Annotated in this window: 114 protein-coding genes and 2 pseudogenes (2 of these 116 running past the window's edge); 80 read left to right on the top strand and 36 right to left on the bottom strand. The window is 38.1% G+C overall.

Annotation, left to right across the window (positions count from 1 at the left end):
* The 11 genes from AC1PJ9_RS14750 to AC1PJ9_RS14700 all read right to left on the bottom strand — a co-directional run.
* Positions 1–719: the 5' portion of a phage integrase Arm DNA-binding domain-containing protein gene (locus AC1PJ9_RS14750; RefSeq protein WP_311087700.1), read on the bottom strand. 412 nt of this gene lie to the left of the window's left edge; 719 of the gene's 1,131 nt are visible here — the first part of the coding sequence; the start codon lies at positions 717–719; its stop codon lies off the left edge, out of view.
* Position 720: 1 nt separating this feature from the next.
* Positions 721–927, bottom strand: a complete 207-nt coding sequence (locus AC1PJ9_RS14745) for a hypothetical protein (protein ID WP_005047321.1) — start codon at positions 925–927, stop codon at positions 721–723.
* Positions 928–936: 9 nt separating this feature from the next.
* Positions 937–1,080, bottom strand: coding sequence for a hypothetical protein (locus AC1PJ9_RS14740; protein ID WP_002045195.1), 144 nt, complete (start codon positions 1,078–1,080; stop codon positions 937–939).
* 196 nt (positions 1,081–1,276) lie between these two features.
* Complete coding sequence (locus AC1PJ9_RS14735) at positions 1,277–2,347, bottom strand: ATP-binding protein (RefSeq protein ID WP_311087698.1); 1,071 nt, start codon at positions 2,345–2,347, stop codon at positions 1,277–1,279.
* 12 nt (positions 2,348–2,359) lie between these two features.
* Entirely contained in the window at positions 2,360–2,689 is a 330-nt protein-coding gene (locus AC1PJ9_RS14730; protein ID WP_311087697.1) for a hypothetical protein, read from the bottom strand.
* Positions 2,690–2,691: 2 nt separating this feature from the next.
* The gene (locus AC1PJ9_RS14725; RefSeq protein ID WP_311087696.1) at positions 2,692–2,952 is read right to left on the bottom strand and encodes a hypothetical protein; all 261 of its coding nucleotides are present in this window, start codon (positions 2,950–2,952) and stop codon (positions 2,692–2,694) included.
* A 2-nt stretch (positions 2,953–2,954) separates the two neighbouring features.
* A complete protein-coding gene (locus tag AC1PJ9_RS14720) occupies positions 2,955–3,143 on the bottom strand; it encodes a hypothetical protein (protein ID WP_311087695.1) in 189 nt (62 codons plus the stop codon).
* 151 nt (positions 3,144–3,294) lie between these two features.
* Positions 3,295–5,280: an AAA family ATPase gene (locus AC1PJ9_RS14715; protein ID WP_311087694.1), complete on the bottom strand. Its 1,986-nt coding sequence runs from the start codon at positions 5,278–5,280 to the stop codon at positions 3,295–3,297.
* Entirely contained in the window at positions 5,280–5,732 is a 453-nt protein-coding gene (locus AC1PJ9_RS14710; RefSeq protein ID WP_311087693.1) for a hypothetical protein, read from the bottom strand. Before AC1PJ9_RS14710 ends, AC1PJ9_RS14715 begins: the two co-directional genes overlap by 1 nt.
* On the bottom strand, positions 5,725–6,630 hold the full coding sequence (locus AC1PJ9_RS14705; RefSeq protein ID WP_311087692.1) for a hypothetical protein: 906 nt from the start codon (positions 6,628–6,630) through the stop codon (positions 5,725–5,727). The genes AC1PJ9_RS14710 and AC1PJ9_RS14705 overlap by 8 nt, the downstream gene beginning before the upstream one ends.
* Before the next feature lie 25 nt (positions 6,631–6,655).
* The gene (locus tag AC1PJ9_RS14700) at positions 6,656–7,324 is read right to left on the bottom strand and encodes a LexA family protein (protein WP_311087691.1); all 669 of its coding nucleotides are present in this window, start codon (positions 7,322–7,324) and stop codon (positions 6,656–6,658) included.
* A gap of 155 nt (positions 7,325–7,479) precedes the next feature.
* Here AC1PJ9_RS14700 and AC1PJ9_RS14695 point away from each other — a divergent pair, with 155 nt between their 5' ends.
* From AC1PJ9_RS14695 to AC1PJ9_RS14645, 11 genes are all read left to right on the top strand, one after another.
* Entirely contained in the window at positions 7,480–7,734 is a 255-nt protein-coding gene (locus AC1PJ9_RS14695) for a hypothetical protein (RefSeq protein ID WP_272345401.1), read from the top strand.
* A gap of 29 nt (positions 7,735–7,763) precedes the next feature.
* On the top strand, positions 7,764–8,048 hold the full coding sequence (locus AC1PJ9_RS14690) for a hypothetical protein (RefSeq protein WP_032026796.1): 285 nt from the start codon (positions 7,764–7,766) through the stop codon (positions 8,046–8,048).
* Between the two features lie 59 nt (positions 8,049–8,107).
* Positions 8,108–8,374, top strand: coding sequence for a hypothetical protein (locus tag AC1PJ9_RS14685; RefSeq protein ID WP_311087690.1), 267 nt, complete (start codon positions 8,108–8,110; stop codon positions 8,372–8,374).
* Positions 8,371–8,664 (top strand): hypothetical protein, encoded by a 294-nt coding sequence (locus AC1PJ9_RS14680; protein WP_311087689.1) that lies wholly within the window; start codon positions 8,371–8,373, stop codon positions 8,662–8,664. Before AC1PJ9_RS14685 ends, AC1PJ9_RS14680 begins: the two co-directional genes overlap by 4 nt.
* 105 nt (positions 8,665–8,769) lie before the next feature.
* Positions 8,770–8,952, top strand: a complete 183-nt coding sequence (locus AC1PJ9_RS14675; protein WP_479762093.1) for a hypothetical protein — start codon at positions 8,770–8,772, stop codon at positions 8,950–8,952.
* A 14-nt stretch (positions 8,953–8,966) separates the two neighbouring features.
* Complete coding sequence (locus AC1PJ9_RS14670) at positions 8,967–9,077, top strand: HNH endonuclease (RefSeq protein ID WP_479762094.1); 111 nt, start codon at positions 8,967–8,969, stop codon at positions 9,075–9,077.
* Positions 9,074–10,108, top strand: coding sequence for a replication protein (locus AC1PJ9_RS14665; RefSeq protein ID WP_311087687.1), 1,035 nt, complete (start codon positions 9,074–9,076; stop codon positions 10,106–10,108). Before AC1PJ9_RS14670 ends, AC1PJ9_RS14665 begins: the two co-directional genes overlap by 4 nt.
* Before the next feature lie 66 nt (positions 10,109–10,174).
* Positions 10,175–10,579: a DUF559 domain-containing protein gene (locus tag AC1PJ9_RS14660; protein ID WP_311087686.1), complete on the top strand. Its 405-nt coding sequence runs from the start codon at positions 10,175–10,177 to the stop codon at positions 10,577–10,579.
* A complete protein-coding gene (locus AC1PJ9_RS14655) occupies positions 10,576–11,121 on the top strand; it encodes a hypothetical protein (protein ID WP_311087685.1) in 546 nt (181 codons plus the stop codon). The genes AC1PJ9_RS14660 and AC1PJ9_RS14655 overlap by 4 nt, the downstream gene beginning before the upstream one ends.
* 224 nt (positions 11,122–11,345) lie before the next feature.
* On the top strand, positions 11,346–11,498 hold the full coding sequence (locus AC1PJ9_RS14650; RefSeq protein ID WP_311087684.1) for a hypothetical protein: 153 nt from the start codon (positions 11,346–11,348) through the stop codon (positions 11,496–11,498).
* 322 nt (positions 11,499–11,820) lie between these two features.
* The gene (locus AC1PJ9_RS14645) at positions 11,821–12,498 is read left to right on the top strand and encodes a hypothetical protein (RefSeq protein WP_311087683.1); all 678 of its coding nucleotides are present in this window, start codon (positions 11,821–11,823) and stop codon (positions 12,496–12,498) included.
* 78 nt (positions 12,499–12,576) lie between these two features.
* On the opposite strand, the gene AC1PJ9_RS14640 is transcribed toward AC1PJ9_RS14645, so the two are convergent.
* Positions 12,577–13,425: a hypothetical protein gene (locus AC1PJ9_RS14640; protein WP_311087682.1), complete on the bottom strand. Its 849-nt coding sequence runs from the start codon at positions 13,423–13,425 to the stop codon at positions 12,577–12,579.
* A 175-nt stretch (positions 13,426–13,600) separates the two neighbouring features.
* On the opposite strand from AC1PJ9_RS14640, the pseudogene AC1PJ9_RS14635 reads away from it, so the two are divergent.
* From AC1PJ9_RS14635 to AC1PJ9_RS14495, 29 genes and pseudogenes are all read left to right on the top strand, one after another.
* Positions 13,601–13,790 (top strand): annotated as a pseudogene (locus AC1PJ9_RS14635) (hypothetical protein).
* A gap of 11 nt (positions 13,791–13,801) precedes the next feature.
* Complete coding sequence (locus tag AC1PJ9_RS14630; protein ID WP_311087681.1) at positions 13,802–14,269, top strand: hypothetical protein; 468 nt, start codon at positions 13,802–13,804, stop codon at positions 14,267–14,269.
* A complete protein-coding gene (locus AC1PJ9_RS14625; protein ID WP_311087680.1) occupies positions 14,238–14,879 on the top strand; it encodes a putative metallopeptidase in 642 nt (213 codons plus the stop codon). Before AC1PJ9_RS14630 ends, AC1PJ9_RS14625 begins: the two co-directional genes overlap by 32 nt.
* Positions 14,880–14,937: 58 nt before the next feature.
* Positions 14,938–15,414, top strand: a complete 477-nt coding sequence (locus AC1PJ9_RS14620; RefSeq protein WP_311087679.1) for a DUF2280 domain-containing protein — start codon at positions 14,938–14,940, stop codon at positions 15,412–15,414.
* Positions 15,392–16,921 carry a phage terminase large subunit gene (terL, locus tag AC1PJ9_RS14615; protein ID WP_311087678.1) on the top strand — a complete coding sequence of 510 codons (1,530 nt, stop codon included), beginning with the start codon at positions 15,392–15,394 and terminating at the stop codon, positions 16,919–16,921. Before AC1PJ9_RS14620 ends, terL begins: the two co-directional genes overlap by 23 nt.
* Before the next feature lie 8 nt (positions 16,922–16,929).
* The gene (locus AC1PJ9_RS14610) at positions 16,930–18,264 is read left to right on the top strand and encodes a DUF1073 domain-containing protein (RefSeq protein WP_311087677.1); all 1,335 of its coding nucleotides are present in this window, start codon (positions 16,930–16,932) and stop codon (positions 18,262–18,264) included.
* Positions 18,209–19,021, top strand: coding sequence for a phage head morphogenesis protein (locus AC1PJ9_RS14605; protein ID WP_311087676.1), 813 nt, complete (start codon positions 18,209–18,211; stop codon positions 19,019–19,021). Before AC1PJ9_RS14610 ends, AC1PJ9_RS14605 begins: the two co-directional genes overlap by 56 nt.
* 17 nt (positions 19,022–19,038) lie before the next feature.
* Entirely contained in the window at positions 19,039–19,983 is a 945-nt protein-coding gene (locus AC1PJ9_RS14600) for a hypothetical protein (RefSeq protein WP_311087675.1), read from the top strand.
* 63 nt (positions 19,984–20,046) lie between these two features.
* Positions 20,047–21,243: a DUF2213 domain-containing protein gene (locus AC1PJ9_RS14595; protein ID WP_311087674.1), complete on the top strand. Its 1,197-nt coding sequence runs from the start codon at positions 20,047–20,049 to the stop codon at positions 21,241–21,243.
* A gap of 18 nt (positions 21,244–21,261) precedes the next feature.
* On the top strand, positions 21,262–21,732 hold the full coding sequence (locus tag AC1PJ9_RS14590; RefSeq protein WP_311087673.1) for a structural cement protein Gp24: 471 nt from the start codon (positions 21,262–21,264) through the stop codon (positions 21,730–21,732).
* 3 nt (positions 21,733–21,735) lie between these two features.
* Positions 21,736–22,716 carry a major capsid family protein gene (locus AC1PJ9_RS14585; protein WP_311087672.1) on the top strand — a complete coding sequence of 327 codons (981 nt, stop codon included), beginning with the start codon at positions 21,736–21,738 and terminating at the stop codon, positions 22,714–22,716.
* A 12-nt stretch (positions 22,717–22,728) separates the two neighbouring features.
* Entirely contained in the window at positions 22,729–23,106 is a 378-nt protein-coding gene (locus AC1PJ9_RS14580) for a hypothetical protein (protein WP_311087671.1), read from the top strand.
* Between the two features lie 9 nt (positions 23,107–23,115).
* Entirely contained in the window at positions 23,116–23,499 is a 384-nt protein-coding gene (locus AC1PJ9_RS14575; protein ID WP_311087670.1) for a DUF4054 domain-containing protein, read from the top strand.
* 9 nt (positions 23,500–23,508) lie between these two features.
* Positions 23,509–23,700: a hypothetical protein gene (locus AC1PJ9_RS14570; protein ID WP_311087669.1), complete on the top strand. Its 192-nt coding sequence runs from the start codon at positions 23,509–23,511 to the stop codon at positions 23,698–23,700.
* Between the two features lie 7 nt (positions 23,701–23,707).
* The gene (locus AC1PJ9_RS14565; RefSeq protein ID WP_311087668.1) at positions 23,708–24,190 is read left to right on the top strand and encodes a hypothetical protein; all 483 of its coding nucleotides are present in this window, start codon (positions 23,708–23,710) and stop codon (positions 24,188–24,190) included.
* A complete protein-coding gene (locus tag AC1PJ9_RS14560) occupies positions 24,183–24,626 on the top strand; it encodes a hypothetical protein (RefSeq protein WP_311087667.1) in 444 nt (147 codons plus the stop codon). Before AC1PJ9_RS14565 ends, AC1PJ9_RS14560 begins: the two co-directional genes overlap by 8 nt.
* A 62-nt stretch (positions 24,627–24,688) precedes the next feature.
* Complete coding sequence (locus AC1PJ9_RS14555; protein WP_311087666.1) at positions 24,689–25,456, top strand: hypothetical protein; 768 nt, start codon at positions 24,689–24,691, stop codon at positions 25,454–25,456.
* A 6-nt stretch (positions 25,457–25,462) separates the two neighbouring features.
* On the top strand, positions 25,463–25,777 hold the full coding sequence (locus tag AC1PJ9_RS14550) for a hypothetical protein (RefSeq protein ID WP_311087665.1): 315 nt from the start codon (positions 25,463–25,465) through the stop codon (positions 25,775–25,777).
* 35 nt (positions 25,778–25,812) lie between these two features.
* Complete coding sequence (locus AC1PJ9_RS14545) at positions 25,813–26,040, top strand: hypothetical protein (protein WP_311087664.1); 228 nt, start codon at positions 25,813–25,815, stop codon at positions 26,038–26,040.
* Between the two features lie 80 nt (positions 26,041–26,120).
* Positions 26,121–26,426 carry a TM2 domain-containing protein gene (locus AC1PJ9_RS14540; protein WP_311087663.1) on the top strand — a complete coding sequence of 102 codons (306 nt, stop codon included), beginning with the start codon at positions 26,121–26,123 and terminating at the stop codon, positions 26,424–26,426.
* Positions 26,427–26,526: 100 nt separating this feature from the next.
* Entirely contained in the window at positions 26,527–29,562 is a 3,036-nt protein-coding gene (locus tag AC1PJ9_RS14535; RefSeq protein WP_311087662.1) for a phage tail protein, read from the top strand.
* A 10-nt stretch (positions 29,563–29,572) separates the two neighbouring features.
* Entirely contained in the window at positions 29,573–30,226 is a 654-nt protein-coding gene (locus tag AC1PJ9_RS14530; protein WP_311087661.1) for a DUF2460 domain-containing protein, read from the top strand.
* Positions 30,223–31,080, top strand: a complete 858-nt coding sequence (locus AC1PJ9_RS14525) for a DUF2163 domain-containing protein (protein ID WP_311087660.1) — start codon at positions 30,223–30,225, stop codon at positions 31,078–31,080. Before AC1PJ9_RS14530 ends, AC1PJ9_RS14525 begins: the two co-directional genes overlap by 4 nt.
* Before the next feature lie 59 nt (positions 31,081–31,139).
* A complete protein-coding gene (locus AC1PJ9_RS14520) occupies positions 31,140–32,936 on the top strand; it encodes a hypothetical protein (protein WP_311087659.1) in 1,797 nt (598 codons plus the stop codon).
* Positions 32,936–33,673: a hypothetical protein gene (locus AC1PJ9_RS14515; RefSeq protein ID WP_311087658.1), complete on the top strand. Its 738-nt coding sequence runs from the start codon at positions 32,936–32,938 to the stop codon at positions 33,671–33,673. Before AC1PJ9_RS14520 ends, AC1PJ9_RS14515 begins: the two co-directional genes overlap by 1 nt.
* Positions 33,674–33,683: 10 nt before the next feature.
* On the top strand, positions 33,684–34,106 hold the full coding sequence (locus AC1PJ9_RS14510; RefSeq protein ID WP_311087657.1) for a C40 family peptidase: 423 nt from the start codon (positions 33,684–33,686) through the stop codon (positions 34,104–34,106).
* Positions 34,107–36,596 (top strand): phage tail protein, encoded by a 2,490-nt coding sequence (locus AC1PJ9_RS14505; RefSeq protein ID WP_311087656.1) that lies wholly within the window; start codon positions 34,107–34,109, stop codon positions 36,594–36,596. It begins immediately after the preceding gene.
* Between the two features lie 64 nt (positions 36,597–36,660).
* Entirely contained in the window at positions 36,661–37,050 is a 390-nt protein-coding gene (locus tag AC1PJ9_RS14500) for a hypothetical protein (RefSeq protein ID WP_199956863.1), read from the top strand.
* 41 nt (positions 37,051–37,091) lie between these two features.
* Positions 37,092–37,637: a glycoside hydrolase family 108 protein gene (locus tag AC1PJ9_RS14495; protein ID WP_311087655.1), complete on the top strand. Its 546-nt coding sequence runs from the start codon at positions 37,092–37,094 to the stop codon at positions 37,635–37,637.
* A 118-nt stretch (positions 37,638–37,755) separates the two neighbouring features.
* Here the strand turns inward: AC1PJ9_RS14495 and AC1PJ9_RS14490 are convergent, their stop codons facing one another.
* The 3 genes from AC1PJ9_RS14490 to AC1PJ9_RS14480 all read right to left on the bottom strand — a co-directional run bounded on the left by AC1PJ9_RS14490 (position 37,756) and on the right by AC1PJ9_RS14480 (position 41,088).
* On the bottom strand, positions 37,756–38,148 hold the full coding sequence (locus AC1PJ9_RS14490; protein ID WP_311087654.1) for a hypothetical protein: 393 nt from the start codon (positions 38,146–38,148) through the stop codon (positions 37,756–37,758).
* A gap of 133 nt (positions 38,149–38,281) precedes the next feature.
* Positions 38,282–38,926, bottom strand: coding sequence for a hypothetical protein (locus tag AC1PJ9_RS14485; protein WP_311087653.1), 645 nt, complete (start codon positions 38,924–38,926; stop codon positions 38,282–38,284).
* Between the two features lie 83 nt (positions 38,927–39,009).
* Positions 39,010–41,088 carry a 3'-5' exonuclease gene (locus tag AC1PJ9_RS14480; protein WP_311087652.1) on the bottom strand — a complete coding sequence of 693 codons (2,079 nt, stop codon included), beginning with the start codon at positions 41,086–41,088 and terminating at the stop codon, positions 39,010–39,012.
* Positions 41,089–41,365: 277 nt separating this feature from the next.
* Between AC1PJ9_RS14480 and AC1PJ9_RS14475 the strand changes: the two genes are divergently transcribed.
* The 7 genes from AC1PJ9_RS14475 to AC1PJ9_RS14445 all read left to right on the top strand — a co-directional run bounded on the left by AC1PJ9_RS14475 (position 41,366) and on the right by AC1PJ9_RS14445 (position 47,924).
* The gene (locus AC1PJ9_RS14475) at positions 41,366–42,550 is read left to right on the top strand and encodes a hypothetical protein (RefSeq protein ID WP_311087651.1); all 1,185 of its coding nucleotides are present in this window, start codon (positions 41,366–41,368) and stop codon (positions 42,548–42,550) included.
* 194 nt (positions 42,551–42,744) lie between these two features.
* A complete protein-coding gene (locus AC1PJ9_RS14470; RefSeq protein ID WP_311087650.1) occupies positions 42,745–42,900 on the top strand; it encodes a toxin-antitoxin system HicB family antitoxin in 156 nt (51 codons plus the stop codon).
* The gene (locus AC1PJ9_RS14465; RefSeq protein WP_311087649.1) at positions 42,897–43,619 is read left to right on the top strand and encodes a phage antirepressor KilAC domain-containing protein; all 723 of its coding nucleotides are present in this window, start codon (positions 42,897–42,899) and stop codon (positions 43,617–43,619) included. The genes AC1PJ9_RS14470 and AC1PJ9_RS14465 overlap by 4 nt, the downstream gene beginning before the upstream one ends.
* Before the next feature lie 80 nt (positions 43,620–43,699).
* Positions 43,700–43,996 carry a hypothetical protein gene (locus AC1PJ9_RS14460; protein ID WP_311087648.1) on the top strand — a complete coding sequence of 99 codons (297 nt, stop codon included), beginning with the start codon at positions 43,700–43,702 and terminating at the stop codon, positions 43,994–43,996.
* A 376-nt stretch (positions 43,997–44,372) separates the two neighbouring features.
* Positions 44,373–45,794, top strand: coding sequence for a GntP family permease (locus AC1PJ9_RS14455; protein WP_174742019.1), 1,422 nt, complete (start codon positions 44,373–44,375; stop codon positions 45,792–45,794).
* 33 nt (positions 45,795–45,827) lie between these two features.
* Positions 45,828–46,613 (top strand): 3-hydroxybutyrate dehydrogenase, encoded by a 786-nt coding sequence (locus AC1PJ9_RS14450; RefSeq protein ID WP_311087647.1) that lies wholly within the window; start codon positions 45,828–45,830, stop codon positions 46,611–46,613.
* Between the two features lie 324 nt (positions 46,614–46,937).
* Complete coding sequence (locus tag AC1PJ9_RS14445; RefSeq protein WP_107973821.1) at positions 46,938–47,924, top strand: AraC family transcriptional regulator; 987 nt, start codon at positions 46,938–46,940, stop codon at positions 47,922–47,924.
* 68 nt (positions 47,925–47,992) lie between these two features.
* On the opposite strand, the gene AC1PJ9_RS14440 is transcribed toward AC1PJ9_RS14445, so the two are convergent.
* Together AC1PJ9_RS14440 and AC1PJ9_RS14435 are read right to left on the bottom strand one after the other, a co-directional pair.
* The gene (locus AC1PJ9_RS14440; RefSeq protein ID WP_311087646.1) at positions 47,993–49,336 is read right to left on the bottom strand and encodes an MFS transporter; all 1,344 of its coding nucleotides are present in this window, start codon (positions 49,334–49,336) and stop codon (positions 47,993–47,995) included.
* Between the two features lie 16 nt (positions 49,337–49,352).
* Positions 49,353–50,564: an OprD family outer membrane porin gene (locus AC1PJ9_RS14435; protein WP_409070594.1), complete on the bottom strand. Its 1,212-nt coding sequence runs from the start codon at positions 50,562–50,564 to the stop codon at positions 49,353–49,355.
* A gap of 367 nt (positions 50,565–50,931) precedes the next feature.
* Between AC1PJ9_RS14435 and AC1PJ9_RS14430 the strand changes: the two genes are divergently transcribed.
* Genes AC1PJ9_RS14430 through AC1PJ9_RS14410 form a run of 5 tightly spaced genes read left to right on the top strand, consistent with a single transcriptional unit; the run spans position 50,932 to position 55,823 of the window.
* Positions 50,932–52,182 (top strand): dienelactone hydrolase family protein, encoded by a 1,251-nt coding sequence (locus tag AC1PJ9_RS14430; protein ID WP_311087644.1) that lies wholly within the window; start codon positions 50,932–50,934, stop codon positions 52,180–52,182.
* Between the two features lie 12 nt (positions 52,183–52,194).
* Positions 52,195–52,980 carry an SDR family oxidoreductase gene (locus AC1PJ9_RS14425; RefSeq protein WP_077165395.1) on the top strand — a complete coding sequence of 262 codons (786 nt, stop codon included), beginning with the start codon at positions 52,195–52,197 and terminating at the stop codon, positions 52,978–52,980.
* Between the two features lie 44 nt (positions 52,981–53,024).
* A complete protein-coding gene (locus tag AC1PJ9_RS14420) occupies positions 53,025–54,263 on the top strand; it encodes a styrene monooxygenase/indole monooxygenase family protein (RefSeq protein ID WP_311087643.1) in 1,239 nt (412 codons plus the stop codon).
* A 29-nt stretch (positions 54,264–54,292) separates the two neighbouring features.
* Positions 54,293–54,823 (top strand): flavin reductase family protein, encoded by a 531-nt coding sequence (locus AC1PJ9_RS14415; RefSeq protein WP_017386934.1) that lies wholly within the window; start codon positions 54,293–54,295, stop codon positions 54,821–54,823.
* A gap of 52 nt (positions 54,824–54,875) precedes the next feature.
* Entirely contained in the window at positions 54,876–55,823 is a 948-nt protein-coding gene (locus AC1PJ9_RS14410) for a SphA family protein (protein WP_262445479.1), read from the top strand.
* Between the two features lie 54 nt (positions 55,824–55,877).
* Here the strand turns inward: AC1PJ9_RS14410 and AC1PJ9_RS14405 are convergent, their stop codons facing one another.
* From AC1PJ9_RS14405 to antA, 4 genes are all read right to left on the bottom strand, one after another.
* A complete protein-coding gene (locus tag AC1PJ9_RS14405; protein ID WP_069140441.1) occupies positions 55,878–56,936 on the bottom strand; it encodes an AraC family transcriptional regulator in 1,059 nt (352 codons plus the stop codon).
* A gap of 448 nt (positions 56,937–57,384) precedes the next feature.
* Positions 57,385–58,419, bottom strand: coding sequence for an anthranilate 1,2-dioxygenase electron transfer component AntC (antC, locus tag AC1PJ9_RS14400; RefSeq protein WP_311087642.1), 1,035 nt, complete (start codon positions 58,417–58,419; stop codon positions 57,385–57,387).
* Between the two features lie 5 nt (positions 58,420–58,424).
* On the bottom strand, positions 58,425–58,916 hold the full coding sequence (antB, locus tag AC1PJ9_RS14395) for an anthranilate 1,2-dioxygenase small subunit (RefSeq protein WP_311087641.1): 492 nt from the start codon (positions 58,914–58,916) through the stop codon (positions 58,425–58,427).
* A 2-nt stretch (positions 58,917–58,918) separates the two neighbouring features.
* Positions 58,919–60,334 (bottom strand): anthranilate 1,2-dioxygenase large subunit, encoded by a 1,416-nt coding sequence (antA, locus tag AC1PJ9_RS14390; protein ID WP_311087640.1) that lies wholly within the window; start codon positions 60,332–60,334, stop codon positions 58,919–58,921.
* A 221-nt stretch (positions 60,335–60,555) separates the two neighbouring features.
* On the opposite strand from antA, the gene AC1PJ9_RS14385 reads away from it, so the two are divergent.
* From AC1PJ9_RS14385 to AC1PJ9_RS14370, 4 genes are all read left to right on the top strand, one after another.
* Positions 60,556–60,906 (top strand): winged helix-turn-helix domain-containing protein, encoded by a 351-nt coding sequence (locus AC1PJ9_RS14385; protein ID WP_311087639.1) that lies wholly within the window; start codon positions 60,556–60,558, stop codon positions 60,904–60,906.
* A 181-nt stretch (positions 60,907–61,087) separates the two neighbouring features.
* Positions 61,088–61,873, top strand: a complete 786-nt coding sequence (gene modA / locus AC1PJ9_RS14380) for a molybdate ABC transporter substrate-binding protein (RefSeq protein ID WP_311087638.1) — start codon at positions 61,088–61,090, stop codon at positions 61,871–61,873.
* Entirely contained in the window at positions 61,870–62,562 is a 693-nt protein-coding gene (gene modB, locus AC1PJ9_RS14375) for a molybdate ABC transporter permease subunit (protein WP_000971585.1), read from the top strand. The genes modA and modB overlap by 4 nt, the downstream gene beginning before the upstream one ends.
* Before the next feature lie 4 nt (positions 62,563–62,566).
* Positions 62,567–63,187 carry an ATP-binding cassette domain-containing protein gene (locus tag AC1PJ9_RS14370; RefSeq protein WP_311087637.1) on the top strand — a complete coding sequence of 207 codons (621 nt, stop codon included), beginning with the start codon at positions 62,567–62,569 and terminating at the stop codon, positions 63,185–63,187.
* A 46-nt stretch (positions 63,188–63,233) separates the two neighbouring features.
* Here AC1PJ9_RS14370 and AC1PJ9_RS14365 read toward each other — a convergent pair whose 3' ends face one another.
* A complete protein-coding gene (locus AC1PJ9_RS14365) occupies positions 63,234–64,838 on the bottom strand; it encodes a PepSY-associated TM helix domain-containing protein (RefSeq protein WP_311087636.1) in 1,605 nt (534 codons plus the stop codon).
* 2 nt (positions 64,839–64,840) lie between these two features.
* On the bottom strand, positions 64,841–65,131 hold the full coding sequence (locus AC1PJ9_RS14360) for a hypothetical protein (RefSeq protein WP_311087635.1): 291 nt from the start codon (positions 65,129–65,131) through the stop codon (positions 64,841–64,843).
* Positions 65,132–65,544: 413 nt separating this feature from the next.
* Between AC1PJ9_RS14360 and AC1PJ9_RS14355 the strand changes: the two genes are divergently transcribed.
* Positions 65,545–66,276, top strand: a complete 732-nt coding sequence (locus tag AC1PJ9_RS14355; RefSeq protein WP_311087634.1) for a 4'-phosphopantetheinyl transferase family protein — start codon at positions 65,545–65,547, stop codon at positions 66,274–66,276.
* Positions 66,277–66,318: 42 nt separating this feature from the next.
* On the opposite strand, the gene entS is transcribed toward AC1PJ9_RS14355, so the two are convergent.
* Genes entS through fes form a run of 4 tightly spaced genes read right to left on the bottom strand, consistent with a single transcriptional unit; the run spans position 66,319 to position 76,174 of the window.
* On the bottom strand, positions 66,319–67,569 hold the full coding sequence (entS, locus tag AC1PJ9_RS14350) for an enterobactin transporter EntS (protein WP_151988144.1): 1,251 nt from the start codon (positions 67,567–67,569) through the stop codon (positions 66,319–66,321).
* On the bottom strand, positions 67,566–74,717 hold the full coding sequence (locus AC1PJ9_RS14345) for a non-ribosomal peptide synthetase (RefSeq protein ID WP_311087633.1): 7,152 nt from the start codon (positions 74,715–74,717) through the stop codon (positions 67,566–67,568). The genes entS and AC1PJ9_RS14345 overlap by 4 nt, the downstream gene beginning before the upstream one ends.
* Positions 74,718–74,729: 12 nt before the next feature.
* Positions 74,730–74,945: an MbtH family protein gene (locus AC1PJ9_RS14340; RefSeq protein WP_005305165.1), complete on the bottom strand. Its 216-nt coding sequence runs from the start codon at positions 74,943–74,945 to the stop codon at positions 74,730–74,732.
* A 29-nt stretch (positions 74,946–74,974) separates the two neighbouring features.
* Positions 74,975–76,174 carry an enterochelin esterase gene (gene fes / locus AC1PJ9_RS14335; RefSeq protein ID WP_311087632.1) on the bottom strand — a complete coding sequence of 400 codons (1,200 nt, stop codon included), beginning with the start codon at positions 76,172–76,174 and terminating at the stop codon, positions 74,975–74,977.
* 266 nt (positions 76,175–76,440) lie between these two features.
* Here fes and AC1PJ9_RS14330 point away from each other — a divergent pair, with 266 nt between their 5' ends.
* The 5 genes and pseudogenes from AC1PJ9_RS14330 (at position 76,441) to AC1PJ9_RS14310 (ending at position 81,046) form a co-directional block, all read left to right on the top strand.
* Entirely contained in the window at positions 76,441–77,211 is a 771-nt protein-coding gene (locus AC1PJ9_RS14330) for an SDR family oxidoreductase (protein WP_174764941.1), read from the top strand.
* Positions 77,212–77,255: 44 nt separating this feature from the next.
* Positions 77,256–78,494, top strand: coding sequence for an isochorismate synthase (locus AC1PJ9_RS14325; RefSeq protein WP_311087631.1), 1,239 nt, complete (start codon positions 77,256–77,258; stop codon positions 78,492–78,494).
* The gene (locus tag AC1PJ9_RS14320; RefSeq protein WP_311087630.1) at positions 78,491–80,155 is read left to right on the top strand and encodes a (2,3-dihydroxybenzoyl)adenylate synthase; all 1,665 of its coding nucleotides are present in this window, start codon (positions 78,491–78,493) and stop codon (positions 80,153–80,155) included. The genes AC1PJ9_RS14325 and AC1PJ9_RS14320 overlap by 4 nt, the downstream gene beginning before the upstream one ends.
* A gap of 21 nt (positions 80,156–80,176) precedes the next feature.
* Positions 80,177–80,827, top strand: a pseudogene (locus AC1PJ9_RS14315) (isochorismatase family protein); the annotation flags it as partial.
* Positions 80,828–80,845: 18 nt separating this feature from the next.
* The gene (locus AC1PJ9_RS14310) at positions 80,846–81,046 is read left to right on the top strand and encodes a phosphopantetheine-binding protein (RefSeq protein WP_373368118.1); all 201 of its coding nucleotides are present in this window, start codon (positions 80,846–80,848) and stop codon (positions 81,044–81,046) included.
* A gap of 45 nt (positions 81,047–81,091) precedes the next feature.
* Here AC1PJ9_RS14310 and AC1PJ9_RS14305 read toward each other — a convergent pair whose 3' ends face one another.
* The gene (locus AC1PJ9_RS14305) at positions 81,092–84,241 is read right to left on the bottom strand and encodes a multidrug efflux RND transporter permease subunit (RefSeq protein ID WP_311087629.1); all 3,150 of its coding nucleotides are present in this window, start codon (positions 84,239–84,241) and stop codon (positions 81,092–81,094) included.
* A 217-nt stretch (positions 84,242–84,458) separates the two neighbouring features.
* On the opposite strand from AC1PJ9_RS14305, the gene AC1PJ9_RS14300 reads away from it, so the two are divergent.
* Positions 84,459–86,420 (top strand): TonB-dependent receptor plug domain-containing protein, encoded by a 1,962-nt coding sequence (locus AC1PJ9_RS14300; RefSeq protein ID WP_311087628.1) that lies wholly within the window; start codon positions 84,459–84,461, stop codon positions 86,418–86,420.
* 140 nt (positions 86,421–86,560) lie between these two features.
* Positions 86,561–86,962, top strand: a complete 402-nt coding sequence (locus AC1PJ9_RS14295; protein WP_311087627.1) for a Fur family transcriptional regulator — start codon at positions 86,561–86,563, stop codon at positions 86,960–86,962.
* 74 nt (positions 86,963–87,036) lie between these two features.
* Here AC1PJ9_RS14295 and AC1PJ9_RS14290 read toward each other — a convergent pair whose 3' ends face one another.
* Positions 87,037–88,818: a bifunctional metallophosphatase/5'-nucleotidase gene (locus AC1PJ9_RS14290; protein ID WP_311087626.1), complete on the bottom strand. Its 1,782-nt coding sequence runs from the start codon at positions 88,816–88,818 to the stop codon at positions 87,037–87,039.
* A gap of 307 nt (positions 88,819–89,125) precedes the next feature.
* Here AC1PJ9_RS14290 and ppk1 point away from each other — a divergent pair, with 307 nt between their 5' ends.
* From ppk1 to AC1PJ9_RS14245, 9 genes are all read left to right on the top strand, one after another.
* Positions 89,126–91,201 (top strand): polyphosphate kinase 1, encoded by a 2,076-nt coding sequence (gene ppk1 / locus AC1PJ9_RS14285; RefSeq protein ID WP_311087625.1) that lies wholly within the window; start codon positions 89,126–89,128, stop codon positions 91,199–91,201.
* Positions 91,202–91,424: 223 nt separating this feature from the next.
* Positions 91,425–91,499, top strand: a complete 75-nt coding sequence (pqqA, locus tag AC1PJ9_RS14280) for a pyrroloquinoline quinone precursor peptide PqqA (RefSeq protein ID WP_001982218.1) — start codon at positions 91,425–91,427, stop codon at positions 91,497–91,499.
* 75 nt (positions 91,500–91,574) lie between these two features.
* Positions 91,575–92,486 carry a pyrroloquinoline quinone biosynthesis protein PqqB gene (pqqB, locus tag AC1PJ9_RS14275; protein WP_311087624.1) on the top strand — a complete coding sequence of 304 codons (912 nt, stop codon included), beginning with the start codon at positions 91,575–91,577 and terminating at the stop codon, positions 92,484–92,486.
* Positions 92,487–92,494: 8 nt separating this feature from the next.
* The gene (pqqC, locus tag AC1PJ9_RS14270; RefSeq protein WP_000195110.1) at positions 92,495–93,253 is read left to right on the top strand and encodes a pyrroloquinoline-quinone synthase PqqC; all 759 of its coding nucleotides are present in this window, start codon (positions 92,495–92,497) and stop codon (positions 93,251–93,253) included.
* Positions 93,250–93,534, top strand: coding sequence for a pyrroloquinoline quinone biosynthesis peptide chaperone PqqD (pqqD, locus tag AC1PJ9_RS14265; protein ID WP_002049970.1), 285 nt, complete (start codon positions 93,250–93,252; stop codon positions 93,532–93,534). Before pqqC ends, pqqD begins: the two co-directional genes overlap by 4 nt.
* On the top strand, positions 93,531–94,685 hold the full coding sequence (gene pqqE / locus AC1PJ9_RS14260; RefSeq protein WP_311087623.1) for a pyrroloquinoline quinone biosynthesis protein PqqE: 1,155 nt from the start codon (positions 93,531–93,533) through the stop codon (positions 94,683–94,685). Before pqqD ends, pqqE begins: the two co-directional genes overlap by 4 nt.
* A 16-nt stretch (positions 94,686–94,701) precedes the next feature.
* Entirely contained in the window at positions 94,702–95,754 is a 1,053-nt protein-coding gene (locus AC1PJ9_RS14255) for a dipeptidase (protein WP_311087622.1), read from the top strand.
* A 579-nt stretch (positions 95,755–96,333) separates the two neighbouring features.
* Positions 96,334–96,510: a hypothetical protein gene (locus tag AC1PJ9_RS14250; protein ID WP_311087621.1), complete on the top strand. Its 177-nt coding sequence runs from the start codon at positions 96,334–96,336 to the stop codon at positions 96,508–96,510.
* Positions 96,511–96,754: 244 nt separating this feature from the next.
* Entirely contained in the window at positions 96,755–96,991 is a 237-nt protein-coding gene (locus AC1PJ9_RS14245) for a hypothetical protein (RefSeq protein ID WP_311087620.1), read from the top strand.
* Positions 96,992–97,064: 73 nt separating this feature from the next.
* Here AC1PJ9_RS14245 and AC1PJ9_RS14240 read toward each other — a convergent pair whose 3' ends face one another.
* The gene (locus AC1PJ9_RS14240; protein WP_311087619.1) at positions 97,065–100,172 is read right to left on the bottom strand and encodes an AdeB/AdeJ family multidrug efflux RND transporter permease subunit; all 3,108 of its coding nucleotides are present in this window, start codon (positions 100,170–100,172) and stop codon (positions 97,065–97,067) included.
* Positions 100,169–101,335: an efflux RND transporter periplasmic adaptor subunit gene (locus AC1PJ9_RS14235; RefSeq protein ID WP_311087618.1), complete on the bottom strand. Its 1,167-nt coding sequence runs from the start codon at positions 101,333–101,335 to the stop codon at positions 100,169–100,171. Before AC1PJ9_RS14235 ends, AC1PJ9_RS14240 begins: the two co-directional genes overlap by 4 nt.
* Before the next feature lie 143 nt (positions 101,336–101,478).
* Here AC1PJ9_RS14235 and adeR point away from each other — a divergent pair, with 143 nt between their 5' ends.
* The 3 genes from adeR (at position 101,479) to AC1PJ9_RS14220 (ending at position 103,968) form a co-directional block, all read left to right on the top strand.
* On the top strand, positions 101,479–102,210 hold the full coding sequence (adeR, locus tag AC1PJ9_RS14230; RefSeq protein ID WP_311087617.1) for an efflux system response regulator transcription factor AdeR: 732 nt from the start codon (positions 101,479–101,481) through the stop codon (positions 102,208–102,210).
* Entirely contained in the window at positions 102,200–103,285 is a 1,086-nt protein-coding gene (gene adeS / locus AC1PJ9_RS14225) for a two-component sensor histidine kinase AdeS (RefSeq protein ID WP_311087616.1), read from the top strand. Before adeR ends, adeS begins: the two co-directional genes overlap by 11 nt.
* Before the next feature lie 95 nt (positions 103,286–103,380).
* The gene (locus AC1PJ9_RS14220; protein WP_311087615.1) at positions 103,381–103,968 is read left to right on the top strand and encodes a uracil-DNA glycosylase family protein; all 588 of its coding nucleotides are present in this window, start codon (positions 103,381–103,383) and stop codon (positions 103,966–103,968) included.
* 9 nt (positions 103,969–103,977) lie between these two features.
* Here AC1PJ9_RS14220 and AC1PJ9_RS14215 read toward each other — a convergent pair whose 3' ends face one another.
* Positions 103,978–105,537 (bottom strand): phospholipase D family protein, encoded by a 1,560-nt coding sequence (locus AC1PJ9_RS14215; protein ID WP_311087614.1) that lies wholly within the window; start codon positions 105,535–105,537, stop codon positions 103,978–103,980.
* Positions 105,538–105,971: 434 nt separating this feature from the next.
* On the opposite strand from AC1PJ9_RS14215, the gene AC1PJ9_RS14210 reads away from it, so the two are divergent.
* Both AC1PJ9_RS14210 and AC1PJ9_RS14205 read left to right on the top strand, forming a co-directional pair.
* On the top strand, positions 105,972–106,439 hold the full coding sequence (locus AC1PJ9_RS14210) for a hypothetical protein (protein ID WP_311087613.1): 468 nt from the start codon (positions 105,972–105,974) through the stop codon (positions 106,437–106,439).
* Positions 106,440–107,224: 785 nt separating this feature from the next.
* Positions 107,225–107,590 carry a hypothetical protein gene (locus AC1PJ9_RS14205; protein ID WP_311087612.1) on the top strand — a complete coding sequence of 122 codons (366 nt, stop codon included), beginning with the start codon at positions 107,225–107,227 and terminating at the stop codon, positions 107,588–107,590.
* Positions 107,591–107,682: 92 nt separating this feature from the next.
* On the opposite strand, the gene AC1PJ9_RS14200 is transcribed toward AC1PJ9_RS14205, so the two are convergent.
* Positions 107,683–108,843 (bottom strand): catalase family protein, encoded by a 1,161-nt coding sequence (locus tag AC1PJ9_RS14200; protein ID WP_311087611.1) that lies wholly within the window; start codon positions 108,841–108,843, stop codon positions 107,683–107,685.
* 182 nt (positions 108,844–109,025) lie between these two features.
* Between AC1PJ9_RS14200 and AC1PJ9_RS14195 the strand changes: the two genes are divergently transcribed.
* Complete coding sequence (locus AC1PJ9_RS14195; protein ID WP_311087610.1) at positions 109,026–110,897, top strand: non-contractile tail sheath protein; 1,872 nt, start codon at positions 109,026–109,028, stop codon at positions 110,895–110,897.
* Between the two features lie 228 nt (positions 110,898–111,125).
* A complete protein-coding gene (locus tag AC1PJ9_RS14190) occupies positions 111,126–112,235 on the top strand; it encodes an S-(hydroxymethyl)glutathione dehydrogenase/class III alcohol dehydrogenase (protein WP_311087609.1) in 1,110 nt (369 codons plus the stop codon).
* Positions 112,236–112,295: 60 nt separating this feature from the next.
* On the opposite strand, the gene AC1PJ9_RS14185 is transcribed toward AC1PJ9_RS14190, so the two are convergent.
* The 3 genes from AC1PJ9_RS14185 to AC1PJ9_RS14175 all read right to left on the bottom strand — a co-directional run.
* On the bottom strand, positions 112,296–113,270 hold the full coding sequence (locus AC1PJ9_RS14185) for a DUF4882 family protein (protein WP_311087608.1): 975 nt from the start codon (positions 113,268–113,270) through the stop codon (positions 112,296–112,298).
* A gap of 108 nt (positions 113,271–113,378) precedes the next feature.
* Positions 113,379–114,389, bottom strand: coding sequence for a fimbrial protein (locus AC1PJ9_RS14180; RefSeq protein ID WP_311087607.1), 1,011 nt, complete (start codon positions 114,387–114,389; stop codon positions 113,379–113,381).
* On the bottom strand, positions 114,386–115,343 hold the end of the coding sequence (locus tag AC1PJ9_RS14175) for a fimbria/pilus outer membrane usher protein (RefSeq protein WP_311087606.1). It continues 1,601 nt past the right edge of the window; 958 of the gene's 2,559 nt are visible here — the last part of the coding sequence; its start codon lies off the right edge, out of view; the stop codon is at positions 114,386–114,388. The genes AC1PJ9_RS14180 and AC1PJ9_RS14175 overlap by 4 nt, the downstream gene beginning before the upstream one ends.

Below are 115,343 nucleotides of genomic sequence, written 5' to 3'. Positions count from 1 at the left end.
CCTTCAGAAATCTCAAACTCATCTTCAGGGTTATCAGTAGTTTTTTCCTGAGCAACGTGCAAGTAGCCATCTTGAATATCGGTCCACTTCATTTTCAGGATATCAACTCGTCTCTGTGTGGTTAGTAAGGCTAAATCAATCGCATTTTGAAGCCATGTAGGAGAGTGCTTACGAACAAGCTCTAAACCTTCCAATGTATGTCTTCTACGTTGCCGTTTTATATGTTTAGGCATCGTCGCTTCAATTGGATTATCTGGACATAAGCCCTTACTCACAGCAACATTGAATAAATCAATTAAAACTCCACGGCACCCGTTGCTGGAGGATGCTGTCATATCATCTAGAAGTTGATTGGCCATAAAAAGAGTAATCTGGTCTATTCGTAAATCACCCCATTTAAGTTTGCATCTTTCCAGATAAGATCTATAACTTTCAATTGTTGTGCTGGCTACTGGTTTGCCATCTTTACGTCGTTTATTCGCTAGATAGTCATCTGCAAATTCACCAAAAAATACTCCACCCATGACTTTACCAATTAGGTCATCTGAAGGAATGAGTAATTCATTTAATTTTCGAGCTGCTGTAATCGCTTTTGATTTATCTAAACCCATTGCATGGAACTTACCCGTTACAGGGTGACGGTAGCGCCACGCACTACCTTGGCCACGGTAAAGATTAGCGGGTAAGTCTTTGTTCTTTGTATTACGAGGCCTTGCCATCTCAACCTCTTAACACTCGGTCTACGAGTTCATTACCGGTACGTTTTCGGTAAATTTCCCAATCTATGTACCAAATTCGGCCAATTTGTTCGGCCGGTAATTCACCACGTCGGCAACTACGGGTAATGGTTTGCGGGGCTGGAGGTGTTGCATCCTTGCCGCCGTAAACCCTTTTAATAAACTCAGATACTTTGATTAGACAAGCCATAGGTCTTCCTTACTTTCTCCAAGTTGCTTCTTTAAATTTCGCCTCATCAACTAAGTTGTCGATTTGAGACGGGTTCACATTGTCGTAGTAATGGTTCATTAGGTTGCCGAACACAATTAGAGTTCGGGCTGAGGATGAATAACGGAAGCTCATAGTTAGTCCTCCATGGCATCAAAAGCCTGTTTACGGGCAGAAGCCTGATTCTTGAGTAAAGAGATATGAGCATCCTTTATCAGCTCATTGCTCTGCATAACACGTTGTTTAGCGTGGAGGGCAGAGGTCGCTTCAATGCGACCTCTAAGAGTGCCGTTGCCGTGTAATTTAGCAACATACCTAAAGATATAGGTATTTAAGCGCTCCAACCCTCCATGTCCTTTTTTGCGGTGCAGGCGTTAAGTATGTTCTGTTCGTATTTGGTCCCTTTGAAGTAATTTGCTGAGTAGTCCAAATCATTAGGTGACTGAGCGGCTTCGATGTGTTTAAGCGCTATTTGATATTCGCTTTCTAAAGTCTTTTCTTGCTGTTCAATCAGTCGCTGCTCATTTGCTTGCTGAGCTTGTTGTGTCTGCTGAATGATTTTTTTAATACCTTCACATGTCTCTTCAAACACTTGTTGTTTCACATCATGCAAGCTATTAAGGCTCCGCTTTTGACAGAACTTCTCAATATCAATACCAGCCTGCAGCATCAAATGCTCAAGCTCTATAAACTGGTTTCCAGTGATACATGCGTTAGCAGATCCAGAGAGTAGCCATTGTTTTAGTAAAACACCGTCATGTTCACTTAACTGGCGTGGTTCTAAAAATAGACGTGAACGGTCTTTAGTTGCTACAGCAATGTTGTCATGAGTGAGATCAAGAACAGTCGTAAATTCATATTCGATACCATCACGCTGTTCAGCCTTCATACCAACTTTTTCAACTTTCTTTTTGCCGTTGTCGTTGGTTTGAACTGTTTCCATTTTTGAACGCATGGTCACAATGATGTTGATACTAGATCGAAGCATTGCATCAATAAATTTGCGGTGACGCGGAGTAACCTGACTCCACGCACCCCACGAGTTACCTTTGAAAGGGCCAGCAGCTAGTTGATCAACAATTTCAAGACATCCACCTACACCAGACCATTCATGTGTAATGCTGTCTAAAATTAGAGTATCGAAGTTTGCATTTTCAGCAGCCTTAATGACCTCAATAAACTTCTCAGGTGTGTAGGGCGGTTGAATATTTGCATGTTCAAACTCAACCAGATCTTCATATAGTTCAGCGCTACTATTTTCAGTATCTGCAACAGCAATACGACCACCAATACCTTTAGCTAAAACTAATGCTGTGTATGTTTTACCTGAACCAGTCGGGCCCGCAATAGCCAAGCGTAGTTTTGCGTTTTTACGTTCTGCTTTTTTAAAGAAAACTGACATATTCAAAATTTCCTATCGACTGCCCGTAAAGCCGCGCTTGTTCTTATAAGCTTTGCGGTCATATGAAGGGATGTTGCTAAGTTGTAAGGCAACTGCTAATGCTTTTTTACGTTGGAAGCTAATCTCATTCATTAAGGTTGCATAAACCTTAGGGCGATTCGTTTTAAAGTCTTCAACATTTAAAGGAGTCTTCACTTCACCTTTTACGGTGTACAGCACACTGCCGTTTGCATTAGCTGCATATACAGTCCAGCCGATACGCACAGTGTAAAGACCAGTTAAGCGGTCATGACCGATATAGGCTTTTATGCCATCTGGATGCAGTTTGAATTGAGCATTCATGATTAAGCTGCTCCCTTTGGTTCTTCATAGATCCAAACTTTAGGATTGCTATCAAACTTTGCAGAAAATACACCTGTACCTTTAGTGCGAATAATTACACCTAGATCATAGGCACACTGTTTTTCAGTAATTTGGTGGCCTTTAGCCGCCATGCGATTTACAACTTGCCATGTGTACGGTTGTTTGCCTTCTTTATTAATTTCGATAACAGTGTGCAAAACTGCTTGTTGGCGTTCAGATAGGTTTAATGCTGAGTTAGTCATGATCAGCCTCCCATAATCCAAGATGCTGCAGTTACAGCAATTACCCAAAGAATGAATGAAAGGGCAATGAATATAAGGAAGTCGATAACGTTCGCTTTAATTGTGGCGAAACGAGAAGGGCGCTGTTCTTCAACAGTAGGGTGTTGATATAGGCGTGATGTGGTTTGACTAGGAATAGGGTTTTGTTTCATACTTACCTCGCAGTTTTGCAAAAGCACCCAGAAGTTCGAAGGTCGGGGTGCTTTTTTGTTGTCTACGAGATAAATATTACCAAAAAGGTAATTTATTGCAAGTTTATATTACCTTTTATTTTTGGAATCTGAATCCATGCCTCTTTATTAGTTACTGTAGGATGAACTCATTATCATTAAAGTAAATAAGGTTAATATTCTCGAAATCAATTAGGTTGGCTTCTTTAAAATTTTCAAAGCTTGTTGTAAAAATTGCTTGTCCTGACTGATTGAAAGTTAACGCAGTATTCATAATTAGATCATATAAGCTTTGAGCTTTCGCTTCGTGTTGTCGAGGTTCATCAAAAACTATAAATCCACAATGTTGCACATTTACTTTTACATCTTGTGCTAATTCTAAAATAGCTAATGTGTATGCCCAAATGATACGGATATAGTCACTAGCAGATGTTTCAGCAATGATGTCATAACCATTTTGTTCAGGGCGATAAGTTAATCTTGAAATAGTAATTTGATTTATAGAAGATTCCGTAAAACCAAATTTGTTTAAATTCTTCTGCATAATCGTTTCTAATTTTGTGAGGACTTCCTCTGCTTTTGTTTTTTGGCTTTTAGAGAGGAGTTGAGTTAAAGCATTATTGGTAGATTGCCACTTTAATTGATTTTTATTTAAATTCTCTTCTAATTCCTTTACTTTTTCTAAAAATATTTGTATTTCATTAAGTTTTTGTTCTTTTTCAATCTTTTGTCTAATATTGTGGCGCATTTCACTATATGAAGCATTAGAGTCATTTTCTAGGTTATATAATTTTTGCTGATTTAATTTTAAATTATTATTTAATTTTAATATAGATTTCTCTTGTTCAGAAATTTCATTTAAATGTTTATTTTTTATATTTTTAAAGAAAATCCATTGCTCATTTAGGAAGTCAATATTTTCTTGTAAAGACATAGGCTTAGTCTGGGTGGAATGATCAATATGTAAATTATCATTTAAATTAGAATTACAAATTGGACACTTCTCAATTTTTAAGTCACCGATATTTTCTGATCCTAAGTCTGATAGTAATTTTAATTGTTTATATTTTTCTAAATCAGAATAAATTATATCAATTTTTTTATTAAGGTCATAAACGACAATTTGTAGCTGTTGTTTATGATTTTCTAAGTTTGATAAAGTATCACTTTGTTTAGTTATTATAGATTTATAGTTTAAAATTTCTTCATCAAAGTTTGTGGAAATTGAAGCTTCTAGATTATTTAAGTCTTGAATTAATGCAAGTTTAAAATTATGAATACTTATAGCAGCATCTATATCAGAAGCGTAGAATTCTAAAGGAAAAACTTGGTTTCCAATTTTATTTAACCCTGAAAAATTAATATTTGAAATTTCACATAAACTTTGAATATTTTTGTTTATAAACTCCCATTGTTGGCTTAAATTATCAATGATTTGTCTATAACTATTGATTTTATTTTCTGTTTCAAAATCTGATATATCAAGCACATATTCAATAGCTGACCTTTTAACATTTTTAATTCCATAATTATTTGGAACATTTGCTTGTATTTCAGACCATCCACGCTTTTGCTCGATAAAAAATAAGGGAAATATAGTTTCCAAATATAGTTTTGTTTTTCCTCCCGTTAAGTTTGGCACGAAAGGTAAGTCCCACATCATAAATTTTTCTAACCAGTTATGGAAACCATATTCAGATTTTGATGATCCAAGACTGCCATAATGATCTAAAAAATAGTCTTGAGTTTCATTATTTTCGTTAACGGAAATAAATTTACTATCACCTCTTATATATCTTTTTAATAGAACCTTTTTACCTATATTATTTTTTATGGTTAGTTCAACATGAGAAGAAGAGACATTGTAAACTTTTCCATTATCCTTAGAATCAAGAATGTATTCATAAAGAGATTTAGGAAAAGGTTTACTTTTTAGAGGGCCTAAAATTGACTCAAGACCCATTGCATAGGCAATAGCATTTACACATGTTGACTTACCTGAAGTATTTTCAGCTCTAATTACATTAAGGCCTTTAGAAAAGGGTATTTCTGTTTGAAATATCTTTTGTTCATGTGTATTAACTACTATTTTTAAACGTATAATTTCTAAAGCTAACATTATATTTTTCCTATGATCTTATCTATATTTTTTTGGGTTAGTTTGTACCCAAAATTATTCATAAAATCTATTTCATCTTTAAATAAATTATTTTCAAAAATTAAATTATATAAATGTTCAGACTTATCTGTTAAATAAATTCGTTCGTCATGACTTAATTTTATTAATTTTTTATTAAAAGCTAATTCAATTGCTACATAGTTAGCTTGGTCAGATGAAATAAAAGGTGTTGGAGCATTTTTTTCTATAAGAAAACGCTCAAAAATATATCTATTTTGATGCTTAATAGTCATCCATAGTAAAATATTTAACTTTTTTAAATCAATAGAGCGATTTTTTAAGTGCATATTTTTAACTATAATTATAACTAGGCACATTCTCCATAAAGGCCGCATTTCAATAGCTAAGGGGTATGGTTTGTTTCTAAAAGAAACTTTTATTTTTTTATTCATTTATAAAATCCATATTGCACTCAGCTATCCACTTTGAAATATAGCCATATGCTAATTGATTCAAATTGGATCTTGAGAGTATTTCATTAAAAGTTATTTGTATTTCTTCTTCATTTTGTTCTTTAACTTTTTTTATAAAATCTAAATCTGGTTCTAAACCCTCTATATCAATTAGATCTTGCATTTTTTCAAGTAGCATTCTACCGCATTCTTCTACCTGATAATATGTATCCGGATAGTTCATACGAAGTTCCTCTAAAAAGCTAAGCATACTTAAATATTTTGAAGACATACTTTTTGCAAATCTAGAGGGATTGCTAGAAATAATTGATGATTTTCTTTTAATATTCTGATCAAGTTTAGTCTCTTGTAGATGTATGAAATCATTATCTTCTGGAGTTTTTATTGGGACATGTATAGAACAATCTTGATATTTTAAAGCATATTTAAATGCTTCTGGATATGAATGGGGTGTTTCAATTTTTACTTCAAACTTATTTTTATCAATAAATGATATATTTTGATCAATCGTAATTTTTTTATATTTATTACAATAGCTAAGGAGCTCTTTTGATCTTTTTTCAGGAATAAGAAGTACCCACTGATGGATTTTTACACCATCTAACCAATCGGCAATTTTATCTTCATATTTGGATAGTTTTTTTAAATCCTCCCTAATTTTTTCTTGTACATGTTTTTTAAATTCTGGCATGGAGAACTTTACATCTGGAAAGTAACATTGAAAAATACTTCCCTCAGAAGTATAAAATTCAATTCCACAATCCCCCTGATCATCAGCAGGTACATTGGTAAAATATCTCTGAGTATAATGTGATCTGATTACAATTTCACAGAATTTTTCCCATTGGATTCCGTCATAATCTAAAAAGTAGCTCATTCTCTCACTCAAAAATTATATTTATTCAAACATCCCTATATAAACCAACGACCTTTCCAACCAATTTGCATCCTTCACGGAGCGGTATGATTTTTTCATGCCATTTAGGGTTTAAGGGTTCTAAATACATACCGTTGCTTTCTACAATCAATTTCTTGAAAGTTGCTTCCGTTTCCCCGTCGCATGCAACGATAACCAAATCACCTGTTTTTAAATCAGTTATTTGAAAGTCAGGATTTACATATATTTTGTCACTTGGTCTAAAGTCAGGAGCCATAGATTCCCCAACTACAATTAAACCGTAACCATTTTTGCCACATTTAGGGTTTGGAGGTAACCACTCCTTAAATTGTGTACCCATTGGAACCGAATCTGCAGTAGTCCATGTTCCCGCTTGTACCCAAGAAATAACTGGTACTAACCGTCCTGCTAAAGGAAATGGAGCAGTTATATTGTTATCAAAATTTGTTAGCTCTATGTCTTCATGAACTTGGTCTAGCCAACCATGAGGTTTATTAAAAGCATCTTCAATTTCACGAGCTACTTTGTTTCCAATTCCTTTAATGGGATTGGTACCAGCAAATTGACTTGTCTGTGACTGTCCCTTATTAATCTTTTCAGCAAAATTAGATACTCCACCAATTTGATCTACTAAAAAGCGGGTGTTTTTATATCTTATCGTTTTGCTGTCCATAAAAAACTCAACTATTTATAAATGAAATCACTAATACAGTGATTTTTTTCACTTTTATAAAGTTTACGATTATCACCAAAAAGGTAAACAAGAAAAAAGGTTGTATTTACATTACCTAAAAGGTAATATTTGGATTGATTAATGAGGATCAATCTATGAAGTTTCGTGATTTCATCCTGAATATGACTCCAGATGAACTAAATCAATATGCAAAAGCTGCTGGTACAACAACAGGTTATCTAAAGACACATCTTTTGTATGGCTATAAAGAACCACGTAAGAACTTACGTAAAGCTTTGGCAGAACATAGTGGGGGAAAAGTTTCAGAGCAAGAAGTATTACAACATTTCGGGTTGTATCCCACCTCAAATTTATTAAATCAAAATGGTAATGAAGTAGCTCGGACTTAAATTTAATAGGCAAGGGAGCTGCTCTTTTCATGAGAACCGATGAAATGAATGAAGCAAGAGAGTTGGGCTTTTTAGGTGGAAAGCTCGATAACCCTGTAACGGTCAAATTTAATGACTTGACCGATGAATCCATCGAAGGTGTGGCTAATGCCAGCGACATGACAAAAGCAGACTGGATACGAGAAGCTTGCATAGAAAAACTCTTGGTGGAGAGACGCAAGTTCAATCGTATGCGAAAGGTGTGGGGTCATCCTAAGGAAACAAGAGATGCCAGAGGATGCCATGAGAATACACAGTCAAATTTAGAGTATTAAAAAAGCCTGATCTCGGAAATCAGGCTTTTAGGCATTCGAATCTATAGCGAGATTAGAACATGAGCAATTTATCAGAACAACCAATTGAACTCAACTCAGAAGAATTTGTAGTAGGTGACATGGTGGTTGTTAATGAGCTGGAACATAACGAAATTTTTGAAGTCTTTGGATTTTACTACAGTACCCCTAAACGACTTTTTGTTAAGTCAGCGTGCGGTAAGCAGTTAGCTCTACCAGTTCAATTCTTTAGATCAGCATCAATTGCTGAGTTAGAAGCAAAATGTCGATTAACTGCAGAAGAATTAGTATGGGCGGAGGTGTCATGAATCAGCAATTTAAACACCTTCCAGAACATAAGCAGAGAGCAGGCATTCAGTCTTGGCATGAGCCTGCTATTAATCTCTTAAACAAAATGCTTGAACGAAATAAAGCAAACCTCCGTAAGCGTGGATACAACGAAAACAATGCAGCTATTACACGTGAAGAGTTTAGACAAGAACTCGCTCGACGTGGCCGTATTACTTTGTATTTGGCTGGGGAGATTGAAACGAGTTTGTATAAGGCTCAAAAGATTGAATACATGGGCGGATATGTAAAGCCTAAGGCTGGTGAGTAATGAGTCTAGATGAAAGAATCTATTGTGATATTTGCCATACAAGAGAAATCTTTTACCCGATTTATCGGTTGAGTTCCCGAATTTGTTTATGTGTCGAGTGTGCTCGTGAAGTCGCAAATCTATATGTGTATGACTTCGAATGTCGCTGGATTGATCATGATTACGCAAACAAGTATGGAGAAAGCACTAAGCGCAAATCTCGCAAAACACTTCCTAAAAGAATCAGACAGTCTGTTTTTGAAAGAGACAACTTTACTTGTCTATATTGCGAATGTACCTCAGATCTAACCATAGACCATATTGTGCCAGTCTCTCGTGGTGGTGGAGATGAGATGGAAAACCTACAAACCTTATGCCGGGTGTGTAATGCAAGAAAAGGGACAAACCTTGAAATGGAGAAGGCGAAAGTATGAGTAAGTTCGTTCCAAATTCATTCATGGTTGCTAATGCTTTTGTTGATGAAGCAATGAATAAGATTAGCGATGCTTCAGTCAAGATTTATCTATTGATTGTACGAAAGACACGTGGCTGGACAAAAGAGAGTGATGCGCTTTCTCTTACACAATTGGAGGAATTGTCATTAAAGAGCCGTCCAACAGTCGTTAAATGTCTTAATGAGTTAGTCAAAGTGGGGTTGATCAAGAAGCACCACCAATCTAAATATGGGAATGTTTATTCACTGATTGATCATTACAACATTGGTGAGCTTATTAAATTCCCTAGTAAAAAAATTTTACTAGTTCAAGAATTCACGCCTTTTAAAAATGAAATAGTTAAAAATTTTAACTACCCCAAAACTGCATATCAGACTAATGAAAAGGTAGGGGAAATCCGTCTGAACTTTCCTAGTAAAAATTCTTTACTAGTTAAAAGTTTTAACCAGACTAGTAAAATTTTTTTACCGCAACTAGTAAAAATTTTTAACACACAAAGTAACACTATCAAAAAACACTCTCAAAATAAAAAAAAGAGCTGGTTGGTTTTGAAAAATTTAAAAGATCAAATTGTTTCGGCAAGTGATTCGATACAAGCTGAAACCATCCTCAAGGCGAAATGGTTCAAACGAGAACTTGATGCTTTTGAAAGTTTCAATGAAGGGAAAAATCATTCACCTGAATTCAAGATTTATCTCTTTGCTGACTGGTTGCTGAATGCGTTAACGAAATACCAAGGACGAGAACAGGCAAAGAACAAAAATACAACGACGCGGGTTCTAGTCCCGCAGGGAGACTCAAATCAACTCAGCGACAAACAGATTCACACCTTCGCTCAAAAACTTTCCGTTCATCCTGAGTTCGCAAGCCAGTTTGCAACTGCAGGGGAAAGCTACGATCAACTTGCAGCACGTATCGCCGTAAAACTTAGTGATCCAGTTCAGGCCAAACAATGGGAACCGTATCTCAAGCAAGTCGGGTTCAAAGGCTCATTGAAGGGGGCAGCATGATAGACCTCTACGATGTCAACGTAGCGCTCTTGGATGATGAGTTCTACGCTTTTGAAAGGGGCTTGCATGTCTAGCATGAGTTTAGCTGAATACCGTGAATTATTTCCAGTGAAGACAAAGAAACGCCGTTCAGCAAAGCAAGGCACCAGACAACCAAGTGAAGGCGAGACGGTACTAGCAACACACCTAAGAGCATGCAAGATCAGTTTTGAGCAGGAATATAAATTCCATCCAAAACGTAAATGGAGAGCTGATTTTCTGATTACCGGTACGAAGATTCTAGTTGAGGTGGAAGGCGGTATTTGGATGGCAGGTGGTGGACGTCATACAAGAGGCAAAGGTTACATCGGGGATATGGAGAAATATAACTCGGCGGCAATGATGGGTTTTACAGTTTTACGGTTCAGTACAGAGCAAGTGAAGTCAGGTTTAGCGGTTCAGCAGATAGAGAAAATGGTGAGTGAAAGATGAGTGTAGCAGTGACAGAAGAATTATCAAATCTTGAATGGGTCAGTCAGCAAATGAGAGCTAAAACGGCAAGCTATGAAACTTCTGCTGTCTCGACAGGAGAGAAAGCACCAACATGGGAAGAGCGTTGTGGGGCAATTGCATCAATTGAAGATGATGTAACTAAGGCATATTGCGAAATGTTGGTATGGGGTGATTCTCGTGACAATACGCAAGCATTTAAGACACTTGTAGAACATATCGGATCAATTTTGCATGAAGCTGCGATCAAAGAACGTCAGCGACACCATTTCGATCTGAAATTATTTTGCATGAAAATTGCTCGCATGCAGGTATTCTTTTCAATGCGCCCCTATATTAAAGAAGACCGAACAATACAGGGGCAATTAAAGCTTTGCGGGATAGACGAAGTTAAAGCAGATACTTATAGCAAGAATTACGCATATCTTGGACTAATGGTTGATATCATGCTTAAGGATATGGAGGACGAGATAGATTTTTATGTTGGTGAATATAGAAAAAAGTTAAACAGAACAATTAATTGACAGCTAAACGGATTTAAGGTAATGTTTTTATATACTGGTCGTATTAAGGTTTAACCGAAAGCGACTTAGTTTTTTAAAAGCCCATTTGCATGGGTTTTTCGTTATCCAGTTGGGGTGCTCTACCGGAAGTCAACTGGCTTTAAAAAACGAATCAGAGCACAGTCTGGGCTGCTATCTCCCAACTCATCAAGAGCTGGATAGCATGTTTATGGGAGAAGTAGCTTATGGCGAACCTTGCAAAAACAAGTTCAGCGAGTCATTTATGTGGTTTTGCGGTTTTATTTGGCACACTTAGTGTATCATTTGTTCCTGCATTAGCATTTGTACTTACTTTACTTGTAATGGTTGTAAGTATAGTCTTGTTAAGTCAAGGCTAAGATGACTGACAAAAAGTTGATTTTTTTAAAGTTCGCAGAAATGTGAGCTTTTTTTTCGTCATAAATTTGTGTAATTAGATCAAATGTATAGAGCATTTCCCCCTGAAGGAGGGGCACCATGCTAACCAGATTATAAAGCTCATTATTCGATGAGCTTTTTTGTTGATCATAGGTAACAACTATTATATAAATGCAGAAGGTATGGTAATCCTCTTATAGTAAATAAGTCAAATATTTCTTGCCTAGATAAAAAATAACAATATTGAAATCAGTACAATAATTTAGATATACACTCTCTTCAGTCTATTTATGGAGAGCTGTCATGGTTAGCAATTACTATCTTTTATTGTTAAATATGGAAAATATAGAAATAGAGGTTGAGTATTTAACTAGCGTTGAAAATGAAATCAAAAATTCACTTAAAAATTTTCCTGGTTTTAAAATGGTAGGACCTTATAGCTTAGATACTTATTGCAAATTATTTTATGAACATGAATTAAAGAATAATGATTATACAGCCAGTATGGAAATGCTGGTTAAGCCAGATGACAAAGAACATTTGGCTGAGAAATTAGCATTAAAAATGTCATTACTACGGAATGATGAAAAAATTTTGATTATTGATCCTTATTTTTTTGATGGTGGAAAAGATATAGTTGACTTGGTTCTTAATGTATTTCAAAAATCTGCTATTTCGCCAAAAGAATTACAGATAATTTCAAGGAAAGATGAAGGAGAAAAAGCTAATAAAATAAGTAAAAATATCAAATTATTTGAAGATGAATTAAGAATCAAATATCCTCAAATAAAATTCAATTTATATAAAAATGATCGGTTTCACGATAGATTTTGGATAGGACTGGATACACGTCTCGGAGTAGTTATGGGGACCTCTCTAAACGGTTTAGCTAAAAGGATTTGTATTGTTGAACAAATATGCATCGATGATGTTCTTGAGATTATTGATGAATGTAAAACAATCATAAAGAGTATTTCATAAAATTTTTATTAACCGAGTTTGTATATTTTTATTCTTGCCGGACGTATTACGGCACAAAAGAGCCTCGCTAAATATCGATTATTGGCGGGGCTTTTGTTTTTTACGATCGGCTCTCAATTGATAAGGTCTTTTTTTATGGGGGAACTCAAATAATGGAAAATCTTTTTTTTCCAAGTTATAACTTTTCAATAAAATCGTGACAAATTCTTGTTTTAAACTATTGAAGGTGTTATGGGTTATTTTTTTTGCTTCAATTCCAGTTAACCCCTCAGTAGTGCAAAAAAAATTAGAGCCTACATCTTGATTTAATTTTTCATCATCAACGGAAAGAAAGTGGATTTTTGTACCAGTAGAGTGACTGGGAAGATATTGATAAGTCCAAACAATTATTACTGTAAAATTTTTAAAATTAAATGTTTTATAATTTTGTTCTCCAGTTTTAAAAGATAAAAAAGATTTCCTTTCGTTACTACAAATGAATATCCCATAGAATAGTGTATTTGCTTTTTGGTCAAACTCATCTAAACAGTAGGCAAGTTTTTGATCTTTAGTACTAACTATGTACCTATCAATAGAGAGGTCGGGAGATCGACAAAAGTAAAGGACGGCAAGTTTTCCAGAATTGGATTTGATTGTCTTCGTATAATGAGGATTTCTAATTATTTGCCCATCAGACAACTCTAGATTATGCATACAAACATTAAAATCCTTTGAATTTGGACTACAATGGACAGAATACTTTTGGTGTTTAATTTTAATAATATTATCAGGAAGTGTATTTGCTTCTCTATAGTGTTCAGCATATTTTGGCATAATCACTAAGTCATTATTATTTCTTTCTTTGATTGACAAGACTTTTCTCAACCCTTGTTTTTTTAGATTAAAACAAATAACAATTTCTTTAGTGTAGGTAGTATTTTCAATCATTAAGAATTTCTTCTATTTTATGTAAATTGTAATTACCAAGAAGTATATGAATTAATAAAGGTCTTTTCTACTCAACTTATTTTATATTTTTTGAAAATAGACTTTTAAAATTAAAAAATTGCTAAAAGTAAAACCCACCAATCTGTGGATTTTTTATTGCCTGATTGAAGCATTTATGGCTGAATTTCAAAAATTAACAGGTGAAATTACTCAGCTCCAAATTGAGCTTAATCATTTGGGATGCTGTACAACGAAATGATTGTCTACAGAACAGATCGCTCACTTAGATGAGCGATTTTTTGGCTATAGCAAAGCAAAACAAATTAATTGCTCGCCTAAACAATAAGCCTGAGTGCTTCCTTTAAGGGGCTTGGTTATGGACGATAAAGATTATTTTTGGCTCACAAGAAAAAAAGAGCCCAGAACTAAACCCAAAAGTAGACCACTGCCTAAGGCTACCCAAAAGTACTTAGAGGCAGAAGAAGAACTTACTGAAGTTTTAGATAATCTGGAAATTAAGTATGAAAAGAAATTCCAATTTAAGTCTACAAAACATTGGCGGTTTGATTTTCATTTAATTGAACATCGTATTTTAGTTGAAATTGCTGGTAGCCCTTGGTTTGGAGGTCGTAAGGGTAAGCTTAAAAATAAAGCTTGGAGTCTAGATCGTTACGATGTGGCAGAAGAGATGGGCTATACAGCAGTTCGCATAGAGACAGCATCAAGTTGCCGAGTTGATGAGTCTGGACCTTTGCAATTGCGGACTGAATACGCTAGCCAGTGGCTTAAAAATTTAAAGAGGCAAATATTTAATGGATCAGATCAGACCATTTCCTCCAACTGATTTTATTGACCAAGCAGATGAAGAGGAAGCAATTCGTATTGTTTCTGCGCCCGATTTAAAAAACTGGATCGTTGCTAATTTTCTAACGCTTGGTGGACCGTTACATAATCCAGATCATGACCATATCGCTGAGATGCTTCATGACAATGATGGGTTCTTAGCTTTTGCATGGGCCTCTTCTGCTTATACGCGAGCTAAACGAATGGTGTTAGGCCAGTGCGAAAAAGTAATGTTTCAACAAGGCGGCTGGAAGAAAGCCCGCCAAGAGCAGCAAATGCGTGATTGGTTCGGTTTCGTTCCAATTTACTTAATCACTATCGATGCAAGCTTTTGTGAAAAGGCAAACGATAGCGAGTTCTGTGCTTTGCTTGAACATGAGCTATATCACATCGGTGTAGAGCGAGACTCAGACGGTGAGATTATTTACAGTGATCATACTGGCTTACCAAAGCACTATTTAGCTGGTCACGATGTGGAAGAGTTTATCGGTGTTGTTAAACGCTGGGGTGCAAATGAAAATGTTAAGCGGCTTATTGAAGTCGCTAAAAACCCGCCCTTTGTTTCCGATTTAGATATTTCTAAATGCTGTGGAAACTGTGTAATTACTTGAGCCTTGAGGCTCTTTTTTTTGGCTATTTAGGTTGACGTAGGTTGACAGGATTGAGGATATGGCGGCTCTAAAAAAAGAGGTAAAACTCTTTATAGTTCGCTCACTTGCCGTATTTAATACACCCACAGAAACTGCTGAGCTCGTCAACCAAGAATACGGGATAAAAGTCTCAAAACAGCAGTGTGAGAAATACGACCCAACTAAGCGGGCAGGTGAGAACCTTAGCGAAGAATTAAGAATTGATTTTGAAAAGACTCGCGAAATGTTTTTGGGTAAGCCTGAGGCGATCCCTATTGCAAATTTAGCGGTGCGATTACAGCGTTATGAAAACCAATATCAAAAGCATAGTAGAAACCGTGTAGCAGCGCTAAGCATTCTTAAACAGGCTGCTGAGGACATTGGCGGTAAATACACGAATAAGACTGAAATTACAGGCGCTGGCGGTGGTCCATTACAAAGCGAAAATATTACCTACGTGACTGCTACCGATGAGCAGGTAAGGCAGGCGATTGATGAACTCGAGAACGAATATTGATCCTGTTAAAACCAAAGCTAAGAGGATTAAATGTGAGAAAGAACATTTATTTTTCACTCGTGCTTTTTTCTTGCCTCGCATGGGCTTTAAGTTTTCAGTCAATTGGCATCATGAATATATTGCCGACAAAATTGACGAGGTAATTGCGGGCAAGGTTAAAAACCTAGTTATTAACGTTCCACCGGGTAGTGGTAAAACTGAATTACTTACAAACCTTATTGCACGTGGCATAGCGCGTAATGCTCGATCACGATTTTTGTATTTGTCTTTCTCGCAATCACTTGTAGAGGATGTATCTACAACAGCAAGGAACATTGTTAAGTCAGAAGACTTTCAGAATTTGTGGCCTGTAAAGATCTCTACCAGTACGGATGCTAAGTCGAGCTGGAAAACTACAGTTGATGGTTACGATGCTGGTCATGTTTATTCTGCTTCAATGGGTGGGCAGGTCACTGGACGCCGTGCTGGTACATTAGCCAATGAGGGCTTTACCGGTGCGATTATTCTTGATGACCCATTAAAGCCTGAGGATGCATTTAGCCAGACCGCTAGACGTAAAGCTAACCGTAAAATCTTAAATACTGTCAACTCGCGTAAAGCCAAATCTGATACACCAATTATTCTGATCATGCAGCGTTTACATGTTGAAGATCCGACTAACTTTGTAATGACCGGTAATGTACCTGGTGAGTGGGAACAGATCAGTATTCCCGCACTTATCGATGATGAATATATCAATAAGCTACCAGAGCACATACAACACAAAATTCCACGCGATGTTGAGCGTGACGTGAAAGGACGACAAAGCTACTGGCCGCTAAAAGAATCTTTACTCTCATTGCTGCAGTTGGAGAAAGGTGGTGAAGATAAAGATGGCGCCACAGTGTCACGCTATACGTTTGCTAGTCAATACATGCAAAATCCTAAAAAGTTGGGTGGTGATCTCGTTAAAGCTGAATGGTTCGGTCGTTATGAGGAATTACCTGTTCTTAAATGGCGGGCAATTTGGGCAGATACCGCGCAAAAGACTAAAGAGCATAATGACTTCTCAGTGTTTTTATGCGCCGGTCTTGGCTATGACAATAATCTTTACATCATTGATGTGAAGCGCGGCAAATGGGAAGCACCAGAACTCTTAAAAGAGGCTAAAGCTTTTATTAATAAACATAAGGACAGCAACACCAAGATCGGCAAGCTTCGCTATATGGCCGTAGAAGATAAGTCGAGTGGTACCGGACTGATCCAATCCATATCTAGACAGACCACATTACCTATTCGGGCAATTCAGCGTGATACAGACAAGCTCACTCGAACCATGGATGTGGTGTTCTACGTTGAGGAACGCCGTGTCTGGTTACCTGCAAACGCACAATGGCTTTTGAACTACATTGAAGAAGTTGAAGGACTCACGGCTGACATGACACATGATCATGACGACCAGTGGGATCCAACCATAGATGCAATTAATGATTCATTAGCTAAGAAGCCAACTGTATTTGATGATTAGAGGAAATTATGGCCGAAACTAAAAATCCCGATGCAATTGGCGATGCAGGGGCGTACACAAACTTTGTCTCAAATATTGGTACCGAACGTGATAAAGCCTCACACGGTACATTCGTTAAGAAAATTATTCCTGATGAACAATTAGAAGCGGTGTATCAACACTGGTTAGCAAAACGTATCGTCAATCGCCCAGCAAGTGACATGCTTAGAGCTGGATGGTTCTATGAGGGAATTCAAGATAGCGACCTAATCAAATTAGAAGAAGCGTGTAAGGCTTTTAACTTAGATAGGGTTCTCTTATCTAGCTTGGTTCTTTCTCGCTTATATGGCGTTTGTTATGTGCTTCTAGGAACCGTTGACGGCGGTGACTTAGATCAACCGTTTGATTTAAACAAGTTAGGCATTGGTCGTTTAGAATTTTTCACAATACTCAAGAAAAAGCATATTAAGGCCGATACTACTAAATACTTATCACCTAAGGATGCAGGTGGATTATTAAAGCAACCTGAGTTCTACAAACTACAAATGGATGGCAAGGCACCACAACGCATCCACCATACCCGTTTAATTAAATTCTGCCATGCCGATGTCGTGAATGAAGAACCGCAAAGTATTCTTCAGGAAGTATATGAAGATCTGCTAGATCATGCCGCTGTTAAAAAGGGTTCAGCCAGTCTTGTACATGAATCAAAGATTGATGTGATTAGAACACCTGGTCTGGTGGACAAAATTAAAGAGGATATGAAAGCCGTAGCTGAACGTTTTCTTAGTGTCGGATTGCTTAAAGGCTTAAACGGCATGATCGTGCTGGATGCCGAAGAAGATTATGATTCCAAAGCTTATAACTTTGCAGGCCTACCTGATCTTATGCGGGAGTTTTCTATTCAAGCATCGGGTGCAGCTGAAATGCCATATACGATTTTGTTTGGTCAATCTCCAGCTGGTTTAAATGCTACTGGTCAGCATGACACACGGAACTATTATGACTCCATAGCAACTAAACAAACCTGGATGTTAAAGCCATTCATGCTAAAGCTTCTAGCAGTTATTTGTCAGGCAACTTTCGGTCGTCAAATACCAAGTTTAGATATTGTATTTAATCCACTCTGGCAATTAGACGATAAAGTCCGTGCAGAAGTTGAAAAAGCTAATTCTGAACGGGATGCCAAATATTTAGAGATGGGCATCATTACAGAACCGCAGATAGCCAGACAGCTTGTAATTGATGGTGTTTATTCAGTGATTGATGAAGCTCATATCAAAGAGCTCGAAATAATGGTGAAGCTAAATGTCGACGATCATTCAGATGCTGAAACCTCACCTGCAGCAGGCGAAGAAGAGTAAGAAAGGCCGTAAGGCTTCCAAGCTTAGACCGGTAAAAGTAAATCGCCGTGTAGAGCTTTATTACACACGGCAATTACTAGCTATATCTAAATACTGTCAGGAACAAACAAAGGAATTAGTTATTCCTACAGTAGGTCAGAACATTGGTGATGCTTGGTTTTCCGAAATGATGACTTCATTTAGAGAAAAGCTTACTAAATATGTTGTTGAGATTTCCCGACCGTTGGCCACAAAGGTTGTGACAGATACTCAAAAGGAAGTGGACAAGCAAATTGCAGAGCACACTAAAACGATTATTGGTGTGGATCTAACGCCGTTCTATCGTGCTGCAGATATTCAAGACGAAGTAGACCTAAACATAACTTCAAACGTTAGTTTGATTAAGTCTATTCCTCAGCAGTATGCCGATAAGCTTGAGGTATTAATTACCAACGCTTTGCAGACTGGGCAAACAAATGAAGAGTTGGCCAAAGCAATTAAGCAATTAGGGTTATCTACTGACTATCGAGCACGTCTTATTGCTAGTGATCAGATGGGTAAGATTAACGGCCAAATTAACCAAGCCAGACAGCTTTCAATGGGTGTTGAGACTTATACATGGCAAACGGCCAAAGATGAGCGTGTACGTCTAGATCATCAACATAAGCAAGGAAAGATATTTAGATGGGATTCACCACCAGATGGTGGACATCCCGGTCAGCCTATTCGGTGTCGTTGTACGGCATTGCCTAATTATGAGGATATTTTGATTGAATAATAAATGTTAAATTACTGATGACATCGGTTGGTGGAATGATGAGTATGGTGGAAAAAATCTATAATATTTTTACGATTTTTAATGAAAGGAGTGAATGTAAAAATTTATCTTATGTAATTCATGAGGTTAATTTTCAAAGTGATGCTGAAAAATTTGAATTCTTAAAAGCTAACGTTGATAATGATTATAAAAATTCATTATCTTTTCAGCCTAAAAATGTACATACACTGAAAGAATATAATTCATTTGATAGATTGGGAGAAATGATATCACCTCAATTGGAAGAGTTTTTCCAATTTGTTGGTGCTTCATCTAGCCCATTATTTATTCGAACACCAATTAAAGAAGGAAAGGTTTTTTTTAATGCGACAACTTCACCGGATAATTACTCAGTGGAAAATCTAAGACAACAATTAGGCATTAAAGGTTATCAAGATGATTGGCTGTTAAAATATACGAATGAAGATGGAATAAAACTTCAGGAGTTGATTAATGATGATTATATGATTGGTGTAAAACTTTTATTTAATAATGGCTTGTATGTTTCAGCTATGAAATTGCTTTTGAGTGCTATTGATAGTGTTTCATACATTGAGTTTGGTAATGAGGGTAATGTATTTATAAAGTGGATGGATGAGTTTTCAGATTTACAAAGCATTGGGATAACTTCTTGTGAGTTATGGGAGTTAAGAAATGGTTTATTGCATATGACAAATCTCCACTCTAAAAAAGTAACTAATAATAAAGTTAGAAGAATATCTTTCTACGTTTCAAGCTCAAATGAAAAGCCTGATTTAGGTGGAGATGATATTTATTATTTTAATTTTATGGATTTAGTATATATATTTAGCCATGCTGTAGCTAATTGGCTGAGCAGTTATAATATAAATCGAGATAAATTTACAAAATTTGTTGAAAGATATGATGAAACCGTTTCAGATTCTAGAGCAGCGCGTTTGTAGTCTTTTATTAAAGTTTAAATATTCAAACCCACCATCTGGTGGGTTTTTTATTGAGCGCAATTTATGAAAAACATTTACCGCTTCAAGGTAGGTGGCTTTGCTCCAAGTGAATCCACACGCTCATTTACCAAAGAGGGGTATCTGAAATGCGTCAATGTTCGCTTAGCTAAAGCACCTCAAGTACGTCAGTACTATGCGTATGAGTTTCCATCATTGGAAGGCTATACCGCTGATCAAGTCATCAATGTCTACACGCCAGCAGAAGAGCTTTTCAAGCCAGAGGCTATTCAAAGCTTCAATAGTGTAGATGCTACTTACTATCACCCACCTAAGAATGAAATTAACGCATCAAACTGGAAGGATTATCACATTGGCTATTGTGAGAACGTTCGACAGGAAGGCGATTATCTGGTCGGTGATTTGCTCATTAAAGACAAGATCAGCATTGATCTGATCCAAAGCAACGAACGGCTAGAAATGTCGCTTGGCTATGGAGCCTTATTAATCGTTGAGCAGGGTACGGCGCCAGATGGCACGCCGTACCAAGCAAAATTTATTAACTTTATTGGCAATCACGTAGCGCTCGTTAAATACGGACGCTGTGGTGGTGATTGTCGCATCGGTGACCAAAAGCAAACTCCACCAGGGGGTAAAACAATGGAAGTAATTGTAAACGGTATGCGTTTTGACATTGGCGATAACAAGCCTTTGGTGGATGCATTAAAGATCCAGCAAGAGCAAATCGACAACTTAAAAGCTGCAAAGCTTAAAGTCGGTGATAAGCAATTTTCAATCGGTGATGAACTTAACGCTGTTCAAGCGGTTGTAGATCAATTGCATACCGATAAAACCACGCTTGAGCAGAAAGTCGGTGATCTAGAAAAGAACCAGATGACGCCTGAAAAGCTTGAACAAGCGGCAACAGAACGCGCTGCTGTGATTGCTGATGCTAAAGCATTGGTGCCAACAGTTAAAACTGAAGGGTGCACATGCGAGCAAATCAAACGTGATGTGCTTGCGGCAAAAGCGGGTGATGCATTGGTAGGGGCAGTGTTGGGTAGTGTGTCAGTCGGTGACGCAAAGCCTGAGCAGATTGATACAGCATTCCGAGCCTTATCTGCTCTGAAAAGTATTCATCCTTCTAATCCAGTTAGTGATGCACTTCACCAGCAACAGCAAGTAAAAGCTGGTGATGGCAAACCAGAAGACGGAGAACCTAAACCTAACAACAAAAAAGAAGCGTGGAAACAAAGCTTCTAAGATACTGGAGAAAAGAGAATGTCTTTAACCCCTCAAGCTATTCCGGGTATGCGTGCTCGTTTGCACATGCCCGAGGAAATTTTATCTTTACCAGTCGCGGGTAATACCGTGATAAGTGACGGTGAAGTGGTCGTGCAGTCTACCGATGGAAAAACAGTTAGCGCGGTAATTGATTCTACCAATACAAAGTTTGGTGTGGTGGTTTTACAGCACGTCGGTAAATCAGGAAAAAACGCTTTAGGTAAAGAAGCCTATCAAGCTAAGGACTGCGCACCTGTAATGCAAATTGGTTCTATATGGGTAAAACCTACTGCACCTGTGATTGATATCAACGCGAAGGTTTATGTACGTACCGCAAACCCTACAGCGCAAGCGCCGCTTGGATCACTTTCTTCTGCAGCATTAGATTCAACAGAACTACCTAATGCCTCATGGGAAACCATTACGGGTCCAGATGGCTTGGCAATCCTTCGATTACGTGGAGCATAATCAATGTCAAAACAATTAGAACAGATGAAAATTCGCTTATCGGCAGTTGCACATGGGGTGCAGATCGCCGTAGGTGATGCCTTTAATTTAGATAACTTTGCCAAGTTGCTGCTAAAGCTTGAATCAATTGATGAAATGACACCGCAACTTGCTGAAGCACAAGCTTATGCGAAATATTTACCTATCGAAGGCTTAGAAGGTGCGGTCATCGGATCTGCAAGTGTCTTACAACGTAAGAAAGGTGTAGGACGTGGTAAGCGTTTCTCAGGTCAAGGTAATGATGTGCCATTAGCAGAAGTGATGTATGACGAAGTGAAACTCACCGTACAGCCTGGTGTTATTGGTTATGAAATTAGTATTTTTGATGCGGCAGCAGCATTGAAAGCCGGTATCCAGTTAACCACTGACAAAGTTGCAGCAGCTCGATTGGCCTATGAAAATCACATGAGTGATGTCGCTTGGTTTGGCGAGCCTGAAACTGGTTTGCTAGGTTTCTATAATCAAACTGGTGTAGAGGTGATTACTTCTACGGTTGATTATGCGACTGCTACAGTAGAGGTCATTCTTGCCGATATCAATAAGGCAATTAAAGGTGCTTCTAATGCCTCTAAGTTCGATGGCAGTATTCAACCAGATACTTTCGTGATGCCTGAGAGTAAGTTCACTATTCTAGCAAGCCGTATCGTTCCGGATTCAGCGGGTAAGACTTTTCTGGAATACATTAAGGAAAAGAACACCTTTGCAATGCAAGGTAAAACACTGACATTCACTTCCGAAAGTATGCTTGAAGGTAAAGGTGAAGGTGGTACTGACCGCAGTATCATTTATCGCCGTGATCCGAGCTGTATTACTTTCCGTTGTAATGAACTTGAATTCTTGGCAGCTCAACCTATCAATTATGTGATGCGTACACCGGGACACTATATGTATGAAGGTGTCTATTTAAAACGTGTCGATTCTCTCCGCTACTACGATGTTGAATAAGGATAACTAAACATGCCAAAAATTACTTACAGCGGCTCTCAGGCCGCTTTTTCTTTTGATGGAATTCAGGTCGGTCAGGGACAAACTGTGCAAGTTAGTGCCGCGGATCTCACACGTATATCTAAAGGTATGGCCTTTAAATCACTCGTTGAAAAAGGTGAGCTCGAAGTTCAGGAAATCCCAGATGATGAGTCAAAAGCCACAGGTAAAACTGGTGGTCGTGGTGGTAAAGGCGGCAAGCAAAACGATACAGCAGGTGAGCAGCAAAAGGCCACTGATGAAGCTGCTTTAGCCGCCGTCAAAGCTGAATTAACAGAGCTTGAAGTAACGTTCAGTGATGATGAAACACTTGAGCAGCTACAAGCTAAGTTAGCTCAGGCTAAGGAATAAGGTAGACATATGGTCGTACAAACGTTTCGTGAAAAGTTCTCGACTGATTCGAGTTTAATGTCTTTGCCAGATGCAAGAATTCAGGATGCTTTAGAAGAAGCGGATCTGATTGTTTCTCAAATTGAGTTCGGGGCATTAAAGGAACGTGCTGTAGGTCTATATGCAGCACATATCCTTAAAGTAGGTATCTCAAGCGGCAATGGCGCAGCTTTTGGTACCGCCTCAAGCATGACAATTGCGGGCCAAAGTGTCAATTATTCACGATCATCGAAAGAAGCTTTTTATGATCTCAGCATGTATGGCCAGCGTTACCTTGCGTTAAAAAATTCAATTCCAATTGATAATGAAGGCACCAACCCTAACCGTTTAGGCGTTGGTGCTTTTGTTGTATAGGAGAATCCTATGCCTTTTAAGTATCAGGCACCAGAAGGTTACAAGCCAACTAAACTCGTTATTGCTGGGCAAAACCTAGATATCAAAAACGGCGTTTTAGAATTTGAGAATGACATTATTCATATTTTAAAACCCTTAGGTTTTGAGCGTTTTGTCGAAGTGGTTGAACCAAAGAAATCTACAGCCTCTGCTAAAGAGTAGTTAAGCTATGAGCGATTATCGTGTTGATGCTCAGGTAAATTTTGATGAGATGAATAATCGCGTTAAGTTTGAAATAAGACGCACGATTAACGCTCTTACTTTGCGCTTACAGCGGATTGTTCAGGAAGACATGTTAAGTGGGCAACGACTTAAAGTTCAGTCAGGCCGCTTGCGTGGATCCGTTTCATCAAAAGTGGATGAGGATAAGGATTCCATAGGGGGAACTGTGGGTGCAGGAGGTGCTTTAGTGCCTTATGCCCCTGCACATGAGTTTGGTCTAAATGGAGCATTGGGTGTTAAAGCACATTTAAGAACAATTAAGCAGGCATTTGGCCGACCAATTTCACCTGTTCAGGTCAATATTAAGGCCCATTCAAGGAATGTTCGTTTTAGAGAATTGCGGTTCATGCGTGATTCACTGGATATCGTGGCCAAGATTGTGCCGAAAAATATTGATGCAGCAATTCAGCGAGGTATAGCAGGTGGATAGCGAAGCAATCTATCAGGCGTTGTTTGAAAGGTTAAGCACAAGGGTAGAGGGATTGATTACGGTAAGTCGCCGTTTACGTCACTTTAACCATGTAACACCAGAACAGCGCCCAGCCATGTTTATTACACAAGGTAATCAGCAAGAAGTCCCGGTACATGGTTTAGATTCAAAAATTGAACTAGCTGCTGAGGTTTATCTCTATATTCATGAATCGGACACTACAAAGCCTCCATCATCGCAGATGAATATATTCATCGATCGTGTACGTGAAGCTATTCAGCCAGATCATCCAGAATTTAGCGAATATCAAACCTTAGATGGTTTGGTAGAGCACTGCTGGATCGAGGGAACAATAGAAGTATATGAAGCAGTAGAAAACATGCTGGATGATCAGGCGATTGCAATTATCCCTATCCGGATCCTCACAACCAATTAACAAAACATTCATTTTATGACCGCCTCGATGGCGGTTTTGTCATTTTAGAGAGGTCAAAATAAATGGCTCAGTATTTATTTGGTGCTGGCAAGATCTTTGCTACACCTATTCAAGATGTATACGGGCAACCGATTAGTAATCCCACACCAGTTGAAGTAGGCGTGATGCAATCAGTTGGTGTAGATATTAGCTATGACTTAAAAGAGCTTTTTGGTCGTGGTCAATTTGCCGTGGATGCTGCGCGTGGTAAAGGTACCATTAAATGTAAAGCTTCTTTCGGGCGAATTAACGGCACCTTACTTAATTCCATTTTCTTTGGTGGCGTTGTTGCTGAGGGTGGAATCGAAACAGTCTCCCAAACCATTAACGGTGAAGTGATTCCGGCTGATGGTACTGTTACACCGGTTGTTCCTAACAGCGGTACATATGTAAAGGATCTAGGTGTAACAGATGCGAAAGCAATCCCACTTAAACGTGTTGCTTCAGCGCCAGCAACCGGACAATACAGTGTAGATGCAGCAACCGGTGCTTATACATTTGCTGCTGCCGATGCAGGTAAAACGGTATTTATTAACTTCCGTTATTCAGCAATGGTAGCCGGTGCTAAGTCAATCACTGTATCAAACCTAGATATGGGCTATACGCCAGAGTTTGCCGTTGACCTGCAACGTGACTACAAAGGCAAGTTCATGCACATGAATTTTTACCGCTGTACCAGTAATAAGCTTGGATTCAGTTCAAAACAGGATGATTACGATATTCCTGAGTTTGAATTCCAGCCTATGGCAGATGATCTTAACCGTGTTTTCAAAATCGATTTATCGGAGTAATACCAAATGCAATTTAAGCAAGTTGAAAACCCGCGTGGCTCTACAATTATTATTGATAGTCAGCCATTTGTATTTGCTCCTTTGTCACTTGGTGCGGTTGAAAAGTTATTGCCAGCTCTTCAAGCATTTAAGCCCGATGATGTGGGTACTGTGATTGATGTTGCGTTTAAGTCGCTTAAGCGCAATTACCCGGATATCACACGTAATGATGTTTCTGAGATGATTTATATGGATCAGCTAACAGAAGTCATGGAAGCAGTAATGTCTGTGTCTGGTCTTAAAGGAAATGATAACAGCGCTGCAGGTGGCTCGGGGGAATAGATTGGGAGGAGCTGTACACGCATTTAGTGCTGACAATGGGTAAAGATTACGACTATGTACGTGATGAAATGGATCTACCCAGATTAAGAGCATTAAGTGCGTATCAGCAAAGTAACCCTCCCGCACCTATAGGAATACAACGCCTTTGTCGTATTTTAGAAGCTTTCATGGGTATCGAAGAAACTCCGCAAGCTATTACCGTTTCAGATGATGAAGAGGACGATATGCTAGAAGTGTTAGAAAGTTTCCCGCAGGGTGGTTAGGGCCGCCCTGAAAAATATTAATGTGACATTAAGTAACCAGTTTGTTAAATTGTACGCACTTTATAATAATTGGTGAAATTATGACTCAAACAAAATTTTGTTATGCCTGTGGCCAACAAATTGATGTTCGTGCAGAAATTTGCCCTAAATGTGGTGTAAGACAGCAAGATGTTAGAATCACTGGGCGAAAAAGTAAGGTAGCTGCTGGCGTATTTGCTTTGCTTCTAGGTGGGTTTGGGGCTCATAAATTTTATTTGGGAAGAGTTGGCCAAGGAATTTTATATCTCATTTTCTGTTGGACCTTTATTCCAGCTCTTATCGCTTTTATTGAAGGTATCCTTTATCTTTGCAGCTCAGATGAAGATTTTGCAAAAAAATATGGCTAATTAATTTGCCATAATTAACTTTTTAAAGCCTTGCAACTGCAAGGCTTTTTTTATTTCTCTAGCCCCTTCAAAGGGGCTTTTTTATGCCTGTGAGGAAGTTATGGCAAGTAATAACCGTGTTGAAGTTCATGTCGGTGCCAAGACCTCTGAACTAAAAGAGGGGATGAAAGATGCAGAAAAAATAGTATCAGATTCTTCAAAGAAAATTGAAAATACCAGTCAAGGTATTGATCTTAAAATTGATCTAACTAGTGTGCGATCAGAGCTTAATAAGTTTGCCAATAATATTTCAGATAAGTTTAAGAATGTTGGAAATGATATTAAAGATTCTTTAACTGGCGGATTCTCGCTAATTAAAGGTGGGTTTTTTCTTGGGATAGGTCAGGAAATTGCAAGAAGTGTGGCTGATGGCGTGGCAGCAATTCCAGATCTTGTATCTGCTGTGGGTAAAGCTTCAAAAGAATTAGAAATCCAAGCTCGTTTAGCAAATGCGAATACTAGACAGTTTCAAGAATGGGCATTTGCAGCAAAGAAAGTAAATGTAGAGCAAGATAAGCTTTCGGACATCATGAAGGATGTAAACGATAAATTTGGCGATTTTATGCAAACTGGCGGCGGAGAAATGGCCGACTTCTTTGAAAAAATTGCTCCAAAAGTTAATGTTACTGCAAAGGAGTTTCAGGGTTTATCAGGTCCTCAGATTCTTGAAAAGTATTATCAGACTTTACAGAAGGCTAATGTCTCACAAGCTGAAATGACTTTTTATATGGAAGCAATTGCAAACGACGCAACCTTATTAGCTCCCTTATTAGATAACAATGGTCAAAAATTAAAGGAGTATGCAAAACAAGCACATGATCTAGGCGTAATCATGAGTGATGATGCTATTGCTGCAACTAAAGAATTTAATACATCGCTAGAGACTATCCAATCAACCTTACAAGGTGTTTTAACACGTATAGCTGCTCAAGCTGCCCCAGCATTAAATGATCTGGCTAATAGATTTTTGGGTTTTGCCGTTGAATCAAAAGAAGGAATTGATGATTCGATTAAGTCTATCATAGGAATTCTTGAAAACCTCTTTAGTATTGTGGGTGATATCTTCAATACAATTGGTGAGATCTGGAAAGATTTGACTAGTGATATTGGAGATGGTTCTGTTTCACAAATTGGTTTTATGGATGCAGTGTCTGTAGCTTTAAGAGCTTTAGGAATTGTTGCAACTGGTCTACAAGTGGCAATTCAATCTGCATTTGCAATTATTCGCGCCGTTGTGGTTACTGTATGCCAAGCCTTAATCATTGCATTTAATGGACTCATGACTGGTTTTGATATGGTCCGTAATACTATTCAATATGGCCTTGATGTGCTTCAAGTGAAATTTCAGGCATTTGGTAGTGTAGTAAATAATATCCTTCACTTTAATTTTTCAGGTGCTAAGGCAGCGTGGGAAGGAGGCCTATCACAATTAGGTGGAATTACTGAACGATATACAAATCAAATGAAAGGTCGGATGCTGGACCTTAAAAACACTTGGAATAATGGTGCAGCAACAGCGGCCAATTCTCTCGTTACAGCTGGTAAACGAATACTTGATGTAACGACTGCAGGTAATCAAAAGATTACCAATTACGTTTTTAAGGATCCTTCCACTCCTATGGGCGCTCCAAAACCACCAAAATTATCATTAGGTGCACCTCCACCAAATACAAAACTTGGTATTGGTAAAGGAGAAAAAGATAAGAAAGGTGGTTCAAAGGGGCATAAGTCCAAAGCGGATCAAGAGGCTAAAGAGCATCAACGTAAGGCGGAACAAGAAGCTAAAGCACTAGCTGATATTCGATATAAATATGCATCCGAAGAAAAGAAAGTTGCTTTAGACCTTCAAAAGGCATTGGATGAAATTGAAAAATCTAAAATGTCTGAAGCTGAAAAAGCCGCTGCCAAAGTCAAAGCTGAAAAGGATGCCTCAGACAAGATCATTGCAATACGTTCAAAAGAGTTTGAGGAATACAAAAAAGCTCGTGAAGAACAGATAGACAATTATCAACAGCAAGCACAGCGCCTTTATGAAATTGAAGCAGCACGGATCCAAGCTGAATTTGATGCCAAGAAGATTTCAAATGTTCGTAAAGTTCAACTAGAGAAGCAGCTCGTAGATCAGTTACGCGAAATAAAGCGTCAAGGTCTATTAGAACGTTTAGCTCTGGAAAATGAGCAAACAGGCATTACAGGCAAGCAAGGAAATCAAAACCAAATCACGAACAAGATTTCGGATTTAGAGACAGATCAGAAAGTTTCTGGCACTAAGTCTATGGGTTTAATCAGTGATGCGGAAATGAAAGACTTTGAAGCTAAGTTTGGCGGGTTCACTTCTCGACTTTCTAGCCTTTGGGATCAGGGCATCCAATCACTAATGAATGGTACTCTGACTTGGAGTAATGCTACTAAAGCTGTTCTAGCCGATATGGGGGCATTTGCATTGCAATCGGCCACAAAGGAACTACAAGGCTGGCTCAGAATACAAGCCATTAAGCTAGCGCGAAAGCTTGGGTTTGTTGGGGCAGAAACCGCGGCTGAGGCTTCGGGTCAGGCTGCACAAACAGGTGCAACAATCGCAGGGGAAGCAACACGAACCGGTGTTACTGCTGCAGGTGGTTTAGCTCGTTTAGGTTTAAAAGCTGCTGAAGCTATCAAAGGAATCATGATGTCAGCATGGGAGGCAATGGCAGGCGCATTTAAAGCCATGGTTGCCATTCCATACATTGGTCCAGTTCTCGCCGTTGGTGCCGGTGCTGCGGCCTTTGGCTTGGTTGCTGGTCTTGCTGGCAAGATCAAATCTGCTCGAGGCGGTTACGACATTCCATCCGGTGTGAATCCTGTCACTCAACTTCATGAAGACGAAATGGTTTTACCTTCGCAACATGCAAATACCATCCGTGAGATGGGTAAAGCTTTACGTAGTGGAGCAAGCTTTGGAGCAGCCGTAGCAGTTGAGGGTGGAGGCGCTGGACCGACAATTAACATTAGTGCAATCGATGCCAAAAGCATTCAGCGATTGTTTAAGAATAATGGCCGTGCTGTTGCTGGTGGACTACAAAGCTATGCCCGTGGATTTGGTAAGAATGGTAAGTAAGGAGGGAGAAGTGTCAAACGTTTTATTTCCAGAATTACCCGGCCTTGAATGGGATACCTCGATTACTCCCATGTTCAATACAAAGATCATGACTTCTATTAACGGCCGAGAGCTTCGAGCAAGCTTTCAGGCCTCACCTAAATATGAAATTTCGTTGTCTTATGCTTTCCTTCGGGAAAATAAAGGAAGGAATGAATTCCAGCAACTTCACGGTTTTTATTTAGAACGTCGAGGGGCATTTGATTCATTTCTTTATAAGATGCCAGATGATAATGAATTTAGTTGCTCTTTTGTGGGGGATGGGACCACTACAGCTTTCCAGATATACAAGGATATTTATACAAGTAAATTTCCTTTAGGAAATACAGAAGAGCAAATCCTTGGTGAGATTGATCCTAACATGTGGAATCAAGCACCTGTTAAGCAGATGTGGAATTCAAACCAAGAAAAACTGATGTGGAATACCGCTTCAGCTCAAGTAAGCAGTGACGGTAAATATTTACTATCACAACCTATTGAAGAAGGTATTGAAGTAACAGTTACAGGTACTTTTTATTACCGTTGTCGTTTTAAAGATGACACCCAGCAATATGTAAATTTCATGAACAAATTGTGGAAGGCAGGGAAGGTTGAGTTTATCGGATCATTAGGAAATAAGTTATGAGACAAGCTTCACCTCAGCTTATAGCATTGTTAGATGCTGATCAGTTCATCATGGCCGATCTCTACACTATTACGACTATTCAGGGTATAGAGTATCGCTATACAAGTTATGACTTTAATTTAATAGTTCAAGGCAAAGAGTTTCGTGCTGATGGTCCAATCATTAGCCGAGAAGGAATAAGCCTTTCTTTAGGGATTGAAGTCGACAATTTATCTATCACCATTGAGACAAATGAAAGCACTAAATTTGGCGACGTACCAGTAGCTCAAGCTTTTCATAATGGAATTCTAGATGGAGCACGGTTTAAGCTGGAACGTATTTTCATGGATATGAATACACCAACTGATACAAGTGCCGGAGCTTTGGTTTTATTCGATGGGCGAATTGTAGAGCCTGAGCTTGACCGCAATGTCATTAATGCCAGTGTGGTTTCTGACGTTGATAACTTAAAGCTTCAGATGCCAAGAAACCTATATACACCAGGTTGCTTGAATACTTTGTTTGATAGTGCGTGTGGCTTATTGAGCACAGATTTTGCTGTAAATACGACTATTGGAGTTAACAGCACGCCTAACCGCATTCTTTGTGATTTAAACCAACCTCAGGGATGGTTCACACAAGGCGTTATTGAGTTTTTAGAAGGTGTAAATGTTGGGATTAAACGTACTATCCGCTTACATGAAGCTGGTTCATTGCTCTTAACTTTACCCCTTCTAAAAATGCCTGAAATTGGCGAAGCAATCCGTGTTTATCCAGGTTGTGATAAGCGACTTGATACGTGTACTAATCGATTTAACAACCGTACTCGTTTTCGTGGTGCGCCATTTGTACCGGTTCCTGAAACTTCAATTTAATTATTTCATTCATAGATAAAGCCCTGCAATTTGCAGGGTTTTTTATTTGGAAAAATATTATGGCAATTCCTGATAAAGGCTCTTTTATAGATCCATCGGTAACAGAGCAACAGTTCAAACTCAATTTGGGAATTATTGTAGACTTTCTCAAGTATGTTGAAAGTCTAAGTCCTACCTACGCAACAACAGCTTTATTAAAAGCTTCACGGCCAGAACAAAGTTTAAGCTTTGCAAAGGCCTTAGATACTGGAAAGGTCTGGTTATGGAATAAGCCAGTAGGTTCGCCGAATGGAAATTATTGGTTTGAAACTGAATTAAGTGACTTAGATCAAGCAAATAAATTTTCAGTTTCAGCAAGCAATGTTGAAAGTAAACATCAATTCAGAAATTTTTCTTTCTTTAGCTCAAATACAATTCCTTGGCTTTATCCAATCGTTGGCGAGCAAGCAAATAAAGTTCTTCTTGGTTTTAATAATAAAACAAATCAAATTTTTGGTAACGGTATTCTTGATCCGAAGTTAATGCATTCCTTGCGGTTGTACTTGGGTGCAAATCAATATCCACTAGTACTCGATGCATTACATAAAATGATTCTTGGCTATGATGCAGCGAAGGACTCTCTAGTTGGATTGTTTCCAGAACCGGTAGGGACACCAAAAGATGAGCCTTTGCCGTTTGAGTTGCCAAAAAAAATGGTAAATATGATTTTGGCTTATGGCCAGTCTCTTACTACTGGTGTCGGTCAAAATATAGTTCTTTCAACATCTCAACCATTTTTTAATATCACTTATGCAAGCGGAGTCCGTGGTAATAATGGTGATTTTACGGGTTTAAAGCCATTAGTCGAAGATGCTGTTAAACCGACTCCGGATGGTGAAATTAGATCTGGTGAAACTATATGCTCTGGTGCTGCGAATTACGCGACTCTTGCAGCTTATAAAGAAAATGGGGTGAGGCCAGAGGACCACATAATTTTTGCGAGTACTGCTGGTCATGGTGGTTATACGATTCAACAACTTTCAAAAGGTTCGGAATGGTATAACAGCCAATTTATAAATCATGTAACGGGTGCTAAAAACCTAAATCCAGATTTAGCCTTACACGTAATAAATTGGGCTCAGGGGGAAGCTAGTGCTGATAGCACACAGCCAGTTCATTACTCAGCTTTAATTCAATTTCACTCAGATGCTGAAGCGGACATTAAAGCAATAACCGGACAAACAAGCCCAGTTTTGATGTTTACATATCAGCACAGCACATTTATTTATAAAAGGCCTGCTGTTGCTTTAGCTTTATTACAAGCGTGTCAAACATCAGACAAGTTTTACTTCATTGCTCCGACTTACGCATTCCCGCCCGCATTTGACAATATTCATCTTTCAGAAGTCGGATACAAATGGCTTGGTGCATATTATGGACGGGCATATAAACAAGCAGTCCATGACAAAATCAAGCCGCGCGCTATTATGCCAAGAAGTGCAACGATTAAAGGTAATGTGGTTAAAGTTAAGTTTAATGTGCCCCATACACCCCTTGTTCTAGATAAAGTCAACTTAGCTGAAACATTTCAGCATGGCTTTGCTGTGTTTGATGGTGCAACTGAAATTTTAACTTCTGATATCTATATTGAAAACGGCGATACAGTTGTTCTCGTTTTGAGCTCAGTTCCAAGCAGTTCATCAGTAACTGTTAATTACGCAATCGATTATTTATCTACTTCATTAGCTTTATTCAAAGGGGCTAGTGGCAATCTACGCGATTCATGTACTGACACTTGTGTTGTGGCAGGTACTACCAAACACATGCATTACATTTGCCCGCATTTTTCAATTCAAACACTTAGTGAGATTATTTGATGAGTAATATCTTTATTCAGTTGCCCGTTGTTTCACAAAATGCTCGAGTAGCTTTAAATCAAGCAGATGTTGCAAAACTATATACATCAACAGACTATGAATATCGCTACTTTCCATTTGAGAGTTCACTTTACTCGAATGATCTTTCTGACAAACTGGTACCTAAATCTAATTCAATATTTAATGTAACTTCTGACCATCTTTATTTTGAGAATAGTGCGGTTGGTAATGCAATAGCATCAGCATTTATACCACCTGACGATTCTCGATTTTTTGTTTCAGGTGTTTTTACAGTAAAAGAATTCCCTTCATTGTTGGGAATGCTTCTTGGAAACTTCAATAACCCATCAGGGGCAACTCTGGGTTTTACATTTTATGTTAATGGGCCGGGGAACCGAAATTTAACAGTCTTATTTGGTGGATCAGCAATAGGTGTTGTTTCTCTTACAACATTGAATAAGCCAATCTATGTTTCAGCTTTTGTTGATAAGTACAACAAGCATCTTGATTACTTCATTGTTGCAGAAGATCAAACTTTTAAAGGTCAACTTGAAGCACAGAGCTTTACTGATTCTGGCTTGCCAATTTCTATAGGGAACACAATGCAAGCACAAATCGGTGATGGTAAATATAATTGCTACGACTTTGTCTCAGACAATCTTAATCGCTATTCAGATTTAACGCGTTATTACAATGATACTAAAGAACGGATGTCTCGGAAGGGTATTACAATTTAAAAGGTGAATTGTGAAAAACCATCAAGCTGTTCAAGAAGCTCTTACTTGGCTCGGTACACCATATCACCATCAAGGTCGTGTAAAGGGTGTTGGTGTAGATTGCGGCACTTTAATCTGTGAAGTCTATGAAAAAGTAGGTCTCATGGATCATCTGGATCCTCGGCCATATCCTCCAGACTGGCACATGCATCAAATGGGGCAACGTTATTTGGAGCTCATATTAGGTGTTTGTGATCCAGTTGAAGGTCCACCACAACCTGGTGACATTGTTTTATATCACTTTGGAAAGTGTATCAGTCATGGTGCAATTGTTATCGAGTGGCCTCAGGTCATTCATAGTTATATCCATCAGGGAGTCATTATTCAGGATGGAACGAAAGGAAGTTTAGCCCGGCGAATAGCTGGGTTTTTTCGTATGAAGAGGCTTAAATAAATGGGTGGTTTATTTGGTGGTACTACGATTAGTACAACGGATACCCGTATTAACTCTATGCGGATTCAGCAGTCAGCTTATGGTCTTTGCCAGCCATTGGTATATGGAAAAACGCGTGTAGCAGCGAATATGTTCTGGTATGGAGATTTCACAGCGACTCCTCATACGACGGTTCAAAAGTCTGGAGGTAAAGGTGGTGGTACTAAAACCAGTAACACCACCTTTAGTTATAGCGCTTCTCTCATGCTGGGATTATGTGAAAACCAGATTAAGAAGATCGGCTTGATTTGGGTTGATAAAGAGCAGTACATACCAAAGCAAGAAGGATCCATTACTTTAGATCCAATTGATCAGCTTAAGTTTGAGTTGTTTGATGGCAATAATAATCCACCGTGGGGATGGCTAGTTTCAAAACATCCTGAACAGGCAATTAATTATCCATATTTGGGATATGTGGCATGTGCGAATTATGAGATGGGAAATAGCGCCAGTCTTTCAAATCATAATTTTGAAGTGATTAGCACTATTACACTATCAGACAGTATTGATGATGCCAATCCAGCAGATGTGATTGAAGACTTTATTACGCATCCTCGGCATGGAGCAGCTCCTAATTTAAATATGGCCGATTTAGAAGAGTTTCGCACTTATTGCCGTGCTGCCAATCTCTTAATTAGCCCAGCATTCACAGAACAAAGGCCAGCTTACGAAACAATTAATGAAATTGTTGAGGCTGTTAATTGTGCAGTGGTACCAAGTCCAGATGGCTTAAAAATTAGATCCTTTGGTGATTCTGCTATTACTGGTAATGGTGTTACGTTCACTCCCGATCTTACGCCTGTTTATCACTTAACTGATGATGACTTCATCGGCGATGATGAGCCAGTACGGGTGCGCCGTAGTCGTGACACTGATGCCTATAATCATGTTCAGATTGAATACATCAATCGATACAATCAGTACAACACAGAAACCACTGAAGCCAAGGACCAAGCAAATATTGAAATGTTTGGTTTGCGGACAGAAGATCCAGTAGAAAGTCATTATTTTTGTGAACCTAAAATTGCCCGTCATGCTGCACAGCTTCGCTTACAACGATTGCTATATGTGCGTAATGAGTATGAGTTTACTTTAGGCTGGAAGTACTGCCGGTTAGAACCGATGGATATTGTCACCATTACTGATCAAGCTTTAGGTCTATATCAATTTCCGGTACGTATCACTCGTATAGAAGAAGATGCTGTTGGTGAATTAACTATTACTGCAGAAGAGTTGGCCGTAGGCTCAAGATCTGCCATTGAATATGATTCACAAGCATCTAATGGTTATCAAGGTGGTAATGAAGAGCCGGGTAATGTGAATGCACCTATTATTTTTGAGCCACCCTTAGTTTTGACTGAAGGAAATAATCAGGTATGGGTGGCTGTATCTGGGGGTATCAATTGGGGTGGCTGTAATGTTTGGGCCAGTCTTGATAATACGACCTATGAAATGATTGGCACTATTTATGGATCCGCACGTTATGGGCAACTCGTAATGGCCATAAATGCTAATGACACAGCTTTACAGGTTGAACTAAATACGGCTAGTCAGATTTTTAGCGGTACTTTAGCAGATGCTCAAGCGGACCAGACACTTTGCAAAATTGGAGATGAGTATTTTAATTATCAAGTGGCCACATTAAATGGGGCTGGTCTGTATACCTTGAGTGACGTTTTACGTGGACGTTTTGAGGATGCTCAGTCTCATAACGCAGGTGAACCATTTGTTCGTTTGGATAAAGCTATATTCAAATATCCATACAATGAAGGTTTCGTAGAAAAACAGATCTTCTTAAAGTTCACAAGTTTTAATGGGTTGGAGCGAAAGGAGCAAACCTTAGATGAAGTCACAGCATATAGTTACACCTTAACTGGTGGACGTCCAGCTGGTGTTAAAGGCCTTTCTCTTCAATCGCCGTTTGTTGGTACTACCTTTAAAGTCCAATGGCAAAGTTCAACTGGTGCAGACGGTTACCGTGTGCAAGTATGGGCAAATGGTGTCAAGATCCGTGAAGTTAATACGACCAATACTGATTACAGCTATTCGATAGAAGAAGCCAAACAGGATGGAATAGGCCGAGCCTATACAATCCGTGTGGCTAGTAAAAATGGAGAGCAAATTAGTACTTTTGCAGAGTTGAGTATCAGCAATCCTGTGCCACCAGTACTTCTAAATGTTTATACAGCTGCCACGGTAGATTCTATTACAGTGAATTGGATGCCTAGCGAAGTTCCTGATCTCAAAGACTATGCTGTTTGGTTAAGCAATACTTCTAATTTTGATCCTACACAAATGCCGCCTACGTGGACCGGCACAGATTTAACAACTACTTTTGGAGACTTACAACCAACAACCCCATATTACATTCGTGTCGCAGTACGTGATGTATGGGAAAATACAGTCTGGAATTATACGAATCAGATTACCCAAAGTACTTCTGAAGCTTAATTTAAATTATTTTCATAGCACCCAAAAGGGTGCTTTTTTATTGCCATGATCTGGAGTAAAAGGCATGGAACCAGTTTCGACTAGCGGTTTAACAGCATTATTAAAATTTTATGGGGCAGCAATTATGGTGACTTTAGCGGTTGCTTTAGTTGCTGCGGTTGTATTGATGACACGTATGCCACGCTCACCACAAGAATGGGCAGTTGGACTCATTTGTACGGTTGTATCAAGTTTGGCGGGTGGTTCATTTATTATTGTGAAGTGGGGCCTTCATGAGTGGATTACAGACATTTGGGGAATGATCGCACTTGGTGGATTCTTCTTTGTTTGTGGTTTACCCGGGTGGGCTTTAGTCCGCTGGATCTTTAATTTCATTAACAAACAGGAAGGTAAGACGATTATTGAAGTAATTAAAGAAGTTAAGAAAGCTAAAAACGATATTACGAACAGTTAATGCCGCCTTTGGGCGGTTTTTTATGTCTAAGGAAAAGTGAAGTGAACATTGAACAATATCTTGATGAGTTAATCAAACGTGAAGGTGGTTATGTTAATAACCCGGCAGATCGTGGTGGTGCAACAAAGTACGGAATTACTGATACTGTTGCTCGAGCAAATGGCTACAAAGGCAACATGAAAGATTTGCCGCTTGATGTAGCTAAATCTATTTATCGGAAACAGTACTGGACAGCTCCGCGATTTGATCAGGTGAACTCGATTAGCTCAGCTGTTGCTGAAGAGCTTTTAGATACAGGCGTGAATTGTGGTACCAACTTTGCTAAGCCTCTTTTACAGCGTGCACTAAACTTGCTTAACAACCAAGGCAAAGCAGGGTGGCCAGATCTTACGGTAGATGGAATTTATGGGCCAGCTACTCTAAATGCTCTTAAAACTTATCTGTCAAAAAGAGGTAAGGAAGGCGAGACAATTCTGGTACGAGTGTTAAATATCATGCAAGGCCAACGTTACATCGAAATCTGTGAGCGCAATCCAAGCCAAGAACAATTCTTTTACGGTTGGATTTCAAACCGCGTTTCACTATGAAAATTCTGATTTTGCTGTGCATTCTACTTTCAGGATGCACAGCGCATACAATAAACACGTCTGTAAATGTTTGTATATGTATGAAAGCCCTCTAAGGAGGGCTATTGGATATATAATTTTATTCATCAAATCCTTCATCAAGATCATCTTTAAAAATTTTATTTCGAATACATGATTCAATTAGAGCTTTGCCTTCGGGTGTATAATACTCATAACATTCCTTATCTCTTCCCCCTACTGAATTTAATTTAGGTCGAAGAAAATCACCATGATACTCTACAGCTAACTCAATCATTTTAGATGCAATACCAGCTTTTCTAAAGCCAGAATCAACATGCATGTAATATAAGCGTGTTATATGTTCTATATAGCCACGACAACCAAGATCTTTTTCAACATAATCAAATGATATTTCACCAATTTTTTTATCTTTATAAAAAGCATTAATATCATTATCAACTAATGAGATGATGATTTCTCTTTCTTTTTTATCTATAAAATTTATTTCCATATCTTTGACTCACTCACAAAAAATTAATTTTTTAAATTTACTATTATTAAATAATATAAATGGAAAAATATTTCATTCTTTTAAATAAAACTCATTAAAAGAATAGCTATAAGGACTTGATTAGATAGGTTTTCTATATTTTTGATATAGTTTGTTTTGCTAACAAATCTAAAAAAACACCTTCAATGTCATCCCATCTTTTTTTCAAATCTGCTTCCATTTTTAGAAACAACATATGGTCATTTATATCCTTATATCGCGTTATATCCATTAGAGTGATGTAATCTAGAAGTAAATCATTCATTTTATCTACTGAAGGATTATTAAAACTTTTAATCAGTTTTTTTAAGTAAACAATTTGATAAAGCAGTTCTGACATTAAATCACCCACTTGCTGAACATCTTTTTCAATAAGATCAGCTATTTTAAGGGTGTTGTAACTATTGGGAGGAATGAAATAATTATTTTTAGCCTTGCTAAAATTATCATTTATAGAAATTAATTTTACATTCAACTTTGTTTGAGTATTAAATATAGAAGTACAAATATCTTTATATGTTGTTTGATTATGGATTTCTCTCCAATCATTAAATAAATATGCAGCCACAAATGCCGCAAAAATAGAGGCACATGCGCCTAGAATAGAACCAAAAGCAGAGATAGAATCTGCCGAAGCACCAATAAAATTTTTAAAAGTACAATATATTAGCAATGCCAATGCATATACAACCAAACCCCATAATAAAACTGATAATAGGGTTTCTTTCTTACTGTTCATTAATCACCAACTGTTCCTAAAATAGGAATCATCTGTAGACCCATCATCCGAGCCTTACTAATAATTTCAAAATGATAATATTATCATTCTAGCAGTTTCAACTTTTTAAGCCTTGCTCGGATGGCTCCAGAACTTCTTTCTAGTATCTTAGAGATTTCTTGAACACTTTTTCCTTCTTCCATAAAAGAATCAATCAATCTCACTTCTTCATCTTCCGTCCAAGCTTGGTATGCATTTGTACCGGTAGGAGTCTCGGCTTCTTTATTTTTTTTGATAATAATTTCAGTTTCAGGTTTAAGACTATTAATAATTTCGTTGATTTCACTGAAATAGCCTGTATTTTTATGAGAAATCATATACAGATTTTCTTTAGCTCTAGTCATAGCCACATAAGTTAATTTGCGTTCAGTATCCTCATCTCTAATAAGTTTTGCTGTAATTCTTGGCATATTTTCTAAGCCAATCAAAAACACATGATCAAATTCCAAGCCTTTTGAAGATTCAAAATTTAGAATTTTAATATTTAGTTCTTTTAAATTTAGTGCCTTTTTATCATGGCTTGTAATAATAAACTTATAGGAAATATTGGAGGCATGCTCTTCAAAAGCCTTTTTAAGCAGAGTATCTAATTTTTCTTGAGATTCATGTCTAGCGATCAAAATCGCTATAGAGTTTTGGGGATGGCCCTTGTTAACAAGATATTTTATCTTTTTAACAACTAGATCAATTGTCTCTTGGTAGTTCTGGCTTTGATAGGTGATAGGGAATATACCTACTTTGCACTCACCAGTATCTGGATCTAGTACCCGATCAAAATCATCTTCAGCAACTAAACTGTCTAATTTTTTACTGTTCAAGAAACTTCTTGCAGTGACCAGAATTTCTTTAGTATTGCGGTAACAACGCATCAACTCTGTTGGTTTTTTCCCTTGAACTTCAAGACCAAAAGATCTCCAACTAGGTCTTTTTCTATTAAAAATATTCTGTGCTGGGTCGTAGCAGAATAAAATACTATTAGTTTCTGGGTTTAAAATTTTTACTAAAGATTGTATCCATTCCTGTGCAAAATCTTGTCCTTCATCAATAAGGATAGCATCGTATTTCTCCAAGAAATTTGTGCTTTCGACATATGAGTTTAATATTTCTGCAACTCTTAAATTATATTGGTCTTGAGATTCGTTATCTAACTTTTTTAGATTAGCATTCGTGATCTTCTTAACTAAACCATGAAAAGTTGATATTTCCAAGTTCTCAACATCATTTTCACTCATCATATTTTGGATATGATTGCATAATGTATTGTTAAAACAGACAACTAGAACTTTCCAGTCTGGATAAACAGAGTTTAGATATTTAGCTCGGCAGGCTATAACAAGAGATTTTCCGCTTCCAGCTACACCTTTTAAAATACGATGACCTGCACCAATATTCTTGGCAATCATTTCTTGTTGAATATCTAAAGTCATTAACTCCTGAGGTTGAGCATCAAAAAGTTCATCATTCTCAAAAGTATTAATACGAATCTCAGGAAAAAGTAAATATCGTAGTGTCTTTACTTGAGTGTAAGTAAGCGGTTCAAAATAGAAAAATTCTTTAAAATGAAGATGAATTTTTCGAATCAATTCTTTTCGGCTATCTTTATTTTCAAGATCATATTCAAGTTCATCTTTGAATAAAATCTTATTTTGCTCATTTATGCCTTCTTCCAATAAGCCTAATGCAGCTGCATCACTACGATAAATATTAGTATAAAAAACACTATGGGTAATAGGAAAAAGCGGGTTACCCTCATAGAAGCCACTCTTTGCTATTAAAGATTCATTCATCTTACATTTATTACGAAGATTCATAGCAACTGTACGAACCTGAGCTCTAGGGTTCGGAACGGCATGAGCTTTATCTTTACGATAAAACGTTCCTGTAAAGTGCGTTGGGTTAACTTCTTTAAAATTACTTTTCGACCAATCTTTTACTTCTATTGCCAATAAACCATGTGTAGGGAGCCAAAGTATAAAATCAGAATAACGACCCAAAGCCTCTGTTTCGTACCAAACGATAGCATCTTGATCGGCAAACAAGTCTTGTAGAAATTTATAAACTTTTCTTTCGCCTAGCGTGGTGTTGTCTACATTATTTAGTGTAGTAGGCACCATATCAACCATAGCTGTTTTCCTTTGAATTCATTAAATCAGAAATTATTTTTTGAAGTAAGTTCGTTTTAATTTTTAGTAATGAATCTAGTATTCAACGAAAATACCTTGAACTTCTAAGCTGCATAAAACTTAAAACAGTAGACAGATTAAGTTCTCTGATTAGCAAGTCCTACTTAAGCGGCAAAATAATACAGTAACTTATGGTTAAAAAGATACCCCACAAATGCCCCAAGTTGAGGTATAGTTCACCTTTTAGATAGTAGCTTCTTAGATTGCAAGTGATATTATGGTTTCTATTAAATTAAAAGATAAAATAAATGAAAATTGTGAATTCATTTCAATGCGGAAAATATTTGAAGAAATAAGAGAAAAGACAGATCTCAAAAAGGATTTTGAGATAGCTGAATTATTAATACCAATAGCTAAGAAATGTCATGCTTATAACCAATATCAATTGGATGATGGTAAGCCTATGCGCTTATTTGAGAAAAACCCTAGTGATAGAAATAATGATTTTGACTATACGTTATTAGAAATCGCGAGAGGAGATTTATATTTAGATGATAGTAATATTTTTAATAATTATGTATTAGAAAAGTGGGACTTTTATTATGAGTTTAATAAATTGACCTCTTATAATTTAGAAGATATAGATCAAACGACTCAAGAAGATCCTAAACTATCTGACTCTATTTCTTTTGATGAGTTTATAAAAGAAGCTGAAAATGATTTAGAAAAGATTTCTATTCTTTATCCAACTATCAATTATTCAGAGCCGCACCTACGGCCATTATTTTTAACTGATTTATTCACAATAATTGAAGCAGCTTGCCTTATAACTGGAGATAATCCTATAAAAATGAAATCTTTAATTGATAGCGGGGATTTAAATTATAGTAGTCATTACTCAGAGCATTCACAAGCAGTCAAAACTATTGAAAGAGCGATCTTAGTTAAAAAATTAGAACTAATAGATGATCTAATTACTCGTGAATCTTTACAAAAATATTTTTTGAGTCGAGGTCTTACGATTCAAAATTTTAATACAGATATTGCTATGGAGTTATCAAGTGAAAAATATAGTATAAAAAATTCAACATTAGTACAGCCTCCACTTGAGACTCACCAACCAAAATTTAATCAATTATTAAAAGAAAATGCACAGCTAAAAACAGATTTAATCCAAGCACAACAGCTTATTAAAAAATTGGAAGAAGAAAGTAATCAATTAACACATCCTGCACTTGACTCAAACCATCCTAATTATGCTCCAGAATTAAAATTAGCCTTTGAGTTGTGGGAAGAAATTTATATGAATGGTAAGTATGTTGAATCACACAGTAAATCAATTGAACAACTTTTGTTCGAAAAAGGATATGAAACCCGTTCAACTAAAACTTACTATTTGAGTAATCTTGCAAAAAGAATAATTTCTATTACTAATAAAAATTTAAAGAAGACAAATGGTTAGCTATGTGGCACATGTAGGTGTCACAAATTAATTTAAAAGTGTCACTTGTATGACACCTCATGTTATTTGTTTTAATAGCCTCATTCCAACAATGAGGCTTTTTTATGAATCACTACTATTTATTTTTAAGCCTTTTAAAGAGTTGGATATCTGTAGAAATATCTACTTCTTTTTTCAATTAAGGTAATCAGAAGATGAAACAGAAAGAATTTGTATATGTAAAAGTTCGTCTGAATGATGAACTACACAAGGAATTAAAAGCGAAAGCAGAGCTTGATGAACGTTCAATGAATTACTTAATCAATAAAGCAGTCAAATTATTGATAAGCCAAGAAGGAGCCAAAGCATGAATGCAATAGTTGCATTACAGACCCAATCAATGACTAGTTTAGAAATTAGCGAACTTGTTCAATCACGTCATGACAGCGTAAAACGAACTATTGAAACGCTGGTTGATAAAAGTGTTATTGCATATCCACAGACTGTGATTGTGCAAAAAGTAATTAATAACCGTATTTATAATACTGATGTCTTTGTCTTTACAGGCGAACAGGGTAAACGAGACAGCATTATTGTAGTTGCTCAACTTTGTCCTGAATTTACAGCTCGTTTGGTAGATCGCTGGCAAGAGCTTGAAGCTCAGGTAGGAAAACCTTTAGATCCAATGCAATTGTTGTCAGATCCAAATCTTTTACGTAATGCTTTACTGACCTATTCAGAAAAAGTGATTGAACTGGAGCATAAAGTTGAAGTTATGCAACCTACAGTAGAAGCATTTGACCGGATTGCTGCAGCAGAAGGAAGTATGTGCCTAACTGATGCCGCTAAAGCCCTACAACAAGAACCGCATAAATTTAATAAGTGGCTTCACATGAATGACTGGATTTACAAACGTAATGGCAGCAAACATTGGGTTGCTTATCAAGAGAAAATTAAAGCGGGATATTTAGAACATAAAGTAAAGGATATCCAGCTGCCTGATGGGACGATCAAAATCACAGAGCAGGTGAGAGTAACACCAAAGGGCTTAACCAAGCTTTCAAAACTTCTAGGAAACAATAATGCATAATTTAGGCAATAAAAAAGCCCTTCACATAATTCTTGGCGGAATCAAAGGGCTTTGGATTGCTAACACAAGGAGTATTAACAGTGAGCAGTATGGTACAAGTGATGGAGAAAAATCAAGTCTACGATGCCAGTGATGTTGCTGAAGGTTATGCTTTAGCATATGAACAGGTAGCTGATTTGGCTGCAATGGTAGATGCGATTAAAAATAAACATGAAAAGACGACAGAATATCTGAAACAGGTTTATTCCGTTCCAGAAACTGTTTTTAAAGAGTTCAATCGTCTTTTCCATATCACAGATGGGTTAATTGATGAGTCTTTGGAGTTTAGTAAAGCCCAAGAGAATAAATACCAGAAAGAGTATAGTAACGATAACTAGATAGCGGGAGTTGAACCCGCGTCTTTAAAAGCCCTCTAAGGAGGGCTTTTTCATGTAATGAGCATATAAAAACTAGAAAATTAATACTTTTATGCTTTTGTAATTCCTCTCAAATATCAGTACAAAAATAACTCTAATAGATGTAATGTCGATATAGTTATTTACATGAAAATTACAACATCTCAAAAAGAAATCTTTATAGAAAGCTTCGAAATAGATGTTGTCACTTATGTTAGTAAAATGATTATTAGATTTAACTGTTTTGCAGGAATTTTGCATTTATTTTGCAGGACATCGAAATAAATCTAATAAACTTAAAATTAATCAAATAGATATGGAATTTCTAAAATATTTATTCTTTATGGAGAAGGAATATATGTGGGAATTATTTGTAATTTTACTTTCGCTTGGGCTGTTAATGTATACAGCTTACAAGGGCTTTTCTGTCATTCTCATGGCACCCATTTGTGCCTTACTTGCAGTTTTACTCATTAATCCAGCCAATGTTTTACCGTTTTATTCGGGTGTCTTTATGCCCAAAATGGTGAACTTTATTAAAGATTACTTCCTTGTGTTTTTGCTCGGGGCAATTTTCGGTAAAGTTGTTGAAATGTCAGGAATTGCTGAGTCTATTGCTAGAACCATTGTAAGATGGATTGGAGCAAAAAAAGCAATTTTAACCGTTGTACTATTAGGTGCAATTTTAACCTACAGTGGTGTAAGTTTATTTGTTGCTGTATTTGCCATTTATCCTTTTGCAAACCAGCTATTTAGACAAGCTAATATTCCAAAACGTTTAATTCCGGGAACTATCGCGCTTGGTGCATTTACATTCACCATGGATGCATTGCCGGGTACTCCACAAATCCAAAACGTAATTCCAACCACTTTCTTTGGTACCAATATTTATGCCGCACCTTTCTTAGGAATTATTGGTGCTATTTTTGTTTTATGCATGGGTTTAAGCTACTTAGAATGGCGTCGCCGTGCTGCTGCAAAAGCTGGGGAAGGATTCTCTGGTTTTGGTATAGACAATATGCAGCCTCAAGAAATTGAAGCTGATATGGCTCTACAAAATAATGGAAGTAAGGCTCGTCAGTTTCTAGCATTTGTACCGCTCATTCTTGTTGCAGTAATGAACAAATATTTGTCTAAAGCAATCAAAGAGTGGTATCCAAATGGCTTTGATTTTGCCTCAGTTGGTCTTGCTGATTACACCGTAGATGTTGCAAAAACTGGTGCGATCTGGGCGGTTGGTCTTGCGCTAATTGTCGGGATTATTACTGCAATTTTGTTTGATTACCAACGTGTAGTGACGAACTTTAAAGAAGGCATTAATGCCAGTATTGGCGGCTCACTTTTAGCAGTGATGAATACGGCTTCTGAGTATGGCTTTGGTGCAATTATTGCGTCATTACCGGGCTTTGCCATGATTAGTCATGCAATGAGCAGTACCTTCACAAATCCTTTAGTCAATGGGGCGGTGACGACAACCGTTTTAGCAGGTATTACTGGTTCGGCTTCTGGTGGTATGAGTATCGCTTTAAGTGCGATGGCTGAACATTATAACGCCGCGATTTTAGCTGCGGGTATTCCACCAGAAGTCATGCACCGTGTGGTTGCAATGGCATCGGGTGGTATGGATACGCTTCCGCATAATGGTGCTGTAATTACTTTACTCGCTGTTACAGGTTTAACCCATAAACAATCGTATAAAGATATTTTTGCAGTTACGGTAATTAAAACATTAGCAGTATTTGTAGTGATTACGGTCTTTACCGTAACGGGTATTGTTTAAATCAGTACGTTATAAGTATTAAGGAGTAAATAGATGACTAAACTTTTAGACGGTAAAGTTGCTTTTATTACAGGTTCTGCAAGTGGTATCGGCCTAGAGATTGCTAAGAAATTTGCTCAAGAAGGTGCCAAAGTTGTTATTTCTGATATGAATGCCGAAAAGTGCCAAGAAACGGCGAATTCACTTAAAGAGCAAGGCTTTGAAGCATTATCTGCACCATGTGATGTGACCGATGAAGACGCTTATAAACAAGCAATTGAGCTTACTCAAAAGACCTTTGGCACGGTTGATATCTTAATTAATAATGCTGGCTTTCAACATGTTGCACCTATTGAAGAGTTTCCAACGACTGTTTTTCAAAAGCTAGTTCAGGTCATGTTAACAGGAGCATTTATTGGTATTAAACATGTTTTACCAATCATGAAAGCTCAAAAATATGGACGTATTATTAATATGGCTTCAATTAATGGCTTGATTGGTTTTGCTGGAAAGGCAGGTTATAACAGTGCTAAACACGGCGTGATTGGTCTAACAAAAGTTGCAGCATTGGAATGCGCGCGTGATGGTATTACAGTAAATGCTTTATGCCCCGGTTATGTAGATACGCCATTGGTTCGTGGGCAAATTACAGATTTGGCTAAAACTCGTAATGTAAGTTTAGACAGCGCACTTGAAGACGTAATTTTGGCAATGGTTCCTCAAAAACGTTTGTTATCTGTTGAAGAAATCGCTGACTATGCAATTTTCCTTGCGAGTAATAAAGCTGGTGGAGTAACAGGCCAAGCTGTCGTGATGGATGGTGGCTACACAGCACAATAATTTAAGTGTTTAAAAGCCGCTTATTTAAAATAGGCGGTTTTTTTATTCATTAAAATTTACGATAGTCTGCTGTTCAAAATAATGATTTATATCTACTCTATTTGTTTATAAAAAATCTAATAAAATAAGTTTGTTAAAGTATGAAATTATACTTTAAAGGTATTTAACTTATTTCCATTTTTAAAATTTAATAGAGTGTGAGAAAGTAATCTTTACTCTCTTTCTTGATTCGGTATTTTTCAGGAAAACTCGTCAATTAAAGGATATTAATTGGCATACAAGTTGCTTTTTAAGCAATAAGTTATTTAGCTAGGTGAAAAGGATATGATATCACTCAGCCAACAGACGGAACTCAATCATTATTCACGCAAAGCTGAATTTGCGCAAAATCTGATGTCCACGATTTGTGGTGAACACCGTCTAGACACAATTTACAAAGACACTCTCGATTTTCACTATGACGGAATGCGTTTGCCTAATAAAAAAATGGCAATCGGTACAATCAGTTATGGTGCAAACGTTGCTATTAACATTTCAAATTTAAAAGCGTATAGCATTAGTTTGCCGATACAAGGTCGACAAGCTCTCAACATTCGTGGCGCTCATTATCAATCTGATGAAAACAGAGGCCTTATTGTTTCAAATAACGATCAGCAGGATCTGATTATCGATAAAGACTGTAGAAAATTTCAGGTGGTTATTCCTGAACGGAGTATGCAGATTGTGCTTGCGGATTTACTTAATAAACCCATAGAAGCTCCCATTATTTTTAATCCTGAAATGCACTTAGACTCTGAGCAACTTATTGGTGCATGGTGGAAGAACATTCAAAATTTTGTACAGTTAAAATCGCAATATAGCAATTTTTATGGTTTGCAAATGTTGTCTGAAGACTATGAAAATTTTGTAATTAAAGCGTTATTATTGTCTCAAGAAAATAATTACTCTGAAGCCTTAAAGTCACTCTCACATCAGGATGAGCCAGCTTATATTCGTAAGGTTCGTAATTTTATTATTGAACATGCGCACGAAGAAATCTGTGCAGAAGATTTGCAACGTCTGGCTGGGGTTTCAAAATCAAAATTATATGACGAATTTCAACAGTACTACGGCACCAGTCCAATGTCGTATTTAAAAAAATATCGTCTCCAACAAATTTATAAAATCCTGAGCACAACAGGAGCAGATAGAAAGGTTTCTATTTCAAAGCTTGCGTATGACTGGGGCTTTAACCATTTAAGTCGTTTTTCTCAAGAATATCGCGAAGAGTTCGGCGAAAATCCAAGTGAGACCAAAGGCAAAATTTTCTAATATTTAATTTTTCCAAATAAAAAACTGATTTAGGTAACTAAATCAGTTTTTTATTTATTGATTAATATTTATAGACTTTCTTCTAGCTTTAAGACTTGTTTGTTTTTAGATTTCTCATAAATCACTTTCAAACTAAGTGCAATAAATGAGATGAAGGTTGGTAGCGCAAGAATAAAGAAAATACCGCTTAAGCTTAGGTTGAAAGTGAAAATAAGAGAGCCAAAGAAAGCACCTAAAATTGCACCAATACGACCAATACCATGCATCCATGAAACGCCAACAGCACGGCACACTACTGGATAGAACATAGCTGCAAGTGGCAGTAATGAAGACTGAGCACCTGCGAGTAAGGCCCCAATTAAAAAGATAGTAAGACCTAGCAAGAAAATATTTGAGCTCACCAGACCTGCAACAATAAATAGAGCAAAAGCAATCAGGTATGAATATTTAATGACTGTGGTTGGATTCAGTTTATCCATGTACCATCCCATAATGGTTGCACCAATCACACCACCAAAAGGGAAAATCGCTGCAATTAAACTAAACTGTTGAGTACTAAAACCTGCTGTTTTTAAAATTGTTGGCATCCAGCTTGTTAAAAGATAGAACACCAACAGACTGGTAAAGCAGCAGAGCCAAAGCATGCTTGAACCCCACAGATATTTTCCTAAAACCACTTTAACTGGATTTTCATCTGAAGCATTTTCTGCTTGAGTTAAAACAAGATTTACCGTCTCTTGAAAAGAATGACCTTGAATGTTTTCTAAAATACGCTGAGCTTTGTCTTGTTGATGACGTGTAATTAAGTATTGCGTTGATTCAGGTAATTTAAGCAATAAAGCAACTACTAAAATGAGCGGAATGCTTCCGCCGATAATAATTACTTTGGCCCAGCCATAGCTTTCTAATAGATAAGCTGACAACACACCGCCACAAGAAATACCCAGCATAAAACCACAGCCAGCAAGACCAGTAAGGAATGCTTTACGCTTTACAGGCATATATTCAGACACAATGGTACTGATGTTTGGCATGGCTGCACCTAAACCAACACCTGTAATAAATCTATAAATCATTAAGTCTTGAGTTGAATTAGCAAAGCCACACAAAATCGTAAATATTGAGAACAAAAGGCTTGTAAAAACAATAACACCTTTACGGCCAAATTTATCGGCTAAGGGGCCCGAAATGATTGCACCAATTGACATACCGACTAAAGCGGCACTTAAAACGGGAGCAAGTTGAGGCTTGGTAATTCCCCAGTCATCCAGTAATGCCGGAGCAACAAAACCAATAATTCCTGTATCTAGACCATCACAGAAAAAGACAAAAAAGCCTAGGATAAAAACCATCCACTGTAGTGGAGATAGTTTCTCACGGTTGATAATCGTGTTTGCATCTATCGTTTTCATACGTATTCCTTATTCATTAAAATTTTTTGCTGTAATTGACGAAGAAACGGTTTTCAGAGAAATCATTTCCATGCTTAACGTCATAATTGATGAAGATGTACTGAAGAGCTAAGCCTTTGAGGAAGGGCTGTTGAAGGGCATAATTGACAATAACGTTTGCTTCACTTTCTTTATTTTTTAAGCCATCTGCTGTCTTAAAGTGATCGCCATATACATATTTGAAAGTGGTATTTAAGCCAGGCACATAATCTTTAAAGTCATAGCCATAGATAAAGTGATAGGACTTTTCATGTTGTTTGAAGAAACCAGTCGTGTTCCAGTTAATGAAATAAGTTTCAGGCAAGAAACCATCTGGTAACGGGTAAGCAGACTCACCAATAATTTGCTGATAACCCACACCAAAACTATGATTTTTTACTTTAAGCGTTTCTAGTAGCCCTACATTTTGTGCATCGATGTCAAAAAGATTTCCATTATCTTTGGCATTGAAATATTTGAATTTTGAATTGATCGAAAAATTAGAATTTTTCCATATATGGTCAATGCCGATATAGTGTTTGTTATATAAATCCTCCATATTTCCAAAGTAATATTCACCCTTCAATGTAGGCGTAAATTGATAGCGAAGATCTATGTAGTTAAGGCCATCAGAGTAGCCAGTCACACCTTTTGAAGTAAAAGAAAATCTGTGAAAGTCTTCTTCATTTCGCGGAGATACTTTTTCAATGCGGCCAATTTCTGCAAAAAGCTTATCGTTTAGCTGGCTCTTAAGGTTAGTTCCCCAATAAGATGTCAGGAGTTGTCGACTTGCATCTACAGTGGTTACGGGTAAATCCAGCCATAATTCACCAATGCTGAGTAGCGTCTTGTTATAGCCTAACTTTAAGGTTGCGCCATATTTTAGATAATCGGGTGCTTGGGACTGCGTGGCTTTATCAAAAGGTAATACCGTATCTGCAACATGTTTATCTTGGCTTAAACGAACCGCATATTGTGCTGAAGCATTTGCGCCAATTTGAATTGGGGTTCCACCAATTTCTAACGGCGTATCATGCATATTTGAGTTGTAAAATAGAGAAACTGATTGTGACCAGCTACCTGTGTCTTTTACATCTGGATTGTCATAGTTTCTGTCTATATATGCATTTTTTGATGTAAATTTCCATTCTTCATCCGCTGAATAAGCCTGAGTAGAAAATGCACTACAACATAAAATATTGATGAGCATTAACGTTTTTTGTTGTCCATAAATTGGCCATGGTCGATGCATAAATAAACGCCTTAATTTAGAAAATGACTGGGCTTTTTTATGTAATCAAATTAATTACATGACTTGATTGAACTATTTTTAGCCAATCGTCACTATCCAATAAGTCCTAATCTTCATCCATTTTTTCCAAATTAGATAAAAAGTATTAATTTAATTTTTTAATTTAAAGTTATGAAATTTATTAGTTTTCTTGTTTTTTGTGTTTTATCCATTTTTATTGATTTTGATAATTGCGCAGAGATTGGATAGTGCTTGCAGCTTTTGGACAGCCTAGAAAAATATTCGGATAGAAGATAAAGCCATAACAATGTCAGGAGTTGACACTATGGCTGGTCAAACCGTTCAAATTAAAACAGCATCTGGAAAGCAGTTCAGTGCATATCTAGCAACACCAGAAACAGGAAAAGGACCTGGAGTTGTGCTTTGTCAGGAAATCTTTGGGGTGAATGCAGCCATGCGAGAAAAAGCAGAATTTCTTGCAGAAGAAGGCTATACCGTTTTAGTTCCTGATTTATTTTGGCGTGTAGCACCTAATATAGAACTGGGTTACACACCAGAAGATTTTCAAAAAGCTTTCGAGCTTTATCAGCAATATGATGAAAATCTTGGGGTTGAAGACATTCAGGACAGCTTAGCTTTTTTAAAGACTCGACCAGAATGTGACTCCTCTACAGGCCTCGGCGTAGTGGGCTATTGTTTAGGTGGAAAGCTTGCGTATCTGGCTGGTTGTCGACTTTCGGAAGTGGCATGTGCCGTAGGTTATTACGGTGTAGGCATTGAAAAAGCGTTAGATGAGTTAGCTAACGTAAAAGGACGTTTGGTTTTACATATTGCAGAACTGGACCAATTTACACCGCCAGATGCAAGGCAAGCGATTGTGAATGCAGCCAACCAATATTCAAACGTACAAGCTTATGTTTACGAAGGTGTTGATCATGCTTTTGCACGCCCAAAAAGCAATCATTATCACAAACCTTCAGCACGCTTTGCCCACGAGCGTACAGTAACAGCTCTACATGACACGATTGGACCGAAATATGACCTAGTCGCGCTATGGGAAGAGCATATTCGTCATGAGTTTGATACGCGTGATGTGCCAGCAACCATGGCAACGATGGTCGCAGAACCTTATGTCAACCATATTCCAACTTTAACTGGTGGTGTAGGCCAAAGCCAGCTTGCTCGTTTTTATCAATATCATTTTGTTCACCAAAACCCGAAAGATATGAAGATTACTTCGATCTCTCGTACGGTTGGCTCAACGCAAGTGGTAGACGAGTTCATTATGAGCTTTACCCACGACGCTGAAATTGACTGGTTATTACCGGGTGTAAAACCGACTGGTAAATATGTCGAAATTCCAATGTTGGGTGTAATTCAGTTCAGAGGTTCAAAGTTGTGCCATGAGCATATTTACTGGGACCAAGCATCGGTGCTCGTTCAAATTGGTTTATTAGACCCGACAGGTTTACCCGTTGCAGGCGTAGAGACCGCACGAAAACTTCTTGATGAAGATCTTCCTTCAAATACGTTGATGCCATCTTGGTCAAGTAGCGAAGGCAAGCCAGTCAATTAAGGAGTATCTGTAATGAATATAGATTTAAAAGGAAAAGTCGCTGTGGTAAGCGGCGGTGCAACACTGATTGGTAAAGCTGTTGTGCAAGCCTTAGTGAGTGCAGGTGCTCATGTCGCTATCTTAGATATTGATGCCAAAGGCAAGGCAATTGCGGAAAGCTTTAATCATGATGTGATGTTTATTCAAACCGATTTAACCAGTGATGCTGCTATTCAACAAGCTGTGGCGGATATTCATCAACATTTAGGTGAAGTGAGTTACTTGGTCAATCTGGCATGTACATATTTAGATGACGGTTTTAAATCCTCACGTCAGGACTGGTTACAAGCACTTGATATTAATTTGGTCTCTACAGTTGAGCTGAGCCGTGCTTTATACCATGACCTAAAAAAGCAGCAAGGTTCAATCGTTAATTTTACTTCAATCTCGGCCAAAGTGGCACAAACGGGACGCTGGTTATATCCAGTTTCTAAAGCCGCGATACGTCAACTCACACAAAGCATGGCAATGGATTTTGCTGCCGATGGTATTCGTGTCAACTCAGTTTCACCGGGTTGGACATGGTCTCGTGTCATTGCAGAAGTCAGCGGTAATAACCGCGAAAAGGCCGATAGCGTAGCAGCCGATTATCACTTACTAGGCCGATTGGGTCATCCCGAAGAAGTCGCCAATGTTGTTTTGTTTTTATTGTCATCCGCTGCGAGTTTTGTCACCGGAGCAGATTATGCGGTCGATGGCGGATATTCCGTAATGGGCCCTGAAGGATCACAGCCCGCTATTCCACGTTTAGCCGAATAGCACAGCGTTTTAAAGCACATTTAGAAAATTATGGAGAAGATTTTATGCGCCGTATTGCAATTGTTGGAGCAGGGCAGTCTGGTTTACAGCTTGGTTTAGGTTTATTAGATACAGGCTATGACGTGACCATGATCACCAACCGAACTGCCGATGAAATCCGTCAAGGTAAAGTCATGTCAAGCCAGTGTATGTTTCATACCGCTTTACAAACTGAACGTGACTTGGGACTAAATTTTTGGGAAGAACAATGTCCAGCGGTAGAAGGTATCGGGCTGGCTTTAGTTAATCCTGAAAATGGTGGTAAAGCATTTGAATGGAGTGCTCGTCTTGAACGCTACGCTCAATCGGTCGATCAACGCGTCAAAATGCCATATTGGATGGAAGAATTTGAACGCCGTGGTGGTCGATTAGTAATTCAGGATGTGGGAATAGACGAGTTAGAACAACTCGCAAACGACTACGAACTTGTATTACTCGCGGCTGGTAAAGGTGAAGTCGTTAAACAGTTTGAGCGTGATGATGCACGTAGCGTTTTTGATAAGCCACAGCGTGCTTTGGCATTGACCTATGTCAAAAACATGAAGCCAATTTCGCCATACTCTCGTGTGACTTTTAATATTATTCCAGAAGTGGGCGAATACTTTTCATTTCCAGCACTTACAGTAAATGGTCCTTGCGACATTATGGTGTTTGAAGGTATCCCAAATGGGCCAATGGACTGTTGGCAAGATGTCAAAACACCAGAACAGCATCTGCAATGCAGTTTGGACTTACTCAAGAAATTTGTGCCTTGGGAATATGAACGCTGCGCGAATGTTGAGTTAACCGATGCTGGTGGATATTTAGCAGGACGTTTTCCGCCGACAGTACGTAAACCCGTTTTAACCTTACCGTCTGGCAAGAAAATTTTTGGTATGGCAGATGCCTTGGTGGTGAATGACCCTATTACTGGTCAAGGCTCAAACAACGCTGCTAAGTGTAGCAAAATCTATTTCGATGCAATTTTAGCTAATGATAATCAAAACTTTAGCGAACAATGGATGTTTCAAACTTTTGAACGTTATTGGGCTTATGCAGAAAAAGTGGTGGCTTGGACCAATAGTCTGTTAGTACCACCGCAACCCCATGTTGTTGAGCTATTAGCAGCCGCAAGCCAAAACCAAAGCATTGCTTCCATTATGGCCAATAACTTTGATGACCCTCGTGCCTTTGCTCCTTGGTGGTTTGATGCAAATCAGGCTCAAGCATTCTTGGCCTCAAAAACCGCAGCAAAAGTGGCTTAAGGGCAAAACAGCAAAGGGAGATATGAAAAATGGACACAATTGAAACTTTAGCTTTACAAGCAATTAATGCTGAAAACCCGAGAGAAATCCGTAATTTGCTTGGACAGTTTGCAACTGGCGTTACCGTGATTACAACTCGTGGTAAAGATGGTCGGAAAATAGGCATGACAGCCAATTCATTTTCATCGCTGTCTTTAGATCCGCCATTAATTTTGTGGAGCCTTTCAAAAACAGCGCCAAGTTTGTCTGATTTTGTTGAAGCTGAATATTTTGCCATCCACATGTTGGCACAAGAGCATCATCAACTTTCTGGACATTTTGCTCGAGGTGCTGAAGATAAATTTGCAGGTATTGCCCATCAACAATGCAATGCAGGCGTTCCAATTTTGACTGATGCACTCGCAACCTTGGTTTGCCGTAATGTAAATCAGTATGAGGGCGGAGATCACCTGATTTTTATTGGTCAGATTGAACAATACCAACAGCGCCAAGGTGAACCATTGGTATTCCACGCAGGAAAGTATCGGATTGCCGCTGAGCATCCAGAATTAGCAGGTTAATTCACCACAATCACGATCAATCCGGTCGTGATTTTTTATAGGAAATAAGAAGATGAAAAGCACTTTAATTAAACATGGATTTTTAGCAGGGACATTGTTGGGTTTGCCATTGGTTACACATGCCTATGATTTACCGACCGTAAATTTAGGCATGACCAGCTTTCTCGATGGCGGATTACCCGCTGGGCCTGGCTGGTATGCTCAAACCTATTTTCAAAATTACGATAGCAATAAACTAGTCGATGCCAATGGACAAAAACTCGGTTTACCTAAAACAGATTTAAATTATCAAGTATTGGTTGAGCAGATTAGTTATTTATCGAATGTCCGAGTAAAAGATAAAGCCAGCCTAGGTATGAATTTTTTAATTCCTTTTGTCAGTAAAATGGACATGGATGATGGCTTGAATAATGCTGCCATTAAGGCCCAAAGTGGCTTTGGGGACATTATGATTGGACCGTTTATTCAGTTTGATCCAGTCATGGGCGCACAAGGACCGAGGTTTGTACATCGTTTTGAGTTTCAGGTGAATTTACCTACTGGCGAATACGATCAACAAAAAGATATTAATCCAGGTAATAACGCTGTTTCATTTGATCCTTATTGGGCTGCCACATATTGGTTTAATCCCAAATGGACCGCTTCAACACGCATCCATTATCTCTATAACTTTAAAAATCATGACCCAAGCTCTGCTTTTGCTGGAGCAAATGATATGCAAGCTGGGCAAGCAATTCATGCAAACTTTGCAACAGACTATGCCATTACCGAACAGTTCCGCTTAGGACTAAATGGCTATTGGCTAAAACAAGTGACAGATACTGAAGTGGATGGTGAAAAAGTCAAAGGCCGACGTGAACAAGTGTGGGCTATTGGCCCCGGTGCGATGTATAGTTTTTCTAAAAATGACCATTTAGTTGCAAATGCTTATTTTGAGCAAGATGCTGAAAACCGCCCAGAGGGAACACGACTGCAAGTTCGTTATGTCCATCATTTCTAAGTCATAAAAAAGCCTTTTATATTCATCGATATAAAAGGCTTTTCTCTATTTGTTTTAAGAAAAAATTGAAGTAATTAAGCCTGAGCCTTCATTTTGACCAGATCGGCGGGTAGAAGAAGGTAATTCGCCATAACGGCGTTTATACTCTTGAGAAAAACGGCCTAAATGAGTAAATCCCCATTTAAATGCAACGTCTGTGACCGATAGATTTTCATTATGCATGAGTTCTAAATGAGCTTGTTCAAAGCGTAATTCCTTTAGATAAGACATTGGGGTTGTCCCCAAGTAATTTTTAAAACCAGTAAATAGTGTTCTCACGCTCACGCCTGCATGTTCAGCTAAAATCTCGACATTAAGCGGCTCATGTAAATGTTCTTTTATGTAGGCTTCTGTGCGCTTCACGAAATAAGGAGATACTGTTTTTTCTTTATGCTGATCTATTTTATGTAATGCGTTATTGGGTTGCCCATAAATGAGGGCATTAAACAAATTTGACTCAAATTGTTTAAAGGCTAAAGGATGATGAAGCGGGTGTTGCTCGCATGCCAAAGCATCCATCAAGGTTCTAACCAACTGTAAAAAATAGGCTCCACTTTGTGTAGAAAAGTCTAATTTTGGGTCGAAAACGAGTAAGTTGTTCTCTGAATCGGCAATGTGTTGACGGCAATGGTAAGTAAAATCATCTTTTGAAACTTTTAAAATGAGCTGCGGTGAGTTCGCGTGCCAGCGCATACGTAACGATTGCTGAGGAGAAATAAGAGATGCAACTTGAGAATAAGAAATAAACCTTTGTGAACCAAACTCGATTTCTGCATAGCCTTGAGTTGGAATTTGAATTAAGTAAAAGTTATCCAGATGATCTGGTTCAATAATGACATCTGCGCCATATTCCAAGCGACTAATAGACAATGCGCCTGTTTTAACATGGTGCATGGTTGCACTGAAATCTCGCTTCTGCTGAGAGATTTTAAGATCATGTGGTTTAAAAATTTGCCCGACATTTCGGCAAGTTTCGCTTAAATCGTGGTGATCAAACACCAGATTATGATTGGTAAAGATAGACTCATTTTGAAAATGACGCCCACTGAGTTCTGGGGAGTTGGCTTGGTTCATATTTATCCCTTTTGGCTCACTCCTGTATTTACTGTGCAAAATATGTAAAACCTTAGCTTTGCAACACGTAAATACGGCACTTAAAAAAATTAAGTTACTCGCAAATTACAATGAGATATAAGCAAAATACAGACCAATTTATCCGCTAATTAATATGATTTTCTCAAATTTTTACTTCGGATTTTGTCCATCAATTTAATACATTCGAGAAATAGAATAGGGGGATATAAAAGGTGCTATAAGTTAATCTCATCATGACCTTATTCCTTAAGATCTACCAAAATTTATAGCAAATCCGAGTGAGCTGGTCAATTTATTTTATCGGAATTAATTATTTTATATTATTGATATATAAAAGCTTTTAATTTAAATGCAAAAATTCAATATACCCCTTGCAGAGTATATTGAATCATTTCAGGTTTCAGTGGTTTTTAAATTATTTATACTTTTAACGTGAGGTATTGCTCTGTAAAAACTTCTCGCTGTAAATACGATAGTTTTGCAAAGCTTGCTCATCCAACCAATTTTTAACGGCTTCAATCATTGGTGGTGGGCCACATAAATACATATCAAAAGCCTGCTCAGCCAGTTGATCTTTATTTAAGTGCTCATGAATATAGCCTGCTTTGCCTTGCCAAGCTTCCGTTGCCTTAGTCACAATCGGATGATAACTAAAGTTTGGAAGCTGTTCTGCATAGGCATGTAAACGTTGTTGTTCACATAAATCGGTTACATTATTTACGCCGTAATACAACTGAACGGCAGGCAAGTTGGGCTGATCAACCAAGTTATCAAGCATTCCCAAGAAAGCCGATAAACCTGTTCCACCCGCTACAAAAACCAATGGTCTTTCTACTTCACGTAAATAAAAACTACCAAGCGGTGCTTCAATAAGTAAGCTTTGTCCGACCTGGCAACAATCACGCAAATAATTGCTCATAACACCGTCTGGCAAAAGACGAATTAAGAATTGCAATTGATTGGTTGCGTTTGGTCTGTTTGCAAATGAATATGAGCGCCAATCTTCAGTATCTGGAATTTGTAAACGAGCATATTGACCTGGTAAAAACTGAAGCTGTGCAGCATGACTGCTTGCATCAAGATGTAAGATTGCTGTCGTTTCAGAAACCAGCTCAACTGCAGTGACTTTGGTTTCAATTTTTAAGGTATCACCAGCGTTACAGATAGCAGAATCATGATCGAAATAAAAAGCTGCATCTGATTTCACTCTTGTTTGGCAAGCTAACATTTTACGCTCAGCCAAATCACGTTCACTTAATGCATCTTCATCAACATATTCTTGTTCATAAATGCCGGTTTCACACTGTCCCTGACAGGTACCACAAACACCTTCGCGGCAGTCTAACGGTAGGTTAATTCCTTGACGAACTGCTGCATCAAGCAGCAATTCGTCGTTATTTACCGAAATGAAAAAGGTTTTGCCATCGGCAAAATTAAGTGCAACTGAATGTCCCATTTTCATTCCCCTTAAACGTGATAGAAGTCTAAAACGGAATCAATTTTGTCATTGAGCAAAATGCTGTGTTGACGACGAATACGGAAACCATCTGCGGTTTGGCGTAAAAGATAAGTGGCATGTCCGTAAAAACAGCCTTCTAAGCCTTGACGGTTATAAAGCGTTTGCCATGCAACTTTTGCTTCAATTAATCCATCATCCAATGTTTTAACTCGGATATTGTTTATGCTATGCAAAGTACGTGGTAACGGTGTTGCAGATGCTGCTTTACCTGTACGAATACGGAATACACGGTCTTCAAGGCCTGTACGATCTGCATAATAAATATAAGACAAGCCCTGATTTGGATCTTGAACATAGTTATGGTCATCAATCCACTGTGGAATATGATATTCACTATCTTCATCGTAAAGCTCTAGGTAGGCATCCCATTCATAAGCATCGCAAAGCTCTGCCTTTTTATACAAAAACTGAGATACAGCAAAATTTAGTTCTTGTGACATGGTTACACCTCATCCATTACGGCATTGTTTTCAAAAGTAATATCTTGCATTTTCAATGCTTTCTTATTTAAGCCATCAAGCATTAGGCGTTGCCAATGTCCATGCTGGTTTACATAGAGTCCTTCATGGGTAAACTCTCGGCCAGTAATGACGGGTTGAATGCCTAAATCTTGTGAGTTTTTAGTTGCGCCATATTCCCAAGACTGACAACCACGCGAAATATCGCTCCAACGTTCAAGACGTGCCTGAAAACCTTTTTGCTGTTCACGGAATTCAACTAAATCATCTGGTGTACCAAGGCCTGATACGTTAAAGAAATCTTCAAACTGGCGAATACGGTTACGGCGCGCTTCAGCAGATTCACCTTTAACGCCAATACATTGGCTGATGACTTCAGTTTTATTCCATGCCACAGGGCGAACAATACGAAGCTGAGAACTAATTTGGTCCATAAAAAATAGGCTAGGGTACAGGTTCAAGTTTCTTAAACGATGCATTGCCCATTCAGCATATTTGTCGCCGTATTTTTCGACCATATACGGCATAACTGTGCTGTAGCCCGGACGAACAGTTGGGTTCGGCATGTCACTAAACAATACGCTATGACCATTTTTGAAACTAAACCAACCATCGTCAGTTTCTGAGTCACCAGCCCCTAATTTGCTATAGTCAAGCGTATCGAGTTCTTCACCTTTTGATGCATTGACTTGTTGACGGTGTTGGACTGTAGAGACATAGTTATAGTGAACAGTACTTACATGGTAGCCATCTAAGCCATTTTCATTTTGTAGCTTCCAGTTACCTGCAAAAGTATAAGATGACTTGCCTTGTAATACTTCGAGTTCACCGGTTGGGGACTGGTTAACCATTAAATCAAGGAACAGTTTTGCATCACCTAAAAAGTCTTCTAGCGTATCTGTTGCTTGAGTATCAAGGCTTACAAATACAAAACCACGGTAGCTGGCAATGCGGCCTTGTTTTAAGCCACGGCTTGATTTATCAAAATCTTCGCAATATTCACCAGGTGCTTTGACTTTCACCAAACGACCATCTGACTTATAACACCAAGCATGGAATGGACAGGTAAATGTAGACTGATTGCCTTTAGCAACGCGTGTTAAGGTTGCACCGCGGTGTTCACAAGCATTAACCATAGCATGTAGTTCGCCTTTACCATCACGGCTCACAATAATCGGCTGACGACCAACTTGAACGGTTAGGAAATCATGATTGTTTGGAATCTCACTTTCGTGGCATGCATAAATCCAAACCTTTTCAAAAATAAGTTCCATTTCCAAGTCAAATAGTTCAGGCTCGGTAAACATATTACGTGCAATACGAAACACGCCATCGTTAGGACGGAAGTCGATACATCCATCTATAAAATCATTCCATTGTTTTAAATTAGATGAGGTCATTGCTCAATCCTCCAATCAATCAGCTTTTAACTGATTGAACCGCGATTAAGCCTTTGCCTCTATCCGTTTTTTCCAGATCTTTATCCACTTTGTGCAGTTTTGATTTTTTGATCGAACTCTTTTTAGGAAAGAGTATAGATTTAAAAATTCTATGTGTTTTAACCTATCAAAGTTCCTTATAATGTTAAGGAGCATAAAATGAAATTTTGTGAACTAAGTCTATGAAAGAACAAAACTTAAAATTACAAATTAGAATTCTTTTAGAGCAAAACATTGCATTTGGTCCGGGTAAAGCAGATTTACTTGAAGCAATAGAGAGAACTGGTTCGATCTCACAAGCTGCAAAATCTATGAATATGAGCTACCGCCGTGCATGGCAATTGGTCGATACAATGAATCAGTGCTTTGAAACAGCTTTGGTTGAAACTCAAACAGGTGGAACACATGGTGGTGGGGCAGCCGTTACAGCTTTTGGCCAGAAAGTCTTACAGCATTACCGCCAAATGGAAATCAATGCTCGACAAGCCTTAGAACATGATTATCAAATCATGAGTAGCTATTTAAAGAAATAAGATGAGAAATACTTTATAAATCAAAGAATTTAAGTACGAATCAGTTTTATCTACCAATAGTTTTCAATTGCTCAGAAAAAATATCCATCTTTATAAATAATTTCTACTTTTCATCGTCTATGCTTATCGCTATATTCTTGGGTATATATCGCTGCAAAAAACGACAAAAAGGTAAAACATAATGGTAAGTGATACGAAGATAAAAAAGTTGGCTTTAGTCTGTTCGGTGCTCAGCATAGGATTAGTCTTTAATGTTCCAGCCAAAGCTGAATCGGTTACCGTTTATGCAGCAGCGAGCTTAACGAATGCAATTAACGATTTAGAAAAAATTTATGAAAAACAAAATAAAGTAGAAGTTAAAACTTCATATGCAGGTTCATCGACATTAGCGAAACAAATTGAAGCTGGGGCACCAGCCGATGTATTTATCTCTGCTGATACCCAGTGGATGGATTATCTGCAAAATAAAAAACGAGTTGCAACAAATGACCGTATAAATTTATTAGGCAACCGTCTGGTTCTAATTACCCCTAAAGGGCAGTCACTAAATATAAAACTAGATAAAACAACTGATCCAAATAAAGTATTTACAGGCAAGATTTGTACAGGGGATACCAAAAGTGTGCCTGTAGGCAAATATGCTAAACAAGCTTTTACCAATTTAGGTTGGTGGAGTCGTATTGAGCCAAAGTTAGTTGAAACAGAAGATGTTCGAGCTGCATTAAATTTTGTTGCGCGTGGTGAATGTCAGGTTGGCATTGTCTATGCAACCGATGCAGCCATTAGCAAAGACGTGAATGTAGCTGGTGTATTTCCGATAAATACACATTCGCCAATTATTTATCCTGTAGGGTTGATTAAAAAGAACTCAAACTCAGCAAAGTTCTATCAGTTTTTACAAAGTAATCAAGCCAAAGCTGTTTTTAAAAAATATGGCTTTAGCGTGTTGCCTCCAGCAATACCATGATGTTCTCTTTAACCCCAGAAGAGCTCAGCGTGCTACAACTTTCTTGTAAAGTTGCAGCAAGTTGTCTTGTGGTCAGCATTATTCCTGCAATTTGTGTGGGATGGTTTTTGGCACGTAAAGAGTTCTGGGGGAAGTCATTCATTGAAACATTGGTGTTCTTACCTTTAGTGCTACCACCAGTTGTTCCTGGTTATTTGTTATTACAAGTTTTTGGGAGTCGCGGCATTATTGGGCAATATTTAGCGCCACTCGGAATTGATTTTGCATTTAACTGGAAAGGTGCCGTTCTTGCTTCGGCAGTGATGGGTTTTCCGCTATTGGTGCAATCGATTCGACTAGCAATTGAACTGGTCGATCAGCGCTTAGAAATGGCAGCAAAGACATTAGGTGCCTCATCTTTAGGGGCATTTTTTCATGTCACTTTACCTCTTGCCAGCAGTGGTATTTTAATTGGTGCTATTTTATGTTTTTGCCGCAGTTTAGGTGAGTTTGGTGCAACTATTACCTTTGTGGGTAATATTTCAAATGAAACACGGACTTTGCCTCTAGCCATGTATAGCTTAATGCAACAACCCGATACCGAGGCCGCTATTCAACGGCTTATTGTTTTATCGTTAAGCGTGGCTTTTTTAGCGCTATGGTTTGCACAGTGGTTTCATCGTTATCAAAAGAAGCGCTTAGGGCGGTAAGACTATGTTGATTGATTGCCGTTTTCAGCTACACATGGGTCAATTTCACATTGAACCTAGTTTCCAGTCAGATGCTTCTGTTATTGGGCTATTTGGTGCCTCTGGGTCAGGTAAAACATCAATTTTACATGCCATTGCAGGGCTGAACACACCACATAGTGGAGTCATTAAAATACAGGACCAAACATGGTTTGATTCAGATCAAAAAATTAACTTGAGCACACAAAAACGGCATGTTGGATTGGTCTTTCAAGATGCTCAGCTTTTTCCGCATAAAACGGTAAAACAAAATTTATTATTTGGTCTTAAGCATCTTTCCCAACAAGAACGTCACTTTGAAGCAGATTACATTATTGAATTATTAAAGTTAGGGCACTTATTACAACGTATGCCCATCAAACTTTCAGGTGGTGAAAAGCAGCGCGTAGCACTTGGTCGAGCATTGTTATATTCACCTAAGCTGTTACTACTTGATGAGCCGTTATCAGCACTAGATGCGAATCATAAAGCTGAAATTATTCCTTTTTTTCAGAAAGTAAAAGAAGAAATAAAAATTCCGATGATTTATGTGAGTCATGATATTCAAGAAATTAAACAACTGACCGAAACAATGTGGGTTTTATAATTTTTCATATTTCACACATTATTTCAGTCTGGTCGATTTATGGTTGTTAGTTAGCCCATAAACTACCCGTTGGAGCAGATTTTCGGCGATCTTGGGCTTGTTGATAAAAACGCCAGAAAGCGAACGCAAAAATGATAGCTAAGAAATCAACCACTAAGATTTCTCCACCATGTACCCATAAGCCACTTTGAGGAATGAAGTAAGCTAAAAGGGATGTAAGCGGAATCGCAAATAACACCAAAACCAAGGTTAACAGCAGTTGTGGTAAAGCTTTTGCATAGCCAATCACAAAGGTGTAAATCATAGTCAGTAGGAAAATCGCATAATAACCATACATAAAGAGGTGATTTATGCTTTCAATATTGAATGCTGCGAAAAGCCAACGACTGGCCAACATTGTACCTACGACAGCTAAAACACACCCTAAACATGCACCTATCGTTAAGTTCGCGAGGAACACCACATCTTTACGTTGAACAGGAACAGGGTCTTCAGCACGCTTTTGCTTACGTGCACGAGTTTCAACCCAAAGGATGTTACCTGTATAAAACAAGAAAGCACCACCGACACCTAATACAAAATAAATCCAACGTACGCCCGTACCGCCAAAACTTCCAAAATGTAGACTAAACATGGCGTTGATTAACTTATTCCCAGCATCGGTCTGTGTGTTAATGCCTCTATGATTAAAGTGCTCAACTGCATATGGGTTCATACGCATAAAGTCATGATTTGCACCGCGCAACATCTGATCTGGGCTATACAGGGCAATACGTGCATTGGCTTTTTCAGGTTTGTCTAGGCCACTGAACTGGATATAGTCAACTGAATATTCAGGTGCTACTTTTTTAGCTTGAGCTAATATTTGCTGCACATCAATCTGTGTTTGTTTAGGCTGAATAAGTGCAGGCGGAGAACGCTGAAAAACAGGCTGTCCTTTGAGTGCAAGTTGTCCAATCGCATCATAAAAAAGGTCATGAAAAGCAAAGACAATAACGCTAATACTAATAATGATGTGGAACGGTAAGCTCGTAATTCCAATCACGTTATGCGCATCTAGCCAAAAGCGCTTTTTATTTTTGCCAGGCCGAATAACAAAGTAATCCTTTACCAAGGTTGGTAAAAGTATGATCACTCCTGAAAGCAGAGCAAGAAAATATAGAATCGAAACAACACCCATCACATAGAGACCTAATCCGTGATGACCTGCCATGCCCGGTATGCCTGCTGTTTCATGCAACTGTTCGATTAGCCAGCCAGCTTTAGATAAGTTTTCTTGGGCAACGATTAACTCGCCATTGTTATCTAAGCTTGCCATCCACGTAGACTGAGCCGCATTAAAGCCATCTCCACGTTCATGTTCACTCCAAGTAATGGGTGCATAGTGAAATTCATTGGACGATAAATTTAGTGTGAAGTTCTTTTGCGCAGCAGGATAGGCAGTCTGTACTTTTTGAATGAGTTCATTATATTGGTCGGGTGAGACTTTCGGTAAAACTTGCTGTGTTGGCGTAGCCCACTTACTAATATGGTGCTGAAACATGCTGAGCCCACCAGCAAAGAAACAGATAAAAAGCAAAATTCCTGCACATACACCCACCCAAGTATGCATGCTTTTTGCTAATTTCATGATGTCTGAACGTACTTTCATGTTTAACCCCGTAAGACAAAGATACAGCTATACGCTAGGGCATTGGCAATCAATAAATAGATAAGCGCTTTTCGTCCAGTCGTAAAAAAATAACTGCCAAACATAATAGGCATCCAAAACCAAGGAACACTCCACATACCCACTTGCACCAATAAATCTATGGCAACATAAGGTTGGCCTAATAAAACAATCAAATTACCAATCGCGATAGAAAGACTTAGACCAAAAACTCCACCAGCAAAAGTTTTACTCCACCAGTCTGGCTGGATCGGAGACTGAATTTTAGCTTTCATGAAACCAGTTTCCGTTTAAAAAGCGCCATAAAAGGGAGGAAAGACCACGCAAAAATGATGAGCATGAACCAGCAAAAAGCGGCAACCACTTTCGGTAAGCTTGCAAAGAGCGTAATAAATCCAATGCCTAATAGCACTAGACCCAAATACTTAAAGAAAGTAGGAAGATGTCGAGACAACAGATTTTGGTTGCTATGACTACAATAGATACTGACCGCTCCCAACAGGGTCAAAAAAAGTCCTATAAGTTTCATAATCAATATTTATAAGTAAATTAAAGTCAAAATTTACCCAATAGTATAAGTAAATAATAATTATTATCAAATGATAAATATAATTATTTATCTATTTATGGTGAGTAAGTTAAGATAGGAGATAACTCATTAAAAATATTTATTTTGAAGTCGAATACAGTGAGTCATTATCTATACATTCCTAAACAAATCAGTAAATCAATTTATGAAATTTCGAGTCCTATTTTTCTTACATCAGAGCTATTTTGTTATGGGCTAGATTTATCGCAAACAACGCATTTGCATATAGACCAACGATTAGAGCATCCGCTAAAAATTGCTCAAGCGCGTGTCGAACGTAAAAATGAGTACTTATGTGGCAGGGTCTTAGCTCAGGCTGTTTTAAATCATCATTTCGGTTTAGATCAGCCAATAACCTCTATGCATGAACATTTACCCATTTGGCCAACTCGTGTTTTGGGGAGTATTAGTCATTCACAAAATAAGTTAATTGTTGCGCTATCTAACAATGCGGTTTATTTGGGAATTGATATTGAGCACTGGGTGACCTCAGAATTTGCTCAAGAGAGTGCACATCTTATTTTAACGCCGTCTGAGTTTGATTTATGGAAAAGTAAAGCGGTTGATTTTTTTGATTTTGCCCACTATGTGAGTTTAATTTTCTCTGTAAAGGAAAGCCTATATAAAGCGGTTTATCCTACTGCAAAGCAATATATCGATTTCTTAGAAGCATCTATCGTTGATATTAATTTTGAAAATCAAACATTAACGCTAACTTTCTTGCCAGAAATTCAACAACGTTATCAACTCTTAGAACAATATCAAGGTGGTTGGACTGTAGAGCAAGACCATATTATGACTTGGGTTTTTCAAGCACGAAATTTTGCTTAAAATAAAAGAAGGCAACGAATTGCCTTCTTTTTTATTTATGGTTTAATTTTCTTGTAATTTAGGATCTTGGAATCCTGTTTCACGCATATCTTGAGAGTTGAATAAGAACATAAATCCTACTGCAAAGCTTAGTATGCCAAAGAAGAGGATACTTCCTGATATTGGTAAAAAACGCGTTAAAAGACCTAAAGTTGTAGTGGCAATTGAGTCGCCTAACGCATCTTGTGCGAGCCAGATTGCGTTAATCCGCCCTAGATATTCATCAGGTGTATGTCCTTGCACAATGCTGTATTGAAGCAAGTTGGCAATCGACATCAAATATCCGAAAACACATAAAATTGGTAAAGTCACGATGAGCCACGGTGAAAGTCCAATCATAATCATGCAACTAAAAACACCTAAGCACGTATAGAGCATAACTAAGCCGGGTTTGAGTAACTTTGTTGTCCATCCACTTAGTAAGGCGCCTAAAGTCGAGCCTAAAGGAACGGCTGAATACATAAGTCCGAGTTCAAATGCGCCGCCGTGAAAAATTTCATCTGCCATTTGCGGAAAAATAATACGAATAGCGCTGCTAAAACTGAGTAATGTTCCAATTAAAATGGTGCTACCGACTACTTTATTTTTAAAAACAAATTTAAACCCTTGAGCTAATTGGCGAAGAGGACTTTCGCCATTTGATGCATGTTGCGGTTTGAGCGAAGGTAAGCCCATCAATAAAAATACGGTAAGTAAAGTACCCACCGTTGAGACCCAATACACGGTCGCAACACTGCTAGTAGCAATTAAAATACCGCCGATTGCTGGTGAAATAACGGTTGCAAGACGTACGGATACCATACTGATCGCACGGGCTTGTACAATATTTTCCCGCCCTACAATCACAGGCATAATCGCCATCATTGCGGTTACGCCTAGTGCACCAAAGAAACCATCCCATGCCGATAAAAAATAAATCGCATAGAGCGAAGGGTGCTCAAACATGGCGTTGATGGCGAGGCCTGCAAAGCCTAAACCACACACACCACGAGCCAATAAAATTAGCCATTTTCGGTCTTTGCGATCTGACAGCAAACCACCAAGTAACAAGCCAATAAACATGGCAATGCCTTCAAAAGCCATTGCGACAGCAACGTTAAGCGAGTTACCAGTGATGTCATAGACTTGTTTTGGAATAGCCACGACCAACATGCCAATCGTTAACAATGACAATGTGCGGGCAATAAATACATGTCGGAAATGAGCATTACGTTTTAAAAGACTAAAGTCGGTCAATATAGATTTGAAGCTCATGGCGTGTGCTCCTCTAAACCGCGTGCCTGACAAATCATACGGTTTAAAATCGGACCAAGTGTTTCAAGCTGCTGTGGAGACAATATATCGGTATGGTCTGCTTCGCTTAGTCGAACAATATTAAGTTTTTTGACTAAAGGTGACCATTGTTGTTCTGGTTGGATATACGGCAGCAAGTCTTTTTCAGCGACAACTAAGTGTAGTTCACCATCAAAGTACGGCATTTTATAAGGTTTTAATAAACGGACGGCATCACGATAGTTCGCAAAAATATCCTCTTGTAAACGGCGGGTTTCTTCACTTAATGCCGTATCTGCATCGGCTAGAATATCATTGAAGAATTGAAGCTGCTCTTGTTCAGCTTCTGCATTCATTTCCTCTACCGACAAATCTAACCACTGATGAATTTCAGCAGGGTAAGTGTCTAATAAACCGAGATAATCAACTTTTTCACCTTGTTCAGTTAACTTCGCTGCAACTGCATAGGCCACAGTGCCGCCAAGTGAATAACCTAGTAACGTATAAGGTCCAGTTGGTTGTTGGCTACGAATAATCTCAAGTTGTTTTTCAACCAATTCGTCCATATCAGTACTATTTGCCAATAGGCCATCTGGTCGAGGTGACTGTAATCCAATAATTGGTAAGTCAGAATGCAAATAACGATTCAGCACCGTATATTGCCATGCCGAACCAGAACCTGGGTAGAAACAGAACAATGGATGCCCAGAGCCAGAACGGATGGGTAAAATTGGTTGCATGCCAGTTTGTTCAACTTCTGCCAAACGTTCTTGTGTAAGAAGTAAAGCCGCTAAACGTTGAATCGTGACATGACTCATCAACTGGCCAATTGGAATGGTCCGCTTAAATACTTTTCGGATTTCAATTGCAAGCTTCATCACCAAAATGGAATGCCCACCAATGGCAAAGAAATCTTCGTTCACACCAATATTTTGATCGGTGTTTAAAACTTGCTGGAAAATACGTGTCAGTTCATGTTCAAAAGCAGTGGTGGCGTACTGTTTTTCTGTATTTGAAGGAGTAAGGTGTGGTTGTGGCAGCGCTTTACGGTCCAGCTTACCATTATGACTTAATGGGAATTGTTCGACCAACATATAGTGTGTCGGCACCATATATGCAGGAAGCTGTTTCGCCAATTGTTTCTTTAACTTGTCGATGTCCACAGGTGCAGTTGTTTGCAAGTAAGCAACCAACTGAACATCAGCTTTATTTTGTTCAGAAGAAATAGGGTGTACAACCACATCAAGACCACTGAGTAAGCCTAATTGCTGTTCAATTTCACCCAATTCAATACGTTGCCCACGTATCTTTAACTGGTCATCAGCACGGCCCACATATTGAATACTGCCGTCGGTATGCCATTGAGCAATATCACCAGTTCGGTACATGCGTTGACCTGCTGCGAATGGGTTTGCCACAAAACGTGTTGCTGTTAAGTCCGCTCGATGCAAATAACCCATGGCCAGTTGATGACCTGCTAAATAAAGCTCACCGTCCACTCCAACGGGAACAGGGCGTAAGTATTGATCTAAAATATAAAGCTGGGTATTCCAGACTGGATAACCAATTGCGACGCTACTTTCTTCAGGATGTAATCCCAGTGTTGCATCCATATAACTCACATCTACCGCAGCTTCCGTTGGGCCATATAAGTTATGTAGCTCACAGCTAAAGTGCTCGGTAAATGATTTTGCTAAAGCCGTTGGTAATGCCTCACCACTACAAAACACTCGGCGGATTGGTAAACTTTTACGCTGAGCAGATGACAAAATTTCGGTAGCAGCATTTTCAAAAACAGCCAACATTGAAGGTACAAAATGTAATGTTGTTACCTGATATTTTTGAATAAAACTTAACAATGCCAATGGGTCACGGTGTGCATCTACAGGTGCCATAACCAATCGTGAGCCCACTAAATATGACCAGAAAAACTCCCATACCGAAACATCAAAAGTACATGGCGTTTTTTGCAAAATCGTATCGTTGGCTGACAGTGGATACTCTGATTGCATCCATAAAATACGGTTCACAATGGCTTGGTGAGAAACCATAACACCTTTTGGCTGGCCTGTTGTACCCGATGTATAGATTAAATATGCCGGATGCTGTGGGGTAATCACTGTCGTTTTATAACTGCTTAAATCAACCTTTGTTTCATCAAACAATTCATTAAAAGCAAAGGTAGCTATTGATTGAGGGGCAATAGCAGCTAGATCTTTTTGTTCGCCAATCACAAGTTTAGATTTGGCATCCTGCAACATAAATTTGATGCGTTCAGACGGATGTTGTAAATCAATAGGTAAATAAGCTGCACCTGCTTCAATCACCGCTAAAATAGCAATACTGAGTTTGATTGATCTTGACAGGGCAACGGCAACTATGTCTCCAGCCTGCACGCCCATTTTTTGCAATTGCTGAGCTAAAGCACAAACTTGAAAACGTACGTCACTAAAACTGAGCTGATGATGTTCATCACATAACGCCGTTTGTTCAGGCGTAATTCGAGCTTGTTCTCTGAGTAATTGCTGTAATGTTGTTAGAGGAACTTCATATTGGGTTTGATTAACTTTCTGGATTAAATCGCGTTCTTCGGCCAGTTGTAAGCGATAATGACCAAGAGACGTCTCTGGTTCATTTAATGCAATTTCAATCAATTGAACCATTCGCTCGAGGAAATGCTCTGGTTGATCAATTACACCACGCTGTTCGAGTAATAGCTCAATTTGATGATCAGGAATAACCAGCAAAGCAAGCGGATAATGGCTATAACCGCGATTTGTAAGTTTGCAAATCGCAGCATCCCCAAGTTTTTGCTGTAAATACTGATTATCAGGATAGTTTTCTACGACTAGCAAACTATCGAAAAGATTGCCTTGTCCGACTAATTGCTGAATTTCACCCAGACCCAAACCATCATGTTCTAAATGTTCAACATGTAATTGTTGTAACTGAGCCAATTGTTCCCAAAGTGTTTGCTGCATGTTGAGCTTTACACGTACTGGAATCGTATTTAAAAATAATCCAATCTGCTGCTCTAAACCATTGATAGGCGCTGAACGCCCAGAAACAGGGGTACCAAATACAATATCTTCACGGTGAGCATAAATATTTAAAGTCATTGCCCAAATCATTTGCATGAAGACATTGAGCGTGATGCCTTGCTGGCGTAATTTGTGTTGAAGTTTCGCGCCCAACTCAGCACTTAAACGATATGAAGTTTCCTGTACAGCTTGCTGTGCTTGATTAAATAAAATAAGTGGCTGTAAATCTGCTAAATCACGTTGCCATATTACTTTTGATGTTTCATGGTCACGTGCAGATAAAGCTTTAATTACTGTTTCATAACTATATTCAAGCACTGGCAATTGTTGATTAGTTTGCTGATAAGCCTTAATAAAGTCTTGTAAAAACAGCGGAGTTGACCAACCATCTGTTAACAGATGATGCACCATAATCAATAATTCTGACTGTTCTGGAGCATGTTGAATTAAGGTTGCCCGAATTAAGCCATAGGGTTGGTCGAGATGAATCGGTTGCTGCAATGCTTCTTGAATGGTTTGCTCAAGCAGATCGGGAGTAACTGAGCAAAACTGAACTGGCCAAGCTTGAGTAGGATGTAATGAATAGATAAAAACAGGTTCTTCAGCTAATTCACTATCAAAATGTCCGCCTAATTGAGGGTGACGTTTTAATACGGTAATCAACGCTTGCTGTAAACGTACCGGATCAATGTCTCCATTTAAACTAAGACGAGTAAAGGCATTATAGTTCGATTGATTTTCTACTTGAGATAAGAACAGCATGCCTTTTTGCAAAGGAAGCAAAGGTAAAATCGTACTGTTTTTTCCATATTTTTCTTGTACCTTTTGTTCTAGGTCCGCTGAAAATAAAGGTTTTGAAACGGCCGTTTGTTGTTCATCTAAACGGGTGAGTTTCGGTGCCATAGCGGCCACTGTTTTAAATTGGAATACATCACTTGGTCTTAAGCCGTAACCACGTTGGCGCAATTGAGTACAAAGCATAATGGCTGAAATACTATCGCCACCTGTCATAAAGAAGTCATCATCAATCCCAATGGCGTCAAGCTTAAGAACAGATGCAGTAATTTGACATAAAAGCTGTTGTTCAGACGTTTCGGCCATTCGGCTATGGCTACGAATTTGAGGCTTTGGCAGTGCTTTTTTATCGACTTTGCCACTTACATTTCGTGGAAATTCGGACATAACAGTCAGGGCAGAAGGCACCATATATTCAGGTAAGTTTTGACGTAACTGACTTAAATATTGCTGACTTAATTGCTCACTGATTTTTTCATCAAGTTCAAGGTCTTTGACTACACAATAACCGAGTAAACGATGACTGTTATTAATCGGTTCTGCAATCACGACTGCACTTTCAACATTGGCTAAAATCGAAAGTGCATTTTCAACTTCACCAATCTCAACTCGATAACCACGAATTTTAATCTGGTCATCACAGCGCCCCATAAATTCAAGTTTACCCACGCTATTCCAGCGGACTAAATCACCCGTACGGTACATGCGCTGTCCATATTCAAAGGGGTTCGCTACAAAACGGGCAGCACTTAAGTCAGCGCGACCTAAATAACCATTGGCAATACCATAGCCAGAAATATAAAGCTCACCAATAACCCCAGTCGGGCATCGTTGCAAGTGGCGATCTAGTACATAGGCCTGTGTATTACCAATAGGGTTACCAATGACAGGGCGAGCTGTCTGTTTTAATTCTGCTCGGAAAGTATCAACCGTATATTCGGTTGGGCCATATAAGTTATGTGCAAAAAGTGCTGGCTGAGCATTGAGCTGTTGCCATAAAGCTAACGGTGCAGCTTCACCACCAATCAAAATAAGACTTGGATGATGCTGATTTTCAGCAAATAAACCATTCGTCATCATTTGCGCACAAAAAGATGGCGGTAAATCAAGTGTATCGATTTGTCGTTGCTGAATTTCTTGCACTAAACCAAATGCATCTCGACGCATGTTTTCATCAAAAATATGTAGCTCTTGGCCCCAGAGCATCCAGAAAACTTGTAGCCAAGATGAGTCAAATGAGAAAGAGTGTGTATGCGCTGCACGTAACGGACGCTCAGGGAAACGCTGATTTACAGCTTCTAATACAGGCCAGTAAATGGTCGGTTTATGCGACAAAATGAGGTTGAGTAAAGAACCATGTGTGTTCATTACTCCTTTAGGGCGACCCGTACTTCCTGAGGTAAAAATTACATAAGCAACATCCTGAAAATCAAATTTACGATTTTCGGCAGGAATATCACTCGCATCTTGCTTTCGAATTTGCGTTTGAACATCTTCATGATCAAGATATAACTGTTGAATATTTTGTGGTAATTGCTGTGCAAGAGCTTGTGTAGTTAATACAAATAATGGATTTGCATCTTCACACATCATTTGCATACGATCGATTGGATAATCTAAATCGAGAGGCAGGAAACTTGCACCAGAATTGAGTACAGATAACATCACCACAACTGAGTCAATCGAACGAGGAATAGCTCCAGCAATCACAGTTTGCTTTTTGGCCCCGTTTTCTTGTAAAAAACGAGTGAGTTGATTTACTTGTACCGCAAGCTCAGCAAAACTAAGATGCTGAAGGTTTGGATGTTCACCACTCACAATTGCGGTACGTTCGGGATACTTTTTAATTTGCTCATAAAAAATATCTAGAACATTATTATATTGTTCAGGATGGCTAACACGCGGACCAATACCACTTTGAGTCAGCGTAGCAAGCTCTTGTGGTGTCGTAATATTAAAATTGCTACATGCCTGTTCTGGATGGATTAGAGCTTGTTCAAGCAATAAAGTTAAGCGTTGACCATGGTTAAATAGTTCATCTTGTGTATAACGCTGCGAATCTGCACGTAGTTCGATAATGAGTTCTTGGTCTTGAACAATAAAAGAAAACTCAAAATCATCAATTGGCCCTGTAGAAATATGGTGTGTTTTGACCTTTTCACCATCTAACACCAAATCTTGATCAAAAGCTTTATAGTTTAAAATAGGGCCGTACATTCGTTCATGAATATCGATACTATTTAAATCTCTTAAAATTTGTTCAGCATCATATTTCTGATGTGGACGAATTTGTCTTAATTGCCCTTGTACATGTTGAGCCAAGCTTACCCAACTGTCTTTTTCAGCAACTTTAAACTTCACAGGCAAGACATTTACCGTCGGTAAGGTTGAGCGAATCGCTTTTGAACCTAAACGGCGCATAAATGGAATACCGTTAACCAAATCGGCTTTATCGGTCATTTTGTAAATATAATGTAATGACAATGACATCATCATGTAATTCAAAGCTAATTTAAATTGCGCAGCTAAAGCCTGAATTTGCTCTAAAATTCCTGTCGAAAAACGGAGTTGATGCTTAATAAATGTCGCTGTGGTTTTTGCCGCTAAATGATGTGTACTTAAACTAACTGGACTAGGTAAATCTTCACAATATGCCTTCCAGAAAGCTTGGTCTATTTTAAATTGATGACTATTTTCATAAGCCTGACGCTCAGAAATAACATCATTAATGCCAATAAACGGAGAAGCCGAAAGGTCTTTTTCTTCTTGTAATTGTTGATAGAGTTCAACAATACGTTTGGTTAGGTTAATCATGCTAAAACCATCAAGCATGATGTGGTGATAACGTTGATACCAATACACTTTATCATGCGTCGTAAATAACACCTGACGGAACAGTTGAGATTCACCCGCTTTAAGTGATTTAGCACATTGACGATCTGATGGCATCCAATCCCATAAACGTTGCTGAGCTTTTTTAGGCGTTAAATGACAAAAATCAAATTCTTCAATTTGAAACTGAACTTGGTTATTAAGTTCAATAAAGGGTTGAGATGGGTCAGATGAATACGAAGCAATGACCGTGTCGGCTTCATTTAAGCCGATCTGAATTGCTTTTTTAAACGTTGGGATATCGACAGTTTTTGGTAGTTCCAAACAATGTGCAATGGTATATAAATCTTCAATTGAACTTAAATGATCGGCAAGGAAAATGCCGAGCTGAGTAGATGCCAATTCAAAACGAGCTGGTTGAGAAAGGTCCGGAGTAAATCCATTATTTAATGCCTGATTCATGACAATACTCCTTTACGCTTGTTGAAAGGGGTTAATTGCAAGCCAGTGCTTTTCTACATATGCAATACATGAAGCCCGCGTATCTGGTCCATGTTGAATATCCCACCCCGATGGCACCTGATGTTGAGCAGGCCATAAACTAAATTCACCTTGCTGATTTTTTAGAACTTGAAAAGACAAACTTTCGTTATCAAAGGGATTGATATAATTTTCCTGTAAGTTACTCATGATATTGTTATCCTTGATGAAACAAATGGTTATAGTGAAAGAGTTTTTTGCAATGCCTTAAGCAAGTCAGTACGCCAGTTCACGGCATCATGTCCGCCCTGAAAAGTGTGAAAACTCACTTGATTGAATGATTGCAATTGTTGATAAAGCTGAAGGGCATCGTCCCGCATATCGGTTTCATACGTGCCGGCACTGATATAAATTCGAGTTGTTTTTGATAATTGATGAGATACGTTTTGAAGCAATTCTAAAAGATTACCTTTATGTTTTTGCCCTAAAATACTGTTTGAAAAATCTGACCACCAATAAGATCCAGACTGCAAAATCAGGGAAGTAAAAATGGTCGGAAACAGCAAAGCGCTATGTAAAGTGCATAATCCACCTAAACTTTGACCACATAACGTAATGTCTGTTTTAGAAATAAAAGAATATTCTTTTAAGAGTATTTCAATGAGTTCATCAACCAACGCCTGACTAAACGCATCATGACAACCATAATCTTGTTGGCGTTGTTGACTATTTAAACTATGAACAAAAACATAAACTGCTGGACGAATCTTATTTGAATCAGTCAAATGTTGAATTTCGGGCAGAATTGAAAGCTCTCGACTCCAGATTTGGCCATCAAGCAATATAACGAGTGGCAAGACTTCTTGAGCTGATTGATGACTAATAAAAATGTCGACCAAATAGTCCTGTTGGCATAAGCGACTTGACCATTTAAATGTCTTTGTAATTGGGCAATCGTCTATGAAAGATTTTGTGTTTTCGAGTTGAATTTGATTGATGTATCGGGCCAGATGTCCGGTATAAAACTGATATTGATTAAATGAGTCAATTTGAGCATTTTGTTTAAGCTGTGTTTGCCACCATAAGCGGCGTGTTGCCGCACAATCTGTTTCTGGCGCTTCTTCACTAGCGGTCACTACAACATAACTACCAGTCCAAGCTAAGGGCAGCTCTATTTCAAAGAAGTACACATTTGTTCCAGCTATATGGCTAAAACGATTCCACTTTTGATAGATAGAAGGGCTTTGTGAATAAATATCAATATAGACAAAGATACTTTCTTTAGGCTCAGGACCACGCCAAACAAAGGTACAGAGCGCTTTATTTTTTTGTAGGTTAACTAGCGGACTACCTATTTTTTTAACGGTATTCCACCAGACCTCACTCCCAACATTGAGTTGTTGAAATAGGGGATGTAAGGGATGAGAAAATGGCTTCATTTTGAGTCCATCTCGACGAGAAAGCGCGGTCAAGTTAACAAAATGATTCTCATTAGTAAATGAAAACAATTATCATTATAATCAATAAAAAAAGACATGTTTTATTAAAATTACTAAAAATCAATAAAATAAGTCTAATTCTTGGTTAATAAATAACTTGATTTAGATTGTAATCTTATGTTTGATATTTATCGCACTTGATAATAATGATAATTATTTGCAATTATGTGGCGGAATTTACTATTCGAGTCAAACTGGAGTAAAACATGAGCTCTACCATCGTAGTCACAGGTGCTGCAAGAGGTATTGGAGCTGCTATTACAAAAAAATTATTGCAGCAAGGGTATCAAGTGATCGGCATCGACCGACAGGAAAATCCCGAACAATGGGAAATCACACAAAAGATAGAAAGCAGTGAAATATCGCGTTGGCATGGCTTTCAGCAAGATATTACTGATCAAGAAACAACAGCGAAGCTCATTACAGATATTTTAAACAAACATAGCGTAACGGGTTTAGTGAATGCTGCGGGCGTATTGATTATGCGTTCTATGCTTGAAGCAAAGACAGAAGACTGGCAAACACTTTTCGCTGTAAATGTCATGGCACCCATTGCGATTAGTCAACAACTTGCGAAGCATTTTTGTGAAAAAAAGCAGGGAAGTATTGTCACGATTAGTTCGAACAGTTCACGTATGCCACGTATACAACTTGGCATGTATGCAACGAGTAAAGCTGCACTGAGCCATTACTGCCGTAATCTTGCGCTTGAAATCGCACCCCACCAAGTAAGGCTTAATATTGTTTCACCAGGCTCTACGCTAACTCAAATGCAGCAGCAGCTCTGGACAGATAATTCACCTCCGCCTGCGGTAATCGATGGAGATTTAAGCCAATACCGTACAGGCATTCCCTTAAGAAAATTAGCCCAGCCTGAAGATATTGCCAATACGGTCAGCTTTTTACTTTCTGATCAAGCTGCACAAATTACCATGCAAGAAATTGTGGTTGATGGAGGAGCCACTTTAGGCGTTTAAACATTCATTCATTACAACAAAATAACTGTATAAGGAGTTGCGAGATGTCGGCACAGCATCCGTATTTTATCCAACGAGAAAATTTTACTGAAAGCCGCGTTGCATTAGCCCAAGAAATTTTAAATTGTGGAAATGATGCAGGTTTTATTTTCACAACGCCAGAATACACCATCAATAGTCATCAAAAATTACGAGATATTCAAGTCGCTAAAAATAGCCTTTTAAAAGATTGGTTAGATGAAGCACGAGCTCAATTAGAACTTGCAATGAATGACGGTTATAAAGACGTCAAGATTATGGGTGGACTACCATTTTGCTCGGCAGCCGATGTCAATTTAATGCTGATGCAAAATGCAAAAATCTATCAGAAAGTACTCTATGCACAGTCTGATATTGATTTTGGTTCTTTATCTTTAGAAAAGGCGGATTATTTCCCTTTAGGTGAACATTACCAACAGCAGGTTGAATATTTAGTTCAACAAATGCAAGCAAAAAAACTTGATAAAGCCGTACTTGCTCGTATTTTACAACTTGAATTTGAACAAAATATTCCTGTATCGGACTTATTTTATAACTTAGCTAAGCATAATCCCGAAGGCTATAACTATGCAGTCGCGAGGCATCCTCAAAGTGAAGGTTGGTTTGTCGGTGCAAGCCCCGAACTCTTAATTGCAAAGCAAAATACAAGAATCTGGAGTAAACCCGTTGCTGGTACATTGGCTCGTGATGACGATCCAACCCTAGACCAAAATAACGCCAGAGCATTACTTGCTTCACAAAAAGATCAACATGAGCATGCACTCGTCATCGAAATGATTGCCGATGAGCTCACACCTTTCTGTAAGCAGTTAAAAGTACCTAAACAACCATCCCTCATTCGTACTAAACGCCTTTGGCACTTGGCATCACATGTTACGGGCGAACTTAAGAAAGCCGATACACATGTTTTTGACTTAATTGAACGCTTGCACCCAACACCTGCAATTTGTGGGGAGCCTAGTCCAATTGCGAAAGAACTAATTCAGCAACTTGAACCATTTAACCGTGAATTATTTGCAGGAACTATGGGTTGGGCAGATGAACAAGGTAATGGTGAATGGTCGGTGACTGTTCGCTGTGCCCGAATTTATCAGAACATTGCCCGTTTATTTGCTGGTGCAGGCATTGTTGAAGCTTCTCGCCCACAAGCTGAACACGCTGAAACTGCCGCTAAATTTCGTACTGTACTGGACGGATTCCAGATTTCACCCAATCAATTGCCAATACAAGGACCAAACACATGACAACACAGGTTTATCTGGATGGCGCCGTGCCATATCCAGCAGAGTTTGCTGAGATTTACCGTAAAAAAGGTTATTGGCTTGGACAAAACTTGAGTGATTTCTTGCGTGAAAGTGCTCAAAAATACCCGCAAAATATTGCAGTATATGATGGTGATAAAGCCGTTAGTTACGCTGAGTTTGATCATTTAGTTGATTACTGTACAAGCCACTTATATCAACATGGACTAAGAGCGGGCGATAAAGCAGTTGTACAAATGCCGAATCACTATCAGTTCTATGTTCTATTTTTCGCACTGATTCGGCTTGGTGCTTTACCTGTGATGTCTTTACCTGCACATCGCTTTGCAGAACTCAGTAGTTTTTTCAAACAAACTCAAGCAAAAGCCTATTTCTGTGCAGATTTTGGTGCACAAAAATTTGATTATCGAGAACTTGCCACAAAACTTCAGCAAACTGCAGCTTGCTTAGAGCATGTATTTATACTTGGTGATGCTGGTAATTTTATCGCTATCGAAAACCTATTAAAAGAAACAGAAATTCTAGCGGAAGCAATCTCGCCAACTACAGCAGATCAAGTGGCTTTTTTACAGCTTTCAGGGGGCAGCACAGGTGTTCCGAAACTGATTCCACGTACTCATGATGATTATCTTTATAGCGTACGTGAGAGTGCCAAAATTTGCGAACTCAATCAGACTTCACGTTTATTGATGGTTTTACCTGCGGCACATAACTTTTCAATGAGCTCGGCTGGTTCTTTAGGCATTTTTTATGCTGGTGGCGCGGTGGTTTTAGGTACAGATCCAAGCCCTGAAACTGCATTTCCACTTATTAAAAAACACGGTGTGACAGATGCTTGTTTAGTTCCTGCATTGGTTCGACCGTGGATGGAAAAAGCAGCCAAAGATCAAGATTCAATATTATCGACTCTACGTTGTTTACAAATCGGAGGCGCGCGTTTACCCGATGCTGTTGCCTTACGTTTAATTGATGAGTTTAAGGTTAATTTGCAACAGGTCTTTGGAATGGCTGAAGGGCTGGTGAACTACACCCGTTTTGATATGTCAAAAGAACAAATTATTCATACTCAAGGTTTAAAAATCTCGCCAGATGATGAAATTTTAGTACTAGATGATCATGACCAACCCGTAGAAGCTGGAGAAGTAGGGCATTTACTCACTCGTGGTCCTTATACCATTCGCGGCTATTACCAAGCACCAGAGCACAACGCTCGTTCTTTTACACCAGATGGTTTTTATCGTACAGGCGACTTAGTTCGTATTCGTGAAGATGGCTGCATTGTTGTAGAAGGGCGTTCAAAAGAACAAATCAATCGTGCTGGTGAAAAAATTGCGACTGAAGAAGTCGAACAAGCGTTATTAACTCATCCACAAATTCGCCTTGCAGCACTGGTTGCTATGCCTGATGAGATGATGGGTGAAAAAAGCTGTGCCTTTATTGCATGGCAATCACAAAACCATGATCCAAGCCCAATTCGCCTTGCGATGTCAGTTCGACAGCATCTTAAAGATTATGGACTGGCTACCTACAAAATTCCCGATCGAGTCGAATTTATCGAGCAATTTCCATATACAGCCTTTGGAAAAATCGACAAAAAAAGATTACGTCAACAACTTGAAACTAAAACCAATGTTCTTGCTTAAAGATAAAAAAGGAAAAATTTGATGAGTATTCCCAAAATTGCCAGTTACAGTATGCCTCAAGCCCATGAATTTACACCCAATAAAACCCATTGGCAGTTACATACCAATCGCGCCGTGTTATTGGTCCATGACATGCAGCAGTATTTTTTAGACTTTTATGATCAAACTCAAGCGCCTATTCCAGAGCTCATTAAAAATACCAAAGAACTGATTGAAACCGCACGTAAATTTAATATTCCAGTGGTTTATACTGCACAGCCCGGTAATCAGACGCCTGAACATCGTCAATTATTGACCGATTTTTGGGGAACCGGTTTAAAAGATGATCCGTATATTACTCAAATTTTGCCGGAAATATCACCTCAGAAAAATGATACCGTTTTAACAAAATGGCGTTATAGCGCATTTAAGTTTTCACCACTTGAACAACTCATGCGCGAGTCAGGTCGTGATCAACTTATTATTTGTGGTGTTTATGCCCATATTGGCTGCCTCATGAGTGCAGCAGAAGCATTTATGCTCAACATACAACCATTTTTATGTGGTGATGCACTCGCTGACTTTAGCCGAGAAGAACACGACATAGCATTAAAATATGCAAGTACACGTTGCGCTCAAGTCATGACAACTCAACAAGTGACTCGTGCTTGGGAACTCGAACAAGCAGTCTCGCCATTAACCCAAGCAGGGATTGTTCAAGCAGTAAGTGAGCAACTACAGATTCCAGCTTCGGACATTCAGTTAAATGATGATCTGCTCATGCTTGGACTTGATTCGGTACGACTCATGACTTTAGTGGGTAAATGGCAGGCTTACGGCGCTCAAGTGAGCTTTGAAGATTTAGCAGAACAACCAACTTTAGAAGTATGGATTGAGAAACTAGTCGCTTAAATTTAAACAATAAAAAAAGCAGATCATTGATCTGCTTTTTTTGTTCTATAAAGAGGAATGATCTTTTCTATATTTAGATACACGTCTAAACAAAACCCGTCTAAGCGACCATTGCAACGTCGGTAAACTATGTACCAAAACAAAGAAAAACACCGTAAATACAGGGACTAGTACGGTTCCAACAATCACACTACCAAATACACTCATACCAATTTCATGGCGACTCACGGCACTAGCACCTGTAGCAACGACAAGGGGAATAACACCTGCACCAAAAGCTAAAGACGTCATTAAAATTGGACGTAAGCGTAGAGCTAAAGCCTCACATGCGGCAGTAACATAGCCTTTACCTTGTTTTATGGCTTTAGTTGCGAACTCCACAATTAAAATCGCGTTTTTACAAGACAAACCAATACCCGTTAGTAACGCGATTTGGAAATACACATCGTTTGGTAAGTTAAAAATTTGAGCAAATACAATAGTACCGGTAATTCCTAGCGGAAGCCCAAGCAAAATAATAAGAGGCACTTTCCAACTTTCATATAAGGCAGCTAAACATAAGAAAATAAATAAAATAGAGATAATGTATAAGAATAAGGCTTGCTGACTCGATTGCTGCTCTTGTAACGAGAGACCACTCCATGCGACATCTACACCAGACTGTTTACTCACCATATCACTTAACTGTTGCATTGCCTGACCTGAGCTAAAGCCAGAACTAACATTTGCTTCCAGTTGTATTGCAGCAAGTCCCATAAATCGCGTTAAGGTTTCTGGGCCACCAATCCATTCGCTTCGACCAAAATGCGCAAGAGAAAGCATTCCCCCTGTATTATTACGGACGTGCCAATAAGCTAAATCTTCAGGTTTAGAGCGAAATTCAGCATCACCTTGCATAATGATTCGTTTAATTTTGCCTCTTTCAACAAAATCACCCACATAGTTTCCACCCCAAGCAGTTGATAGGGTTGAGCGAATCGCTTGTTGATCAATCCCTAATATTTTGGCTTTATTCTGATCGAGCTGAATGAAAACCTCGGCTTTATTTTCATTTACAAGCGGACTTAAATTTTCAAAAGCAGGATAATTGCGAGATTCTTTTTCTAAAGCTTTATATTGTTTAATGAGTTCATTGCGTCCTTGACCATTTACATCTCTGAGCCAAAGTTCTAGAGCATCAGATTGGCCCAAACCAGAAACACTTGCAGGCATACCCACCATAACTTTAGCTGGTAAGTTTTTTTGCAAGTAATTTTGCGCACGTTCACGAATAGCACTTGCAGTATTAGCTTCACCTTTACGTTCATTCCAATGTTTTAAGGAAACAAACGCCATACCTAAGTTTGGACCACTTCCTGAAAAGTTTTGTCCATTGACTACAAGTACGGTATTAATATTTTTAGCTTCATGTTCAAAGAAATAGTTATTGACCAGTTTACCAACTTCTTGTGTTTGGCTCATAGAAGCACTGTTATGCAAACTATAAGGCACAGCCAACAAACCTTGATCTTCATTTGGAATAAAGCTCGTCGGCAAACTACGATAAATCACAATTAAAACAGCAACTAAAGCTAACACGACAAGACATGAAAGTGCTTTAAATTTGATTAAATTTGTTGCTAAAAAACTAAAACCAACTTTAACTTTTTCAAGCAAAGTCTCAAGTTTTTGTCCCCATTTAGGTTTTTGAGTTTGTTTTTTTAATAAGACAGCACACAAAGCTGGCGTAATAAACATGGCTACCAATAAAGATAACAACATCGCAGCTGCTAAAGTGATTGAAAACTGGCGGTAAATCATGCCCGTTGAACCACTAAAAAAAGCCATCGGGATAAATACGGCGGTTAGTACCAAGGTAATACCCATCAATGCACCAGTAATTTCTTGCATCGATGCTAAACATGCATCCCGAACACTTAATTGTTGCTCATGCATAAGCCGTTCAACGTTTTCAACCACGACAATCGTGTCATCAACCAATAAACCAATTGCTAGAACTAGTGCAAACAGGGTAAGGGTGTTAATGCTCATTCCAGACAAATACAACACAACAAAGGTGCCGCAAATCACAATAGGTACAGTAATGGTGGGAATAAGTGTAGCGCGCCAATTTTGTAAAAAGAGATACATCACAATGACGACTAAAACTACTGCTTCAAGCAAAGTAATAATGACTTGTTTAATCGACTCTTCAATAAACGGTGTATTGTCCCGCGGATAAACTACTTTATATCCAGTGGGTAGATGCTGCTTGAGCTGTTCAATTTTTGCTTTAATTAGAGCAGAGGTTTCAATTGCGTTCGCATCGGGACTGAGTGAAATGCCTAAACCAGCAGAAGGGTAGCCATTTAGCGTATTAATACTTTCATAATTTTCGGCGCCTAACTCGACTCTCGCAATATCTTTTAAATAAACCAGACTGCCATCTACATTCGCTTTAACGACAACCGATTTAAAATCATCGACTGTTTTTAGCCGAGAACCTGCAGTAACTTTGGCATAAATATTCTGGTCAGAAGCCGAAGGCATGGCACCAATTGAACCAGCAGCAATTTGGGTATTGTAGTCTTCAAGTGCCTTTTCAATATCACTCGGCATAAGTTGATAATTTCTAAGCTGATTTGGATTTAACCAAATACGCATGGCATAACTTGAACCAAATACATCAACTTCACCAATCCCTTGCAATTGGGAGAGGGGTTGTTCAAAGTGATTAACCATATAGTCTGATAAATCGATATTGCTGGCTTTACCTGTCTCATCGTATAGACCCACAATTAACAGCATATCACCTGTGGTTTTCCAAATATTTACCCCTTGCCGTTGCACCTGCTCGGGGAGACGGTTTAATGCACTGTTAATGCGATTTTGTACTTGTAATTGTGCTTTATCGATATCCGTACCAATTTTAAAGTGAATATCAATACTACCCGTTCCCGAAGATTCACTATTTGAAGTGAAATAAAGTAAGTTATCCAATCCTTTGATTTGTTGTTCTAAAATCTGCGTTACGCTTTCTTCAACTGTTTCGGCCGAAGCACCGCGGTAGTTAGCAACCACTCTAACGCTTGGGGGAGCAAGGTTTGGATAACGTTCAACCGGCATTGCCCGAATAGAGAAAAAACCAAAAATAAGAATAGTAATGGCAATGACAGATACAAAAATGGGGTGATAAATAAAAAATCGAGAGAGCATTGTTATGTCTACTTTAAGCTTGTTTTCAATAGGTTTTTAGGCATACCAAATTGCAATGTTAACTTTTTTAAACCAAACAAACAATAATGATTATCATTATATAAATAATAATTACTTTTATCTTGAACAATAAAAGTCATGGGGCTATCATGCTCGGCACATCATAAATGATAACAATTATCATATGGTAATCGTTATAAAGTATAAGGACCGAGAAATGACATTAACGAAAAAGGCGCTGGTGGTCGCTCTCTCAACACTGCTTCCATTCGCAGTCCAAGCAAATATAGATATTGGGCAACAGGGCACAAATGAACCTGTTCAAAAACTTAAAACTATTGTGGTTTCTGCTGCTTTAAAAGAACAAGATGTAGATAAAGCACCCGCATCAATTAGTGTAATCACAAGTGAAGATATTGAACGTAGCGCGGCACTTAGCCTTGCCGATGTTTTACAAAAACAAGCTGGGGTTTATAACTATAACAGTGGCCAAGATAAAATCGTTATACGGGGAATGCTGAATACCTCGGGGAACTACACCTTAATTCTTTTAAACGGTAAACGCATGTCATCTAATGGCGCCATGTGGCGAGGTAATGACTTTGACTGGAGCGCAATTCCTTTAAATAGCATTGAGCGTGTTGAAGTGATTCGTGGGCCTATGTCATCACTCTATGGCGCAGATGCCATGGGCGGTGTCATTAACATCATTACTAAAAAAGCAGAAGATGGACAATTACATGGTTCTATTTTTGGTCAATATAACCGAGCAGATCGAGGCGATGGTAAAAACCAGTACCGTTATGGATTTAACCTATATGGTGGTTTAACCGATAATTTAAGTTTCACTCTGGCAGGTGATGCCTATAACCGTGATGCGTGGTATAGAAAAGGCAAACCAGATCCGGACGGTGCATATTTTGTAGAAAAAGACACCAAGAATGTAAATGGTACTTTAAGTTGGAACATTAATGATCAGCAAACTCTAGATCTAGATTTAGGTTATAACAACGATAAGCGCCCGCTTACACAAGATGCAGCGACATCCATTCAAGAATCTGAAATGAAGCGAACCAATGTAGGCATTGCTCACCGTGGTAAATGGGCTTGGGGTAAAACAGAAGCTTATATTGGTAAAGAAACAGCCAAAATTTATGACTATGACAGTGAGTACGATGCCCCTCAAAGCCGTCACTATAAACAAGAAAATTTAATTGGCCGTGCTTTTGCCAACTTTGACTGGCTCATGAATAACACGACTGCTGGTTTCGATTATAAAGACCAGAAAATTACAGACGTTGTGAGTTATATCGGTACTGGAAAAAATCAGCAAAAAAGCTACGGCATTTTTGTGCAAAACGATACCCATATTAATGATGCACTTACCCTAACATTAGGGGGGCGTTATGACGATTTTGATGACTTTGATGGTAAAACGACTGGTAAAGCCTACTTGGCCTATGAGCTTACTCAAGGAGTCATCCTTAAAGGTGGTGTGGGACAAGCTTATAAAGTTCCAGCGCCTGCTCAGCTAGATATTAACTACTCGATGATTTCATGTGGTGGTAGCTGTCACATTCGAGGTAATCCAGATTTAGCACCCGAAGAAAGCACAAACTATGAAGCATCCTTAATTGTGACCCGTCCAAACTGGAATGCCGGTGTTACCGTTTTCCAAAACGATGTAAAGAACTTAATTGAAGCCATTACCTTAAGTGATGGTGATCCGCGTTTAGTAGGTGATTTTAGAAAAATCTGGACCAATGTGAGCCGCGCAGAACTGAAAGGTGTGGAACTCAACGGTGGATATGATTTCACTGACAATTTAGGTGTTAAGGCAAACGCAACATACTTAGATGCAAAAAACAAAACTACAGGTAAAGACTTAACCGAACGACCAGAATGGCTTGCCAATGGCTCTATTTCTTGGGCACCAGTTCAAGACTTTCGTGTAAATGCAGGCGTGAGTTATGTCGGCAAACAAATGTACTCAGCGACTAAAGAATTACCAGCTTATACGACCTATGACGTCACGTTTACATCTCCTATTACGCCACGTTTAACACTGGACTACGGTGTAAAAAACCTGACCGATGTTGACTTGGAAGATAAAAACAAAACCTTTAATACCAAACTTTATGGCCGCAATTACTTTGTGAAAGCGACTTATAGTTTCTAAGTTAAATCTAGACTCAAAGCTTATTCATAGGAGAATAGGCTTTGAGCTTTTTAGTGAGTAAATACCCATAATTTTCAGGTAAATATAGACAAAATAATTTTTAAAACTTTCTATATTTCTAAACTTTAAGGCTAATTAACATGACGACAATATCAAAATCATTATTAAATGGACTACCGATAAAAAAATCGAGAATACATGTTTTTGAAATTTTAAATCAGAACCCACATGGCCTAAGTGCAGATAGTATTTATGCACAACTTAAAAATGAATATAAAATTACGCTAGGAACTATTTACCGAATTTTATCTGAATTTGAAAATCGTAAACTCGTCAAAAGAGTGTTTTTGGGAAAAAGTAAAAGTATTTATAAACTCAGAAAAGACAAAATGAGTTGTAATCTGATTTGCTTAAAAACAGCCGAAACTTCAAGCTTTGAACATGAAAAAGTGAAGGAACTATTGCACGAAGTTATGGATATTATTTTTGCAAATACTGGAGCAGACATCAGCAGTGTAGAACTTAATCTCTATACTGAATAAAGAATCCCTTCTAAATTTTCATATAAAAAAATAAAGGACAGCTTCGTACTGTCCTTTATACGTCACTCAATCAATTACTTGATGACTTTAATTCGGGTCGTAGCCGGAATAATTAACGGTGAATTTTTAGCAACATAGCTCTCAAAGGCATCAATATCTTGACCACCACCAACACGGTTCTGGCCATCCTTTAACACCGTAAAGTTGTCGCCACCATCTGCCAAGAAGCTATTGACTGTTACACGGTATACCTTGGTGTCAACCAATGGGGAACCAGCAATCATAATATTGCTTGCTCTCGGTGAAGCTGTTGTATTTGCTGAATATTGATAACTTAACTCTTTAGACGGCTGTAAAATTTTAGGTGAGCTTGCATTTCCACCCGTCCATTGCTGCTCAAGCACATCTCGAATTTGTTTACCGGTCAAACTTAGTGTCACAATAGAGTTACCAAAAGGTTGAACCGCAAAAATATCACCAAAGGTAATTTGATTACTGCTGTTAATCAGTAGGTCGGCACGTACACCACCTGGGTTCATGAGTGTAAAGTCCGAACCCTGATCGCTTGCTTTAAGAGCAGAGGCTTGCTGTGCATCAGCAATCATATCGCCTAGCGGGCTTTCACCACTTTCAGCCTGAGTACGGCTCACAACGGCAGTAGATGTTCCTACCACACGCCCAGAAATAGTCGTTACTGCTTGACGGTATTTATCTAAAATCGCTTCAATACTTGGTGTCTTACTAAATTTTTGATAAAGATCTGTAAGGTTTACAGTGGTGGTACCTGAAGTATAGGCCTCACTTTGAACCGGAACTTGTTTAGCATCTTTTTTAATGATGTCACCGGTTTTACCATCTAGCTCAATCTTAATATCGGTAATCAGTGTGCCATATTGACCAGCTGAAGTCAGTAAGAATGGTTTAGCCGGGTTTTTAGTTGCATAGTCACAAATATAAGATTGATGCGTGTGACCTGAAACAACAATATCAACTGCCGGATTTAAGCGATCTAAAATACCTAAAATAGGCCCACTTAAACCATCACATGTTTTTTGATTAAGCTTAGTACTTGGTGCTGCACCTTCATGGACAACCACCACAAAAGCCTGAATTCCTTGTTTTTGTAGTTCAAGAATTAGGGCATTTACCGTATCTGCTTCATCACGAAATTCAACGTCTTTAATACCAGCCGCAGACACAATACTTGGAGTTGCTTTAAGCGTTAAACCAATAAATGCAACCGGAATTCCGCCATAATTTTTGACTTTATAGGCTGGAAAAATCGTTTTACTTGCATCGTTTTTCATTGCGACGTTAGCGGCAAGGAAATTAAATTTTGCACCACTAAAGTTTTTATTAATTTGGCAGGGTGCTGTACTTGTATATTGTTGACAGCCACCATTTTGCAAACGACGTAACTCATCAGTACCGCGGTCAAACTCATGGTTACCCACTGCATTAAAGTCAATTTGAATATCATTCATGACATCAATGGTAGGTTCATCTAAAAATAGTGAAGAAGTCAGTGGGGAAGCGCTAATTAAGTCACCCGCTGAAACAACAGCATTATTGGGATTTTGAGCTCTAAGTTTCTTAATTGCGTCTGCAAAGTAACTCACACCCCCAACTGGAATACGTACTGTCTGAGATGCATCATTTGGGTTAGCTGCATCAACGTAGCGTTTAGGTGGTTCTAAATTTCCATGAAAGTCATTAAAAGCTAAAATATCGACAGTCTGATTACTTCGGGGTGTAGATATATTTGAATCATTGTCATTGTTATCATTACAACCGGCTAGTAAAGCCATCGCCAGACATAAAGATGTTGTCTTAAATAATATATTTAAAGTCATCATTTTTTATCAATTGGTGAATTAAGATGCATAAAAAATACGCATACTGTGTGAATATTTGATGAAAATTAAATCTTAAGCAAAATCAGATGATCTTTAAAAAAATAATGCTAAGATGGTGGTAGATAAGCATGATCAAAAGGAAATAGATAAGGCGCTAAAACAGATCGTAATTTTTAAGGTTTTCATAAAAAATTCATGAATTTGCAATAAAACAGTTACAAAATGTCCGGTGAATAAAATCGGTTATACATTATTAAATTAATCTTTTTTATTCATGTTCACTTTTTATCAATTATAAGAGTCAAGAATGACATCATTACCTACTTTATCTAGCTCAAACCAGCATAATTTAGAGACATATATTAATAGAGAACTCTCTTTATTAGAGTTTCATAAGCGAGTGCTTGCTCAGGCAAAAGATATTGAACACCCATTACTTGAACGTTTAAATTTTTTAATTATTTTTTCGCGTAATCTGGATGAGTTTTTTGAAATCCGTGTGGCGAGTTTAATCCAGAAAATTAGCCTAATGAGTCAAGCAATTGGGCCAGAAGGTTTGCCATTAGCAGAAGTATTAAAGCAAATTTCGAAAAATGCGCATGAAGCCGTTGAAGAGCAATATAACATTTTAAATTATACGTTGTTGCCACAGCTACAAGGTTATGGTGTTCACTTTATTCAGCACGGCGATATATTAGAAAAGCATAAAGATTGGATTAAAGAGTACTTTTTTAAAGAAGTACAACCTGTAGTTACTCCAATTAGTTTAGACCCTGCGCATCCATTTCCAAGATTGGTCAATAAAAGCCTTAATTTTATTGTGACTTTGGAAGGTAAAGACGCTTTCGGACGCCAAATTGATTTAGCTATTGTGCCGGCACCGCGCTCTTTACCAAGACTGGTTAAAATTCCAGAGCATATTTCTGGTGGTGCAGAGCATTACATTTTGCTCTCGGCTATTATTCATCAGCACATTTCCGATTTATTCCCCGGCATGAAAGCCACAGGGTGTCATCAATTTCGCGTGACCAGAAATGCCGATTTAACCGTTTCAGAAGATGTAGAAGACTTGGCAGCTGCTTTAAAAGGTGAGTTATCTTCACGCCGTTTTGGTCAAGCAGTTCGTTTGGAAGTAGCAAAAAAATGTCCTGAAGAAATTGCTAACTATTTATTAGAACAATTTGATTTAGATGCCGAACATCTTTATTACGTCGATGGTCCTGTCAATTTAGCCCGCTTTATTTCAAACTTTGATTTGCCAGATTTACGCTATAAACCGTATCAACAAGTTTTACCAAAACTTCTCTATAGCAAAAAGCCAATTTTTGATGTGTTAAAAGCAGGTGATGTTTTACTTCATCATCCATTTGACTCTTTTGCACCTGTTATCAAGTTCCTTCGTGAGGCTGCACAAGATCCAAATGTCTTGGCTATTAAACAGACGTTGTATCGTAGTGGTGCCAACTCGGAAATTGTTCAACTTCTTGCAGAAGCTGCGCGTAATGGAAAAGAAGTTACTGCGGTCATTGAGTTACGGGCACGTTTTGACGAAGAATCCAATATTGAAGTAGCCAACGTGTTGCAAGAAGCAGGCGCGGTTGTGGTATATGGCATTGTTGGCTATAAAACTCACGCTAAAATGATTTTGGTTGTTCGCCGTGAACAAGACAAAATGAAAAGATATGTCCACTTAGGTACAGGCAATTATCATGCGGTGAATGCCAAAATTTATACCGATTTTGGCCTGCTTACCAGTGATGCTGAAATTTGTGAAGATGTACATAAGATTTTCCAAGAACTGACTGGTATGGGCAAAATGGCGAAGCTTAAAAAACTTTTTCATGCACCTTTTACCTTGCACTCTCAGTTGCTAGAGCTTATTGAGCAGGAAATTAAAAATCGTCTTGCTGGCAAGAAGGCACATATCATCATTAAAGTGAATGCGCTTACTGAACCACAGCTCATTAGCGCGCTTTATAAAGCTTCCCAAGCGGGTGTACAAATTGATTTAATTATTCGTTCAATTTGCTGTTTAAGACCACAAGTTGCAGGGTTGTCCGATAATATTCGAGTACGATCAATTGTTGGACGCTATTTAGAACATACTCGGGTTTACTATTTTTATAATGATGGTGATACAAAAGTGTTTTGCGCTAGTGCAGACTGGATGGAACGTAATTTGTTCTCGCGTATCGAAACCTGCTTCCCAATCGAAAGTAAAAAATTAAAGAAACAAGTGATTGAAGATGGGCTAAACAATTATCTAAAAGATAATCGTCAAGCGTGGGAGCTACAAGCCGATGGAACTTGGGTGCAATGCCAGCCTAAAGAGGGGCAAGAGCTTTATATTGCGCAGCAACACTTAATGAACTTAGCCGTGTAAAACACCCGTCATAGCAGAATATACATCTGCTATGACTTTTTAATCGCCTTTAATTGATAAGGAGTTATTAAAATTTGGACAAAAAACACAATTATCGAACAATATCTTGTGCCAAGCTTATCTACAAATGTGACATTTTTAATTAGAATAAATTTTTAATTGCTTTATAAGATTTGATCAAGTGATTCATTTCACAAGATTAATCCTAACTGGAGAAAAATTTATGCAATGGACAAAACCAGCTTTCACTGATTTACGTATTGGTTTTGAAGTAACAATGTACTTTGAAGCACGTTAATTATTTCTATTCAAATCTGTCATAAGCCCTAGTTTTGTTCTAGGGCTTATGTCTTTCTAATAAGATATTAATTTTATGTATATTTATATTTTAGGTTCAGCAGCTGGAGGCGGCTTCCCTCAGTGGAACTGTAATTGTCCTAATTGTCATGGTGTGCGTACAGGTACGATTAATGCCAAAGTACGTACTCAATCTTCAATTGCGATCTCAGAAAACGGCATAGACTGGATTTTATTAAACGCATCACCAGATATCCGCCAACAATTATTTGACTTTAAAGCAGCTCAACCTGCGCGTAAATTACGTGACACGGGCATTACCAACGTTATTTTAATGGATAGCCAGCTTGACCATACCACTGGACTGTTAACTTTACGTGAAGGCTGTCCATTGAATGTGTGGTGTACAGAAATGGTCTATCAAGACCTGACCACAGGTTTTCCAGTCTTTAATATGTTGAAGCACTGGAATGGCGGTCTTCAATACAATGAAATTAATCCTAAACAAGCTTTTAAAATTGATGGTTTCGAAAATTTAGAATTTTTACCTTTAATTATTCAAAGCGCTGCGCCGCCATACTCGCCACATCGCCATGACCCGCATGAGGGCGACAATATTGCCTTAATCATCAAAGATCACAAAACACAAAAACAGTTGTTTTATGCGCCAGGGCTTGGAAAGATTGACGATCAAATCATGCAGATTATGCAAAATTCAGATTGTGTCATGATTGACGGTACACTTTGGACCGATGATGAAATGCAACAAACGGGTGTAGGTAAAAAAACTGGCCGTGAAATGGGGCATTTATATATTAGTGGGGAAGGCGGTTCACTGTCTTATTTGAACCAACTCAATACACCCAAAAAAGTGCTGATTCATATTAACAATACCAATCCGATTTTAAATGAAGACTCTGCTCAATTTGCTGAACTAAAAGCACATGGTGTAGAAGTTGCCTATGATGGCATGCAGATCGAACTCTAAGGTGCGCTATGACTCAAACACCTGAAGCTTTAACAACCGAACAATTTAAACAAGCCATTATTGATAAAGGTCAGTATTATCATATCTATCATCCATTTCATGTGATGATGTATGAAGGTAAAGCCACTCAACAACAAATTCAGGCTTGGGTTGCAAATCGCTATTATTATCAAATCAATATTCCACTCAAAGATGCCGCGATCATGGCAAATTGCCCAGACCAGCGCGTACGTCAGGAATGGATTCAGCGCATGATTGACCAAGATGGCGAATATCCTGACGGCGGTGGACGAGAAGCATGGTTACGGTTAGCAGAAGCTGTAGGCTTGAGTCGTGAGCAAGTGATTTCCGAAGAATTGGTTTTACCAGGTGTTCGCTTTGCTGTAGATGCCTATGTAAATTTTGCACGCCGTGCATCATGGCGCGAAGCAGCAAGCAGCTCTTTAACTGAGCTATTTGCGCCTCAAATTCATCAGTCACGACTTGAGTCATGGCCACAGCATTACCCTTGGATTGATGACAAGGGCTATGAATATTTCCGCTCTCGTTTAAGTCAAGCACGCCGTGATGTTGAACATGGTTTAACAATCACGCTTGATTCATTTACCACACATGAACAACAACAAAGAATGCTGGAAATATTGCAATTTAAACTGGATATTTTATGGAGCATTTTAGATGCCTTAACACTGGCATACGTACACAACGAAGCACCATATCATAGCGTGACTCAAGAACGGGTATGGCACAAAGGACTATTTAAATGAATAAAGAACAATTTGATGTAAATCTTGTGCCTACATGGCGACAAGGTTACCGCTTTCAATTTGAGCCTGCTCAAAATAGCTTTGTCATTTTATATCCTGAAGGCATGATCAAATTAAATGAAAGTGCAGGGGCCATTGGACAATATATTGATGGGAAAAATAATGTCTCTGCCATTATTGCCCAGCTCAAGCAACAATTTGGCGATATAGCTGAAATTGACAACGATGTTATTGATTACATGTTAGTTGCACAGCAACAGCACTGGATTGATTTTATATGACTAATGGTGTTGGTTTACCACTATGGCTACTAGCGGAGCTAACGTATCGTTGTCCGCTACAATGTCCATATTGCTCGAACCCTTTAGACTACGCACAGCACAAAAATGAACTGACTACTCAAGAGTGGTTTGACGTTTTCGATCAAGCTCGGCAAATGGGTGCTGTACAGCTCGGGTTTTCAGGTGGTGAACCTTTAGTACGTCAAGATCTGGAACAGCTTGTGGCACATGCACACCAACTCGGGTTCTACACCAATCTCATTACCTCAGGCATGGGACTTACCGAACAGCGTATCTCTCATTTAAAACAAGCTGGCCTAGACCATATTCAAATTAGCTTTCAAGCAAGTGACCCAGTTGTTAATGATGCTTTGGCAGGATCAAAACATGCTTTTGAACAAAAGTATGAAATGTGCCGACTTGTTAAGAAATATGATTATCCGATGGTTCTTAATTTTGTGATTCATCGGCATAACATTGACCAAATTGATAAAATTATCGAGCTTTGCCTTGAACTTAATGCAGATACAGTTGAGTTAGCAATTTGTCAGTTTTATGGTTGGGCATTTTTAAACCGTCAGGGTTTATTACCAACACAAGAACAACTCATACGTGCCGAACGTATTACCAATGAATATCGCGACAAGTTAAAAGCGCAAAATCATCCTTGCAAACTTATTTTTGTAGTCCCTGACTATTACGAAGAAAGACCAAAAGCTTGTATGAATGGCTGGGGTAAAATTTTCTTTACGGTAGCGCCAGATGGTATGGCTTTACCTTGTCACGCCGCTAGACAGTTGCCTATTTCTTTCCCAAATGTTCGTGAACAAAGCCTATCAAAAATTTGGTATGAGTCTACAGGTTTTAATCACTTCCGTGGCGATGCATGGATGCCAGAAGGGTGTCGTAGTTGTCCAGATAAAGACCGCGACTTTGGTGGCTGTCGTTGCCAAGCCTATATGTTAACAGGCGATGCAAGCAATGCAGACCCTGTTTGTGGTAAATCGCCATATCATCAGCTGATTGAAAAAGCGCGTGCCGAGAGCGAACTCGATTCCTCTCTAGAAAAACTGGTGTTCCGTAACACTAAAAATTCAAAGCAATTTACGGTTCAGCAAAATATTCCTGTTCAAAATATTGCAGATGAATAGCGGTGAGTACGTAAATATGAATCATGGCTCAGTTCCTGTTTTTGATGGTCATAACGATGCACTAACGCGCCTTTGGTTAAGCGATCATCGCGATCCTGCTCAAGCTTTTATTCATGACCGTTTAGCGGGGCATCTCGATTTAAAACGCTGTCAAGAAGCAGGCTTTGTTGGCGGTATGTTTGCTATTTTTTTGCCACCTTTTGCCTATGTTCAGCAGCACCATCCTAATAAGCTTTTTGACCAAACTTCATCTGACTTCACACAGCAGCAAATTGAACAAATTTGTCTGGAACAACTCGATTTAGCAAAACAACTGGTTGAATATTCTAACGATATTCAAATTTGCACAACTGTTCAGGATATTCAGCACTGTTTAGCAAAACAAAAGCTAGCCATTGTATTGCATATGGAAGGCGCCGAAGCATTACAGCACAATCCAGATTTACTCGATGTATTTTATGATGCAGGACTTCGTAGCATTGGGCCGCTTTGGAATAGACCCAGTCGTTTTGGACATGGTTTAAATGCTAAGTTTCCCCATTCACCCGACACGGGAGCTGGCCTTACACACGAGGGCAAAACATTTATAAAGCGCTGTGCTGATAAAAAAATGGTGATTGATGTTTCCCATATGAATGAACAAGCTTTTTGGGATACAACTAACATTCTTCAACAGCCGATTGTTGCGACTCATTCGAATGTCCATACTTTATGTCCACAAGCCAGAAACCTAACAAATGACCAACTCATAGCGATCAGAGACTCTAAAGGCATAGTTGGGGTAAATTTTGATGTGGCTTTTTTACGTAAAGACGGGCAACGTGATGCCAACACATCCATTGATGTACTTTTAGAGCATCTTGAATATTTAATAGATCAAATGGGGGAAGATCATGTCGGTTTTGGTTCCGACTTTGATGGAGCACTCATTAGCCATGAAATTGAAGATGTGAGGGGGCTACAACTACTCATTGAAGCAATGCAAAAAAGGCATTATTCAAATGAGACTATAGAAAAAATTTGTTTTTCTAACTGGTTAACCGTACTAAATCGCATTCTAAGTAAATAATTTATTGCTAAACATATTGAAAATAGCGAATTATTTTGCATTTTTTATTGGCCGAAATGACTAAAAAAAGTACAAATGGTTTAATTGTCAACCATTCGGTAAATTAATTAGAATCGATATTACTAAATGTAAGAACATTTGGTATTTCAGGTCTTTAGTGGTTTTCACGTGCGCCCATTTCTTTATGAGAAGTAGAAATGGGCGTTTTTTATTGCTCAATTATAAAATGTGAATCTCATCACAAGAATGACCAATTAATTGCAAATGATCCCTTTCCCATCTTGACTAAAAGTTCAGCATTAAATACATTGGAATTGTATTTAAAGATAAATAAGATTGCTTAAAGCAATTAATAATACTGCTTAATCCTGAAATACAGTAGAAAGCCTATTCTATTTTTAGAATAGGCTTTTTGCTTTGTATCAAAATTTATTTTTGAAACTATTACACTCTTCAATTAACATAAAAATTAAATACCTTACAAAAGCGGTTCAAATCAAAGCCCTTAAATAACAAAGAATGTGCTATTAATTTAAGTTGATTTCTCAAAAGTTTCTCCGTCAACTGAAGAGGTGCAAAATGTTAAAATCAATTTTAGTACTAGGAACAGGTATTGCTATTGGCATGTGCGTGTACAAGAAGAAGCAGAAAAATAGTAAGAGCTTTAGCACAGGTAGTGACACTGACTCATTAATTAACAAAGATAATAACAAAGTTAAAGATGATGGTTCACTCGATAATGCGGTACAAGTTTAGAACTTCATAAGGGTTCATCAGTGAACCCTTCTAATATTTAAAATTAACTTTATCTAAAATAAAAATAAGACTAATAAGTTAATTTAAAAATAAATTTCATGTTATATAAAATTTTATCATTCATTTAATTATTTGAGACATATTTAATAAAACAAAAAGAACACTTTAAATGTTAAATTTTACACATTGTAGCAAAACAAACTCTATTATTTTTTATGTTAAGAATAAGAAAATGGAGACTAAAATGTCTAAACGTCATATTTTAAAAGAAGTTAATGCAAAAAGTATGTGTGGTATGGAAATTGTGGTAGAGCAAATTTTTGAAAATGCACTTGAAAAAAGTTTGGCTTCAACTGCAATAGAACAAAACTGGTTACCGCTTTCCAAGATTGTGATTTCAGACAAAGTCATCAATTTAGATCAAGACAATACTTTTGCTCATCCAAGAACAGGTAAAGTTTTTAAGGTCTTAAACTCTTAAACAATTTGGTTTTAGCATGAATATAAAAGAAATAATTGAGGCGAAACACTTAACTGTTTCGCCTCAATCAGTTTTATGGATTAGTTTTCTTCTTTAAAAATAGTTTTTCTGCTGCTCCTAACACAAAAATAAAGAAGACCGGCACGAAAAATATAGCCAGAATTGTCGCAGAGATCATACCTCCAAATACACCAGTCCCTAGAGCATGCTGAGTTTCTGAACTCGCACCACTTGCAATTACCAACGGAATCACACCACAAGTAAAGGCAAGGGAAGTCATTAAAATTGGACGTAAACGTAACTTCGCTGCCGCAACCGCTGCTTCAATTAAGCTCATACCTTCTTCTTTAAGCATTTTTGCAAACTCAACAATTAAGATCGCATTTTTGGCAGATAAACCAATAATAGTAATCAGACCAATTTTGAAGAAAATATCATTTGGCATTCCTCTTAACATAATGGCTAAAATAGCTCCAAAAATACCTAAAGGAACAACCAACATAACGGAGAGTGGAATTGACCAACTTTCATAAAGTGCAGCTAACACTAAGAATACGACCAACATCGATAAAGCAATGAGAAATGCCATTTGCGATTCAGATTGCTTTTCTTGCAGTGAAATACCTGTCCATTCATAGCCAATTCCTTGAGGAAGTTTGGCAATCAATTTTTCCATTTCTCGCATTGCATCGCCTGAAGAAACTCCAATATTAGGAACCCCAGCAATACTTAATGAAGGACGGCCATTATATCGATTATATTGCTGCGGCAACTTGTTCCACTGTGGAGTAACCACCTCAGATAAAGACACCAGTTGTCCATTTGCGCCTGCAACCTTCAGGTTCAAAATATCTTTTAAATGCATTCGCGATTGTGCATTGGCTTGAACAATGACTTGCTGCATACGACCTTGATTTGGGAAGTCATTGATATACATGGATCCCATAGAGGTCGAAATAATATCTGAAACAGAAGCAAAGCTTACACCTAAGGTATTTAACTTCTCACGGTCTATTTTCAAACTAATATTGTCACCTTGTGGCAAACCTTCTGGGTAAACCATATAAAACTTTTTGTTTTGAGCGGCCATTTCCATGAGTTTTGTTTGCGCCGAAATTAAAGCTGGCATTCCTAAATTGGCTTTATCTTGTAAACGCAAGCTAAAACCTGAAGATGTACCTAACTCATCTATGGCTGGAGGAAGTACCGACATCGTTGTACCTTCCTTACTTTTCGCCATTTCTGCATTAACAAAGTTGGTATAGTCAGTTGTAGATTTATCACGTTCACCAAAATCTTTTAAAGTTGTAAAAGCGAGCGCAACGTTTTGGCCAGCACCACTAAATCCCCAACCCATAATTGAAATATTGTTTTTTACATCGGATTGTTCATTTAAATGACCTTCAAATTCTTTGACAATTTTTTGAGTCCGTTCTGCAGTTGCATCAGAAGGTAATTGGAACGAAGTTAAAAACCAGCCTTGATCTTCTTCAGGCATAAAGGCAGTTGGCCAATATTTCATGCCGGCAAAAGTTAGGCCTGTAATCACCACAAAAATGATGAATGTCGGAATCGTATGTTTAACAACTTTTAAAAGAATAACTTCATACTTTTTTGTGACCTTATCAAAGCTTCGATCAAACCATGCATAAAATCCTTTCTTTTGATGGTGAGCATCAATTGGTTTGAGCAAGGTTGCACAAAGTGCGGGAGTTAGGGTTAAAGCTAAAAATGCTGAGAATAAAATTGAAACCGACATGGTAATCGTAAATTGGCGATAGATAATACCAACGGAACCACTTGCCAAAGCCATAGGCAGAAATACAGCAGCCAACACCAAGGTAATACCAATAATTGGGCTGGTAATCTCGGTCATGGCCTTAGAGGTCGCTTCTTTAGGCGATAAGCCTTCAGTTGCCATAATCCGTTCAACATTCTCGACCACCACAATCGCATCATCGACAATAATCCCGATGGCAAGCACCATACCGAACATGGTCAACACATTAATTGAGTAACCTGTCAAAAGCATGATGGTAAAGGTGCCGAGCAGGGCAATTGGTGCCACGATCGCAGGAATTAAGGTATAGCGAACATTATGAAGAAATACATACATCACAATAAAAACCAGCACCATGGCTTCAAGTAAGGTATGCACTACTTTTTCTATCGAGATTTTAACGAAAGGTGCAGTGTCATAAGGAATACTGAATTGCATTCCTTCGGGTAAGTTTACTTTTAATTCATCGAGTTTCTGCTTTACCGCATCGGCTGTTTTTACTGCATTTGCACCAGGACTGAGCTGAATTGCCGCAGCCGTTGCAGGTTTACCATTTTCTAAAATTGCAAAGCTATACGATTGTGCGCCCATTTCTACATCGGCTACATCCGATAACTTAATATGAGCACCGCTAATATTGCTCTTTAAGCTAATGTTCTTAAACTGCTCAACTGTTTCGAGTTGGCCTTGAGCAGATAAAGGCACTGTAATTAGCTGCCCGTTGACTAAAGGACGGTCACCAAGCCGACCTGGTGCAATATCAATGTTATTGCTGCGAATCGCATTGTTTACATCACTAATTGAGAGTCCATAAGAAACCAATTTATTGGGGTCAACCCAAATCCGCATTGCTTTTTCAGCACCAAAAGACTGAATTTTTCCGACACCCTCAACACGTTTAAGCTCTTCGACCACATTACGGACCAAGTAATCACTTAAATCGACCTCTGAATAACGATGGTTAGGTGAGTTTAAACCGACCAGCATTAAAAAGCCTGAAGACGATGCTTCGACTGCTAGACCTTGTTGACGAACAACTTGCGGTAAGCGGGCTTCAACCGCTTTAATCTTGTTTTGTACATCGACCTGAGCCATATCGACATCAGTGCCGGGTTTAAACGTTGCAGTAATTTCAGCGGTTCCTGACGAATCGGTTGTCGCGCTATAGTAGAGTAAGTTTTTTACTCCCGACATTTCCCGTTCAATGAGGGTAATAACGCTATCATTAATCGTTTTGGGAGTAGCGCCAGGATAGCTTGCTGTAATGTTCACCTGAGGCGGCGCAACACTTGGAAAGCGTGCAATAGGCAACTTTGGAATACTCAGTACACCAAATAAAATAATAAAAATCGCAATTACCCATGCAAAAACAGGGCGGCGAATAAAGAATTGAGACATCATTTAGTATCTCCTTGCTTCACCGTATTTTCTGTCGAGGTTGCTTTCCATGCTGAAATCGCTAGCTTTTGGTTTGGCTGAATACGCTCAATCCCTTCAACTACAACTTTATCTCCAGCTTTTAGACCTTTATTGATGAGATAAAATTGTTGATATTGTTGGCCTAGCTCTACAGGACGTATATCTGCACCACCTTTGGCATTTACAACATAAACTTGTGGGTCGCCGTTCATATTGCGCTGAATAGCTTGTTCCGGAACAAGTAAAGCCTGAGGAACAGATGCGCGTTCAATGTTGACGCGCACATACATGCCCGGTAGTAATTTTCTTTCAGGATTGGTCACTTCAATACGGATGGTGACATCACCCGTTTCAGGGTCAACATTAATATCTTCAAAAAGCATTTTTGCCGACACGTTATAAGGTTGTCCCAAACTATTTAAAATTTGCACACCTTTTTGATTGCTGGCAGATAACTCACCACTTTGTAAGGCTGCCTTTAAGCGCTCATATTCACCAATAGACTGTTTTACGTCGACATACACTCGGTCAATTTGTTGAATGGTAGCCATTGTATTGCTATCAGCTTGGCTGACTAGAGCACCTTCGGTCACAAATGATTTACCAATACGGCCTGAAATTGGTGCTCGTACTGTGGCGTACTGTAAATTAAGATTTTGACGAGCCAGCAAAGCTTTCATTTGGGCAACATCCGCAATCGCTTGTCGATATTGCGACTCGGCATTACTTACTTCTTGCTTACTAATTGCGTTACTTGGTAAGAGTTGCTGATAGCGTTCAAGTTGTACTTTTAAACGATTAACTTCTGCTTCTGCTTTATTTAGACCAGCTCGATTACTATTTACATCAGCTTCAAAAATTTCCGAGTTTATTTTATATAAAGGTTGTCCAGCCTTGACTTCACTACCTTGGGTGAACAGAACTTTTTCAACAATACCGCCTACCTGAGGACGAATTTCGGCTGTACGAAAAGCTTGAACACGCGCAGGTAAGTTTTCACTAAAATTCACTGCCTGCGGTTGAAGTGCTAAAACAGTGACTTTAGCTTCTTGCGCTTGTGTTTGATCTGTCGCTTGTTCTTTACCACAGCCATGTAAAACAAGACTAATTGAGAATATGAATGGAACTAAAAAATGCTTCTGCACTTTTGTAACACCTAATGGATTTCTAGATGCTGACATTATTTTTGATATGTGTGTAACAAAAATCACTAATGTGTGGAAAAAGTGTGGAGATTTGCGGAAAAATACGCGTATCATAAATCAAATTTTTCTCGTGTTTTATTGCTATGTTCGAGTCAACCTTTACGTTTAATTGTCAAGATAAGCTTATTCTTGTGGTGGAAGATGACTATGATATTGGCGATATTATCGAGCATTATTTAAAACGCGAAGGCATGCGTGTCGTACGTGCCATGAATGGTAAACAGGCCATTGAAATACATGCAACTCAGCCTATTGATTTGGTCATACTCGATATAAAAATGCCCGAATTAAGTGGATGGGAAGTTCTAAATAAAATTCGGCAAAAAGCAGCTACACCTGTGATTATGCTAACTGCTTTAGATCAAGAAATTGATAAAGTCATGGCTCTAAGAATTGGGGCAGATGACTTTGTCGTAAAACCATTTAATCCCAATGAAGTGGTTGCACGTGTACAAGCAGTACTACGACGTACTCAACAAAACCAGCAAATGTCTAACCGCAATCTGATTTATAAAAATATTGAAGTAAATACCGAAATTCATACTGCTTATATATACTTAGGTAACAAGCAACAAGCGCTTAATTTGACCCTGACGGAATACAAAATTTTGCTATTGATGCTACCTCATCCACATAAAGTTTTTACCCGTTCTGAACTGATGAATCATTGCTTACCAGATCGTGATGCGCTTGAGCGTACAGTTGATAGCCATGTCAGTAAGCTACGAAAGAAAATGGAAGAGCTAGGTTTAGAGAACATGCTAATTAATGTTCGTGGGGTAGGCTACCGTTTGGATAATCCGCATGAAAAATAAAACTGGTATTAGTAAACAACTGATTATTGCTCTTAGCTTTACCAGTCTAATTGTTACGTTGAGTTCGCTCATATTAGGTTATGGTACTTATTATGTTGCGATCGAAGTTGGTCTTATTTCTCTTGAAAAATTAAAAGAAAGCGATGAGTTTTTCCACTATTTAGACGGCGTATGGTTATTCGCCGTGCTTTTGTTTGGTACAGCATTTTCAATTATTTTGGGGATTAAGCTTGCTCAACGTTTTATTGTGCCGATTAATCTATTAGCAGATGCAGCAAAAAAAATTAGTCAGGGTGATTTATCTGCACGTGTGGACAGTCCTGTGCATCATACTTCCGAAATTGCTGAACTGATGCATAATTTTAATGATATGGCTCAAAAGCTTGAAACTTCTGTACAAAACGCTCATGTCTGGAATGCTGCCATTGCCCATGAGCTAAGAACACCTGTCACAATTTTACAAGGACGGCTACAAGGTATTATCGATGGTGTCTTTAAACCCGAGCCGGCTTTATTTAAAAATTTACTGAGTCAAGTTGAAGGATTATCGAACCTTGTGGAGGACTTACGTACTTTAAGCCTATTTGAAAACCAGCAACTCAGACTTAATATTGAAACGATAAATTTTAATGAGACTGCCTATAAAGTCGTGCACATGTTTCAAGAAAAACTACAGACTGCTCAACTTAAAGTAACTTTCAATATTCAGGCACCAGAAGTGAAGTGCGATCATAGACGAATAGAACAAGTTTTAATTGCTTTACTTGATAATGCCACGCGATATGCAAATCCGGGCAAGTTAAAAATTTCAACCCAATATCATCAACATGATTGGGTTTTAGAAATAGAAGATGAAGGGCCAGGTATTTCAGCTGAGCACCATAAAGAATTATTTAATCCTTTTTTTCGGCTTGAGCAGTCAAGAAATAAAGAGCTAGGTGGAACTGGCTTAGGACTTTCAGTTGTACAAGCGCTGGTGATTGCACATAAAGGTCAGGTTGATTACATCAACCAAAATTCACACAGCATTTTTAAAATTAGCATTCCTCAACAAGAGGGAAATGAAATAACTTAACGCTTTCGTTAACAGAATTTGCATTTCTTGACTCGTGATTAACCTAAAAATGCGTTAAGTTACTTATAGATTTTTAAAGTAAATACTGATTTTTTATGATAATTGAGATAGAAACCCATCCACTACAACCATTTTTACCTGAAAATGCCCGCTTATTAATGTTAGGGAGTTTTCCGCCGCCCCGTAATAAATGGAAGATAGACTTTTACTATCCAAACTTTCAAAATGACATGTGGAGAATTTTTGGCTTAATCTTCTTCCAAGATAAAACCTATTTTTTAAGTGAAAATCAGAAAACATTTAATGAAGAACGGATCCGAAATTTCTTAACTGAAACAGGTATAGCCATTTTCGATACGGCTTATCAAATTAAACGCCTCAAAGGTAATGCTTCCGATAAATTTCTGGAAATTGTGACTCCAACAGATTTGGCTGCTTTACTTCAGCAAATTCCTTTATGTCAGACGATTATGACGACAGGTGACAAAGCCACTGATACCTTAATTTCGGTTTTACCTGAAAACACTGAAAAACCTTTAATTGGGACATCGACATCAACTTACTTTGCAGACCGTAATATTCATTTATATCGGTTACCATCCTCTTCTAGAGCATATCCATTAGCTCTTGAGAAGAAAGCGGAAGCCTATCAAAAATTCTTTAGTGAAATTGGATTCTTGTAATATTCAAAATTACATCATCCATTCAATGGGCAGGTAAGAAACAGCTTTAATCATTGTTCTTTGAAAGCGACTAGTCCCCGGGTCTTTATCATATTCAATAACTTGCCCATTGGACTGATAATCTAGCCAGATAATTTGCCCTTGGCTATTTATTTTTAGTTGATAGGCTACTTGCGGCAAATGCCGATCTAACATAACGGAAATTTGGGTTTGTAATTGGTTAGACTCAATCACTAAGCCAACTTCAGTATTTAAGTAAGTAGAGCGGGGGTCGAAGTTAAAAGAACCAATAAATACTTTGCCGTCTACATCAAAAAATTTAGCATGCAAACTTGATTTGTTTTTACCTTTTGCTGGTATAACACTACCCGTTACAATTTCGTACCAAGTTCTACGCCGCCGTTCTAGCACTGGTTTAAATTCATAAAGCTCAATGCCATTTTTAAGCATTTCTACGCGGTATTGGCTATAAAAAGCATGTACGATCGCAACATCATTCGCAGCAAAAGAGTTAGTTAAAGCACGAACTTTGATTCCTTCAACTCGCAGTTGCTTTAAATAATAAGTACCTTGTTGTGTCGGTACAAAATAAGCCGAAGCGAGTTCTAAGTGCTGCTTAGGTTTACCCATAATAGACATGATTTGCCCATAAAGCATTTCATGTTCAGTTGCAGTACCCAAAATCTTCTTAGGCGAGTCTGCCACAAAGTGTGCTTTAGACCACTGAATAGGGTTATGCTCTAAAAGCTCTTTTAAATAACTCTGCGCATCATAAAGCTTATCTTCAGTGAGGCTATGGTCTTCGTGGTGTAATTGTTCATAATGCTCTCTTAAAGCTTTTAAATGATGCTCAGCACAAGTTCCAATAATGTCAGTTACATTTACACTTAAGGTACTTTCCCAAAAATCGGCAAATACAGCTTGGGCATGTCTTACGGCGTCTCCATAGAACAAAATATCCATATCTGTAAATTGAAACTTACTGCTTGCTTCAAAATATTCACTACTAATATTTCTACCGCCTGTTACTGCAATCGAAGCATCAGCAATAATGAGCTTGTTATGCATGCGATGATTTACTTTTTTGAACCGAAAAATATAGTCAAAAATGCGTAGATATCGAAACTTATAAGGATTAAATAATCTAATTTCAAAATTGGTATGCTGTGAGAGACTTCTTAATATGCCATCAAGTTTTATGCCGTTTTGATCATCAATTAACAGTCGAACTTTTATTCCTCGATCTGCTGCCTTAAGCAATTCATGCAAGATGAGGTTACCCACAAAATCATTGGTCCAAATATAATATTGTAGATCTATGCTTTCCTTGGCATTTCTAATTAAATAGATACGTGAGGCGATACTCATAAATGCATCATCAAGGGCTACAAAGGCGGTAAGACCCTGACGCGTTTTTTCTTCTGCTGCATCATCATTCAACCAATTATTTGTCTTTATCACTATATCTTTCTCATTAGGATCATATCTATCTGTATAAGAAGGTAAATCAGTAAAACCCCAAGCACTTAAGGCCATATTACTATACTGTTGATATAGCTGATTGATCATGTAAGCATTTAATTCGCATCCAAGTTAGAGCTATCTGAGCATTCTTATATTCAATTTATATGTCAAAAATCACAATAACTGTATGATTTTGTTGTACTCTAAAAAACCATAAAATTAAAATTTATATAAAACAATGTATTAAATGATATTTTTAAAACATCATAAGAGGTCTATTTAGTGATCATTTTGACAATGTGAGCTGCATTTTACTGCAAGAAATTATTTCGATAATTTAGGAGTTTTAGCGATAAAATAGTGTCGTAATTCTCATTATTTTTATAAGTTGTGCTTTAATAAATAATCGAGCTGCACAAATTCACATTACTTACAATTAGTTCAATAACAACTACATTAAAACACATGATTTCTATCATACTTCCTTAAAAAGCTGAGTAAGCAACCTCCCAAGAATAGGAAGGAAAAGGAGATAGGAAATGCCACAATATTTAATGATTGCTGAAAAGGTATATAAGAAAATTGAAGAACAAGATCTTTTCTCTGATAGTCCCACTGAACACCTGAATAACTTAATAGGCGTAATTCGTAAAGAAACTAAAGGTACTAAATTTAAGCTTAAATATAACTTTATTGACTTCGAAGAATGTCTGACAAAACCACTAGATGAATGCGCCGTTAAGATTGATATTAGTCTAATGCCTAGTCATAAAAATAAGGATGAATATATTTTATGGTTAGCAGGATTTATAGAAAGAATGACTACAGGTGGGGAGACACAACTTCCGCCTATTTCAAAATTTATTCCTCCAGATTTTAAATTTAATAATGAGTTTGATAACTTTAAAAATTCATCAGTAACAGCACAGACAAGTGATGACGGTGAACTCATCATCAACTACTTTAAATCAGAAGCTTTTATAAAAATGATAAAAGAAGAAAAATAACTTAAAGAATATAGAAGTGTTTCCACCACACTTCTATGTATCGCTGTCAAAATTCAGCGACCGCCTTCTGGGGCGGTTTTTTTGATCTTAACAATCTATGTTGATATGGATCTATTCACATAAGTTTTCACTGTGTACATAATTCGCTTGTTCCCTATAAAAACAGATACAGAAATCAATGTTAGTTTTTAATTATCTTCATTCATGAAGGAGATATAGAAATTTTAAAATACATTCTTTTCAATTGAACCCGAGCTTTTCTCGTATTTTTCAAAAAAGATAGGGTAAAAGGCTCTCTTGTAGACAGTTTAGTCTAGATGTATTCTGAAGCTATAAAGAACTTTCATATGTGTTGGTTTTTTAAAAGGAGGTGTCTATGCTCCATAATTTTAGACAGTTTTTCTGTATGCACATCTGGGAATACGACTTTGATATTTCACATGATGAAGTTAGAGAGTGCAGGAAATGTGGGAAAATTCATAAGATGAAGAATTCCCATAAAATGACTTAAGATTAAAGTATTATACTTTTAATCATATTAAGTAAATTAAAGATAAGCTCAATAATTTAAAAGTATTGAGCTTATTTATGATTCATATAAAACCTATTAATTTACTTGGAATATAAATTAAAGTAGATCACAATTTAAAATAATAAATGGTTTCAACTTACATAATTTTGTATTAAATTTAAAAATAAATAACATTTTAATAAAAACTAAAAACTTATTTTTATAACTTTGATTTTATACTCATATTTTATAAGAAATTAATAAGGAGATAGAAATGCCAAAATACTTACTATTAGCAGAAAAAATTTCTAAAAATATTAAACAAGATCACACGAACAATCATCTGAAAAACTTAAATAATTTAATTATAGAAATAAAAAAAGCTATTACGGGTACTGAGTTGAAGTTTTTATATAATTTTTTTGATTTCGGAGGTGCTCTTCTTAACTTTCAAGAGGAACTACCTTTTAAGTTTGATATTAGTTTGCTTCCCAACTATAAAAGTGAGGAAGATTTTATTTTATGGTTAGCAGATTTCATTGATCGAATCACTATCGATACAAGTAAAGGAGATTACACAATAAAAAAGAGGTTAGCCATTCCCAGCTCTATTGTTGAAAAACTGATATGCAGACCTTAACCATATAGCTATTTCTAATAAATAAAAATATAAAAAGAACTGCCTTACTTATCGGCAGTTCTTTTTATATTTAAGTGATGACTACTTGATTTCTAAGGTTCTTGTCGAGGTGCAGAGTTCATGTCATGTCTGACTTTACTTATATTTTCATAAATAACTTTACGCATTCTATTTATTGCACCTAAAGGTTTATGTTCAGGTAAAGCATGCCAAGGCGTAAAGGAAAGATTTTCACAAAATTGATTTTGTTCAGGCGTATCAAAGTTTTGCTTTGGAATACGAATAGTCGCAACTTGATAAAAAGGTGCTTCTTTTTCTTTCCATTCTGTCATTGCATCTTCAACTTGCATTTGAGTTGAAGTTCTTGGTTGTATTAAAAATTCCATACAAACCTCTTGCTTCTGCAAGCTATCTTTTAAAGCCTCTCTTAAAAAATTATGGTTTGGATGATCAGGTAGAGCTGTAGACACCGCTGAGCAATTTCTTACAGAGTACTTAACAGCTTGACGGTCACTACCCAAACCGAGTTGATAGGGCACCATTGACCAGTAGCGTGCATATAAAGGATTAGAAATTTTAGAATTACGCGCTCCTACGGCATTCATTGTTCCCTTAATCCCTAAAGCAAACGGAATATGAAACTTTCTAAGAGTACTTTTACTATTAATATCGTGTATAAAAGAAAGATATCTTTGCCCATCATTCACAAAAAAGACTGGGTGATTGATCATAATAAAATCTTGGGTTGTGGCTTCTTTTTCACTTTCTAAAATTTTCTCGCCGGGTACACCTAAGACTTTTATAGCCATGCCACGGGCATCTTTTTCAATATCCGCTTGAGAGGCATCCTTGGATGCATTCGAAAAGCGAATCCACGCCTGATAGCTTTTATCGGGAACAAATACACCTTTTGCGAGTTGAGTTGGAATATTTTTAAGTACATGAAACTCGGCACGAACACAGCCATGTGCTTTCGGATGTGCATCTCTTAAGGCTTGGCCTGATGAGTATTCTTTTCGGATAGATTCTTCAATAACTGTCGATATTTGTTGTGCTGTCAGCTTTTCATTTGGCTGAAGTTTTTCACCCAAATACGTGTCTGGCTCTGGGTAAGATTTTGCAATACTAGAAGAAATAACAGTAGGTTTAGTATTCTTATAAAATGCGTTATCGTTGCAACCACTTAATAATGATAGCGCTGGAGTAAAAATAAGTAATACTCTAAAGTGCCTTAATTGAGAAAAATTTGGCATTCATTGCTCCTTATTGCAAAGTCCACTTTAGAATTAAAATAATGTGTTATTTTCTATTATTTTAAAGACAATAAGAATTATCTACTGTTAATAGATTAAACTCAATTGTTACTTATCTGAACAATATAAATAAAATTATTATTTAATATAAAGCTTCTTAAAACCATTAAGAGCAATATGACATGATAAATAATTCAGAAAATGTACAAAATAATTCTACTGTTTCACCTTATCCAATTACTCAAAATATACTTATTGATCGGTTCAGCCCAAGCTATTGGAGAATAGATGGTCCACAAAGCATGTCTTTTGCTATTACCAATTATGGCAATGGTTTTGAAGCATCTTTCCGCTCACGTATGACTACAGACTTAGCTGGTATTAGTTGGGACTCTTACGACTCTAAAGATCATAAATTGCTAGCTTATGAAACCAAGTATAGCTATTCGGGTGTGGTTTGGGACTTTGACATTGAGCTCTCACCCTCTATGCCTGTTTTAAATAATGAGTCATTAACCCCAACTCTAACAGTTTACTATAACGACAGTGGGGTAGATAAAATTGCGTATATTGTTTTGTTCAACTATGCGAATACTCCATCTTCAAGATCTGCCCATATTCATATTAACTGGGATACAGTCAAAGCAGGCTTCTCGGCCACAGATAGCTTTCCGGTTACCAATATTCAGCGAATTTCATTTTCAGCGTTTACAAGTAGCTATAACGCACACTCATCATTACCTTTAAGTCAGGCGGAAGATGGTTATATTCGAATTACCAATTCAGTCGTGACAGGTGCAAATGCAAAATTAAATCTAAGCCGAGTGGTAGTACCACAGCATAATTATGGTTTATGTACCAGTTATGACGACCATTACGATCTGAATCCACAACGAATCGTCAATAACATGACTGCTTTGGGATATCACGGTTTTATTAACCATTATTGTGGTATGTCGCACTATCCGGAAATGATCTGGAGAAGTGATATTAATAGATTTCAGATTCCAGACACCTTAGTGACTGGACAAGATGTTGTTAACCCATGTACCCGTAAATGGCATGAGAAATATGCCCAAGCGCTGCATAATGCAAATATGCAACCCGTTTTTGGGGTAAGTTTTGAAATGTATTCGCTAGGTGCAAATGAGTTTTGGGCACAGCGCGACTGGAATAGTAATTTGGGTAAAACAGGCTACCAGCCTCCAAGTTATTTCTTCAGTTTAAGCGATCAAAATGCTTTGGCATATTTACATAAAGTTTTTATTGAGTTTGCAGATACCATGGTGACGGGTGGATGTGATGTCAACATGCAAATTGGTGAGCCTTGGTGGTGGTATAACACTGATACAAACTTACCATGTATCTATGACTATCCAACTAAGTTAGCTTTTAATGCAGATACAGGCTTATATGCGCCAGACTTAGGGACAATCTATGAGGCGATGAATAAAACAGGAACACCGTATGATGAATTTAAAACATGGTTAAGAAATAAGTTAGGGCAGACCTGCCAAGATATCCGAACAGCGATTAAAGCAAAATATTCAAATGCTCAAGTGTGTCCATTAATTTTTTTCCCATCTATTCGCTCCCCAATACAAACCCTAGCAACTTATATCAACTATCCAAGTGAGCATTATTCATACCCTCATTTTGATTACATTATGACTGAAGCCTATGATTGGCTTTTAGAGGCTAAATTAGATTTAGCTCATCAAGCTGTTTCTCAAATACCAACCCAAGATTTAAATTATCCTACAAATAAAGTCGCTTATTTATCTGGTTTTGTACCCGATGCATCTATTGCTTATATCTATGGGTTTGATAAAAACAAGCCTTATCGAACACCAATCTGGCAACGGATTTTTGGTGATATGAAAAACAATGTTTCTTTAGGTTTAATGAAGCAGTTTATATGGGCCTATCCACAAGTAATGTTTGATTCCATAACAATTGATACGACTCAAGCACCAGACGGGTTCTTTGTTGAAAATACTCTCTATACACCTATTAGCGATAACACGCCATATCCACCGGATATTTACCTATAAGTAAAAATAAGCTGGTTATAAGTTAATGATTTGATAAGAAACCTCTTCAAGTAAGGGGTTTTCTTGTTTTTTAAATGTAGGCTTGCTTAGACGTATGTGACTGGCTATGCTGTAATGGATTGCTATGAAAGCCAATTTTAATTTAAGCAAAATTAAGCTCTTGTATTAGCGTTACATTATCTATTTTGTTCGAATATAAATACCAAATGATATAAAGGAAACCCAAAGATGAAATCTCGTGCAGCTGTCGCCTTTGCCCCAGGAAAACCTTTAGAAATTGTTGAAATTGATGTTGCACCACCCAAAGCGGGAGAGGTTTTAATCAAGATTACCCATACTGGTGTATGCCATACCGATGCTTTTACACTGTCTGGTGATGATCCTGAAGGTGTTTTCCCAGCAATTTTAGGTCATGAAGGTGCAGGGGTGGTTGTTGAAGTCGGTGAAGGTGTAACAAGCCTTCAACCGGGTGATCATGTTATTCCGCTTTATACAGCAGAATGTAAAGAATGCTTATTCTGTAAATCTGGAAAAACTAACCTGTGTGTTGCTGTACGTGCCACTCAAGGTAAAGGCGTTATGCCGGATGGCACCACACGTTTTTCATATAATGGTGAGCCGATTTACCACTATATGGGTTGTTCAACCTTTAGTGAATATACGGTAGTAGCCGAAGTATCTTTAGCTAAGATCAATCCTGAGGCAAATCACGAGCAAGTATGCTTGCTGGGCTGTGGTGTGACGACTGGTATTGGCGCCGTGCATAACACAGCTAAAGTACAAGAAGGTGATTCGGTTGCAGTATTTGGCTTAGGGGGTATTGGTTTAGCTGTTGTACAAGGTGCACGTCAGGCAAAAGCAGGGCGTATTATTGTAATTGACACAAACCCAGATAAATTTGAACTTGCTAAACAGTTTGGTGCTACAGATTTCTTAAATCCAAAAGATTATGACCAACCGATTCAACAAGTCATTGTAGAAATGACAGGCTGGGGGGTAGATCACTCATTTGAATGTATTGGTAACGTCAATGTTATGCGCTCGGCTCTAGAGTGTGCACATCGTGGTTGGGGACAATCCGTCATTATTGGTGTTGCGGGTGCAGGCCAAGAAATTTCAACTCGTCCGTTCCAGTTAGTTACTGGCCGTAAATGGTTAGGTACAGCATTTGGTGGTGTGAAAGGACGTTCACAACTTCCTAAAATGGTCGAAGATGCTATGAAAGGTGAAATTCAGCTCGAACCTTTTGTAACGCATACCATGCCTTTACAAGACATTAATACCGCTTTTGATTTAATGCACGAAGGTAAATCAATCCGTACAGTCATTCATTTCTAAATGAAATAAAAAAAGGGCTGTTGTGATTCAGCCCTTTTTTACGCTTCATAGTTTTATATTTCAAATAGCATTACCGCACATGTCAGTTGTACCCCGAGGGTAGTTGAACTGTAGCGAATTACGGTCTGTAATGAGTTCGTTAGACAACTCTTGGCCAAATAATTGATTAGAATATATTCCTATACTACTTGAGGCAGAAAAACGTATATTCTCAAGTGGAGCAGGCAAAGTAGATTGATACCCCTGATCAACACCATTTATAATAAAGCCAACCTGCTTAGTGTTCTGATTAATATATATACCTAATCTTTGGTATCCATTTGAATTGTTTGTCATATTTTGCCCCTTATAGTATGGATTGTCAGGGCCGCTGTCATCACTAAGTCGGTAGGCTACATAATAGTGTAATCTAGCTGGATTCTCACCAAAATCTGGATCATAACTCCCCATATTAAACCAATAATTAGATCTAACTGTATAACCATTATTTGTTATCCCACTAAATCCAATGCTAGATGAGTAATAACTAGAATTTCCAAGTGATGAGTTCCCAAGAGCTGATACTGGAATCTTATGCTCCATTTCAAATGCAATAATACCTGTATGGGGTATAGTTAAATCTCCAATCTCATTAGTCGAATTAAGATTAGCTTTACTTGTAGCTACATAATTTAAATCGCCATACTCACTTTCTAATCTAGGCTCCACTTTAAAACCAAACTTTTGCCCACTTATTATTGGAAATATTTTCATAGACCAATAGTCAGAGTGTTCACTATTCCATAAATCATAATCTTCTTGAGTCGCATCAAAATTATATTTGCAGACTGGGGCAGAGGAATTAGGGGTATTCATTTGAGTCAAGAGGGGTTGAGATACTAATTTTTCATTCTTTGTAGTTGATGAAATGCTTTTAGATGCGACTTTTTGGTTAGATTCATTGCGCGGTGTTGCATTGGTATTATCAGAAGATACTTCATACATGGCCCAGCATAATGTAATTGCACTAACCGCAACGATACCTATTTTTTTCATAGATGTTCCTATAAAGTTAAGTATTAAGTTCTTAGAAAGTATTGATAAAAAGTTATTATTAGTTTTTAAATATTTGATATTTTTGAGTTTATAAACTATTGAATATGATTAATCATATTCAATAGTTACAGTTGCCATAGCACGAACTTTACCAGGTGTAACATTCGTTGCTGTTTGATAGTAGCGGGCAGTCATCGGTACGTTATATTGAAGTGTCTGATTAGAAGACAATGTACCTAAAGCGAGCTTATCTCCTTTTTTGATGACTTGATTTTTATTTTGATAATTCCAAAGTAACTGAACGCCTACACCGTTTGCTTTTTCAGAAGCTGCAGCTGTATTCGCTAAAACCTGATTGTTTGTACCATCTTGAGTAAAGTCATAGGTCAAACTAATAAGGTTTTTCTCTTCATAGCCGGTAGGGTTAATACCACCATTACAGAGAATATTCATATCAAAGGTTTGTTCACCTTGAGTTGAACCCACACCTTTAAAACCAGCTTTGGTAACTGTAGGAAGCTGTACAACCTTGTTAATGTTACCTTGTATTTCACATGAAGAAGATGCAATCGTAATCGCATTGGCATTAACAGTACTTGTTAAGAAAGGTTTATCTGGAAAGCCACGGACATAATAGCTACTGTATCTACCAGGTACTAAAGTCCCAGAACCTGTTTGTGATGCAATTTTAATGATTTCCACCACAAAATAACCCGACGCTAAAAAACGTCTACCAGAGATTCCACCACGTTGATAAGGGTAATAACCAGAAAAGTTCGCATTATTTTCTGCTTCACGGTACAGGCGAATACCAATACCAGGAATATTGGTGGTATAGATGCTATTGCCTAAAGAGCTTAATGGATAAGCTTGCGTTAATTCAGCAATTACTGAATCCGTATAGTCACAATACCAAGCTTCTGTACCGTTACTACTAATAGGAAAAGTCGCTTTTCTTAAAACTGCACCGACTGGGTCGCTAGGGCGCACAACGACACGACCCACCGCCATAAGAACATCATTGGGCTTATAGTTAACTATAGTACAGGCTGCATTAGCTTCACCATACACACCAAAGCCAGCAGTAAATAGAGCACCCGTTAATAATATTCTTTTCATTTGCAGACAGCCTCCGTCATTACCACGCTTTGTTGCTTATTTTGTAGCTGGTTACTTACATTGTACTCAACCGAACAACGCTCATTGCTTTCATCACCCCATTTTACATAGAGGCGATCTTGAGCTTGCGGGGTACGTAAGTAAATCATACTACCTTGTGCAACAATACCTACAGCTTCATCTTTTTGGTTAAAGACTTGTGCAGCAAACGGTAGGCTGTTGCCATCTACAGTTTTACTTTTAATATAAACTGCATAACCAGTTTTGGTTGCAAAGTCTACTTTAGCAATTGCGCCAGCAAATGGAGCAATACGTTGACTCGTTTCTTCAAGTTCTACTTTGCTAGACATTTCTTGAGGGTCAAGCGTAATGTCATTAAGACGGTATGGAGTAACATAAGGAACTACCGCATAACCTGCTTTATTTACACTTAGACCAACCGTATTATTTACTTTTGCTCCAGCTGCATCAGGTGCGTGTACAAGTACCATTGTTTGACCTTGTTCAGGGCCAAATAACACACCTTCTGAGTGAGCAACAATACTACCGCTTAAGCTCACCATTGCTTGCTGATAAGAGTCAGCTACGCTATAAGAACCGCCAACAGTTGTATAGTTAGTACGATAACGACCATTTACGTTAAATGTTGGGTTTGTATAGTCTTGATGCGACATTGACGCACCATAACTAAAGCGATCACCCACCATACCACTTGCACCTACTGTACGACTATCTTCAGATGCAGTAATGTTGACATTGACTGAGTTCTTCTTGAAGTTCATTGGGAAAGACAATGTCATTAAGTACTGAGTATCACGTGATTGAGTATTTGAACCATATTCAACTTGACGGTTAATCGCAGACAAGCCATAAGTTAAACCATGGTAATTGTTGCTATAACCAATTTGATACTGTTTAGTCGTTTCGCTACGGTTCCAATAATCAACCCATGAA

The sequence above is a fragment of the Acinetobacter sp. 70_2 genome (assembly GCF_056736115.1).
The sequence above is the reverse complement of the archived record's forward strand: the minus strand, read 5'-3'. Positions and strand labels throughout refer to the sequence as shown.

What these genes read in the sequence shown, in the direction of transcription:
- AC1PJ9_RS14745 (WP_005047321.1), bottom strand. Translation starts at nt 927, where the DNA reads ATGGCTTGTCTAATCAAAGTATCTGAGTTTATTAAAAGGGTTTACGGC.
- AC1PJ9_RS14740 (WP_002045195.1), bottom strand. Translation starts at nt 1,080, where the DNA reads ATGAGCTTCCGTTATTCATCCTCAGCCCGAACTCTAATTGTGTTCGGC.
- AC1PJ9_RS14735 (WP_311087698.1), bottom strand. Translation starts at nt 2,347, where the DNA reads ATGTCAGTTTTCTTTAAAAAAGCAGAACGTAAAAACGCAAAACTACGC.
- AC1PJ9_RS14730 (WP_311087697.1), bottom strand. Translation starts at nt 2,689, where the DNA reads ATGAATGCTCAATTCAAACTGCATCCAGATGGCATAAAAGCCTATATC.
- AC1PJ9_RS14725 (WP_311087696.1), bottom strand. Translation starts at nt 2,952, where the DNA reads ATGACTAACTCAGCATTAAACCTATCTGAACGCCAACAAGCAGTTTTG.
- AC1PJ9_RS14720 (WP_311087695.1), bottom strand. Translation starts at nt 3,143, where the DNA reads ATGAAACAAAACCCTATTCCTAGTCAAACCACATCACGCCTATATCAA.
- AC1PJ9_RS14715 (WP_311087694.1), bottom strand. Translation starts at nt 5,280, where the DNA reads ATGTTAGCTTTAGAAATTATACGTTTAAAAATAGTAGTTAATACACAT.
- AC1PJ9_RS14710 (WP_311087693.1), bottom strand. Translation starts at nt 5,732, where the DNA reads ATGAATAAAAAAATAAAAGTTTCTTTTAGAAACAAACCATACCCCTTA.
- AC1PJ9_RS14705 (WP_311087692.1), bottom strand. Translation starts at nt 6,630, where the DNA reads ATGAGCTACTTTTTAGATTATGACGGAATCCAATGGGAAAAATTCTGT.
- AC1PJ9_RS14700 (WP_311087691.1), bottom strand. Translation starts at nt 7,324, where the DNA reads ATGGACAGCAAAACGATAAGATATAAAAACACCCGCTTTTTAGTAGAT.
- AC1PJ9_RS14695 (WP_272345401.1), top strand. Translation starts at nt 7,480, where the DNA reads ATGAAGTTTCGTGATTTCATCCTGAATATGACTCCAGATGAACTAAAT.
- AC1PJ9_RS14690 (WP_032026796.1), top strand. Translation starts at nt 7,764, where the DNA reads ATGAGAACCGATGAAATGAATGAAGCAAGAGAGTTGGGCTTTTTAGGT.
- AC1PJ9_RS14685 (WP_311087690.1), top strand. Translation starts at nt 8,108, where the DNA reads ATGAGCAATTTATCAGAACAACCAATTGAACTCAACTCAGAAGAATTT.
- AC1PJ9_RS14680 (WP_311087689.1), top strand. Translation starts at nt 8,371, where the DNA reads ATGAATCAGCAATTTAAACACCTTCCAGAACATAAGCAGAGAGCAGGC.
- AC1PJ9_RS14665 (WP_311087687.1), top strand. Translation starts at nt 9,074, where the DNA reads ATGAGTAAGTTCGTTCCAAATTCATTCATGGTTGCTAATGCTTTTGTT.
- AC1PJ9_RS14660 (WP_311087686.1), top strand. Translation starts at nt 10,175, where the DNA reads ATGTCTAGCATGAGTTTAGCTGAATACCGTGAATTATTTCCAGTGAAG.
- AC1PJ9_RS14655 (WP_311087685.1), top strand. Translation starts at nt 10,576, where the DNA reads ATGAGTGTAGCAGTGACAGAAGAATTATCAAATCTTGAATGGGTCAGT.
- AC1PJ9_RS14650 (WP_311087684.1), top strand. Translation starts at nt 11,346, where the DNA reads ATGGCGAACCTTGCAAAAACAAGTTCAGCGAGTCATTTATGTGGTTTT.
- AC1PJ9_RS14645 (WP_311087683.1), top strand. Translation starts at nt 11,821, where the DNA reads ATGGTTAGCAATTACTATCTTTTATTGTTAAATATGGAAAATATAGAA.
- AC1PJ9_RS14640 (WP_311087682.1), bottom strand. Translation starts at nt 13,425, where the DNA reads ATGATTGAAAATACTACCTACACTAAAGAAATTGTTATTTGTTTTAAT.
- AC1PJ9_RS14630 (WP_311087681.1), top strand. Translation starts at nt 13,802, where the DNA reads ATGGACGATAAAGATTATTTTTGGCTCACAAGAAAAAAAGAGCCCAGA.
- AC1PJ9_RS14625 (WP_311087680.1), top strand. Translation starts at nt 14,238, where the DNA reads ATGGATCAGATCAGACCATTTCCTCCAACTGATTTTATTGACCAAGCA.
- AC1PJ9_RS14620 (WP_311087679.1), top strand. Translation starts at nt 14,938, where the DNA reads ATGGCGGCTCTAAAAAAAGAGGTAAAACTCTTTATAGTTCGCTCACTT.
- terL (WP_311087678.1), top strand. Translation starts at nt 15,392, where the DNA reads ATGAACTCGAGAACGAATATTGATCCTGTTAAAACCAAAGCTAAGAGG.
- AC1PJ9_RS14610 (WP_311087677.1), top strand. Translation starts at nt 16,930, where the DNA reads ATGGCCGAAACTAAAAATCCCGATGCAATTGGCGATGCAGGGGCGTAC.
- AC1PJ9_RS14605 (WP_311087676.1), top strand. Translation starts at nt 18,209, where the DNA reads ATGTCGACGATCATTCAGATGCTGAAACCTCACCTGCAGCAGGCGAAG.
- AC1PJ9_RS14600 (WP_311087675.1), top strand. Translation starts at nt 19,039, where the DNA reads ATGACATCGGTTGGTGGAATGATGAGTATGGTGGAAAAAATCTATAAT.
- AC1PJ9_RS14595 (WP_311087674.1), top strand. Translation starts at nt 20,047, where the DNA reads ATGAAAAACATTTACCGCTTCAAGGTAGGTGGCTTTGCTCCAAGTGAA.
- AC1PJ9_RS14590 (WP_311087673.1), top strand. Translation starts at nt 21,262, where the DNA reads ATGTCTTTAACCCCTCAAGCTATTCCGGGTATGCGTGCTCGTTTGCAC.
- AC1PJ9_RS14585 (WP_311087672.1), top strand. Translation starts at nt 21,736, where the DNA reads ATGTCAAAACAATTAGAACAGATGAAAATTCGCTTATCGGCAGTTGCA.
- AC1PJ9_RS14580 (WP_311087671.1), top strand. Translation starts at nt 22,729, where the DNA reads ATGCCAAAAATTACTTACAGCGGCTCTCAGGCCGCTTTTTCTTTTGAT.
- AC1PJ9_RS14575 (WP_311087670.1), top strand. Translation starts at nt 23,116, where the DNA reads ATGGTCGTACAAACGTTTCGTGAAAAGTTCTCGACTGATTCGAGTTTA.
- AC1PJ9_RS14570 (WP_311087669.1), top strand. Translation starts at nt 23,509, where the DNA reads ATGCCTTTTAAGTATCAGGCACCAGAAGGTTACAAGCCAACTAAACTC.
- AC1PJ9_RS14565 (WP_311087668.1), top strand. Translation starts at nt 23,708, where the DNA reads ATGAGCGATTATCGTGTTGATGCTCAGGTAAATTTTGATGAGATGAAT.
- AC1PJ9_RS14555 (WP_311087666.1), top strand. Translation starts at nt 24,689, where the DNA reads ATGGCTCAGTATTTATTTGGTGCTGGCAAGATCTTTGCTACACCTATT.
- AC1PJ9_RS14550 (WP_311087665.1), top strand. Translation starts at nt 25,463, where the DNA reads ATGCAATTTAAGCAAGTTGAAAACCCGCGTGGCTCTACAATTATTATT.
- AC1PJ9_RS14545 (WP_311087664.1), top strand. Translation starts at nt 25,813, where the DNA reads ATGGGTAAAGATTACGACTATGTACGTGATGAAATGGATCTACCCAGA.
- AC1PJ9_RS14540 (WP_311087663.1), top strand. Translation starts at nt 26,121, where the DNA reads ATGACTCAAACAAAATTTTGTTATGCCTGTGGCCAACAAATTGATGTT.
- AC1PJ9_RS14535 (WP_311087662.1), top strand. Translation starts at nt 26,527, where the DNA reads ATGGCAAGTAATAACCGTGTTGAAGTTCATGTCGGTGCCAAGACCTCT.
- AC1PJ9_RS14525 (WP_311087660.1), top strand. Translation starts at nt 30,223, where the DNA reads ATGAGACAAGCTTCACCTCAGCTTATAGCATTGTTAGATGCTGATCAG.
- AC1PJ9_RS14520 (WP_311087659.1), top strand. Translation starts at nt 31,140, where the DNA reads ATGGCAATTCCTGATAAAGGCTCTTTTATAGATCCATCGGTAACAGAG.
- AC1PJ9_RS14515 (WP_311087658.1), top strand. Translation starts at nt 32,936, where the DNA reads ATGAGTAATATCTTTATTCAGTTGCCCGTTGTTTCACAAAATGCTCGA.
- AC1PJ9_RS14505 (WP_311087656.1), top strand. Translation starts at nt 34,107, where the DNA reads ATGGGTGGTTTATTTGGTGGTACTACGATTAGTACAACGGATACCCGT.
- AC1PJ9_RS14500 (WP_199956863.1), top strand. Translation starts at nt 36,661, where the DNA reads ATGGAACCAGTTTCGACTAGCGGTTTAACAGCATTATTAAAATTTTAT.
- AC1PJ9_RS14490 (WP_311087654.1), bottom strand. Translation starts at nt 38,148, where the DNA reads ATGGAAATAAATTTTATAGATAAAAAAGAAAGAGAAATCATCATCTCA.
- AC1PJ9_RS14485 (WP_311087653.1), bottom strand. Translation starts at nt 38,926, where the DNA reads ATGAACAGTAAGAAAGAAACCCTATTATCAGTTTTATTATGGGGTTTG.
- AC1PJ9_RS14480 (WP_311087652.1), bottom strand. Translation starts at nt 41,088, where the DNA reads ATGGTTGATATGGTGCCTACTACACTAAATAATGTAGACAACACCACG.
- AC1PJ9_RS14475 (WP_311087651.1), top strand. Translation starts at nt 41,366, where the DNA reads ATGGTTTCTATTAAATTAAAAGATAAAATAAATGAAAATTGTGAATTC.
- AC1PJ9_RS14470 (WP_311087650.1), top strand. Translation starts at nt 42,745, where the DNA reads ATGAAACAGAAAGAATTTGTATATGTAAAAGTTCGTCTGAATGATGAA.
- AC1PJ9_RS14465 (WP_311087649.1), top strand. Translation starts at nt 42,897, where the DNA reads ATGAATGCAATAGTTGCATTACAGACCCAATCAATGACTAGTTTAGAA.
- AC1PJ9_RS14455 (WP_174742019.1), top strand. Translation starts at nt 44,373, where the DNA reads ATGTGGGAATTATTTGTAATTTTACTTTCGCTTGGGCTGTTAATGTAT.
- AC1PJ9_RS14450 (WP_311087647.1), top strand. Translation starts at nt 45,828, where the DNA reads ATGACTAAACTTTTAGACGGTAAAGTTGCTTTTATTACAGGTTCTGCA.
- AC1PJ9_RS14445 (WP_107973821.1), top strand. Translation starts at nt 46,938, where the DNA reads ATGATATCACTCAGCCAACAGACGGAACTCAATCATTATTCACGCAAA.
- AC1PJ9_RS14440 (WP_311087646.1), bottom strand. Translation starts at nt 49,336, where the DNA reads ATGAAAACGATAGATGCAAACACGATTATCAACCGTGAGAAACTATCT.
- AC1PJ9_RS14435 (WP_409070594.1), bottom strand. Translation starts at nt 50,564, where the DNA reads ATGCTCATCAATATTTTATGTTGTAGTGCATTTTCTACTCAGGCTTAT.
- AC1PJ9_RS14430 (WP_311087644.1), top strand. Translation starts at nt 50,932, where the DNA reads ATGGCTGGTCAAACCGTTCAAATTAAAACAGCATCTGGAAAGCAGTTC.
- AC1PJ9_RS14425 (WP_077165395.1), top strand. Translation starts at nt 52,195, where the DNA reads ATGAATATAGATTTAAAAGGAAAAGTCGCTGTGGTAAGCGGCGGTGCA.
- AC1PJ9_RS14420 (WP_311087643.1), top strand. Translation starts at nt 53,025, where the DNA reads ATGCGCCGTATTGCAATTGTTGGAGCAGGGCAGTCTGGTTTACAGCTT.
- AC1PJ9_RS14415 (WP_017386934.1), top strand. Translation starts at nt 54,293, where the DNA reads ATGGACACAATTGAAACTTTAGCTTTACAAGCAATTAATGCTGAAAAC.
- AC1PJ9_RS14410 (WP_262445479.1), top strand. Translation starts at nt 54,876, where the DNA reads ATGAAAAGCACTTTAATTAAACATGGATTTTTAGCAGGGACATTGTTG.
- AC1PJ9_RS14405 (WP_069140441.1), bottom strand. Translation starts at nt 56,936, where the DNA reads ATGAACCAAGCCAACTCCCCAGAACTCAGTGGGCGTCATTTTCAAAAT.
- antC (WP_311087642.1), bottom strand. Translation starts at nt 58,419, where the DNA reads ATGAAAATGGGACATTCAGTTGCACTTAATTTTGCCGATGGCAAAACC.
- antB (WP_311087641.1), bottom strand. Translation starts at nt 58,916, where the DNA reads ATGTCACAAGAACTAAATTTTGCTGTATCTCAGTTTTTGTATAAAAAG.
- antA (WP_311087640.1), bottom strand. Translation starts at nt 60,334, where the DNA reads ATGACCTCATCTAATTTAAAACAATGGAATGATTTTATAGATGGATGT.
- AC1PJ9_RS14385 (WP_311087639.1), top strand. Translation starts at nt 60,556, where the DNA reads ATGAAAGAACAAAACTTAAAATTACAAATTAGAATTCTTTTAGAGCAA.
- modA (WP_311087638.1), top strand. Translation starts at nt 61,088, where the DNA reads ATGGTAAGTGATACGAAGATAAAAAAGTTGGCTTTAGTCTGTTCGGTG.
- modB (WP_000971585.1), top strand. Translation starts at nt 61,870, where the DNA reads ATGATGTTCTCTTTAACCCCAGAAGAGCTCAGCGTGCTACAACTTTCT.
- AC1PJ9_RS14370 (WP_311087637.1), top strand. Translation starts at nt 62,567, where the DNA reads ATGTTGATTGATTGCCGTTTTCAGCTACACATGGGTCAATTTCACATT.
- AC1PJ9_RS14365 (WP_311087636.1), bottom strand. Translation starts at nt 64,838, where the DNA reads ATGAAAGTACGTTCAGACATCATGAAATTAGCAAAAAGCATGCATACT.
- AC1PJ9_RS14360 (WP_311087635.1), bottom strand. Translation starts at nt 65,131, where the DNA reads ATGAAAGCTAAAATTCAGTCTCCGATCCAGCCAGACTGGTGGAGTAAA.
- entS (WP_151988144.1), bottom strand. Translation starts at nt 67,569, where the DNA reads ATGAGCTTCAAATCTATATTGACCGACTTTAGTCTTTTAAAACGTAAT.
- AC1PJ9_RS14345 (WP_311087633.1), bottom strand. Translation starts at nt 74,717, where the DNA reads ATGAATCAGGCATTAAATAATGGATTTACTCCGGACCTTTCTCAACCA.
- AC1PJ9_RS14340 (WP_005305165.1), bottom strand. Translation starts at nt 74,945, where the DNA reads ATGAGTAACTTACAGGAAAATTATATCAATCCCTTTGATAACGAAAGT.
- fes (WP_311087632.1), bottom strand. Translation starts at nt 76,174, where the DNA reads ATGAAGCCATTTTCTCATCCCTTACATCCCCTATTTCAACAACTCAAT.
- AC1PJ9_RS14330 (WP_174764941.1), top strand. Translation starts at nt 76,441, where the DNA reads ATGAGCTCTACCATCGTAGTCACAGGTGCTGCAAGAGGTATTGGAGCT.
- AC1PJ9_RS14325 (WP_311087631.1), top strand. Translation starts at nt 77,256, where the DNA reads ATGTCGGCACAGCATCCGTATTTTATCCAACGAGAAAATTTTACTGAA.
- AC1PJ9_RS14320 (WP_311087630.1), top strand. Translation starts at nt 78,491, where the DNA reads ATGACAACACAGGTTTATCTGGATGGCGCCGTGCCATATCCAGCAGAG.
- AC1PJ9_RS14305 (WP_311087629.1), bottom strand. Translation starts at nt 84,241, where the DNA reads ATGCTCTCTCGATTTTTTATTTATCACCCCATTTTTGTATCTGTCATT.
- AC1PJ9_RS14300 (WP_311087628.1), top strand. Translation starts at nt 84,459, where the DNA reads ATGACATTAACGAAAAAGGCGCTGGTGGTCGCTCTCTCAACACTGCTT.
- AC1PJ9_RS14295 (WP_311087627.1), top strand. Translation starts at nt 86,561, where the DNA reads ATGACGACAATATCAAAATCATTATTAAATGGACTACCGATAAAAAAA.
- AC1PJ9_RS14290 (WP_311087626.1), bottom strand. Translation starts at nt 88,818, where the DNA reads ATGATGACTTTAAATATATTATTTAAGACAACATCTTTATGTCTGGCG.
- ppk1 (WP_311087625.1), top strand. Translation starts at nt 89,126, where the DNA reads ATGACATCATTACCTACTTTATCTAGCTCAAACCAGCATAATTTAGAG.
- pqqB (WP_311087624.1), top strand. Translation starts at nt 91,575, where the DNA reads ATGTATATTTATATTTTAGGTTCAGCAGCTGGAGGCGGCTTCCCTCAG.
- pqqC (WP_000195110.1), top strand. Translation starts at nt 92,495, where the DNA reads ATGACTCAAACACCTGAAGCTTTAACAACCGAACAATTTAAACAAGCC.
- pqqD (WP_002049970.1), top strand. Translation starts at nt 93,250, where the DNA reads ATGAATAAAGAACAATTTGATGTAAATCTTGTGCCTACATGGCGACAA.
- pqqE (WP_311087623.1), top strand. Translation starts at nt 93,531, where the DNA reads ATGACTAATGGTGTTGGTTTACCACTATGGCTACTAGCGGAGCTAACG.
- AC1PJ9_RS14255 (WP_311087622.1), top strand. Translation starts at nt 94,702, where the DNA reads ATGAATCATGGCTCAGTTCCTGTTTTTGATGGTCATAACGATGCACTA.
- AC1PJ9_RS14250 (WP_311087621.1), top strand. Translation starts at nt 96,334, where the DNA reads ATGTTAAAATCAATTTTAGTACTAGGAACAGGTATTGCTATTGGCATG.
- AC1PJ9_RS14245 (WP_311087620.1), top strand. Translation starts at nt 96,755, where the DNA reads ATGTCTAAACGTCATATTTTAAAAGAAGTTAATGCAAAAAGTATGTGT.
- AC1PJ9_RS14240 (WP_311087619.1), bottom strand. Translation starts at nt 100,172, where the DNA reads ATGATGTCTCAATTCTTTATTCGCCGCCCTGTTTTTGCATGGGTAATT.
- adeR (WP_311087617.1), top strand. Translation starts at nt 101,479, where the DNA reads ATGTTCGAGTCAACCTTTACGTTTAATTGTCAAGATAAGCTTATTCTT.
- adeS (WP_311087616.1), top strand. Translation starts at nt 102,200, where the DNA reads ATGAAAAATAAAACTGGTATTAGTAAACAACTGATTATTGCTCTTAGC.
- AC1PJ9_RS14220 (WP_311087615.1), top strand. Translation starts at nt 103,381, where the DNA reads ATGATAATTGAGATAGAAACCCATCCACTACAACCATTTTTACCTGAA.
- AC1PJ9_RS14215 (WP_311087614.1), bottom strand. Translation starts at nt 105,537, where the DNA reads ATGATCAATCAGCTATATCAACAGTATAGTAATATGGCCTTAAGTGCT.
- AC1PJ9_RS14210 (WP_311087613.1), top strand. Translation starts at nt 105,972, where the DNA reads ATGCCACAATATTTAATGATTGCTGAAAAGGTATATAAGAAAATTGAA.
- AC1PJ9_RS14205 (WP_311087612.1), top strand. Translation starts at nt 107,225, where the DNA reads ATGCCAAAATACTTACTATTAGCAGAAAAAATTTCTAAAAATATTAAA.
- AC1PJ9_RS14200 (WP_311087611.1), bottom strand. Translation starts at nt 108,843, where the DNA reads ATGCCAAATTTTTCTCAATTAAGGCACTTTAGAGTATTACTTATTTTT.
- AC1PJ9_RS14195 (WP_311087610.1), top strand. Translation starts at nt 109,026, where the DNA reads ATGATAAATAATTCAGAAAATGTACAAAATAATTCTACTGTTTCACCT.
- AC1PJ9_RS14190 (WP_311087609.1), top strand. Translation starts at nt 111,126, where the DNA reads ATGAAATCTCGTGCAGCTGTCGCCTTTGCCCCAGGAAAACCTTTAGAA.
- AC1PJ9_RS14185 (WP_311087608.1), bottom strand. Translation starts at nt 113,270, where the DNA reads ATGAAAAAAATAGGTATCGTTGCGGTTAGTGCAATTACATTATGCTGG.
- AC1PJ9_RS14180 (WP_311087607.1), bottom strand. Translation starts at nt 114,389, where the DNA reads ATGAAAAGAATATTATTAACGGGTGCTCTATTTACTGCTGGCTTTGGT.